122 protein-coding genes, 2 tRNA genes and 4 pseudogenes (2 of these 128 cut by a window edge) are annotated in these 109,862 nt (G+C 61.0%); 59 read left to right on the top strand and 69 right to left on the bottom strand.

What is annotated here, in order from left to right; all coding sequences use genetic code 11:
- The 8 genes from HZR20_RS04465 to HZR20_RS04430 form a co-directional block, all read left to right on the top strand.
- Positions 1-338: the final stretch of a hypothetical protein gene (locus HZR20_RS04465; protein ID WP_181685385.1), read on the top strand. Its footprint begins 388 nt before the window's first position; the window shows 338 of its 726 coding nt (coding positions 389-726); its start codon lies off the left edge, out of view; the stop codon is at positions 336-338.
- A 17-nt stretch (positions 339-355) separates the two neighbouring features.
- Positions 356-1,267: a hypothetical protein gene (locus HZR20_RS04460; RefSeq protein ID WP_181685384.1), complete on the top strand. Its 912-nt coding sequence runs from the start codon at positions 356-358 to the stop codon at positions 1,265-1,267.
- Positions 1,224-2,024 (top strand): hypothetical protein, encoded by an 801-nt coding sequence (locus HZR20_RS04455; protein ID WP_181685383.1) that lies wholly within the window; start codon positions 1,224-1,226, stop codon positions 2,022-2,024. The genes HZR20_RS04460 and HZR20_RS04455 overlap by 44 nt, the downstream gene beginning before the upstream one ends.
- Positions 2,024-2,737, top strand: a complete 714-nt coding sequence (locus tag HZR20_RS04450) for a hypothetical protein (RefSeq protein ID WP_181685382.1) — start codon at positions 2,024-2,026, stop codon at positions 2,735-2,737. Before HZR20_RS04455 ends, HZR20_RS04450 begins: the two co-directional genes overlap by 1 nt.
- A 163-nt stretch (positions 2,738-2,900) precedes the next feature.
- Entirely contained in the window at positions 2,901-3,617 is a 717-nt protein-coding gene (locus tag HZR20_RS04445) for a hypothetical protein (protein ID WP_258560339.1), read from the top strand.
- Positions 3,618-4,037: 420 nt separating this feature from the next.
- Positions 4,038-4,328 carry a hypothetical protein gene (locus HZR20_RS04440; protein WP_181685380.1) on the top strand — a complete coding sequence of 97 codons (291 nt, stop codon included), beginning with the start codon at positions 4,038-4,040 and terminating at the stop codon, positions 4,326-4,328.
- Between the two features lie 89 nt (positions 4,329-4,417).
- Entirely contained in the window at positions 4,418-4,876 is a 459-nt protein-coding gene (locus HZR20_RS04435; RefSeq protein WP_181685379.1) for a TRAM domain-containing protein, read from the top strand.
- Between the two features lie 89 nt (positions 4,877-4,965).
- Complete coding sequence (locus HZR20_RS04430; protein ID WP_181685378.1) at positions 4,966-5,751, top strand: SDR family oxidoreductase; 786 nt, start codon at positions 4,966-4,968, stop codon at positions 5,749-5,751.
- 3 nt (positions 5,752-5,754) lie between these two features.
- Here HZR20_RS04430 and HZR20_RS04425 read toward each other — a convergent pair whose 3' ends face one another.
- Entirely contained in the window at positions 5,755-5,961 is a 207-nt protein-coding gene (locus HZR20_RS04425; protein ID WP_181685377.1) for a hypothetical protein, read from the bottom strand.
- Between the two features lie 109 nt (positions 5,962-6,070).
- Between HZR20_RS04425 and HZR20_RS04420 the strand changes: the two genes are divergently transcribed.
- A complete protein-coding gene (locus HZR20_RS04420; protein WP_181685376.1) occupies positions 6,071-7,057 on the top strand; it encodes a LamG domain-containing protein in 987 nt (328 codons plus the stop codon).
- A gap of 28 nt (positions 7,058-7,085) precedes the next feature.
- Here HZR20_RS04420 and HZR20_RS04415 read toward each other — a convergent pair whose 3' ends face one another.
- A complete protein-coding gene (locus HZR20_RS04415) occupies positions 7,086-7,370 on the bottom strand; it encodes a DUF7091 family protein (protein ID WP_181685375.1) in 285 nt (94 codons plus the stop codon).
- Between the two features lie 161 nt (positions 7,371-7,531).
- Between HZR20_RS04415 and HZR20_RS04410 the strand changes: the two genes are divergently transcribed.
- The 3 genes from HZR20_RS04410 to HZR20_RS04400 all read left to right on the top strand — a co-directional run bounded on the left by HZR20_RS04410 (position 7,532) and on the right by HZR20_RS04400 (position 9,621).
- Entirely contained in the window at positions 7,532-8,467 is a 936-nt protein-coding gene (locus tag HZR20_RS04410) for a replication factor A (RefSeq protein ID WP_181685374.1), read from the top strand.
- Complete coding sequence (locus HZR20_RS04405) at positions 8,467-9,084, top strand: RPA family protein (RefSeq protein WP_181685373.1); 618 nt, start codon at positions 8,467-8,469, stop codon at positions 9,082-9,084. Before HZR20_RS04410 ends, HZR20_RS04405 begins: the two co-directional genes overlap by 1 nt.
- Positions 9,085-9,192: 108 nt before the next feature.
- Complete coding sequence (locus HZR20_RS04400; RefSeq protein WP_181685372.1) at positions 9,193-9,621, top strand: ribbon-helix-helix protein, CopG family; 429 nt, start codon at positions 9,193-9,195, stop codon at positions 9,619-9,621.
- Positions 9,622-9,635: 14 nt separating this feature from the next.
- On the opposite strand, the gene HZR20_RS04395 is transcribed toward HZR20_RS04400, so the two are convergent.
- On the bottom strand, positions 9,636-10,088 hold the full coding sequence (locus HZR20_RS04395; RefSeq protein WP_181685371.1) for a DUF5814 domain-containing protein: 453 nt from the start codon (positions 10,086-10,088) through the stop codon (positions 9,636-9,638).
- 168 nt (positions 10,089-10,256) lie between these two features.
- Between HZR20_RS04395 and HZR20_RS04390 the strand changes: the two genes are divergently transcribed.
- Positions 10,257-10,418 (top strand): hypothetical protein, encoded by a 162-nt coding sequence (locus HZR20_RS04390; RefSeq protein ID WP_181685370.1) that lies wholly within the window; start codon positions 10,257-10,259, stop codon positions 10,416-10,418.
- A gap of 678 nt (positions 10,419-11,096) precedes the next feature.
- Positions 11,097-11,783, top strand: coding sequence for a hypothetical protein (locus HZR20_RS04385; protein ID WP_181685369.1), 687 nt, complete (start codon positions 11,097-11,099; stop codon positions 11,781-11,783).
- 15 nt (positions 11,784-11,798) lie between these two features.
- Here HZR20_RS04385 and HZR20_RS04380 read toward each other — a convergent pair whose 3' ends face one another.
- Positions 11,799-12,092, bottom strand: coding sequence for a hypothetical protein (locus HZR20_RS04380; protein WP_181685368.1), 294 nt, complete (start codon positions 12,090-12,092; stop codon positions 11,799-11,801).
- Between the two features lie 155 nt (positions 12,093-12,247).
- On the opposite strand from HZR20_RS04380, the gene HZR20_RS04375 reads away from it, so the two are divergent.
- From HZR20_RS04375 to HZR20_RS14450, 3 genes are all read left to right on the top strand, one after another.
- Complete coding sequence (locus tag HZR20_RS04375; RefSeq protein WP_181685367.1) at positions 12,248-12,433, top strand: DUF2188 domain-containing protein; 186 nt, start codon at positions 12,248-12,250, stop codon at positions 12,431-12,433.
- A gap of 4 nt (positions 12,434-12,437) precedes the next feature.
- Positions 12,438-12,956 carry a metal-dependent hydrolase gene (locus tag HZR20_RS04370; protein WP_181685366.1) on the top strand — a complete coding sequence of 173 codons (519 nt, stop codon included), beginning with the start codon at positions 12,438-12,440 and terminating at the stop codon, positions 12,954-12,956.
- An 86-nt stretch (positions 12,957-13,042) separates the two neighbouring features.
- Positions 13,043-13,171: a hypothetical protein gene (locus HZR20_RS14450; RefSeq protein WP_258560338.1), complete on the top strand. Its 129-nt coding sequence runs from the start codon at positions 13,043-13,045 to the stop codon at positions 13,169-13,171.
- On the opposite strand, the gene HZR20_RS04365 is transcribed toward HZR20_RS14450, so the two are convergent.
- The 3 genes from HZR20_RS04365 to HZR20_RS04355 all read right to left on the bottom strand — a co-directional run bounded on the left by HZR20_RS04365 (position 13,172) and on the right by HZR20_RS04355 (position 14,250).
- Positions 13,172-13,345 (bottom strand): hypothetical protein, encoded by a 174-nt coding sequence (locus tag HZR20_RS04365; protein ID WP_181685365.1) that lies wholly within the window; start codon positions 13,343-13,345, stop codon positions 13,172-13,174. It abuts the gene before it with no gap.
- A gap of 338 nt (positions 13,346-13,683) precedes the next feature.
- Positions 13,684-13,754: transfer RNA gene (locus HZR20_RS04360), tRNA-His, on the bottom strand.
- 127 nt (positions 13,755-13,881) lie between these two features.
- A complete protein-coding gene (locus HZR20_RS04355) occupies positions 13,882-14,250 on the bottom strand; it encodes a spore germination protein GerW family protein (protein WP_181685364.1) in 369 nt (122 codons plus the stop codon).
- A gap of 132 nt (positions 14,251-14,382) precedes the next feature.
- Here HZR20_RS04355 and leuS point away from each other — a divergent pair, with 132 nt between their 5' ends.
- Positions 14,383-17,052: a leucine--tRNA ligase gene (gene leuS / locus HZR20_RS04350; RefSeq protein WP_181685363.1), complete on the top strand. Its 2,670-nt coding sequence runs from the start codon at positions 14,383-14,385 to the stop codon at positions 17,050-17,052.
- Here leuS and HZR20_RS04345 read toward each other — a convergent pair whose 3' ends face one another.
- Positions 17,053-17,757, bottom strand: a complete 705-nt coding sequence (locus tag HZR20_RS04345) for a class I SAM-dependent methyltransferase (RefSeq protein WP_181685362.1) — start codon at positions 17,755-17,757, stop codon at positions 17,053-17,055.
- Positions 17,758-17,897: 140 nt separating this feature from the next.
- On the opposite strand from HZR20_RS04345, the gene HZR20_RS04340 reads away from it, so the two are divergent.
- Both HZR20_RS04340 and HZR20_RS04335 read left to right on the top strand, forming a co-directional pair.
- Positions 17,898-20,048, top strand: coding sequence for a beta-glucosidase (locus HZR20_RS04340; RefSeq protein ID WP_181685361.1), 2,151 nt, complete (start codon positions 17,898-17,900; stop codon positions 20,046-20,048).
- 78 nt (positions 20,049-20,126) lie between these two features.
- Complete coding sequence (locus tag HZR20_RS04335) at positions 20,127-20,336, top strand: DUF7535 family protein (RefSeq protein WP_181685360.1); 210 nt, start codon at positions 20,127-20,129, stop codon at positions 20,334-20,336.
- Positions 20,337-20,373: 37 nt separating this feature from the next.
- On the opposite strand, the gene HZR20_RS04330 is transcribed toward HZR20_RS04335, so the two are convergent.
- Together HZR20_RS04330 and HZR20_RS04325 are read right to left on the bottom strand one after the other, a co-directional pair.
- On the bottom strand, positions 20,374-21,360 hold the full coding sequence (locus tag HZR20_RS04330; RefSeq protein ID WP_181685359.1) for an ornithine cyclodeaminase family protein: 987 nt from the start codon (positions 21,358-21,360) through the stop codon (positions 20,374-20,376).
- A gap of 92 nt (positions 21,361-21,452) precedes the next feature.
- On the bottom strand, positions 21,453-22,721 hold the full coding sequence (locus HZR20_RS04325) for a tRNA(Ile)(2)-agmatinylcytidine synthase (RefSeq protein ID WP_181685358.1): 1,269 nt from the start codon (positions 22,719-22,721) through the stop codon (positions 21,453-21,455).
- Positions 22,722-22,885: 164 nt separating this feature from the next.
- On the opposite strand from HZR20_RS04325, the gene HZR20_RS04320 reads away from it, so the two are divergent.
- From HZR20_RS04320 to HZR20_RS04305, 4 genes are all read left to right on the top strand, one after another.
- Complete coding sequence (locus HZR20_RS04320) at positions 22,886-23,845, top strand: transcriptional regulator (protein ID WP_181685357.1); 960 nt, start codon at positions 22,886-22,888, stop codon at positions 23,843-23,845.
- A gap of 64 nt (positions 23,846-23,909) precedes the next feature.
- Positions 23,910-25,286 carry a UDP-N-acetyl glucosamine 2-epimerase gene (locus HZR20_RS04315; protein ID WP_181685356.1) on the top strand — a complete coding sequence of 459 codons (1,377 nt, stop codon included), beginning with the start codon at positions 23,910-23,912 and terminating at the stop codon, positions 25,284-25,286.
- 84 nt (positions 25,287-25,370) lie between these two features.
- Entirely contained in the window at positions 25,371-25,706 is a 336-nt protein-coding gene (locus HZR20_RS04310) for a DMT family transporter (protein WP_181685355.1), read from the top strand.
- Between the two features lie 111 nt (positions 25,707-25,817).
- Entirely contained in the window at positions 25,818-26,270 is a 453-nt protein-coding gene (locus tag HZR20_RS04305) for a hypothetical protein (protein ID WP_181685354.1), read from the top strand.
- Between the two features lie 39 nt (positions 26,271-26,309).
- On the opposite strand, the gene HZR20_RS04300 is transcribed toward HZR20_RS04305, so the two are convergent.
- From HZR20_RS04300 to HZR20_RS04250, 11 genes are all read right to left on the bottom strand, one after another.
- Positions 26,310-26,564, bottom strand: coding sequence for a glutathione S-transferase N-terminal domain-containing protein (locus HZR20_RS04300; RefSeq protein WP_181685411.1), 255 nt, complete (start codon positions 26,562-26,564; stop codon positions 26,310-26,312).
- Positions 26,565-26,663: 99 nt separating this feature from the next.
- A complete protein-coding gene (locus HZR20_RS04295) occupies positions 26,664-28,106 on the bottom strand; it encodes an NCS2 family permease (RefSeq protein ID WP_181685353.1) in 1,443 nt (480 codons plus the stop codon).
- A gap of 82 nt (positions 28,107-28,188) precedes the next feature.
- Positions 28,189-28,905: a phosphoribosyltransferase family protein gene (locus tag HZR20_RS04290; RefSeq protein WP_181685352.1), complete on the bottom strand. Its 717-nt coding sequence runs from the start codon at positions 28,903-28,905 to the stop codon at positions 28,189-28,191.
- 86 nt (positions 28,906-28,991) lie between these two features.
- Positions 28,992-29,522 (bottom strand): orotate phosphoribosyltransferase, encoded by a 531-nt coding sequence (pyrE, locus tag HZR20_RS04285; RefSeq protein WP_181685351.1) that lies wholly within the window; start codon positions 29,520-29,522, stop codon positions 28,992-28,994.
- 66 nt (positions 29,523-29,588) lie between these two features.
- Entirely contained in the window at positions 29,589-30,761 is a 1,173-nt protein-coding gene (locus HZR20_RS04280; RefSeq protein ID WP_181685350.1) for a DUF7118 family protein, read from the bottom strand.
- Between the two features lie 4 nt (positions 30,762-30,765).
- Positions 30,766-31,137 carry a phosphoribosyl-AMP cyclohydrolase gene (gene hisI, locus HZR20_RS04275; RefSeq protein ID WP_181685349.1) on the bottom strand — a complete coding sequence of 124 codons (372 nt, stop codon included), beginning with the start codon at positions 31,135-31,137 and terminating at the stop codon, positions 30,766-30,768.
- A gap of 66 nt (positions 31,138-31,203) precedes the next feature.
- Entirely contained in the window at positions 31,204-32,187 is a 984-nt protein-coding gene (locus HZR20_RS04270) for an A24 family peptidase (RefSeq protein WP_181685348.1), read from the bottom strand.
- 120 nt (positions 32,188-32,307) lie between these two features.
- Complete coding sequence (gene fer, locus HZR20_RS04265) at positions 32,308-32,697, bottom strand: ferredoxin Fer (protein ID WP_181685347.1); 390 nt, start codon at positions 32,695-32,697, stop codon at positions 32,308-32,310.
- A gap of 415 nt (positions 32,698-33,112) precedes the next feature.
- Positions 33,113-33,194, bottom strand: a tRNA-Ser gene (locus HZR20_RS04260).
- 28 nt (positions 33,195-33,222) lie between these two features.
- Entirely contained in the window at positions 33,223-33,423 is a 201-nt protein-coding gene (locus HZR20_RS04255) for a hypothetical protein (RefSeq protein ID WP_258560337.1), read from the bottom strand.
- Entirely contained in the window at positions 33,416-33,805 is a 390-nt protein-coding gene (locus tag HZR20_RS04250; RefSeq protein ID WP_181685345.1) for a Rid family detoxifying hydrolase, read from the bottom strand. The genes HZR20_RS04255 and HZR20_RS04250 overlap by 8 nt, the downstream gene beginning before the upstream one ends.
- A 91-nt stretch (positions 33,806-33,896) precedes the next feature.
- Here HZR20_RS04250 and HZR20_RS04245 point away from each other — a divergent pair, with 91 nt between their 5' ends.
- Positions 33,897-34,187 carry a hypothetical protein gene (locus HZR20_RS04245; protein ID WP_181685344.1) on the top strand — a complete coding sequence of 97 codons (291 nt, stop codon included), beginning with the start codon at positions 33,897-33,899 and terminating at the stop codon, positions 34,185-34,187.
- Here HZR20_RS04245 and hisH read toward each other — a convergent pair.
- From hisH to HZR20_RS04225, 4 genes are all read right to left on the bottom strand, one after another.
- Positions 34,184-34,849 carry an imidazole glycerol phosphate synthase subunit HisH gene (hisH, locus tag HZR20_RS04240; protein WP_181685343.1) on the bottom strand — a complete coding sequence of 222 codons (666 nt, stop codon included), beginning with the start codon at positions 34,847-34,849 and terminating at the stop codon, positions 34,184-34,186. The genes HZR20_RS04245 and hisH overlap by 4 nt on opposite strands.
- A 156-nt stretch (positions 34,850-35,005) precedes the next feature.
- Complete coding sequence (locus HZR20_RS04235; RefSeq protein ID WP_181685342.1) at positions 35,006-35,764, bottom strand: VOC family protein; 759 nt, start codon at positions 35,762-35,764, stop codon at positions 35,006-35,008.
- Between the two features lie 62 nt (positions 35,765-35,826).
- A complete protein-coding gene (locus HZR20_RS04230) occupies positions 35,827-36,288 on the bottom strand; it encodes a TIGR04206 family protein (protein WP_181685341.1) in 462 nt (153 codons plus the stop codon).
- A 4-nt stretch (positions 36,289-36,292) separates the two neighbouring features.
- The gene (locus tag HZR20_RS04225; protein WP_181685340.1) at positions 36,293-37,405 is read right to left on the bottom strand and encodes an OBG GTPase family GTP-binding protein; all 1,113 of its coding nucleotides are present in this window, start codon (positions 37,403-37,405) and stop codon (positions 36,293-36,295) included.
- A gap of 110 nt (positions 37,406-37,515) precedes the next feature.
- Here HZR20_RS04225 and HZR20_RS04220 point away from each other — a divergent pair, with 110 nt between their 5' ends.
- Both HZR20_RS04220 and HZR20_RS04215 read left to right on the top strand, forming a co-directional pair.
- Complete coding sequence (locus HZR20_RS04220; protein WP_181685339.1) at positions 37,516-37,716, top strand: VNG_1110C family protein; 201 nt, start codon at positions 37,516-37,518, stop codon at positions 37,714-37,716.
- 127 nt (positions 37,717-37,843) lie between these two features.
- Complete coding sequence (locus HZR20_RS04215) at positions 37,844-38,320, top strand: 50S ribosomal protein L11 (RefSeq protein ID WP_181685338.1); 477 nt, start codon at positions 37,844-37,846, stop codon at positions 38,318-38,320.
- A gap of 130 nt (positions 38,321-38,450) precedes the next feature.
- On the opposite strand, the gene HZR20_RS04210 is transcribed toward HZR20_RS04215, so the two are convergent.
- A complete protein-coding gene (locus HZR20_RS04210; protein WP_181685337.1) occupies positions 38,451-40,121 on the bottom strand; it encodes a sensor histidine kinase in 1,671 nt (556 codons plus the stop codon).
- A gap of 189 nt (positions 40,122-40,310) precedes the next feature.
- On the opposite strand from HZR20_RS04210, the gene HZR20_RS04205 reads away from it, so the two are divergent.
- Genes HZR20_RS04205 through rpl12p form a run of 3 tightly spaced genes read left to right on the top strand, consistent with a single transcriptional unit; the run spans position 40,311 to position 42,371 of the window.
- The gene (locus HZR20_RS04205) at positions 40,311-40,949 is read left to right on the top strand and encodes a 50S ribosomal protein L1 (protein WP_181685336.1); all 639 of its coding nucleotides are present in this window, start codon (positions 40,311-40,313) and stop codon (positions 40,947-40,949) included.
- Position 40,950: 1 nt separating this feature from the next.
- The gene (locus HZR20_RS04200) at positions 40,951-42,000 is read left to right on the top strand and encodes a 50S ribosomal protein L10 (protein ID WP_181685335.1); all 1,050 of its coding nucleotides are present in this window, start codon (positions 40,951-40,953) and stop codon (positions 41,998-42,000) included.
- Positions 42,001-42,017: 17 nt separating this feature from the next.
- The gene (rpl12p, locus tag HZR20_RS04195) at positions 42,018-42,371 is read left to right on the top strand and encodes a 50S ribosomal protein P1 (RefSeq protein WP_181685334.1); all 354 of its coding nucleotides are present in this window, start codon (positions 42,018-42,020) and stop codon (positions 42,369-42,371) included.
- Between the two features lie 875 nt (positions 42,372-43,246).
- On the opposite strand, the gene HZR20_RS04190 is transcribed toward rpl12p, so the two are convergent.
- The 4 genes from HZR20_RS04190 to HZR20_RS04175 form a co-directional block, all read right to left on the bottom strand.
- Positions 43,247-44,212 carry a nucleoside hydrolase gene (locus HZR20_RS04190; protein WP_181685333.1) on the bottom strand — a complete coding sequence of 322 codons (966 nt, stop codon included), beginning with the start codon at positions 44,210-44,212 and terminating at the stop codon, positions 43,247-43,249.
- A 57-nt stretch (positions 44,213-44,269) separates the two neighbouring features.
- Positions 44,270-45,193: a ribokinase gene (locus HZR20_RS04185; RefSeq protein WP_181685332.1), complete on the bottom strand. Its 924-nt coding sequence runs from the start codon at positions 45,191-45,193 to the stop codon at positions 44,270-44,272.
- Between the two features lie 70 nt (positions 45,194-45,263).
- Complete coding sequence (locus HZR20_RS04180) at positions 45,264-45,761, bottom strand: RNA-binding protein (protein WP_181685331.1); 498 nt, start codon at positions 45,759-45,761, stop codon at positions 45,264-45,266.
- A 132-nt stretch (positions 45,762-45,893) separates the two neighbouring features.
- On the bottom strand, positions 45,894-46,556 hold the full coding sequence (locus tag HZR20_RS04175) for a hypothetical protein (RefSeq protein WP_181685330.1): 663 nt from the start codon (positions 46,554-46,556) through the stop codon (positions 45,894-45,896).
- A gap of 116 nt (positions 46,557-46,672) precedes the next feature.
- On the opposite strand from HZR20_RS04175, the gene HZR20_RS04170 reads away from it, so the two are divergent.
- Positions 46,673-47,989, top strand: coding sequence for an RNB domain-containing ribonuclease (locus HZR20_RS04170; RefSeq protein WP_181685329.1), 1,317 nt, complete (start codon positions 46,673-46,675; stop codon positions 47,987-47,989).
- Positions 47,990-48,010: 21 nt separating this feature from the next.
- Here the strand turns inward: HZR20_RS04170 and HZR20_RS04165 are convergent, their stop codons facing one another.
- Positions 48,011-48,898, bottom strand: a complete 888-nt coding sequence (locus HZR20_RS04165) for an NAD-dependent epimerase/dehydratase family protein (protein ID WP_181685328.1) — start codon at positions 48,896-48,898, stop codon at positions 48,011-48,013.
- 304 nt (positions 48,899-49,202) lie between these two features.
- Between HZR20_RS04165 and HZR20_RS04160 the strand changes: the two genes are divergently transcribed.
- The 3 genes from HZR20_RS04160 (at position 49,203) to HZR20_RS04150 (ending at position 51,231) form a co-directional block, all read left to right on the top strand.
- A complete protein-coding gene (locus HZR20_RS04160) occupies positions 49,203-49,439 on the top strand; it encodes a hypothetical protein (RefSeq protein ID WP_181685327.1) in 237 nt (78 codons plus the stop codon).
- A gap of 236 nt (positions 49,440-49,675) precedes the next feature.
- Positions 49,676-50,653, top strand: coding sequence for a phytoene/squalene synthase family protein (locus HZR20_RS04155; protein ID WP_181685326.1), 978 nt, complete (start codon positions 49,676-49,678; stop codon positions 50,651-50,653).
- Positions 50,654-50,871: 218 nt separating this feature from the next.
- Positions 50,872-51,231, top strand: coding sequence for a cell division protein SepF (locus HZR20_RS04150; RefSeq protein WP_181685325.1), 360 nt, complete (start codon positions 50,872-50,874; stop codon positions 51,229-51,231).
- A 1-nt stretch (position 51,232) separates the two neighbouring features.
- On the opposite strand, the gene HZR20_RS04145 is transcribed toward HZR20_RS04150, so the two are convergent.
- Complete coding sequence (locus HZR20_RS04145; protein ID WP_181685324.1) at positions 51,233-51,628, bottom strand: DUF5611 family protein; 396 nt, start codon at positions 51,626-51,628, stop codon at positions 51,233-51,235.
- A gap of 48 nt (positions 51,629-51,676) precedes the next feature.
- A complete protein-coding gene (locus HZR20_RS04140; protein WP_181685323.1) occupies positions 51,677-52,393 on the bottom strand; it encodes a DUF7093 family protein in 717 nt (238 codons plus the stop codon).
- A gap of 152 nt (positions 52,394-52,545) precedes the next feature.
- Here HZR20_RS04140 and HZR20_RS04135 point away from each other — a divergent pair, with 152 nt between their 5' ends.
- Complete coding sequence (locus tag HZR20_RS04135) at positions 52,546-52,842, top strand: DUF6432 family protein (RefSeq protein ID WP_181685322.1); 297 nt, start codon at positions 52,546-52,548, stop codon at positions 52,840-52,842.
- 1 nt (position 52,843) lies between these two features.
- On the opposite strand, the gene HZR20_RS04130 is transcribed toward HZR20_RS04135, so the two are convergent.
- The 11 genes from HZR20_RS04130 to HZR20_RS04080 form a co-directional block, all read right to left on the bottom strand.
- The gene (locus tag HZR20_RS04130; RefSeq protein ID WP_258560336.1) at positions 52,844-53,206 is read right to left on the bottom strand and encodes a DUF5658 family protein; all 363 of its coding nucleotides are present in this window, start codon (positions 53,204-53,206) and stop codon (positions 52,844-52,846) included.
- A 149-nt stretch (positions 53,207-53,355) separates the two neighbouring features.
- Positions 53,356-54,168 carry a HesA/MoeB/ThiF family protein gene (locus HZR20_RS04125; RefSeq protein WP_181685320.1) on the bottom strand — a complete coding sequence of 271 codons (813 nt, stop codon included), beginning with the start codon at positions 54,166-54,168 and terminating at the stop codon, positions 53,356-53,358.
- A gap of 84 nt (positions 54,169-54,252) precedes the next feature.
- Positions 54,253-54,510 (bottom strand): sensor histidine kinase, encoded by a 258-nt coding sequence (locus HZR20_RS04120; protein WP_309484893.1) that lies wholly within the window; start codon positions 54,508-54,510, stop codon positions 54,253-54,255.
- 11 nt (positions 54,511-54,521) lie between these two features.
- The gene (locus tag HZR20_RS04115; protein WP_181685319.1) at positions 54,522-55,649 is read right to left on the bottom strand and encodes a response regulator; all 1,128 of its coding nucleotides are present in this window, start codon (positions 55,647-55,649) and stop codon (positions 54,522-54,524) included.
- Positions 55,650-55,770: 121 nt separating this feature from the next.
- Positions 55,771-57,381 carry a tryptophan--tRNA ligase gene (locus tag HZR20_RS04110; RefSeq protein ID WP_181685318.1) on the bottom strand — a complete coding sequence of 537 codons (1,611 nt, stop codon included), beginning with the start codon at positions 57,379-57,381 and terminating at the stop codon, positions 55,771-55,773.
- A 201-nt stretch (positions 57,382-57,582) separates the two neighbouring features.
- The gene (gene endA, locus HZR20_RS04105) at positions 57,583-58,626 is read right to left on the bottom strand and encodes a tRNA-intron lyase (RefSeq protein ID WP_181685317.1); all 1,044 of its coding nucleotides are present in this window, start codon (positions 58,624-58,626) and stop codon (positions 57,583-57,585) included.
- A 51-nt stretch (positions 58,627-58,677) separates the two neighbouring features.
- Entirely contained in the window at positions 58,678-59,433 is a 756-nt protein-coding gene (locus tag HZR20_RS04100; protein WP_181685316.1) for an endonuclease NucS domain-containing protein, read from the bottom strand.
- A gap of 137 nt (positions 59,434-59,570) precedes the next feature.
- Positions 59,571-60,536 (bottom strand): patatin-like phospholipase family protein, encoded by a 966-nt coding sequence (locus HZR20_RS04095; protein WP_181685315.1) that lies wholly within the window; start codon positions 60,534-60,536, stop codon positions 59,571-59,573.
- Between the two features lie 23 nt (positions 60,537-60,559).
- Positions 60,560-61,420: an SDR family oxidoreductase gene (locus HZR20_RS04090; RefSeq protein ID WP_181685314.1), complete on the bottom strand. Its 861-nt coding sequence runs from the start codon at positions 61,418-61,420 to the stop codon at positions 60,560-60,562.
- A gap of 71 nt (positions 61,421-61,491) precedes the next feature.
- Positions 61,492-62,445 (bottom strand): sulfite exporter TauE/SafE family protein, encoded by a 954-nt coding sequence (locus tag HZR20_RS04085; protein ID WP_181685313.1) that lies wholly within the window; start codon positions 62,443-62,445, stop codon positions 61,492-61,494.
- On the bottom strand, positions 62,446-63,003 hold the full coding sequence (locus HZR20_RS04080; RefSeq protein ID WP_181685312.1) for a carboxymuconolactone decarboxylase family protein: 558 nt from the start codon (positions 63,001-63,003) through the stop codon (positions 62,446-62,448).
- Between the two features lie 625 nt (positions 63,004-63,628).
- Between HZR20_RS04080 and HZR20_RS04075 the strand changes: the two genes are divergently transcribed.
- From HZR20_RS04075 to HZR20_RS04065, 3 genes are read left to right on the top strand one after another with little or no spacing between them, the layout of a single operon-like run.
- Positions 63,629-64,060, top strand: coding sequence for a hypothetical protein (locus HZR20_RS04075; RefSeq protein ID WP_181685311.1), 432 nt, complete (start codon positions 63,629-63,631; stop codon positions 64,058-64,060).
- Positions 64,061-64,084: 24 nt separating this feature from the next.
- Positions 64,085-64,342 carry a hypothetical protein gene (locus tag HZR20_RS04070; RefSeq protein ID WP_181685310.1) on the top strand — a complete coding sequence of 86 codons (258 nt, stop codon included), beginning with the start codon at positions 64,085-64,087 and terminating at the stop codon, positions 64,340-64,342.
- Between the two features lie 52 nt (positions 64,343-64,394).
- Positions 64,395-65,003, top strand: coding sequence for a helix-turn-helix domain-containing protein (locus HZR20_RS04065; protein WP_181685309.1), 609 nt, complete (start codon positions 64,395-64,397; stop codon positions 65,001-65,003).
- A gap of 14 nt (positions 65,004-65,017) precedes the next feature.
- Here the strand turns inward: HZR20_RS04065 and HZR20_RS04060 are convergent, their stop codons facing one another.
- From HZR20_RS04060 to HZR20_RS04045, 4 genes are all read right to left on the bottom strand, one after another.
- On the bottom strand, positions 65,018-65,449 hold the full coding sequence (locus tag HZR20_RS04060; protein ID WP_181685308.1) for a universal stress protein: 432 nt from the start codon (positions 65,447-65,449) through the stop codon (positions 65,018-65,020).
- Positions 65,450-66,329: 880 nt separating this feature from the next.
- Positions 66,330-67,115, bottom strand: coding sequence for a sulfite exporter TauE/SafE family protein (locus HZR20_RS04055; protein WP_181685307.1), 786 nt, complete (start codon positions 67,113-67,115; stop codon positions 66,330-66,332).
- 122 nt (positions 67,116-67,237) lie between these two features.
- Entirely contained in the window at positions 67,238-67,612 is a 375-nt protein-coding gene (locus HZR20_RS04050) for a hypothetical protein (RefSeq protein ID WP_181685306.1), read from the bottom strand.
- 122 nt (positions 67,613-67,734) lie between these two features.
- Positions 67,735-67,872 (bottom strand): hypothetical protein, encoded by a 138-nt coding sequence (locus HZR20_RS04045; protein ID WP_181685414.1) that lies wholly within the window; start codon positions 67,870-67,872, stop codon positions 67,735-67,737.
- Positions 67,873-67,976: 104 nt separating this feature from the next.
- Between HZR20_RS04045 and HZR20_RS04040 the strand changes: the two genes are divergently transcribed.
- Both HZR20_RS04040 and HZR20_RS04035 read left to right on the top strand, forming a co-directional pair.
- Positions 67,977-68,405 (top strand): hypothetical protein, encoded by a 429-nt coding sequence (locus tag HZR20_RS04040; RefSeq protein ID WP_181685305.1) that lies wholly within the window; start codon positions 67,977-67,979, stop codon positions 68,403-68,405.
- A gap of 245 nt (positions 68,406-68,650) precedes the next feature.
- Complete coding sequence (locus tag HZR20_RS04035; RefSeq protein WP_181685304.1) at positions 68,651-69,919, top strand: RNA-guided endonuclease InsQ/TnpB family protein; 1,269 nt, start codon at positions 68,651-68,653, stop codon at positions 69,917-69,919.
- A 123-nt stretch (positions 69,920-70,042) separates the two neighbouring features.
- Here the strand turns inward: HZR20_RS04035 and HZR20_RS04030 are convergent, their stop codons facing one another.
- Entirely contained in the window at positions 70,043-70,417 is a 375-nt protein-coding gene (locus HZR20_RS04030) for a hypothetical protein (protein ID WP_181685409.1), read from the bottom strand.
- A 48-nt stretch (positions 70,418-70,465) separates the two neighbouring features.
- On the opposite strand from HZR20_RS04030, the pseudogene HZR20_RS14855 reads away from it, so the two are divergent.
- From HZR20_RS14855 to HZR20_RS04020, 3 genes and pseudogenes are all read left to right on the top strand, one after another.
- Positions 70,466-70,552 (top strand): annotated as a pseudogene (locus HZR20_RS14855) (DsrE family protein); the annotation flags it as partial.
- Between the two features lie 125 nt (positions 70,553-70,677).
- Positions 70,678-71,055, top strand: a complete 378-nt coding sequence (locus HZR20_RS04025) for a winged helix-turn-helix transcriptional regulator (protein ID WP_181685303.1) — start codon at positions 70,678-70,680, stop codon at positions 71,053-71,055.
- Positions 71,055-72,422 (top strand): dihydrolipoyl dehydrogenase, encoded by a 1,368-nt coding sequence (locus HZR20_RS04020; RefSeq protein ID WP_181685302.1) that lies wholly within the window; start codon positions 71,055-71,057, stop codon positions 72,420-72,422. Before HZR20_RS04025 ends, HZR20_RS04020 begins: the two co-directional genes overlap by 1 nt.
- 19 nt (positions 72,423-72,441) lie before the next feature.
- On the opposite strand, the gene HZR20_RS04015 is transcribed toward HZR20_RS04020, so the two are convergent.
- On the bottom strand, positions 72,442-72,987 hold the full coding sequence (locus HZR20_RS04015; protein ID WP_181685301.1) for a redoxin domain-containing protein: 546 nt from the start codon (positions 72,985-72,987) through the stop codon (positions 72,442-72,444).
- A 123-nt stretch (positions 72,988-73,110) separates the two neighbouring features.
- Here HZR20_RS04015 and HZR20_RS04010 point away from each other — a divergent pair, with 123 nt between their 5' ends.
- The 4 genes and pseudogenes from HZR20_RS04010 (at position 73,111) to HZR20_RS03995 (ending at position 79,162) form a co-directional block, all read left to right on the top strand.
- Entirely contained in the window at positions 73,111-74,130 is a 1,020-nt protein-coding gene (locus tag HZR20_RS04010) for an NAD(P)/FAD-dependent oxidoreductase (protein ID WP_181685300.1), read from the top strand.
- Between the two features lie 584 nt (positions 74,131-74,714).
- The gene (locus HZR20_RS04005) at positions 74,715-75,356 is read left to right on the top strand and encodes an HAD family hydrolase (protein ID WP_181685299.1); all 642 of its coding nucleotides are present in this window, start codon (positions 74,715-74,717) and stop codon (positions 75,354-75,356) included.
- 100 nt (positions 75,357-75,456) lie between these two features.
- A pseudogene (locus tag HZR20_RS04000) lies at positions 75,457-75,768 on the top strand (cyclophilin-like family protein); the annotation flags it as partial.
- 214 nt (positions 75,769-75,982) lie between these two features.
- On the top strand, positions 75,983-79,162 hold the full coding sequence (locus HZR20_RS03995) for a methyl-accepting chemotaxis protein (RefSeq protein ID WP_181685298.1): 3,180 nt from the start codon (positions 75,983-75,985) through the stop codon (positions 79,160-79,162).
- Between the two features lie 1,194 nt (positions 79,163-80,356).
- On the opposite strand, the gene HZR20_RS03990 is transcribed toward HZR20_RS03995, so the two are convergent.
- On the bottom strand, positions 80,357-80,521 hold the full coding sequence (locus HZR20_RS03990; RefSeq protein WP_181685297.1) for a hypothetical protein: 165 nt from the start codon (positions 80,519-80,521) through the stop codon (positions 80,357-80,359).
- Positions 80,522-80,681: 160 nt separating this feature from the next.
- On the opposite strand from HZR20_RS03990, the gene HZR20_RS03985 reads away from it, so the two are divergent.
- Positions 80,682-81,422, top strand: coding sequence for an IS5 family transposase (locus HZR20_RS03985; RefSeq protein WP_309484891.1), 741 nt, complete (start codon positions 80,682-80,684; stop codon positions 81,420-81,422).
- Between the two features lie 30 nt (positions 81,423-81,452).
- Here the strand turns inward: HZR20_RS03985 and HZR20_RS03980 are convergent.
- Positions 81,453-81,560, bottom strand: a pseudogene (locus HZR20_RS03980) (transposase); the annotation flags it as partial.
- Positions 81,561-81,749: 189 nt separating this feature from the next.
- Between HZR20_RS03980 and HZR20_RS03975 the strand changes: the two are divergent.
- Together HZR20_RS03975 and HZR20_RS03970 are read left to right on the top strand one after the other, a co-directional pair.
- The gene (locus HZR20_RS03975; protein WP_181685295.1) at positions 81,750-82,505 is read left to right on the top strand and encodes a hypothetical protein; all 756 of its coding nucleotides are present in this window, start codon (positions 81,750-81,752) and stop codon (positions 82,503-82,505) included.
- 37 nt (positions 82,506-82,542) lie between these two features.
- On the top strand, positions 82,543-82,911 hold the full coding sequence (locus tag HZR20_RS03970) for a hypothetical protein (RefSeq protein WP_181685294.1): 369 nt from the start codon (positions 82,543-82,545) through the stop codon (positions 82,909-82,911).
- A gap of 144 nt (positions 82,912-83,055) precedes the next feature.
- Here the strand turns inward: HZR20_RS03970 and HZR20_RS03965 are convergent, their stop codons facing one another.
- Complete coding sequence (locus HZR20_RS03965; RefSeq protein ID WP_181685408.1) at positions 83,056-85,428, bottom strand: DEAD/DEAH box helicase; 2,373 nt, start codon at positions 85,426-85,428, stop codon at positions 83,056-83,058.
- Positions 85,429-85,670: 242 nt separating this feature from the next.
- On the opposite strand from HZR20_RS03965, the gene HZR20_RS03960 reads away from it, so the two are divergent.
- Positions 85,671-86,537 (top strand): universal stress protein, encoded by an 867-nt coding sequence (locus tag HZR20_RS03960; RefSeq protein ID WP_181685293.1) that lies wholly within the window; start codon positions 85,671-85,673, stop codon positions 86,535-86,537.
- Positions 86,538-86,609: 72 nt separating this feature from the next.
- A complete protein-coding gene (gene hjc / locus HZR20_RS03955) occupies positions 86,610-87,050 on the top strand; it encodes a Holliday junction resolvase Hjc (RefSeq protein WP_220132640.1) in 441 nt (146 codons plus the stop codon).
- A 4-nt stretch (positions 87,051-87,054) separates the two neighbouring features.
- Here hjc and HZR20_RS03950 read toward each other — a convergent pair whose 3' ends face one another.
- The gene (locus HZR20_RS03950; protein WP_181685292.1) at positions 87,055-87,219 is read right to left on the bottom strand and encodes a hypothetical protein; all 165 of its coding nucleotides are present in this window, start codon (positions 87,217-87,219) and stop codon (positions 87,055-87,057) included.
- Positions 87,220-87,443: 224 nt separating this feature from the next.
- Here HZR20_RS03950 and HZR20_RS03945 point away from each other — a divergent pair, with 224 nt between their 5' ends.
- The gene (locus HZR20_RS03945; protein ID WP_181685291.1) at positions 87,444-87,662 is read left to right on the top strand and encodes a DUF7472 family protein; all 219 of its coding nucleotides are present in this window, start codon (positions 87,444-87,446) and stop codon (positions 87,660-87,662) included.
- A gap of 260 nt (positions 87,663-87,922) precedes the next feature.
- On the opposite strand, the gene priL is transcribed toward HZR20_RS03945, so the two are convergent.
- The 6 genes from priL to HZR20_RS03920 all read right to left on the bottom strand — a co-directional run bounded on the left by priL (position 87,923) and on the right by HZR20_RS03920 (position 91,736).
- Positions 87,923-89,005, bottom strand: coding sequence for a DNA primase regulatory subunit PriL (gene priL / locus HZR20_RS03940; protein ID WP_181685290.1), 1,083 nt, complete (start codon positions 89,003-89,005; stop codon positions 87,923-87,925).
- Between the two features lie 169 nt (positions 89,006-89,174).
- Positions 89,175-89,780, bottom strand: a complete 606-nt coding sequence (locus HZR20_RS03935; protein WP_181685289.1) for a DUF7139 domain-containing protein — start codon at positions 89,778-89,780, stop codon at positions 89,175-89,177.
- A gap of 132 nt (positions 89,781-89,912) precedes the next feature.
- Complete coding sequence (locus HZR20_RS03930) at positions 89,913-90,656, bottom strand: DNA polymerase sliding clamp (protein WP_181685288.1); 744 nt, start codon at positions 90,654-90,656, stop codon at positions 89,913-89,915.
- Between the two features lie 162 nt (positions 90,657-90,818).
- Positions 90,819-90,944: a hypothetical protein gene (locus tag HZR20_RS14445; RefSeq protein ID WP_258560333.1), complete on the bottom strand. Its 126-nt coding sequence runs from the start codon at positions 90,942-90,944 to the stop codon at positions 90,819-90,821.
- 49 nt (positions 90,945-90,993) lie between these two features.
- The gene (locus HZR20_RS03925; RefSeq protein WP_309484890.1) at positions 90,994-91,188 is read right to left on the bottom strand and encodes a hypothetical protein; all 195 of its coding nucleotides are present in this window, start codon (positions 91,186-91,188) and stop codon (positions 90,994-90,996) included.
- 263 nt (positions 91,189-91,451) lie between these two features.
- The gene (locus HZR20_RS03920) at positions 91,452-91,736 is read right to left on the bottom strand and encodes a hypothetical protein (protein ID WP_181685287.1); all 285 of its coding nucleotides are present in this window, start codon (positions 91,734-91,736) and stop codon (positions 91,452-91,454) included.
- A gap of 299 nt (positions 91,737-92,035) precedes the next feature.
- On the opposite strand from HZR20_RS03920, the gene HZR20_RS03915 reads away from it, so the two are divergent.
- Positions 92,036-92,809 (top strand): 23S rRNA (uridine(2552)-2'-O)-methyltransferase, encoded by a 774-nt coding sequence (locus HZR20_RS03915; RefSeq protein WP_181685286.1) that lies wholly within the window; start codon positions 92,036-92,038, stop codon positions 92,807-92,809.
- Positions 92,810-92,849: 40 nt separating this feature from the next.
- Here HZR20_RS03915 and HZR20_RS03910 read toward each other — a convergent pair whose 3' ends face one another.
- The 4 genes from HZR20_RS03910 to HZR20_RS03895 form a co-directional block, all read right to left on the bottom strand.
- Entirely contained in the window at positions 92,850-93,554 is a 705-nt protein-coding gene (locus tag HZR20_RS03910; protein ID WP_181685285.1) for a queuosine precursor transporter, read from the bottom strand.
- The gene (locus HZR20_RS03905) at positions 93,544-93,720 is read right to left on the bottom strand and encodes a ribbon-helix-helix domain-containing protein (RefSeq protein ID WP_181685284.1); all 177 of its coding nucleotides are present in this window, start codon (positions 93,718-93,720) and stop codon (positions 93,544-93,546) included. Before HZR20_RS03905 ends, HZR20_RS03910 begins: the two co-directional genes overlap by 11 nt.
- Before the next feature lie 135 nt (positions 93,721-93,855).
- Positions 93,856-94,962, bottom strand: a complete 1,107-nt coding sequence (locus tag HZR20_RS03900) for a hypothetical protein (RefSeq protein ID WP_181685283.1) — start codon at positions 94,960-94,962, stop codon at positions 93,856-93,858.
- Between the two features lies 1 nt (position 94,963).
- Positions 94,964-96,142 carry a hypothetical protein gene (locus HZR20_RS03895; protein ID WP_181685282.1) on the bottom strand — a complete coding sequence of 393 codons (1,179 nt, stop codon included), beginning with the start codon at positions 96,140-96,142 and terminating at the stop codon, positions 94,964-94,966.
- A gap of 107 nt (positions 96,143-96,249) precedes the next feature.
- Between HZR20_RS03895 and HZR20_RS03890 the strand changes: the two genes are divergently transcribed.
- Together HZR20_RS03890 and HZR20_RS03885 are read left to right on the top strand one after the other, a co-directional pair.
- Positions 96,250-97,752 carry a pentapeptide repeat-containing protein gene (locus HZR20_RS03890; RefSeq protein WP_181685281.1) on the top strand — a complete coding sequence of 501 codons (1,503 nt, stop codon included), beginning with the start codon at positions 96,250-96,252 and terminating at the stop codon, positions 97,750-97,752.
- Between the two features lie 152 nt (positions 97,753-97,904).
- On the top strand, positions 97,905-99,332 hold the full coding sequence (locus HZR20_RS03885) for a bifunctional DNA primase/polymerase (protein ID WP_181685280.1): 1,428 nt from the start codon (positions 97,905-97,907) through the stop codon (positions 99,330-99,332).
- 24 nt (positions 99,333-99,356) lie between these two features.
- On the opposite strand, the gene HZR20_RS03880 is transcribed toward HZR20_RS03885, so the two are convergent.
- From HZR20_RS03880 to HZR20_RS03870, 3 genes and pseudogenes are all read right to left on the bottom strand, one after another.
- Positions 99,357-100,622, bottom strand: coding sequence for a PH domain-containing protein (locus HZR20_RS03880; RefSeq protein ID WP_181685279.1), 1,266 nt, complete (start codon positions 100,620-100,622; stop codon positions 99,357-99,359).
- A gap of 316 nt (positions 100,623-100,938) precedes the next feature.
- A pseudogene (locus tag HZR20_RS03875) lies at positions 100,939-101,879 on the bottom strand (tyrosine-type recombinase/integrase).
- A 4-nt stretch (positions 101,880-101,883) separates the two neighbouring features.
- Positions 101,884-102,396: a hypothetical protein gene (locus tag HZR20_RS03870; protein WP_181685277.1), complete on the bottom strand. Its 513-nt coding sequence runs from the start codon at positions 102,394-102,396 to the stop codon at positions 101,884-101,886.
- 341 nt (positions 102,397-102,737) lie between these two features.
- Between HZR20_RS03870 and HZR20_RS03865 the strand changes: the two genes are divergently transcribed.
- Complete coding sequence (locus HZR20_RS03865; protein WP_181685276.1) at positions 102,738-103,949, top strand: inorganic phosphate transporter; 1,212 nt, start codon at positions 102,738-102,740, stop codon at positions 103,947-103,949.
- A 51-nt stretch (positions 103,950-104,000) separates the two neighbouring features.
- Here HZR20_RS03865 and HZR20_RS03860 read toward each other — a convergent pair whose 3' ends face one another.
- Positions 104,001-106,172 (bottom strand): twin-arginine translocase subunit TatC, encoded by a 2,172-nt coding sequence (locus tag HZR20_RS03860; protein WP_181685275.1) that lies wholly within the window; start codon positions 106,170-106,172, stop codon positions 104,001-104,003.
- A 105-nt stretch (positions 106,173-106,277) separates the two neighbouring features.
- On the opposite strand from HZR20_RS03860, the gene HZR20_RS03855 reads away from it, so the two are divergent.
- Positions 106,278-108,557: a twin-arginine translocase subunit TatC gene (locus HZR20_RS03855; protein WP_181685274.1), complete on the top strand. Its 2,280-nt coding sequence runs from the start codon at positions 106,278-106,280 to the stop codon at positions 108,555-108,557.
- A 1-nt stretch (position 108,558) separates the two neighbouring features.
- On the opposite strand, the gene larE is transcribed toward HZR20_RS03855, so the two are convergent.
- Positions 108,559-109,452 (bottom strand): ATP-dependent sacrificial sulfur transferase LarE, encoded by an 894-nt coding sequence (larE, locus tag HZR20_RS03850; protein WP_181685273.1) that lies wholly within the window; start codon positions 109,450-109,452, stop codon positions 108,559-108,561.
- A gap of 148 nt (positions 109,453-109,600) precedes the next feature.
- Here larE and HZR20_RS03845 point away from each other — a divergent pair, with 148 nt between their 5' ends.
- Positions 109,601-109,862, top strand: the start of a protein-coding gene (locus tag HZR20_RS03845) for an MsnO8 family LLM class oxidoreductase (RefSeq protein WP_181685272.1). It continues 767 nt past the right edge of the window; only the first 262 of its 1,029 coding nucleotides appear in the window; it begins with the start codon at positions 109,601-109,603; its stop codon lies off the right edge, out of view.

Genomic DNA, 109,862 nt, shown 5'->3' with positions numbered 1-109,862 from the left:
ACGAACTGGTGCTATACCCGTTTGCAATAACGGAGGACAACCGGATAGCCGAGGTGGGTGATGTGTGTATCGTGTACGACCAAACTGACGGAACGGAAGAAATCGTGGGGGAGATGGCGACTTGGGAGGAGTACGACCGGATCGTGTGCATACTGCCGTCATTAGACTTCGGAGAGGGAGTCACCTTCGAGGAAGGCTTCCACGAAATCGTGCTGGGACACTTGATGGCGGTGGTACGGGACCTGTACTTGCATATGGGCGAGAGCCCACCGGACGAGTTCAACGTCGAAGGGATCGGCAAGTTCGATATCCACGGCGACGGGATTGGCGAGACCTAATTGTACAGCGAGAAAGGATGATCGCCGAGCAGCCCATATTTCCAGGGAGCGCGAGCGATGGGATGGCTGGTGGCCTGATGGCAGGTGGCGATCAGACGGCAGTGACCAACCGGTTTGGTGGCGGGGTAGTGGCAGCGAGTGGCGTTGCTGGTGGTGGCGGTGGTCATGATGAAAAGAGCCAGTCCCAGACGGTCAGCGAGACAGCGCCGGAGTTAGAGCAGACGCCAATGTCGGCGGTAGCGAGCGACCGGTTGGCCGAGAGCGATAGCGATCGGGAGGGATACGCGTCGCCAGGGAGTGAGGAAGACGCCGCCCCGGACGCAGGCACAACCGAGAGCAACGTGGATTCGGCATCGACAGAGAGCCAGCAACCGCCCGATAGGGTGAAAGAGTCGCCGTCGGATCTGGAGAACCCGCAGGCGTCGGACGTCCACTTTGAGGAGGTAGAGCGCGAGGAGTTGGGCGAAGCGGTGGCGAAGATGGACGACAAAGAGCGGGGGAAACTCCTGTATGATGTGATGAACAAATCCCGAACAGTGGACCAAGCCCAGGGCGATGCTGGGAACAAGTACTTGCGTGGAATGGGTGGCGATGCGGTGAAGTCAGTGGCGGCAGCCGGTGTCGGGATCGCAGCAACCGGCGGGGCGGCGCCGGTGGCGGCAGCGGGGGCGGTAGCCGGAGCGGCGGCACTCGGTGCAGGACAAGCAGTGGCGGGGACAGGAATAGAATCGATAACGGACAAAATTAGCGAAGGGAAGGCCATTAAAAATGCGTTCAGGAGTGAACTAACGGATCTCAAGTCAGAGATAAGTGGATGGATGGACGAGCGGTCGGTAAAGACGGGGAGCTGGCGAACTGGCGACGGCGACTCTGGGAGTGAGGCGAATGTTGGGGATACAGACGGAAAAGATGCGATTAGAAACAACTGAGTCATTCATGGAAACTGAAATAACCGGGTCTCACCCTGATCAAGGCATTGGAGTTAATGTGTACGACGAAAATGGCCACTACCATTGGCTTGCGATAATGTGGGATGGATTAGTTGATGCGCATGAAACCGACGATTATCCACTCGAACCTGCAGACCGAACGGACGACGAGCAGCGGATCATGACACAGGTCAAAGAGCGGGCGAAACTCGCAGCCCAGCAGGAGTTTTCCGATGCAGATATCTTGACCGCAGAGTGGAAACCGGCAGAGCTCGACCGGGCGATGTTGGCCCTAGAAAAGCTCCACGTGGACGATTTCGCGGAGAAGTTTCGGGATTGCTACCGGATGCTCACGGATCCGGCCTCAGAACCCGAAGTGCAGGAAGAGGAATCGGCAGAGATACTCCACCAACCATTCCTGGTCAACGATGACGACGAGGTGGCGTACGTGCCAACGCCAGTGCTTCAGTACAGAGGTGACGATGGCGAGGTCAAATTCACTCACAAGGAGTCACGTTACGAGGAATTGTTGGGAGAACCGCACCTGACGAAGTTCACGATAACGTTGCCCCCGATCCGGTTCAAGGATGGCGATTACGAGTTCCCGGATGGATTTCAGATATTCATCATTGAGCATCTGCTGGCCCAACTCAGAGATGTCTATCGCCACGTGGGTGAGGAACCGCCGGAGTACTGCATGCAAACGGACATCTGGGGGAAGCCACTGACGACCGAAGACGAGGAATATTACGAGTAGTGACGACGAGAGTGGTGGGTGGTAGCGTTGGACGGCCGAAGTGCGCGACGGAAGCACGTAGAAGCAATTGCATTGACGCCGAGACACCGACAGGAGGCGGTGGCGTCGGAGCCGTCCAAGACGAAGAGAGCCAGTCCCAGACGGTCAGCGAGACAGCGCCGGAGTTAGACCAGTCGTCACTGGATCAGTACGGGGAGGGCGGTTTGTCTGGTAATCGCGACCGCGGTGGATACGCCGAGCCGTCGACGGGGTCGACCGAGAGCGAGGAGCGTAGCGGAGGAGACGTGGAAGGGCGACTCGACAGGATCGAAAGCGAGGTAGAGGCCGGGAGTCCGTCGTCCGATATCGAGAAGGGCGAGAGCGTGGTGATGGACGAGCAGGCATACACAGAACTGGCTGGCGGCGACGAGCAGCTGGCCCAGCAGTTACAGGCGCGAGACGAACTTCTCCAAGAAAAGCTCGAAGGGAACAGCTCAGAGGGACTTTCGAAGACTGTCAGTCGGAAGACAGTGGGTGCGGCGGCTGGGATGGTCGTGGGAACAGCACTGGGCGGGCCAGCGGGAACGCTGGTCGGAGCGGCGGCTGGGGCGGCAGCTGAACGCAAGAGTGGGCCGGCCATCGAGAAGGGTCAGACTCTCGCCACACAGTTGCCAAGTGCGGTACGATCCGGGTTCACCACGGTCGAATCGAAGGCCTCCGAGTACCGGGACTGAGCAGACACAACAGTGGAAGACATTCAAGAGCGCGTCTTCGCCGATACAGGGGGTTCGGGCGACGGCGAGTCTGGGAGTGTAAGTGCTGACCGTGGATCGGTTGAGGATAGCAGTAAAGGTGCAGATCTGATATCTGAGGGGAATAAGAATGGAAGTAAGCATAATGGGAGCAGATGAAAGCCATGTCGGATTGAAACTATTTGATGAAAATGGGTTCGAACATCGGATTACTGTTCGAAAGGATAACGGAAATATCGACATCCACGAGGTAAACGAGTATCCCCACGAACCCGAAGACCGGACGGACGAAGAACAGCGGATAATGTCCCAGGTAGAGGAACGCGCCCGCTACACAGCCCAGCAGGAGTTTCCGGAGGCGGACATTCTGGACCCGATGTGGGATCCCGAGCATATCGATCGGGGAATCGAAGCGCTGGTGAATTACCCACTGGAGCAATTCCATGCGGAGTTCAGAGACTTCTACGAGGCGCTAGACGATCCGGTCGCGTACCTTGGCGAGTCATATGATAGCGTCGAAGACGATTCCTTCACGATCACGAAGTCGTACACGCTGTCGCCAGATGATCGAATCGAGGTCGTCGATGACGTTTCGATATCGTATCGGCGTACCGACGGCACGGCACAGCGAGTCGGGCCGTTTCGCGAGCCGGGAGAGGGCGTCATCGTCTGCGGGATGCCCTGGTTGGAGTTCGGCGATGATTACAATTTCGCGGAAGAGTTCCACGACCTGATTGTGACGCACTTGCTGGCCCAGATACGCGATATCTATTTGCACATGGGCGAGGAACCGCCGGATGAGTACAAGGTACAGGGGATCGGCAAGCGTGACATCCACGGCGATGGCATTGGCGAGACATAGAGACACAACGACCAGAAGATGATCGTCGAGGGGTGTGGTGGTTCGAGGACTGGCGGGTTGATGGCAGGTGGCGATCAGACGGCAGTGACCAACCGGTTTGGTGGTGGGGAACCGGCGATGGCAGGGGGTGGCAGTGGTGGGGCCCCTCCAAAAGAGGAAGCGAGTGGATCACAGACGGTCGATAATTCGGCGCCAGGGAGAGAGCAGCCGTCGCTAGATCAGTACGGAGCGGGCGGCTTGTCGAGTGAGATCGAACGCAGGGGTACGCCGAGCCGTCGTGCGAGGAGAGTAGCGCTGGGGCTGAGGGAGGTCGCCGCGACAGGCCCGAGAGTGAGGGAGAATCGGCAGTGTCGTACACGCCAGGAGAGTTACGTGATCGCTAGCGAAGCATCGAAGTGATCGCTACTGTTTCGGTTCTACATGTACGTCTCCCCTGCCGTGCGATCGATCCGTGACGAGCCACTCGAAGGCGAGTCCGTCACGCTGCTGGTCCGGGCCGCTGGCGACGTCGACGAGATCCGTGACCGGATCGAGGACGCCGATGGCACGATCGAGGACTCCCTAGAGTTCGAGACGTTGGCCGTCGCTATTCCGCAGACAGATGTCGGAGCAATCTGCGAACTGGATGGGATCGAGTCGATCGAGACCGACCGGACGCTGACGATCGACGCCGACGGTGCGGGTGAGGACGTTTCGGCGTCGGAGAACTAGGGGCCCGTGTCGCCTGGGATCGATCAGCACGCGGCTCCCTGGAGCCAGACGCAAGCGTTTTGCTTGCCCGCCGACTACGCCGATTCAGCATGCCGGATTGTCCACTGGCAGAGGATTGCCCCGAATTCACCGAGCAGATCGAGGGGATGGGGTGTGCTCACTACGGCGATCGCGGGGGCGCCGAGTGGTGCAACCACTACAATCAGCCGATCTCGGACCTGCAGTCACAGCCGGTCAAACCGGGCGAGGAAGTCGTGGTGACCGTCGAAGACATTCACGAGAGTGGTGCTGGCGTTGGCCGCACCGATGATGGATTTATCCTGCTGATCGACGGCGTCCTCCCGGAGGCGAAGGCCCGCGTCCGGGTGACGACCGTCCACTCTAATCACGCCCGTGCGGAGGAAGTCGAGCGCCTGCCGATGGACGACGAAGCGCTGGAAGCGGAAGCAGCGGACATCGAAGAGCCTGCCGACGAGGAGACAGATGAGGACAGTGGCGGCCCGGAGCGGCCGGAACTCGGCAGCCGGGACAACTTCTGGGGCAGTTAACGCACCTTCGAGTCGTTCGCCACGTGGCGTCAGGACACGTCACTGTGATTTCCCGTGGCTCTTTTTGAGACGCCGCTCGATCCAGGGGTATGGACACGGAGCTATCGGGCAACGTTGCGCTCTGTACGGCAGCCACCAGCGGCCTCGGCCTCGCCAGTGCCGAATCGCTTGCCGCCGAAGGCACGAACGTCGTCGTCTGTGGGCGGACCGAATCACGCCTTGAGGCCGCCCGCGAGCGGATCGAAGCGGCGGGACCAGGCGAGGTTCGCGCGCTCGAAGCCGACATTACCGACCCTGATCATGCGACGGCGCTCGTCGAAAAAACGGTCGAGACCTTCGGCGGTCTGGATCACCTGGTCACGAGTGCCGGCGGCCCGCCCAGCGGGTCGTTCCTGGAGACGTCGATCGAGTCCTGGTACGACGCCTACGATCTCCTCGTGATGAGCGTCGTCCGGGTGACCCGGGCGGCCTATCCACACCTCCAGGAAAGCGGGGCGGGAACGATCGTCAACATCACGTCCCGGTCGGTCAGGGAAGCGATCGACGACCTCGTGCTCTCGAACGCCGTCCGGCGCGCCGTCATCGGCCTGATGCAGACCCAGGCCCGGGAGTTCGCGCCTGAGATCCGGGTCAACGCCGTCTTGCCGGGTGCCCACGAGACGGCCCGGATCGAGGAACTGATCGACGATGCCGTCGATCGCGGCGAGTACGACAGTTACGAGGCGGGCTACGATGACTGGGCGAGTGACGTCCCGATGGGGCGGATCGGCGAGCCACGGGAACTGGGCGACGTCGTCGCGTTCCTGTCCAGTCCACGGGCGAGTTTCGTGACGGGCGCGGCCGTTCCCGTCGACGGTGGATCGATCAGGGAGTAATCGTCAGCGGCCGTCCGGGCGGGTCATCGAGAGTGCGATCATCACGCCCACGGCAATCACCGAGACGCCCATCGCCCCGACGTACCCGACTGGCGGAAGCTCGCCCCATGGTGGATTCGGATAAAAGAAATCGACGACTAACACGACAATTGCGCCGAGGGAGACCATCACCGACAGGGCAAAGCCCCAAAACCAGAGGTACCCGCGCATAGGACAAATTCATCGGGCTGGCTAAAGGAACTTCCGGGTCGACAGACACCCGTTCTGTTTAGAGACACTGGCGCGTGATTTTTGCCATCTCAGTGCGAAGCATGTGTGAATGCCTTTCGAACGAGATCGTCGCGGCGCGACGCCGGTCGTCGGGAACCTCCTGCTGGTGGCAATCGTGGTCGTCATCGGCATCGTCGTCGCGACGACAGCGTTCACCGTTCTCGACGTACTGGGGACTCCGACCGCCGAGGCAAGTTTCGAGTACGAGCAATCGCCGGTCGGGATCCAACTGACACCCGTTGCGCTCGGGACTGATGTCACTATCCAGTTAAACGGCAACACCGTCGCAACCGTCGACAGCGATGAGGCTGGCCGATCGGTGTTGCTCCCGACGGCTCCCGGCGACCGAATCACGGTCCTCTCCCGTGACGAAGATCGGACGGTGCTGGTCGACGAGCGGATCGACGAGCGATCCGAGCTCGGGGACTTCATCAGCTACTACACCTTCGAGAGTGGCTCTGGATCGACGCTCGTCGATCGATCCGGCAACGGCAACGACGGCACGCTCGTGGGGAATTCGACCTGGGTCGACGGAGCACTCCGCTTCGACGGGACAAATCATGTCTACGTCGACAACATCTCTGCGCCGGGCGATGTCGAGGAATTCACTATTGCGATGACCTACACCCAGCGCGGGCCGGACAGCGATCAGATCACCCAGCTCGTCGAACACACCTGGGGCAACGAGGAGTGGTTCCTGGAAACGGCCGCTGACGGGAATGGTAACTACCGGATCGACTACGCCGTGGGGTATCCAGACAACGACGGCCAACTGTCGACTGGCTCTGACTACGACTACGGTGACCGTCATATCGTCGTCGGGACCTACGACGGGGAGACGTTCGAACTCTACGTCGATGGGACGAAGGTCGGCTCGGGCACGGACTCCCGGTCCGTCGATATGGGCGAGATGCGTATCGGTCGTGACTTCGAATCGTCGTCACAGTATTTTGAGGGTGATATTTCGGAGTTCCGGCTCTATTATAGTGCGTTCGACGCCGAAGACGTTCGACGGATTACGGACGCGATGGAATGACGTCCAGTAGTTCGTTCAGCTGACTGGTTTACCACGTCTCGATAGTCCCGTCGTCGATATCTTCGACGCACCCTTGGCAGTCGGGATGTTCGGCGTCGAAACAGTGGGGCCGTCCGTCCTCATCGAGCCGGACGGCCCGCCGTTCGGCGTGTCGCCGACAGACAATCCGTGCCTGGCCCTGGTCGTCCAGCGGCAGGTCTTCCCTGGCCGACTGTTTGGCATCGTCGTAGGCCTGCCTGGCTTCTGCCAGTTGGCGGCCCGCCGACCGGAGCGTCGAGCGAACCAAGCTGGCGAGACGATCGTCCTCGGCCATAGGTTCCCGTCTGGACGCTCGCCCCATCAATCTTCGCGCGGCGTCGTCCGTATCATCCTCGTCCGTCCGTTTCACTTCCAGTCCGATCGGCGCGACTTTAAATAGGAGGGCGACCAAGCTTCGCGTGTCTCCCATCGAAAACACGCGGAGACAGCACAGCCATGACGGATTTGCATACCCACGCGGAAGAGATACACGAGCAGTTTGCCGACCAGCTTGACGTCTCGATCGACGAGATCGAGGAGCGACTCGATACGCTGGTCAACGAGTACCAGGTTCCGATCAGCGAAGCTCGTCGGAGCGTCACCAACTCCTACCTCGACGAGGCGGACTTAGAGCGCGAGGACATTCGCAGCGGCGGCGGGGGCAACGAAACTGTCCAGGCCGCCGATGTCGACGCACCCGAAGAGTGGGTGGACATGACAGCGAAGGTTGTCGAGCTATGGGACCCACGCAGCGACGCCGTCGCCCAGGTCGGTCTGCTGGGCGACGAGACCGGGACGATCAAGTTCACCAAGTGGTCGAAGTCAGACCTCCCCGAACTCGACGAGGGCAAGACCTACCACCTGCGAAACGTCGTCACCGACGAGTACCAGGGTCGATTCTCGGTCAAACTCAACCGGACGACCGTTATCGAGGAGGCCGACGAGGAGATCGAAGTCGGCGACGATTCCCTGGAAGTCGAGGGGGCCTTAGTCGATGTTCAGAGCGGGAGCGGCCTGATCAAGCGGTGTCCCGAAGACGACTGTACGCGCGTCCTCCAGAACGGCCGCTGTTCCGAACACGGCGAGGTCGAAGGCGAGTTCGACCTCCGGATCAAGGGCGTGTTGGACGATGGTGACGACGTCACCGAGGTCATTTTCGACCAGGAAGCCACGGAGAACCTGACCGGGATCGCCCTAGAGGAGGCCAAAGACATGGCGATGGATGCGCTGGATACGAGCGTCGTCGCTGACGAGATGCGCGAGAAGATCCTCGGGCGGTACTATCGCGTTCAGGGGCCGACCTTTGGTCGGTACCTGCTGGCCGACGAGGTTGAGGTACTCGAAGATGCCGTCGATCCTGAAGCGGCCCTGATCAAAGCGAGGTCGATATAATGGCTGCAACACCGACTCGAGAGGTCGCCCAGCGCGTGTTCGCCGGCGAGTTCAACGATGCGACCTACACGTTCAAGGAGAGCGACGACGACCGTGCGCCGGTGTACGTCCTCCTCCCGACCGGTGAGCGTGCAAACCGCGTGTTCATCGTGGGCACGCTCACCGAAACCGAAGACGTCGGTGAGGATAGCGAATACTGGCAGGGGCGGGTCGTCGACCCCAACGGCGACACGTTCTTCATGTACGCCGGGCAGTACCAGCCAGACGCCGCCTCGATGTTGCGGGAACTCGAACCGCCCGCCTACGTCGCAGTCGTCGGGAAGCCCCGCACCTACGAAACCGACGACGGCGAAGTAAACGTCTCCGTTCGTCCCGAGTCGATCACGCCTGTTAACGAAGGGACGCGCGATCGCTGGGTCGTCGAGACGGCAGAACGGACGCTCGAACGCGTCCAGGCCTATCGCGAGGCCGACCCGACCCAGGAGGAGTTCGCGCCCGACGAGTACGTTCGGATGGCTCACGAGGAGTACGAACCGGCTATCGAGAACTACCGTCGACTCGTCGTCGATGCTCTCGAAACGTTAGACGAGGAGAGCCAATCCGAAGCCGAGGCTTGATCGCCCGCGGCCGGGTTTCGTTGACTCGCGATTGCCCCGGTCAGTACCGCCCGTCGCTGGTCGTCTGACAAATCATTAAGTAGGTGGGCAAAGGACCGTTCAACAACTATGAGTAACAAGAACAAGACGATCTCCTTTCGGGTCAGCGAGGAGAAATTCGAGACCCTTCGGGAGATCGCCGAGGAGCGTGACCTCTCGCTGTCTGCTGTCTTCCGGGATTACGTCGACAAGCTCGTCGATCACAGCGGGCAAATCGAGGTCGTCCCCGAGCACGAACTCAACGGCGGCGAGGAGAGCGACGACGACTCCTTCCCGCCGAAAGTCGAGGTGCCAAAGGCCTTCATCCGCGAGCACGAGCGCCTCGAACTCGAAGCCGACCACCTCCGGGAACAGTTAGAGGAATACAAGCGCTACGTGACGAAACTTCGGGACGAACTCGACGGCGACGAGGAGGTCATCATGCTCGAAGACTTAGACGGTGGCGAGGACGAAGACAGCGAGTCGGCCTATCGGATCGGCGAGTTCGAAGAGACCTGAATGGCGGCCCGGAGCTAGAGCAACTGCTCGCGTCTGTTTTGTGCCTGCTTGGCGATCTCGCGTTCACCGTCGACATCTGCCAGCGATTCGATCGCTTCAAGCGTTCGGACCGAGTTGTCGAGAAACGAAAGCACGTCGCCGGGGTAGGCATACAGCATGTAGTCGTCTCCCATCACGTCGACGATGGCGTCGGGGCCCAGCCCTGCGGCGCGAAGTTCCAGCAGATAGCTGACGAATTTCTCCTCGGGGTGGCCACAGTGCGGGGCCGACTCACAGTCACAGTCCATGAAGTCCTCGGCGAAATCGAGCACCCGGTCCTGGGTCGCGTCGTCCAGGTTCGCCAAGCTCTCCCCATTGAACAGCACGTCCAGGGTCGCCCCGGCAAACGCACTCTTCGGGAACGAGCGTTCGAGTTGGGAGACCAACTGGCGGTGGTTCTTGATATAGATCTTGTCCGTGATCGCCACGATAGATGAACGAACGGGCCGGTTCGGCAAAAGGATCTCGGACGCCGGTGACTGATCGGGGCGGAACGACATCGCTGGTACTATCTGGCGGGCGTCGTTCGAAGGTGGGCCATACAGATCGACGTATCTATATCACATTGCTTTAGGTTGCCTTCGGGAAGGGGATGTATGGGCAACACTGAGCGTAATCGAGAGCAAACGCCGGCCGGCAAGATGACGGCCGCGACAGTCACGGATCATCTCCAACACGCACTCAACGCCACGGACGACGAGAACGTCGAGTACCATCTCAACACGGCCCTAGAGATGCTCGTCGGCAGTGACGACTGACTGCTCTAGTGCGATCGTGCTGCTCGTTGAGGCCCAGGTCGTCGGCATCCACTGACGGCTGACGGGGTGGAGATGCTTAATGGCGGCTTGCGATTCCGAAATCAAGTCGAAAGTGTACTGCATGGGCCACAATTCGGATCGAGATCACCTGCTTGACCCCTTTGTTTCGGATAGCGATATGACTGTTCTCGTAGTCTGAGACCTGCTACTCGACATTTCTGGGTACTGTACCAAGAATTCAGTCACTTTCACCCCGGTCTACGAAGATTTTTATACCGCCGTAATATATGACTGATCTCGTATAATACGCGGTGGATTTGACCCAACCAATATAAGCGTTTCATTATCAAATTATAGCGTTTCAGTCCACAGCGAGTCGAATATCTGAATGATAGAGGGGTCGAATAGATCGCTGCTGCAAATAGCATATGATTTTGAATAGGTCAACCCAAGACTTAAATACTGCCGCGGCTAGCCGCCTAGATGACAAGAAAGGCGACACTAACACGCATTGAATACGGAACCGAGGGCCCAACCCCGCTGCAACGGGGGCCGGGTCACCCCGGCGGTTCGGACCCCCGATTTGAGAGAAGTCCAGCAACCTTCTCTCTGTGGTGCGTCCGGTTAAAGATTATTCCATCTGGGTGAAATGTTTGAGCGGTAATTTGACAGCACTACATGCGTTACAACACAGCAGAAGAGAAGATCCGCGACAAGCACAGCCATCATCCCAGCGTCGACGATCAGGTGTTCCTGCTACAGTGGTTCGTAGCTCAGGGACTACATGCCAGCGAAGATGAGTGGACTCGAAAACGGCCGATCGAACGGGCGATCGTCGACAAGGTCGACACGAAGGTGCAGACGCTGCTCAATAACCTCGAAGAGCTGGATCTGCTTGAGAAGAAAGATCTCCAAGGCGGACGGAGTTTTATCCGATCCGAGCGGACCGACGAGATGTTCTTCACACCAGAAGATGATGACTTCCGCCAGTTGTTAGCCGAAGAGGTCTCCCGTCTCTTGGAGGACATCCAAGACCGAGATAGAGAAGATCCAGACGACGAGGTACCATTGACGGCCGTCGCTGACGGGGGTGATAATACGGGTAAGGATGATTTCACACTTCGTGAGGTTGCCGCTGAAGCGTTGGAGGTGGAGCCTGCAGAGGTCGAGACTGAGTTGACCACGCCTGCTGATCCAGTCGATCGCATGGAGAACTACGACACCGTGGTCGTCCAAATCGAGAACAGAAACGAAGTACAGCGGGGGCGGAACTACGATCGGCTGGGATGGCGGAATCGTGCGAATCGATGGGCCCTATCGAGTCATGCTAAGCAGTTTGTAGACGCAAACTCGTCAGAGGTGTAATCGATCTCCTCTAAACTAAAGGCGACAATGGATCGGAGATAGATCCTTATCATTTGGATTATAGCCTGGTCGTGTACCTGAAAAGTTCTCATCACTCACGCGAAGATTGCTCATCTTTGCAACGGTAAACAGCCGCCAATACGGAATTTCTCGCGATTGGCTTCGCCCACCGATCTGATATGCACGCAGCGACTCTTTCCCTTTTTGACTTTGACCGTGGCAATGCGGTTCGACCCGACGCAGAAGGCCATCGTAAGTAAACTCCAGCACTTTTTGCTGATCGATCGCCGTGCAAATTTTTCCTGACATATATGAATAATATATCCACTCTGGGATATAGCTTGGGGCGATGGCAGAGCAGGTGGCCACTTCGATGATTCTATCGTTCTAATCGAAATCATATCAGAATACCATTTCACGTCCACCCTAGAATTTTATTAGAACTGCCTTTCTCAGAAATTAGTATGACGGAATATCACGTCGTCCCCAGCGGCAACCAGTGGCGGCTCCAGAAATCGGGCGGGTCGGTCGTCTCGAACCACCGCAAGAAACAACCAGCCGTGTCCGCAGGCCAGCGGGAGACGAGTTCGGGCGATACGCTCGTCATCCACGGCTCGGACGGGGCTGTCCAAGACCGCCGGAACTACTGACGCGATGCACTCGGAAGGGCACGTTGGCCTCGGGATGCTGTTCTACGCGCCCGTCGCGTTCCTGCTGAGTTACTTCGATCTCCTGTCGGTGATGGCCCTCGGGCTGGTCTGTGCCGTGTTCTTCAGCTATGCCCCCGATTTCGACATGCAGATGCCCCTCGTCTCTCATCGTGGTGCCACTCACACCCTACTCGCCGGGGCCGTAGCCAGCAGTGTCGTCGCGGCACTCGCACTCTACCTGGCGGCAAGTGGCATGTATCCGATCGATACGCATATTGTGGTGCTGGGTGGCGCTACCTTCGGAGCCGCGTTCCTCGGCTTTCTGAGCCATCTCGCTGGTGACGTGATAACGCCGATGGGGATCCGCCCGCTCCGGCCGTGGTCGAACAAGAAGTACACGCTAGATTTGGTCTACGCAAAGAACGAATGGGCCAATGAAGGGTTCGCCTCGATCGGAGCCGTGGTGATGGTCGGCGCGATCGCGGGTGGTATCATGCTTCGCAACGGGACGATCAGTTTCTGAGTGTTCGGGAGAGTGTCGGTCGTGGACTGCGACCGCTGGATGAAACAGCAGGAGGATCGCCTACTCGCATACCTCGATCGTAAGGGGTGGGCGACACCGGTGATGGTCGTGGAGGGGCTTACGAACTCGCCGAAGCGATCGTCGCCGAGCAGGGAGTGTCGTCGGGTGAGCCACTCCAGCAGATCGACGACGAGTGGTCGGGGCCGCCGTCGTGATCACGCCGCCCGCTGGAGTTGGGCGATGACGTCGTCGATCCACACTGGCAGCGCCAGGTCCGCAAGCCGGCCGTCTCGCCAGGAGGTGACTATCTCGGGCTCGAAGTACCGTCGGACCCGTACGAGTCTCCTGGGATCGGTCGGGAAGGCGGCCCAACTCGATCGCGGCGTCATAGAGGTGGCCCTTGGCCTCGTGCGTAAACGGGAGCTGCTGGGTCACGTCGCCCCACCTCCGCTGACGGCGCCGCGGCTGTGGGACTTGAACAAAGTGGAGTAGTCCGGGCGCGGGAATGTGAACCACGGTCGTTCCGATCGCTTCGCTCACTCCACTCCCTGATTCAATTCCCTTTTCGGACGTTCGTCTGCTCACGTTCGTTCGCAGACAGAAAGTCCGGGCGCGGGAATGTGAACCGTTGGAAGAAATGCTCGTTCGCGTTGCTCACTGCGCGTTCCTTCCAGGGTTCAATTCCGCGAGGAGACCCATAGCTCGTCACGTCCGTTCCTCGCAAAAGGTCCGGGCGCGGGAATTGAACCCACGTCTTGGCCGCCACAGGGCCAAAGGATACCACTACCCCAGCCCGGACACGCATCCGAATGTAGCCGAGTGGTAGTCAAATACGTTACGACTCGTTGTCTCCCTCCCAAGTCGGTCGATTCTCGGCGTGAGAAACCCCTTCGGTTCAACTCGATAGCAACGCATGTGGGACGACTCAGTTACGCATGTCTCGGAGCAACCACCCGATTACGAGGCCGATGAGGCCGCCGCCAAGCAGACGCTTTCGGTCGTTGACCCGGACGAATCGGGTGTGGTCGTCAGTGATTTCGAGCGCGCCGATCGGCGCCACTGCGACGCCACCACCGCCGCCCCCACCTGATCCGCTTCCCACAGGAATGTCCTCGTTTTCCTCGCCGTCACCGTTCGATCCCTCGCCGAACCCTCCGCCGAAGCCATAGGCGATCCGGGCGACGGGAACGACAGTTCGCCCCTCATGCTCGATTGGCTCGCCGTAGACGCGCTCGATACCGGCACTTTCCCGGAGTGTCTCGATCACTGTCGTCACTGTGTCTGGGAGTTCCATGCTTGGCCGGCGTGACGTACCCAGACGACAAAACCGTTCGGCTGCCTCTCGAAGGGCCGTTCCGGATCGCGACGGGGTGTCTCCCGGGAAGAGTAAGGTATAGCAGTGTCGCCCCCTCAGAGTGGGACAACGATGGCAGCAGAGAGCGAAAAGCGAGAGTGCGGGTTCAACCACACCGAGATCGAACCCGCCTGGCAGGAAGCATGGGACGAGGCGGACGTGTTCGCCATCCCTGACGACGCCGAGGACCCGGCGTACGTCCTGGCGATGTTCCCCTACACGTCGGGGAACCTCCACATGGGACACGTCCGCAATTACACGATCACAGACGCCTTTGCCCGTTTTGAGCGTATGCGTGGCGAAGCGGTCCTCCATCCGATGGGGTGGGACTCCTTTGGCCTCCCCGCCGAAAACGCGGCAGAGGACCGTGATACCAACCCGCGGGACTGGACGCTGTCCTGCATGGACTCGATGCGCGAACAGTTGACCCGGATGGGCTTTGGCTACGACTGGGACCGCGAACTGGCGACCTGCGATCCCGACTACTACCGCTGGAACCAGTGGCTGTTCCAGCGATTTCAGGACGCGGGCCTAGTCGAACGCCAGGCTGCCGAGCTGAACTGGTGTCCCTCCTGCGAAACGGTTCTTGCGGACGAGCAGGTCGAAGGTGAGGACGAACTGTGCTGGCGGTGTGACACACCGATCGAACACCGCGAGATGGACCAGTGGTTCCTCACGATCACCGACTACGCTGAGGAACTCTACGAGGCCTTGGACGATCTGGATGACTGGCCGAACAACGTCCGGGAGATGCAGCGTAACTGGATCGGCAAGCAGGAGGGCGCAAGCGTCGCCTTCGACATCTCTGGCTATGATGAGGTCGACATCTTCACGACGCGACTGGACACCATCTACGGCGCAACCTACTTCTCACTCGCGCCGGGTCACCCTGTCGCCCAGGAAATCGCCGAAGACAACGACGAGGTCGCCGAGTACATCGAGATGGCCGCAGCGGCCGACGAGGACGACCTCGATGTCACCTCCGGCGTGTTCACCGGCGAATATGCCGTCAACCCCGCGACGGGCGAGGAGATTCCCGTCTACGTCGCCGACTATGTGCTGACTGACATCGGGACGGGTGCGCTCTACGCCGTCCCCGGCCACGACGATCGTGACCACGAGTTCGCGAGTGCTCACGACATCCCGATCCAGCAAGTCGTCGAACCTGCGGAGGATGCCGAGGCCGATCCCGAGGACATCGACGTTCAGGAGGCGGCCTATACCGAGGACGGCCTGCTAATCAACAGTGGCGAGTTCGACGGGCTGGAAAGTGAGGCGGCCCGCGACCGCTTCGTCTCCGAGTTCGACGGCGAGCACCGCACCGAGTACAACCTCCGGGACTGGGGCATCTCGCGACAGCGCTACTGGGGAACGCCGATCCCGATGGTCTGGTGTAACGAGTGCGGTGCAGTGCCCGTCCCCGAGGAAGACCTCCCGGTCGAACTCCCGGAATTCGTCCAGACGACGGGCAATCCGCTGGACGCCACAGAGGACTGGAAACACACCACCTGCCCCGAGTGTGGTGGCCCGGCGGAACGCGAAACCGACACGATGGACACCTTCATCGGCTCGTCGTGGTACTTCCTGCGGTACGTCTCGCCGGACTTGGAGGACGCACCCTTCGACAGCGAGCGAGCAAGCGACTGGATGCCCGTCGACCAGTACGTCGGCGGCAGCGAACACGCGACGATGCACCTGATCTACGCCCGGTTCTTCACGAAGGTGCTGGACGACATCGACCTGATCGATGGCGTCCGCGAACCCTTCGAGAACCTGACCACCCAGGGGATGGTGCTGGGCGAGGACGGCCTCAAGATGTCAAAGAGCCGTGGTAACGGCGTCTCTCCCCAGCGGATCATCGACGAGTACGGGGCTGACACCGCTCGCCTGTTCATCATGGAGGCCGCCCAGCCCGAGAAGGAGTTCGCCTGGGATAGCGAGGGCGTCCGCTCGGCGCACGACTTCCTCCAGAGCCTCTACACGCTCGCCACCGAGTATTCACGGGGCGAGGTCTCGACTGGTGAGGGCAGCACCATCGCCGACTACGTCGCGAGGGAGATCGACGCGACGGCTGCGAGCGCCACGAGCGAGTACGAGGACTTCCGGTTCAACCACGCTCTGCAGGCGGTCCGGGAACTCGTCTCGTTGCTCCGGCGTTACCGGGAGGTGACGGCCGTCGATCCGGGGACCTTCGAAAACGGGCTGGTGACGGCCACGAAGTTGCTCGCGCCAGTCGCCCCGCACGTTGCCGAGGAGATCTGGGCGAAACTCGGCAACGACGGGCTGCTCGCTGAGGCAGGGTGGCCGGCCGCTGAAGCACCCGAGGACTACGACTTAGAACGCCGCTTGATTGAGGACACCCGGGAGGACGTCCGGGACATCGTCGAGACGGTCGGCATCGAGGATCCCGCGGAGATCACGCTCGCGGTCGCGCCGGCCTGGAAACACGACGTGGCCGACGTCGCGCGCGACGCCGAGAACGTCGTGCCGGCCGTCATGCAAAACGAGGATCTCCAGCGCCACGGTGAAGATGCCGCCGACTTCGCGAAGGACCTGGCGGCTCGCGGCCACGTCGATCAGTTCCTCTCGCCCGAGCGCGAACTGGCGACCCTCCAGCGAGCCGCCTGGCTGATCGAACGCGAGTTCGAGGCCGACGTGGCTGTGCTGTCGGCCAAAGACGCCCCCGACGATCTCGCGAGCAAAGCCGAACCCGGCCGGCCGGCGATCGACATCGTCGAATAATCACGGAAGGCTGGCCGTCACGCAGAGAAACACTGGCTCGTTGGATTCCGTTTCGTACCGATCCGGCTGTTTCGCTTCGAAGGCCGCGGTCGGTTGGGGTTCTCGGATCTTCGCCACTCGAAACCCGGCTTCCAGCAGTGGATTCAAGATCGCGCTGAACGGACGTCGGTAGTAGGGAACGTCCACGGCCCACTCGTGGGTCTGTTGTTCGACCTCGAAGTACGTCGATGACTCGTCTGCCTGGACGGTGTCCAGCGGATGCATCACGGAGAAGACGAGAAACCCACCGGGCTCGAGGACCCGTGCAAACTCCGAGAGCGCGGTCTCCCAGGATTCGACGTAGCCGAGAGCGAGAGAACTGACGACCCCGTCGAACGCGTCGTCCTCTGCAAACGTGAGCGCGTCGCCGAGGTCTTCACGATGAAACGTGGCTCGCGATCCCAGCTTCGTACGCGCTTCTTCAAGCATGGCCTCACTCACGTCGACGCCGACCACGTCGGCTCCCTGCTCTATGAGCCACTCCGTGTACCGACCAGTGCCACACCCGGCGTCAAGGATGCGCTTGCCCTCCACTTCGGGGATGAGCGACGTCATGGCCGGGAATTCGATGTGCTCGTTGTACGCATTGGATTCGATTTCGGCATCGTAGGATGCCGCCAACTCGTCGTACGCATCTCGTACCGGTGACTCCTCGCCAGGTTCCATTGTCCGGCATCCGGCCCCCGAATCCATATTGGTTCCGGCCAGCGTCGCCGACCGCTGGGGCTGCCTCTTCACGGTTACAAGTGAGCGGACGGTCCAGTCAAACCGATACTTTTGTGATGAATAATTTCGTAATTCGTGGTATGGGGGACACAACCGAGAACCTATTCGACGAACTCACGCGCAGCGAGAAGCGCCAGCTCACCCACGGCGTGACTGATCCCGACCAGCGAGCGACGGGGTACATTCCGCCCATCGAACGTCTGGATATCCCGGCACTCAAGGTGGTCGATGGCCCGCTCGGGGTCCGGATTCCGGGCGAATCCTCAACAGCGTTCCCGGCCCCGCTGGCGCTGGCGGCGACGTTCGACACTGACCTCGCCAGCGAGTACGGCGAAGCCCTCGGCCGCGAGACGCGCGGGAAGGACCAGGACGTCCTGCTCGCGCCGGGGATGAACCTGTTGCGCGTGCCCCAGAACGGCCGGAACTTCGAGTACTTCAGCGAGGATCCGGTCCATGCCGGGACGTTCGCGGCGAGCGTGGTCGCCGGTATCGAGTCGATGGACGTGATCGCGACGCCGAAACACTACCTCGCGAACAATCAGGAGACGCAACGCGCGGCCATCGATGTCCAGGTCGGCGAGCGCGCCCTCCGGGAACTCTATCTCCCGGCGTTCCACGATGCGATCGAAGCCGGCGCGGGCTCGGTCATGACCGCCTACAACACGGTCAACGGGACGCGGATGAGCGACCACCGGTATCTCCTCCGGGAGGTCCTCAAAGGCGAGTGGGACTTTGCTGGCTTTACCGTCTCGGACTGGTTTGGCACCGAGGACGCCGCTGCAGCCGCCAATGGCGGGCTGGACGTCGAGATGCCCGGGATCTCCCGCGAGGAGATGGTCGCCTCGATGGACGCCGAGGGCGAGGGGCCCGAGGACAGCGACGGCGGGACGGAAGCCCCGACGGACGTCGGCGACGACGAGGGCTTTGAACTCCCCGAGGAACTCCAAGGCGGGATGGCCGACGCCGCGACCTGCGAGCGCTACGCCGAAACGCTTGAAGCCCTGGTCGAATCCGGCGAAGTACCTGCGGAGCGACTCGACGACATGGCCGAGCGCGTCCTCGGCGAGATGGAACGGCACAACATGTTCGACGCCGACCGCAAAGCAGGCGCTGTCGACACCGAGGCCCATCGCGATATCGCCGAACGTGTCGCCGCCCGGGGGACGGTTCTCCTTCAGAACGACGGCGTCCTGCCGCTTGCCGATGACGACGACGTGGCGCTGATCGGCCCGAACGTCGAGGAAACGATCCTCGGCGGCGGCGGGTCCTCGGAGACCTCGCCGATCGTCGAGACTGATCCAGTCGAGGGGATCTCCGCCAGGGCGGCGGGGACTGTGACCGTCGAGCACGGCCTGCCCCGCGTCGAAGGCATTTCGCTGGTCGACATGCTCACCGGGAATTTCGAGGACGATGAACCCGAAGGCGAGGTGAACATCGAGGCTGGGACGGACGCGGCAGCGAACGCCGACGTCGCGGTGGTCTTCGCTCGGGACGTCGCGACGGAGGCCATGGATCGGGAGTCCCTTGCGCTGCCCGACCGCCAGAACGACCTGATCGAGGCCGTCGCCGAAGTCACCGACCGGACAGTTGTCGTGCTCAACACGAGCGGGCCGGTCGAGACGCCCTGGCGTGCGGACGTGGCGGCGATCGTCCAGAACTGGTACCCCGGTCAGGCCCACGGTGACGCCATCGCGGCAGTGCTATACGGCGACCGGGATCCTGCCGGACGGCTCCCGGTCACTTTTGCGCCCGAAGGGTCCTATCCGACCGCCGACGAACGGCGGTTCCCCGGCGTCGACGGGAAAGCCCACTACGACGAGGGCGTCTTCGTCGGGTACCGACACTTCGACGCCGCCGACGACGAACCGACCTTCCCGTTCGGGCACGGACACTCCTACGCGGACTTCGAGTACGTCGACGCGACGCTCGACGGCGACACACTCGATGTGACCGTCGAGAACGTCGCCGATCGGACAGGCACCGAGGTCGTCCAGGCCTACGTCCGCCCGCCGGCAGTGGACGGCATCGATCGCCCGAAACGTGAACTCGCCGGATTCGCGGCTGTCGATCTGGCCCCCGGCGACCGTGAGACAGTGACGATCGACCTCGACGACCGCGCGTTCGCACGATACGACGACGAGGCCGGGTGGACGGTTGATCCCGGCGAATACGTGATCGGGGTCGCCCGATCTTCGCGTGACGTCCGTCTCGAAGTAGCAACTGATAGATAGGGCGGGGCGGTTCCACCACCGTCGACTCCGTCTGCCGACTGCGCGTCTTTTATGGCGCTTCTCCGTGTACCCGGTACCATGAGCACGGCAAATGGAGACGAGGACTCGACCGCTGTGGAGAAACTCCGCACGGTCACGCCACTCACGACGGAGAGTCCCGATATCCAGATGAACTTCTTCGGCTATATGGTCGCTGCCCCGATTCTCCTGGTTTTGCTCCCTCTGTTGCCGTTCGTCATCGCGGGGTGGCTCGTATCGAAAGGGCTGGGTGCTCTCCGGGGGAGTTGAGACCACAGCCGATCTGTCCGAGGTGAGGGTCAACTCGTCAGGACGTGGTATCCACCAGCCGATAGTCTTCACCGAGCCCCGCGGCCTGTGCGCTCTCGTAGGCCACGTGACTCGTTGCGACATCCTGGATCGCGAGGCCAGTCGAGTCGAACACTGTTCGCTCAGTTTCGGGCGTGCGACCGGTCGCTTCGCCGGCGACGACGGCCCCGAGTTCGGCTGCGATGTCGTCGTCTGTCAGGATCCCCTCACTGTAGGGAACGTTGATTTCCCCGGAATGGACGCATTGCTCGTAATCGTCGATGACGATCCGGGACGCCTGGAGAATCTCGTCGGCGATCTCGTGTTTTCCGGCCGCATCGGCGCCCATGGCGTTGACGTGGGTCTGCTCGCCGACCGCGGTGACGATCGGTTCCCTGACGGGCGTGATCGTCGAGACCACGTCGCAGGCTGCCGCCGCTTCGACCGAGCCCTCGCTGACGTCGAATCGGTCGCCAAACCGCTCGATGAACGCCGCGACGGCCGAATCGTCGATATCGCTGACGACCACCCGCTGGATATCCCGGACCGTCGCGATCGCCGCCAGCTGGGTGTCGGCTTGTCGGCCCGCACCGACGATCCCGAGTGAGGTGGCGTCCTCCCGAGCGAGGTGCTTCGTCGCGACGGCGGCGGCCGCGCCCGTTCGCAGTCGCGTGATCGTCGTCCCATCAAGGACCGCAAGCGGGAAGCCGGTCTCGGGATCGGCGTAGACGATCGTCCCCATGACTGTCGGCAGGTCGTGATCGGCAGGGTTGTCGGGGTGGACGTTGACCCACTTAACCGCTGCCCCGTCCCATTCGCCCGTATCGAGGTAGGCAGGCATCGACCGGAAGTCACCGCCGTATTGGGGGAGGTCGATATACGACTTGGCCGGCATTTCCGTGGTACCGCTGGCCTCTGCGGTGAAGGCTGATTCGACAGCCGCGACCACGTCCTCGATCTCAATCACATCGCCGATTGTCTCGGGGCCAAGCAGTGCTGTCTCCATGTGAGTGTATGACTAGCCTGTATACTTAAGGCTCAGTCCGGTCCGCTCCTCGATCGCCCACCCATTGCCCGATCAGTCCAACAGACGACTTGTCACCGCTCGGGATGAGTCGGCCCGTCGAACCCGCCACGGATCAGTGGCTTGGCGATGTGCCGGCGGGCGACCGGTGGGACTTCGTACCAGCCACCGTCGAGGTCGCGATCGAGGCGACGCTCGGCTTTCCGGTCCCTGCTTGTTCCACAGTCCCGACAGCGATAGCCCTGATCGCGGCCGGCGCTCTCCATCGAGCGCCCGCAGTCGGGACAGGTCGGCGTCACGCGTTCGGTCGTCACGAGGTCCCGGACGGCGAACTTCTCCAGTTTGAGCGTCTCGTCGGCGACCTCGCCACAGGCCGTGATCCGATCGCCAACGCGGAGGTTCCGGACTCGATCCCGGAAGCGCTTGGTCGGTTCGAAGGCGGCACAGCGGAGCCGCCCACGCCCGTCCTCGCCCGCGATTTCGAGAAAGACGTGTCCGCCTTCCCGCGTTTCCGGTGCCGTCTCGACCCTCCCAGCCACGCGATAGGACCGGCCGTCCCGGACCGACCCAACCGTACCCTCCCGCAGATGGGCGTCGGTTCCCTGGTTGGTGATGAACAGCGAGCGGCGCTCGACGGGTTCGCTCTCGATCGACTCGGCGACCTCGCGAACGACGTCGGGCTCGTCGCCACGGATGCCGTGCAGGATCGGCCCGGGGGTGTGGGGAACACAGACGAGGTCGCCCTCGACGCGGTCGACGGTGTCCCAGGCGTCCGGATAGGCCTGATCGGCGGCCGCAAAGACCGACTCGGCGTCGACCTGACGCGGCGTCCCCCGGCGATCCGATCCGCGGTAGGAGATACACTCGTACGTCCAATCATCGCGGGCTTGCCAGGCACCGACGGCGGCGATCGCGCCGATGAGGCCGCGTCCGTTGCCACTCTCGCGACTCTCGTACCCCCGATCGTCGATCAGTGCCCGGGCGTCCTCGATCGTATGGTGTCTCTGGACAGCGTCACTGCTGAATTCGACGACGTCATCAGGGACTCTCTCGGGATCGACCGCCGCCACGACGACCCCGGGGTTCGTCCGCGGATCGTCTGTTTCGGCCATGTCGAGATCCACACGGACGGCCGACAGTGCTCTCGCAGGCGGGGCCGACGTGTGGATCGCCAGCGCGGCGTTCCCGCGGGTCTTGTGCTCGACAGCCGGATTGAGCCGGACGAGTAGCCGGCGCGTGACCGACCACTCGTCAGCCAATCGATCGGCAACTCGCGCCGCGAGATAGGTCGTGCACATACCCGTCTCGCGAGAGTCCGTATCGTCGATCCCGATGACCGTCACATCCGGTCTTATCCGGGCAGGCGACTAACGGGTTTCGACAGGGGCTGCACAATACATATCTGAACCAACAGTTCGTCGGGACTGGCCGAATCGACAGAAGGCGGCATATCGGACGGCACAACGCATTTATAGAACGATCTCCATACCTTTAGGTAGCGATACCTATGTCACGATCGGCACTGGTCAGTAACGTCACGGCCATGCTCGAGGATGCGGGCTTCCTCGTCAGCGACCGGTGTGCGATCCGACCGAAGAGTTTCGACATCGCGGCCCGCCGTGGGAAGGACACCGTTCTGGTGAAGATCCTGGGGAACATCGACGCCTTCGACGCCCAGACGGGTGCTGAGATGCGACGCCTCGGGGAGTACCTGGAGGCGACGCCGATGGTGATCGGGCTCCGGACGCGCGATGAGGAACTCAAGCCCGGCGTGGTGTACTTCCGACACGGCGTGCCAGTGTTGAGTCCGGATACAGCGATGGACCTGTTCGTCGAGGAAGTCCCGCCGCTGATTTATGCCGCCCCCGGCGGCCTCTACGTCAATATCGACAGTGACGTGCTGGCAGACGCGCGCCGAGACGAAGAGATGAGCCTCGGGAAACTCGCCAACGAACTCGGTGTCTCCCGACGGACTGTCTCGAAGTACGAAGACGGCATGGACGCCTCGGTCGAAGTGGCAGCCGATCTCGAAGATCTCTTCGACGAGCCACTGACTTCGCCGGTAACCGTACTTGAGGGGGCCGAGGACGTCCGCGATACGGAACCGATGCCCGACGAACCCGAGGTCGAAACCGATGACGAACTCGTCATGACGGTCCTGACCCGAGTCGGGTTCGACGTTCACCCGACCACGCGAGCGCCGTTCAAGACTGTCAGCGAGAACGATAATCGGCGCGACCGGGTGCTGACGGGCCATTCGGAACTCACCGAAACGGCCGAAAAACGCGCCCGGATCATGTCCTCGGTCGGTCGCGTGACCGAGACTCGGGCGGTGTACGTCGTCGGTCGGGCAACCCGAGACTCGGTCGACGGGACGGCTCTCCTCGAGGAGGCCGAGCTAGAAGACATCGAGGACGCCGACGAACTCCGGGATTTGATCCGTGAGCGCGGCGAAGAACCGGCTTGACCGTCGCGCCGACGTATCGGCAGAAACCGGAACGCACTACTCGCTGGTTCTCCGAGAACGTGCTATGACAACAGAGATGACGGTCTACGACGACCGTCTCGCCCGGCAGATGGACGCAGGCGAGTTCGTCCTCGCCGTCGTGACAGCCACCAAACCCGATTTCTACAAACAGGCACCCGTCGTCACGGCTGCACGCGAGCACGGCCTCCCCTGTTTTGTCCTCCATACCGGCCAGCACTACGACGACGTCCTGGGCCACGGCCTCGCCGAGTACGGGATCGAGGACCGGGTCGCGGTCGACCTCGGGATCCGGGGCGGCCTCTCTGAGAAGACCGCCCAGGTCCACCGACGAATCGACACGCTGACCGATCGTCTGGCCGAGGAATGGCCCGAGACGACGGTCCTGCCGATCGTCCACGGTGACACCCACGCCGCGGGGATCGTCCCCCAGGCGTGGTTCTTTGCCACCAATCAGGCCGTCGCGCACAACGAAGCCGGCCTCCGGGGGATGTCCCCTGACTACGGGGATCACGACGACCCTGCCGCGTTCGTCGAACGCCAGTGGAACGGCGAGTGGTCGATCAACCGCGCCGAACCGTTCCCCGAACAGTACGACACCTTCGTCGGCTCGGCGGCGTCGATCTATCAGTTTGCTCCGGTCGAACTCAACCGCGAGCATCTCGAAAACGAAGGGTATCCGGCTGAAGTCGGCGGCGAGGAACGCATCCCGGTCGTCGGCAACAGTGTCGTCGACGCCATCGAGATGAAACGCGACGCCGATCTGGAGGAGAGCATTTTCGACATCTATCCCGTCCTGGAGGAACGCGATGAGTGGATCCGCGTGGACATCCACCGCCGGGCGAACCTCCTGCCCGACCGATTCGAGGCGATCGTCGAGGGAGTTATCGGCCTGGTCGAGGCCGGGTACAACGTCAACTTTATCGAACTGACCGCGACCGAGCAGGCCTTAGAAGAGTATGGCTACCGGGAGAAACTGCTCGAACTCGACGAGGAACGCGAGAACTTCCTCTTTACCGGCCTCTGGAAGAAACACGCCCACGTCTATGAGTTTCTCACCTCCGGGCAGTGTTTCGCCGAGTTCACCGATTCGGGCAGCATGCAGGAAGAACTCAACTATATCGACGAGGCAGCCTGTCTGACCGCACGGTTCAACACCGACCGGCCGGAGACGGTCTTTGACGCCCAGACCAACCTGCTGGTCCCGCCGATCGACGGCGAGTACGTCACCGAGATGATCGAGTACGTCGCCGAGACTGACGCCGTCCGCGAGGAGATCGCAACCGGGCCGAACCTCTACGGTGGCGACGTCGGCGAGACGATCGTGGATTTCTTGGACGACAAACGCGACGAAGTCCCCTTCGACTGGGCCCACGATCGTGTTGGTTTCGAGACGAGCGGACAGGACTTCGAGTATCTCTAAGCCGAATCGTAGGGAGCGACGAACGACTTGGAAACGCCAGCTGATTGGGAAACTGACTTGTTCTCCGCCTGTGGTCCAGCGACTATGCGACCGTATTTCGCACTCGCCGTCGCGATCGTCTCGGAGATACTCGGAACGACTGCCCTGAAGCTCTCGGACGGGTTCACACATGCTCTGCCGGCCGCCGTGGTCGTCGCCGGGTACGCCGCTTCCTTTTACTTTCTCTCGGTCGCACTCCAGACGCTCCCGATCGGGCAGGTATACGCAATCTGGGCGGCCGTCGGCATCGTCGGGACCGCAACCGTGGGCGTCGCGTACTTCGGGGAATCTCTTGACGCGACCGCCGTTGCCGGGCTGGTGCTGGTCATTGCGGGGGTCGTCCTGCTGACGCGTTCCAGTGCGTACGCGGCCGCGCACTGACTTTCGAATCCTCCTCTTGGGCACCACAGTACTGATAGTAAACCACCAAATAGCCTTGCATCAGCAGTGATATTAGAAAAACATATAATACTGACTACAATATATCGAATAATGACAAAAATCACTCAATTGAGAAGAGAATTTATCGCAGTTCCGATGATGATTTTGGCTAGTGGCTGTATCGAGTTCGAAGCGGAGAATTGGGTTGAAGTGTCGAAGATTGAGCTTGTGAATGATACTAGCTCGAAAGCCACGTTTTCTGTTGTTGTGAGGGAAACCACTGCATCTGGCTCTGAAAACATTCTGTACAATCAATCACACGACGTTGGTGCAAGAGACGGTACTGTTAAATCAGGAACCGAGATCGATATCGATTTCGCTGATAGTAGCGCATATGTAATCGCTGTTTCCCTGGCCCGTGGTAATGAAACTAGTATCTCGCACAACGAATTCTCTGACTTTTTTCATTCAGACAACCGACCAGCCTGTGCCGGGATCCGCTTTGAACTTGATAGATCGGGTGAGCTACTGATTCTCCCCCTTCCCTCAGCAGAGTGTACTTAAGTAGTTAGTACCGGAAAAACGTGGGCGAAACGGGAACAGTCAGGTGCCGTTACCGTACGTCTCTTCGAGGTACTCGACGATGTCGTCGCTCTCTGGCATGCCTTCGATGCCGTTGTCGGTGTCGACCAGGACGGGCACGCCCGTCTGGCCGCTGACTGCCTTGACTTCCTCGCGTGCGCTCTTGCTCGCGGGGACCATGTGTGACTCGTACTCGAGGCCGAGTTCGTCGAGTTTCGTCGTGACTTTCGCACAGTACGGACAGCCGTCCAGTTCGTACAGTTCGAGATCTGCCATCGAACGCAGTTGGGGCTGGATGAAAAAGAGGCCGGCGGTTGTCTCAATCACCAACTCGCTCGCGGTGTCACAACAGGGGGTAGCGATACGAGGTGTCGCTCAGAACGCGACGTACTCGCCGTCGACCAGGAAGAAGAACCCGTAGTAGACGACCAAGAGCAATGCCAGCAACCACTGGCCAAGCTTGACGTCTTCGCGCTCATCGGTCGCGGTCTTGATCAACGGGTAGCTGATGATCCCGGCTGCGAGCCCGTTGGCGATCGAGGTGGTCAACGGCATCACGGTGATCGTAAGGCCACTCGAGATCGCCCAGGCTGGGTCATTCCAGTCGATGTCAGCCACGCCTTGGAGCATAATGATCCCGACGACGACCAGTGCGATATACGTCGCGTATTGTGGGATCAGCGAGATCAGTGGGACGACCAAAAGCGAGACGAGGAACAGGATGCCAACGACGAGCGCGGTGAACCCAGTACGACCTCCCTCTTCGATCCCCGTCGAGGATTCGATGTAGGTCGTCACTGTCGAGGTTCCCATCATCGAGCCCACGGTGGTGCCAATTGCGTCCGCCATGAGTGGCTTGTCCATCTCGGGCAGGTTGCCGTCTTCGTCGAGGAATCCGGCGATGCCGGAGACGCCGATCAGTGTGCCGGCAGTGTCGAAAAAGTCGACGACGAAGAACGTGAACACGACGAGCAGGAAGACAGCCGGGTCCTCGGTGATCTGTCCAAGTCCCGAAACGAAGCCCTCGACCAGCGGGAGGAAGTTGTACTGCGTGTCGAGCAGATAGTCGACGACTCCCTGACTCTGCAACTCGGCGTATCCCGGTGGCGCGAACGTTTCCTCTCCGCCCGAGGCGAACAGTGTCAGGAGCCAGCCGACCACTGCCGTCGACACGATGCCGATGATGATCGAGCCACTCGTCCCCCTGGCGTACAGGAACAGGGTCAGTGCAAGCCCCGCCACCGCAAGGACGGCCACCGGGTCGTCAATGAAGTTCCCAAGCGTCGCTAACGTCGCCTGATCGGCCACGACGATGCCCATCTCTTGGAGGCCGAGGAAGAGCAAGAAGATACCGATCCCGGCTCCGACTGCGCGTTTGACTGGTTCGGGGAAGAGTTTGATCACGTACTTGCGTGCCCCGATAGCAGTGAGTGCGATGAAGACGATCCCCTCGACGAACACCGCAGCCAGGGCGACCTGCCAGGGGACGCCGAGCCCGAGCACGACGGTGAATGCGAAAAAAGCGTTGAGTCCCATGCCGGGTGCCAGTCCGAACGGCCGCTTCGCGTAGAAGGCCATGACCCCGATCGCGACGACCGACGCGAGGATCGTCACGACCGACAGTGCCTGGAGCACCTCTGGTTCGCCCCAGCCAGCCGGCGGATCGGTCAGAATCGCCGGCCCGATGATCGTCGGGTTGACCACGACGATGTAGGCCATCGCCAGGAACGTCGTCGTTCCGGCGAGGACCTCGGTACTGAAATCCGTGTCATGCGCGTCGAACTCGAAGTAATCCGCAAGCGTATCGGTTAGCGCCATGTACCCACCATGATCGACCAACTTGCACAGAGGGACTTAATCGTTTATTTATCTCTCTCGGGAGTATGCGAGATCGTGGATATCACTCGGGGAGTGAGGTGAATGTGACGACGGGGGCGTCGACCCGGTTTCGGACCGACTCGACTCCGTCGTCGCCGACGGCGATGAGTGTGAACACGACCGTGATGGTGACGCCGGCTTTTTTGGCGAGTTCGAGCAACAGTTGCTGGGTGTTGCCTGAGCGGACGAAGTCGTCGACGACGATCACGTCGTCGCCGGGCTCAAGAGCATCAGCGGGCAGCGAGTAGGTGATCTCGATTCCCGGCGTGACACGCTGGCGGGCCTCGACGAACTCGGGAACGGCCGTCTCACGGGACTTCTTGGCGTAGACGGCGGGGACGTCGAACTGTCGGGCCATCGCGCTGGCGAACGTAATTCCGTCGGTGGCCGCGGTTAGGACAGCGTCGGGCGCGGTGAGGTCCTGGGATTCGACGGCGACGCCGGCCACCAGATCCAACAGTGATTGATCGAAGACAACCGCGGTATTGTCGACGTATCCGTCGTCGTCCCGGTCGATCCGCGCTTCGATTTCCCCGGCGAGAGCGGCCGGTCCTACGTCGCCGACGATGCGGCGGGCGCGCTCGACGCCCGGGAGGACGTGGCCGTTGACGTAGCGGTTGAGATCGCCTGCTGACAGGCCAGTCTCCTCTGCGAGCTCGTCGTAGGTACGGGTTGCTTTTAGCCGCCGGAGGATCGAGACAGCCTGCAACTGGAGGGCTGCTTTCTCGTCTCGTTTCACACACATCCGCTGTCACGTCATGGACGTGAATATTTCGGATGCGGCTAACGTCGATATATACAATTTCGTGGGAACAGCTGCCGCGCTCACTCGCCGGCTCGATCGGCCAGTAGTTCATCGGCAGTCACCAGCGACTCCAGTTCGACGTCGATCTCGGCGAGATTCTCGGCTGCGCCCTCCTGTCGATCGACGACGACCAGCACACGATCGACGACGGCCCCCGCCTCGCCCAACGCCTCGACGGCGTCGACGGCACTCTGGCCGGTCGTGGCGATGTCTTCGAGGACGACAACTTCCTCACTCGCTTTCAGGTCGCCTTCGATCAGGTTCCCCGTTCCGTACTCCTTTCGCTGTTTGCGGACGATGACGTAGGGGATGTCGGTTTCGGCACTCGTCACGGCGACCAGCGGGACCGCGCCGAGGGCCACGCCGGCGAGTTTCGTTCCGTCCAGCCGGTCGGCAAAGGCCTCGGCGATCAACCGGAGGCAATCAGGGTTGGTCTCGAAGACGTACTTATCGACGTAGTAGTCGCTGGTGCCGCCATGCGAGAGTTCGAACTCTCCGTACTGCACGGCGTTTGCCGCCCTGAGCGCGTCGATGAGATCCTGATTTGGCATGTTCACGAATCCACGACCGGCGGGGTAATAGCCATCGGAATCGGGCCGAACCTCGCCCCGTCGTTCCTACCGTTCCGGGTATTCCTCGAGGGCCTCGGAGAGGGTCGTTCTGGCGGGTTCTAACGTGCGCAATTCTGCTTCGACAGCGCCGCTTTCGAGCCGCTTGCGCTCACTGTCGTCGAGTTGGTCTCTGGCGCGGACGCTTTCGCGAAGGCGCTCGTAGTCGATACTCTGGGGCAGCTCCCGGACTGCCCGGAGCTTGGTCACGGTCCCGTCGGGCGCAATCTGGTCGACAACAGGGATCACTTCCCGACAGCGCCACCACAGCGTGTCCGGGTTCGGCGGCGGCCAACTCACCGTCAGCGGCTCGGCGTCGAGCCGGCGCAGGTACGTCTGATGGGTGGCGACGTTGCGTTTGAGCTCGCGGGCATCGGGCACGTAATGCTGCAGTTTCGAGGTGGAGTACTCGGCGTATTCCAGCAGCGTCGAAACCGTCTCCGTTCCGGCCTCGCTGTCGGCGACGTACGTGGCGAGATCCTCCGGTGGCTGTCTGTACTCGACCAGCGGATAGGTCGCCGTCGTCTCGACGAACGCCAGTACGTCACGGGCTGATCGCTCGCGTTTGAATGTCTCGAAGGCCTCGGTAACTGACCGATTGTACTGCTCGATCGGCTCCCGGAGTTTCTCGACTGGGGCATCTAGGTCGGCGTCGCCCAGTGCCAGCAACGATTCCAGGTCGTCGATTTGCTGGGATACTTCGCGCTCGCGGGCGGCGACATCGTGGCGCGCCTCGCGAAACCGTTCGAGCGTCCGCTGGCGTTCGTCTAAGCGTTCGACGAGATCGGCGATGGGCTCGAGTGCGTCTCGCGCTGCCTCGAAATCCGACTGTTTGACCCACTTCTGGTGCATCTGGTCGTCGACCGCGTCGAAGGCGTCGTAGTGATCGATGTCTTCGGGCAATCGATCCATGAACCGGCCGACTTTCTCCTGAAACTCGATGAACGCCGCCATGTCGACATCCGTCTCGCCGTCGCTGGTCGCTTGCTCCTCGTAGCGATCCAAGAGTGTCGTGATCTCGTCGTAGTACTCACTGAGTCGTTCGAGGCGGTCTGGCCCGGCGTCCTCGACTCGCTTGCGGGCTTCCTCGAAGGCCGTCGCAGCCCGTTCGAGGTCGGCGACCAGCGCCTCGGCGTCGGCCTGAACGTCGTCCCCCGTCGAGACGCCTGCGTGCTCGCTCATGGATTCACTCGTAGACGGCCTCCGGGTCGAAAACTTGCTCGCCGACGACTTCCCCGTCGATCGTCCGGTGGAAACAGGAGTTATAGCCGGTGTGACAGGCCCCACCCTCCTGATCGATCAGATACAGCAGGGAGTCGCCGTCACAGTCGACGCGGATCTCCTCGACGTGCTGGACGTGGCCGCTTGACTCGCCCTTCTGCCAGAGTTCGTTTCGACTTCGCGAGTAGTAGTGAGCCAGCCCCGTTTCGCGCGTCCGTTCGAGGGCCTCACGGGTCACGTATGCGAGCATGAGGACGTCGCCCGTCTCGGCAGCCTGGGCGACCGCCGGGAGATACTCCTGGTTGTCGAAGGCAAGATCGACGTCGGCGTCGGTCATGTGTTGTCAGTCGGAGGTGTCCCCGCATAGGCCTTTTGTCGCGACTTTGGCGTGTCGATCGCCTGCTCACACCGCGCCCAGGCCGACCAGCGAGAGCCCCCAGACGAGGATATCCCCAGCCGTCAGGCTGACGAGTAGGCCGCCGAACATCGGGACCAGAAACGGGATGCCCGGCGTGATCCAGACGGTCTCGGCCGAGGCGAGCACGTCCAGGCCCTCGCGCAGTTCCTCGGGCGACGTGCCGTAGGCCGTGCTGTCGATGTCCCCAAGAAACGCCTCGGCTCCCCAGGGATCGTCGACCGCCCCGCCGTCTGGGAGTGGCTGGCGATCTTCGTCCACCGGAATCGAACCGTCCCCGGGCGCGTTCGTGTCCTCGGGGATCGACTCGGGATCGCGATACGTCTCCGGATCGGCCCGGATGTCTGAGAGTGAACGCCCGCGCCAGCGCAGGTACATCCGCAGGGCGTCGAGATCGAGACCACGACGGGTGAACCCCGCAGGCGTCTCAAGCAGTCGTCCGTACTCCTCGATCGCTCGCTCGGCCGGGATCGGCCGCCCGATGAACATCGCTTTCCCAAACTGTCTGCCGAGGGCGTTCCGGCCGGCGAGGGCAAGCGGGTATGCCAGGCCGACGAGCACGGCGTTCGAGAGGATCGTCAGCGCGAAGACGCCAAGGGTCGGCTTGAGCGCCGGCAGGACGAACCCATCGAACAGGTAGGTCGGATACGTCGGAAAGAGGATCGCCAGCACGATCAACGCCTTGGCGTCGGCACCGCCGAACCCACCGAACCACCAGAACCCGTACGCGAACGGAACGAGGAGGCCGACGCTGATCGCCACCCGAAGCACGAACAGACCAGGATCCGTGAATCCGATCGTCCGTCCTGTCCAGACCAGCCACCCGTCCCATGCCAGGAGGACGACCCCGAGTGTGGCAAGCGGAAGCCAGGTTCGATTTGGCACTCGCCGCGTTCGCACGTCTCGCCAGGCAGCCCAGCCGAGGACGGGCACGACGATGAGCCTGAGCAGGTCCGGCAGCGTCGCGTTCACACTCGCTTCTCTCGGGGCCGGGAGTTAGCCCTTGTGGACGACCCTGGCGATCGGCGCGCCCCGGCTCTGGTTTTACTTGTTACTGGCCGACGATCTCAACCACGAAAGAGTGAGGCCGCGTTAGATGACGCGGTTCTGCAGGTAATCGAGGTGCTTTGCGTTGTAGACGATCTTGACTTCGTCGGCAGCCGGCGTGCCGACGCAGGTCAGGCGGACGCCTTTGTCTTCGACCTCTTCGTCGCTCAGGATCTGCTGCATGTCCATGTCGATGTCGCCTTCCTTGACGATGGAGGCACAGTTGGCACAGGCGCCGGCTCGACAGGAGAACGGCCAGTCGTAGCCCTGGGCCTCGGCGGCCTCGAGGATGTACTCGCCTTCGGCGACGTCGACCGTCCCGTAATCCTGGTCATCGAGACCGGCCGCGTCGGCCTTTTCGAAGAGGTCGTCGTCGTCCATGTCCCATCCTTGGTCGTCCAGTACTTCGTAGTTGAGGTACTCTACAGTGGGCATCACTGCCACTGTTCACACCCCTGACTGTTAGACTTTGCTGTTCCGGGAGTCCATTCACCGTCAACGCCGGCGAAAATCCCCGGAAAACAGCCGATTGTGCCACTTTCGAGCAACTGACACACTCTCTCGATCCCCGCTCCTTTTTATACCTATCTACACGACAGAGCATCAATCACGTTCCGCGACTTGGCGTCAGAGTCGGCGCTCTCACGATCCACTGGCTTGGTTGTTCCCGGGTTCGACGTTACTGGTTCGCTCGCATACCGTCCTGCTCGCTTCGCTCGCGGGGCTGCGACTTCCAGGGCTTCAAATCCAGTCAATTCCGTATTCGTCGCTCGCGGTTTGCTCGCGACTCTCACGGCTCACTCTGTTCGCCGTTCGAGAATGTGGCGGCCTTCCGTTGGTCGGCCGCCCACGCCAGGACTGGGATTTGAACCCAGAATCCCGAAGGGGAACACGCTTTCCAGGCGTGCGCCTTACCGTTCGGCCATCCTGGCTCGCAATTGGTTTACAGTGAGGGTGTGGTTAAGCGTTTACGTTCTCTTCCAGCCGCGGACCGACGACCGCACTCAACACGGCGGCCCCGATCATGACCGCTAGCGCCGTCCCGAACTTCACCAGCGGATCGACGGCGATCGAACTCGCGAGTTCGTACCCCTGGAGCAACACCAGATACGAGAGGCCACCGACCACTCCCCAGATCGCCGCACCCCGCCAGTCAGTCACCATCGCCGGTCGTCGCTATGGCTTCGATTTCGACGTCGACGCCTTTGGGCAACGCCGCGACCTCGACGGCGCTCCGGGCCGGCGGTTCGACATCGAAGAATCCCTCATAGGCGGCGTTCATCGCGTCGAATTGCTCGACGTCAGTCATGTACACGGTGACTTTGAGGACGTCGGCCAGGCTCGCGCCGGCTTCGACGAGGACGGCTTGGACGTTTTCGAGTGCCTGCTGGGTCTGGACATCGATGGCGGCGGCATCGAGGAGATCGCCGTCGGGCGTCAAGGGGATCTGGCCGGCGGTGAACACCAGCTCGTCGGTTGCGGTTCCCTGGCTGTAGGCACCGACGGCGGCCGGTGCATCGTCGGTTTCGATCGTTCGTTTCATGTGCGTCAGCGCGGCGGCCAGGGGGATAAATCCTCCCGCAGTCCGGTCAGAAGGCCCTGTGTTTAATTGCGTGCCTGGCGAGTACGTAGGTATGAACGACCGCTTTCGCTACGGACTGGGTGTACTCATGCTCGGACTCGGGAACCTGTCTTTGGGCGTCTCACAGCAACTCTTCGGTGAGCAACCGACAGTGACGATCGTCTTGGAGGTCGGTGTCGGTGCCATATTGACACTGTTTGGCGGCCTCGTCGTCAACAATCCCGAACGGATCGATCCCGAACAGCTTTCGCCACGCATGCTGACGCTCGTCGGGTGGCTCGGTATCGCTCTCGGGATCGGCATGTTGGCCTGGGCGGCGACCCTCGTCGTGACGTCGCTCTAGTCGGCTGTCGACGCTTCGTCAGCCACGTACGAGACGAAGTTCCGCAGAATCGTCAGTCCCGTCTCGCCCGACTTTTCCGGGTGGAACTGCGTGCCGATCACGTTGCCTGCCTCGTTTGCGACGACGCTGGCGAAGCGTTCGCCGTACTCGGTATTGGCGACGACGGCCCTCTCGTCGTTCGGATCGGCGTAGTAGGAGTGGACGAAGTATGCGTATTTGCCGTCGACCCCGTCGAATACGGGGTGGTCGCGCTCGATACGGAGTTCGTTCCAGCCCATGTGGGGGACTTTCCGATCGCTCGAAAACCGGACGTTCGTCCCGGGGATCAGGTCCAGTCCTTCGGCGTCGCCCTCTCCGGCGTGGTCGGCTTCCTCGCTGGTAGTCAACAGCATCTGCATCCCGAGACAGATCCCGAGCAGTGGCGTCCCGGCTTCGGCAGCCTCGATGAGGACGTCCCGGAACGGGCCGGCGTTCTCCATGCCCTCGCTGAACGCGCCCACGCCCGGCAGCACGATTCCGTCGGCGGCCTTGATCGCCGCGGGGTCGTCCGAAATCGTCACTACGGCGTCGGCCCGCTCCAAGCCGCGGGTGACGCTCCGGAGGTTACCCAGTCCGTAATCGACGACTACGATCTCTGGGGCTGTTCGCCCGCTCTCGCTCATACGAGCCGTTCGTCACGCCCAGTCTTGTCCCTTTCCGTTCCATCCATCTTTTCCGCTCGGGTCGTTCGCTTCGATCACTCGACCTCGCGTCTCGCTGCTCGCGGGTCGTTCCTCCCCGCTCGCACTCTTCGAGACGCTCACTCCGTTCGCGTCTCGCTATCGCTCGACAATCTCTATTTCGTGCCCGTCAGCGTCCTTCGTGAACGCGTAGTTGTAGTCACAGGACTCCGGATCGCGGTAGTCCTCTGCCTCGCGGGTCATGAGCGTCTCCCAGGCGTCTTTGAGGGTGCCTTCCTCGATGCGGGCCGCCAGGTGACCCCAGGCGTCACCCATCTCGTAGGAGCGACCGTCGTAGTTGTAGGTCAACTCGACTGACATCGCCGCTTCCGGGGCGTCCGCTGGCTTCAGGAAGTACAGCGCAAAGGAGTCGTGCTCGCTCCGGTGGGTGAGGTCGTACTCGAGGGCGCGCGTGTACCAGCCGATCGCGTCGTTTGCGTCCTCGACGCGGAGCATCGTGTGATCGATACTCCAGCGGGCACCGTGGTCGCGCTCGACGATCTCGATCTCGTGGCCGTCGGGGTCTTTCACGAAGGCGTAGCCGGGATTATCCTCGGGTCGGCGGTAGTCTTCGACGCCCTCGTCCATGAGTTCGTAGTAGGCCTCCTCGACGTCCTCGACGCGAACAGCGATGTGGCCCCAGGCGTCGCCCATCGTGTAGGAGCGACCGTCGTGGTTGTAGGTCAGTTCCAGCGTTGCCCCGTCCTCGTGAACGCCCGAGGGGGCAAGGTGGACGTTCGTGAACGTCTCGGCCTCCCAGCGACCGATCTCCTCGTAGCCGAGGTGGGACTTGTACCACGCAAGCGATTCCTCCAAGTCCTCGACGCGCATCATGACGTGATCGAGCGTGCCATCCATGTGCGATTGGACGGGCGGGTCGCCGAAAAACGTGCCGGCGCCGAACGGCACGTGACGGTGTGTCAGTCCCGGTGGCGCTCGAAGCGGGCGATCGATCGCAAGTCCGGCCAGTAGAACCACCACGCGAGCGTCCAGGCGGCGAGGGTCCCCAGTGGAGCGACGAGCGCGTACTCACCACGGCGCAGGAACCCCCAGGCAACCGTCAATTGGGTCACGCCGACCAGCACGAGTAACCCGCCCGTGACCCGCGGATCTCCACGGTCGAACGTCTCGCCGAGCGCGCTCACCAGTGTCAGCCCGTAGATCCCGACACCGAGCGGCCAGGCGAACAGGAAGGGTGGCGGACCGCTTCCGGTGGCTGCGAGATAGTCCGGCAGGAGTGTGATGTGGGGGCCGAACGGATCGTGCAGTCCCCACGGCATAACCAGCGTGACGTACCCACCGGTGAGCAGCCCCGTCCAGGGGACGACCGACAGCGAGAGGACGGCGAGGAGGCGATTCCGTGGGACGTCGCTCGTCGGCATCGACTCACCGATCGACGACGATCCGGAGGACGTCCTCGTCGGCAAGTTCGTGATCCCGGCCGACCTGCTGGTCGTCGTGGGCCGCACTCTCACCGGAGACCCGCGCGAAGCGGAAGCGATCGTCGAAGCGCCCGCCGATCTTCTCACAGGCATCCCCGACGGTGTCACCCTCGGTGAGGATCAGCGGCTCCTCGTAGTCGACGCCCCGGCCTGGCTTGTCCATGTAGATCCGGATGAGTCCGAGTCCGTCCCAGATGCGCTCGGTCAGGCTTTCGAGGCCCTTCTCCTTCTCGGCGCTGATGAAAATCGCGTCATCGGGATCGACGCCGACCTCGCGGAGATCCGCCGTGACGGTGTCGACGTAGCTGGGATCGATCAGGTCGACCTTGTTGACGGCGACGAGCGAGGGCAGATACTCGCGGTTGTCCATGATCCCGTCGATCAGCCGGTCGATGTCGATCTGCTCGCCGATGGTCACGTCGGCGTTGACGAACTCGTGTTCCCGGAGGACGCTCTTTACCGTCTGTTCGTCGAGATCGATGTCGACAGACGCATTCACGCTGATGCCGTCCTTGTGTTTCTTGCGGACGCTGACTCTGGGGGGCTCGACATCCAGCCGAACCTTGTTCTTGTAGAGTTCCTCGCTGAGGCGCTCGTATTGACCGATCTCGAAGGCCGAGAGGACGAACAGCACGAGATCGGCCGTCCGGACGACCGACAGCACTGCTTTACCGTCGCCCCGGCCGCCCGCGGCCCCTTCGATCAATCCGGGAACGTCGAGTAGTTGGATGTTCGCGCCGTTGTACTGGAGCATCCCCGGATTGACGTCCAACGTCGTAAAGTCATACGACCCGACTTCGCTGTCGGCGTTGGTGAGGGCGTTGATCAGCGTGGACTTACCGACGCTGGGAAAGCCAACCAGGGCCACCGTGGCGTCGCCGGTCTTCTCGACAGCGTACCCTGACCCACCGCCCGAGCCGGACTGGCGCTTTTCGAACTCCTCTTTTTTCTCGGCGAGCTTGGCCTTCAGGCGGCCGATGTGCTCCTCGGTCGACTTGTTGTAGGGGGTGGATGCGATCTCCTCCTCGAGTTCCCGGATCTCCTCCTCAAGGCCCATCGTCGAATCTTCGGCCGTCGCCCTTCAAAAGGGCTTCCGTCCGGGGCGGGAGATCGCTCCGGATCCGGACTTCGTCACACTCATAGGCCGCCACGGCGAGAACTGTACCGATGTCAACCGCCGCCCGCCTCCGGGATAGTACCCAGATTCAGCTCCCGGCCGACACCCTCGAAACCGTCGGGCCAACCCTGACTGAGCGGTTTACAGTGACGGTCCGTCACGAGGACGCCAGCGTCCGGATTATCGGTAGCCCGGTCGAGATCAAGCGGGCCAGTGATTTCCTCACCCGGAACGGGATCGTCGTCGAGTGAGTCATCTCGGCCGCGTGCAAGCGGCCATCGGCGGCGGTTTCGCATCGATCGTCCACGCCCCCGTCAACTAGTGACGGTGCCAGTATCGAAAAGCAATTCTTAACTCTGCGCCGACGGATTCACTGGTATGGCTGAAACGATCGAGGTTCTCGTCGCTGGCGGCCAGGTCGATCCCGGGCCGCCGCTCGGCCCCGAACTCGGCCCGACGCCGGTCGACGTCCAGGCTGTCGTACAGGACATCAACGATCAGACAGCGGCCTTCGACGGTACTGAGGTCCCCGTCACCGTCGAGTACGAGGAAGACGGTTCGTTCTCGATCGACGTGGGCGTCCCGCCGACGGCCGCGCTGGTCAAAGACGAAGCCGGCTTCGAGACCGGCAGCGGTGAACCCGCCGATGAGTTCGTCGCCGACCTCTCCATCGAGCAGGTCAAAACCATCGCCGAGCAGAAACACCCCGACCTGTTGGCCTACGAGCTGACGGAAGCCGCAAAGGAGATCGTCGGGACCTGTGTCTCCCTGGGCGTCACCATCGAGGGCGACGACCCTCGCGAGGTCGCCGCACAGATCGACGACGGGGCCTACGACGACGCATTGGCCGAGTAGACTCAGGCCTGCGACGCCCAGCCGATCCCTGTTGATGGCTGGCGTGTGCGTGTGCTGGAAAGCCGGGGCTCTTTTCATTTCTCGCTTGCTGTACCCGTTCAGGACACTCACGAAGCGCAGCGTTCGTCGTTCACTCGTCCGTCGGTGGAGTCCCGGGGGCTGGAAGGTGGATCGTGACAGTGGTTCCCCGGTCGATGCCCGTCGAGACCGACACGACCCCGCCGATCTGGTCGATCAGCCAGTTGGCTAACCACACGCCTAGGCCGCTGCCGTGTTCGACTGACGTTTCTTCGAGTTGATCAGTCAGCAGCGCTTCTTCGACCATCGGCATCCCGGGGCCGTTATCCGCGACGACGATCCGCGTCTCGCGCTCGGTATCGACGTAGTCAGTCGGGTCCTGTTCTGGCTCGACGGAGACGGTTACTGTTCGCTCAGCTTCTGGTAAGTCGTTGTGGACGATCGCATTCCGGACGATCTCCTCGACCACGATTGGGAGTGTCGTGGAATCGAGCGCCCAGGCGTGCTCGGGGAGGTTGGTTTCGATCGTACTCTCGGAATATTCTGCGGCGAGCATCGCGGTCCGCTGTTCGACGACCGCCGTGACGTCGACGGGCTCGATCGCCTGCTTTGGTGTCGCTAGCAGATCATCGTACAGTGTCCGGGCATGTTCGCTTGTGTTGATAAGTCGAGTTGCCGTCTCGTGGATCTGTTCGATATCTGCCTGGACTGACGCTGGCGTGTCGTCGTCAGCCAATACCCGCTCGGCGCGGGCTGTGATCACGTTCATGTCGTTGCGCAGGTTGTGTCTGAGGACGCGATTGAGCACGCGTAACTGGGAGTCTCGTTGTTCGAGTGTCCTGGCCAGCGAGTTGAACCGCTCGCTTAGCTGTCGCCACTCATCGATATCGCCGAGGTCGAGGTCAGTTCGATACGTGCCGGATTCGAGGGCCGCCGACGCATCGAGAAGGTCCCGAATGCGAGTCAACGTCGTCTGTGAGACCCAGAGTCCGACGAACCCGACGGCGAGCAGTGCGACGACGACGCCGCCGAATTGTAAGGTCGTCGCCAATGTGAGTCTGTCGGCGATCGTCGACCGGGGTCGTTCGACACCGACCGTCCAGCCGGTCCGCTCGACAGTCGCGTTCGCCGTGAGCGCATCACCCTCGAATGACGGTGCCGCCAGTAGCGTTGTCTCGTTGGCTGTGATCTGAATCCGGTCGGCGTCGTGGCCCACGGTGGGCACGTCGCCCAACAGCGATCCGTTGCCAATCTCGAATGTCCCGCTGAAGACTCCGGCGATAGCGTCCCCCTGGTTCTGGATGGGGGCTGCGATCCTGACGACGTACTGGTCGGTCAGCGACCGCGTCGGTTGACTGATATAGACGTGTCCGGCAAGTGCCTGGTCGACGAACGGTTCGCCAGCGTAGTTGTGCCCGACCAGCGTTCGGAAGTCCTCGGGCGTCAGACCCGAGCCGGAGATAGAGGCGAGGTCACCGTCTTTCGAATAGATTCCGGCTCGATCGAATGCGGTTCGGTTGAGGAACGTAGTGAGCGCATTGAACCGGCCAGCAGGATCACCGTCCCCGGCGGCGATGTTCGCTTCCCACAGCTCGACAGCTTCGACCGTTGTCGTGAGGCGTGCGTCGATCCGATTGGCCACGACCGACGCGGTTCGCTGGACATCCTCGCGCTCCTGATCGACGACGCCCTCCTTGTGCATCGTGAAGCCGGCGAAGATCGTCCCCGAGAGAACGACTGCAACGAGGAGTAACACGCCGAGAAGCGTCGTCCGGATGCGCATCGGGCTACAGATACGTGAGCACGGGGAAAAGCTCCGTGGTCGACGGCAATCGGCGGTAGATCGACGGTACCTGCCGTCTTGACGGTTCGACGGGTTTAAGTGTCGCTTCGGCGTTGCTTCGGTCGAGACAGGCAAGCCGCCTGTTTCACTGACCCGTAGAAGCCAGATGGCGCACTACGGAGGTGAACAATGGCAGATCAGGACATAGAAGATGCAGTCTCTCGCGCACTCGAAGACTCACCGGATCGGAAATTTACCGAGACGGTGGATCTCGCAGTCAACCTGCGCGACATAGACCTTGACGATCCGTCGAATCGTATCGATGAGAGTATTGTTCTTCCGGCTGGTACTGGCCAGGAGACGACTATCGTTGTCTTTGCCGACGGCGAGACCGCGATCCGTGCCGAGGAGGTCGCCGACGACGTCCTCGACGGCGACGATCTCGAAGACCTCGGCGACGACGACGACCAGGCCAAGGACCTTGCCGACGACACCGACTTCTTCATCGCCGAAGCGTCGATGATGCAGGACATCGGTCGGTATCTCGGGACCGTGCTCGGTCCGCGCGGGAAGATGCCCGAGCCACTCCAGCCCGACGACGACGTCGTCGAAATCGTCGAGCGGATGAAAAACACGGTCCAGCTGCGCAGCGGCGACCGGCGGACGTTCCACACGCGCGTCGGCGCCGAGGACATGTCCGCCGAGGACATCGCAGACAACATCGACGTCATTCTGCGCCGGCTCCACGCCGACTTGGAGAAAGGACCGCTGAACCTCGACTCGGTGTACATCAAGACCACCATGGGCCCCGCCGTGGAGGTGGCTTGAGATGAGCGCCGAGCGCAAGACCGAGACGATTCCCGAGTGGAAGCGCGAAGAAATCGACGACCTCGTCGCGACGCTCGAATCCTACGACAGCGTCGGCATCGTCGACCTGACGGGAATTCCCAGCCAGCAACTCCAGGATATGCGCCGGAACCTCTATGGCACCGCGGAGTTGCGCGTCAGCCGGAACACGCTGGTCGAGCGCGCCTTAGAGGAGGTCGACGAGGGCCTCGAAGACCTCGTTCAGTACATCTCTGGCCACGTCGGGCTGATCGGGACCAACGACAATCCCTTCGGGCTCTACCAGCAACTGGAGGCCTCGAAGACGTCGGCCCCAATCAATGCCGGCGAGATTGCTCCCAACGACATCGTCATCACCGAGGGTGACACGGGGATCGACCCCGGGCCGTTCGTTGGCGAGTTGCAGAGCGTCGGCGCCAACGCCCGCATTCAAGAAGGCTCGATCAAGGTCCTCGAGGATTCGACGGTGCTCGAAGCCGGCGGCGAAGTGTCGGCCGAGCTCGCAAACGTCCTCGCCGAACTCGGCATCGAGCCCAAGGAAGTCGGGCTGGACCTGCGTGCCGTCCACGCCGAGGGCGTCCTCTTCGAGCCCGAAGACCTCGAACTGGACATCGATCAGTACCGCAGCGACGTCCAGGCCGCGGCCGGTCGTGCCCGGAACCTCTCGATCAATGCCGTCTTCCCGACGGCCGAGACGGGCCCGGCACTGCTCCAGACGGCCCGCGGCGAGGCAAAGAGCCTCGGCCTGCAGGCCTCTATCGAGAGCCCGGACCTGGCCGACGACCTCGTGAGCAAGGCCGACGCACAGGTTCGCGCACTCGCGAGCCAGATCGACGACGAGGAGGCCCTCCCGGAGGACCTTCAGGACGTCGCGGTCGCTGCTGAAGCCACTGAGGAACAGGCAGACGAAGACAGCGATGCCGAGGATAGCGACGACGCCGACGAGGCTGACGAAGCCGACGCCGAGGAAGACGACGGAGACGACGAGGACGGCGATGACGGCGGCGACGCACTCGGCGAGATGTTCGGATAACTACGGAGGATACACCAATGGAATACGTTTACGCAGCACTCATCCTGAACGAAACTGGCGAAGAGATCAACGAAGACAACCTGACGGACGTGCTCGACGCTGCCGGCGTCGACGTCGAGGAATCCCGCGTGAAGGCCCTCGTGGCCGCACTCGAGGATGTCGACATCGACGAGGCCGTCGAGGAAGCCGCTGCCGTGCCCGCCGCGACGGGCGGCGCTGCCGGCGGCGAAGTCGAAGCCGCCGACGAGGGTGGCGACGACGAGGCTGAGGAAGCCGACGACGACGAAGAAGCCGCTGGGGAAGAAGAAGAAGCCGGCGACGACGATGACGAGGAGGCCGACGGCGAAGGTCTCGGCGAACTGTTCGGCTGACGCCGACGGTCCGCTCTTTTCGACGTGCGTGACGTGTTCGATAGCGGCTGCACTACGTATTTGAACACCGACCTGATTGGATGCCCGGTTTTACTGTAGTGTGATCACCTACTGCCTCCCTGACTGACGAATATCCGCTCTACGATCGTCGCGTGCAGGTACTGATTGGCCTCTGGGCCCAGCCGAAATTGGCATCTTCGGGATCGTCGTTTTCGATGGCATCGTCCGCTGGAGCGCTCTTGGAATTGCCGTCAGTGGCGCGATTGTACTGCCGTATGCCCTCCGAGTCACCCTCGAGAACACTAAGCACCGAGTGGTCGAGGACGACGAAGACAGCGTTTCGACGTAGAGTATTGCCGCCAGCGAGAGTTCCTATTGCCGATTCAATACCGCAGACCAAGGTAGCGGAATCCCAGTCTCAGCAAGGTCAGAAATACTCCGCTCGCGTACGCACCGACTCCCTCTCCCGAACCGACATCCCCGGAAATGAGGCTCACGTCTCTGGGTCCCCGTAGTTTGGGGCGATACAACGCAGCGAGTCCCATTGACAGGAAGAACAATCCAGTGAGAATTCCGAGCGGTGTCATTGTTTGAAGACGTGCCACCGTTCCCCTTTCGGGGATTACCGTTCTCACCATGGACTGAGTTTCGTGGCGGAACCGGATGCGTATCTGGAACCGCTTGAAGGGATCCCACTCAGGAACTGTCGCGTCGGTCCGTTCCGTCTTGACGTTCGCCTCGATCACGACGACAAGATCCTGTAGGTACTTCGGATTCGGAAACGCGGTGGCGACGCGTACCGTAGCGACGACTGTATCATGGATACCGAGTCTTGTCGCCGATACTGCTCCGATCGTGAGCGCGCCCTCGTCCTCTCACTCGATCGATCGATCAGCATCGCCCGAGACGAGCGTCTCGACCAGTAGTTGCCGGAAACCGTCCGTATCCACAGCCTCGATTACGTCGGTCCGTGGGTCGCGGTCGGTGATGCCGTTGGTGTCGGTAACCGTGACCCCTCGGGTCAGCCCCTCGCGTTCGTCAACGTCGACCGCGTAGGTACCACGCTCCGCGATCAGTTCCGGGGCGACGGCCACAGCGGTCGCGAGCGCGTCCGGCTGGGCCGTCCCCTCCCAGCGGGAATCTTCCTCGACCCCTTCAGAATCCGGCTGGAAAATCGTCTCGTAGAATGCAGCGAATCGGGAATCAGCGGCGGCATCGACGATCTGATCCTCGGCGGCCGTATCGAGCGTGCCGTCCCGCAGGGTGAGTCCCCAGTCGACCAGCGTGACGTCGAGTTCGTCGAGAACGATCTTTGCGGCGTCGGGATCGACCCAGAAATTGAACTCGGCGGCTGGCGTCACATTGCCAGGTGTGTGGACGTTCCCGCCCATCACGACGACGTCTGCGAGGAGATCACCCAACTGTGGCTCGCGTTCCAAGGCGAGCGCGACGTTCGTCAGTGGAGCCAGACAGACGAGGGTGATCTCACCAGGGTATTCGCGAGCCGCCTCGACGATGTACTCGGGGGCGAACCCCTCGGCTGAAGGGACGTCAGTCTCGGGGACGAGAGCAGGACCGAGGCCACCCTCGCCGTGGATCTCTGTGGCGTGGTCGTGCTCTTTGACCAGCGGTGTTCGTGCCCCCTCGTAGACGGGGATCTTCTCAGCGATGTCGGCGAGTTGCAGGGTGTACTTTGCGTTTTCGACTTGGCGATCGAAGGCGACGTTGCCGGCCCCGATCGTTAGCGCTTCGACGTCGACCCGATCCGATAAGACCGCAAGCAAGATACCCAGCGTGTCGTCGGTCGCGGTGTCGGTGTCGATGATGACGCGATCTGCCATGTCGCAGGTTCCGACCCTCGACTTAGGTATCTTGCGTTACGCGGTCTGCTGAGGGTTTCAAGAGTCCTGACGGATGTTCTGGATCGCTGCTCGCGTCGGCAGCGACGGTGTGGCTCCGGCCTCGGTCGTCGCGAGTGCCCCGGCGGCAGTCCCGGTATCGAGTGCGTCTTGGAGAGCGAGGCCATCACCGATTGCCGTGGCGAACGCACCGACGAACGCGTCTCCCGCCCCGGTGGTATCGACGGGATCGACAGCGTAGGCGTCTAGTTCGATTGTCTCCGATGGCGTGCTCGCGAACACGCCCGCCCTGCCGAGCGTGACGACGACAACCTGCTCGTCGTGTGCGCGCAGATCCGCGGCCGTCGCCTCCAGTCCGGCCGTCGAGAGTCCGCTGTTGGCGTCCCCATCGCTGTAGAACAGGGCCTCCGTTTCGTTTACGACGAGATAGTCGACGAGTTCGAGTAGGTCGTCACGGACGTCGTCGGCCGGTGCCGGGTTCAGCACTGTGGTCACGCCCCGCGACTGTGCTTGCTCGAAGAACGCCCGGATCGTCGGCTGTGGCACCTCGAATTGGGAGAGGGCGACGGCCCCGTCGCTCATCTCGACGTCCGCGATGTGTTCCGGGGCGAGTGTGGCGTTGGCCCCAGGAACGACGACGATGGCGTTTTCGGAGTCCGAATCGACGGTGATGAGTGCGACCCCGGTCGAGCTATCTGGGACACGCCTGACGTGTGCAGTCGAGAGTCCGTGTTCCCCGTCGAGGTCGGCCAGCAGCTCCTCGCCGAACCGATCGCCACCGACGGCTCCGATCAGTTCGACGGATGCACCCGATCGTGCGGCTGCGACCGCCTGATTGGCCCCTTTTCCACCGAGCCCGAACGACACTGACTCGCCAGCGATCGTCTCGCCTGGCCGCGGTCGCCGCTGGACACGCGCCGTAATATCCTGATTGATGCTTCCGGCGACATAGATGTGACTCATGGTATGATATCTCTGTCTCGCGAAATAATCCTTCCCCTCGAAGCGCCGTGTGTCGTACCGGAGCGTTCACTTAGCCCGAAAACTCGTAGAGGTCGTCCCCAACGTGATGGACCGTGTCGACGACTTTGCCCTCCTTGCCGACCATCTCCGCGCCGTCGACGCGGGCCCGACCGACGGCCAGTGCCTTGCCGTGAACCTCCTCCGCGATGACGACCAGATCCCCTGCCTCGATCGACTCGTCAGCTTCGGTGATGCCGGGGCGCATCACGTCGGCACCGTTGGAGACGAACTCGATCGCGCCGGCGTCGACCGTGACGACGTTCGTCGCCGGCGGGTGGTCGTTGGCACCCCGGACCGTGAGGAACGGCGCGTCAGGGTCGTCGCCCTCGTCGGGAACGTAGAAGACAGCGGGCTCCCCGTCGACGAGGACGACTTCCCAGTCGCTGTCCTCGAAGGTGACTTTCTCGTAGGTATCGGCGGCGATTTCGACGCCGAGGTGATCGGCGAGAGCGGTTTCGATCTCGTCGACGGCGTCCGACCGGAGGTGGTGACGGGACTTGACGTTCATACCCGACCACTGGCGACGGCTGGGGTTAAATCGACCGTTCCCCGCCCAAGGCGGTCGTCCCGCAAGCGTCCGCCCCTAGTCAATCACTTGACGGAGAAGGGTCGAACCACAGTACAGGACCGAGTCCACGAGTCAGTCGTCGTCCCAGGTTTCGTTCGTCACGTAGATGTTGTACCTGTCGGGATCGTGATCCGCGTCGCTGAGATCGATGGGACCGAGAATGAAAGAGCCGGTCTCCCCGGGTTCGAGATCGCCCATGAACATCGATTCCGTCTCGCGTCGTTCGTCGGGAAAGATGACTTCGAGTAGGACGTACGAACAGCGGGTGGCTGGACCGTCGTTCCGGACAGTCCCCTCAACGTAGTACGTCTCGTTCGGCCCCGGCCCAACCGTGTGGTTGACGATCTCGATCCCCTCTGCCGTGCCCGGACAGAGTTCGAACTCCGTTTCGGTGAATCCGCCAGTCTGGTTGCTGTCGTTCCAGTCACTGTCATTCCAGTCACTGTCGTTCCATTCGCTATCGTTCCAGTCGCTGTCATTCCAGTCGCTGTCATTCCAGTCACTGTTGTTCCAGTCACTGTCGTTCCATTCGCTATCGTTCCATTCACTGTCGTTCCACTCGGCCGTCGGCAGGTCGGAGGCGTTCTCAACCGTGTAGTTGTCCGGCTCGAAAGCGGTGTTTCCAGTCGGTGCCGACTCGGCACTTCCATCGTCGTCTTCATTCACGTCCGAACACCCCGCGAGGCCTGCTCCGAGAGCGCCGCCCAGAAGCGCGAGGAGGTTTCGACGCCTCATGTGTGGCTATTAGGCCGATAGGCGGAAATAGTTGCCGGGAACACCAGTCCGACCGACAGCAGCCTGAGCCAGTCGCCGTCGAAACGCCTACCTACCGGCTGACCGTACCGGATGGCATGACCGCCCAAGAGGACGCCCAGGCCGAGGCCGGGACGCCGGAGGGGCAGGGCCCCGTCGAGATCGACGAGGAGATGGCCCGCCATTTGGAGAACAAACGCGAGGAACTCTTCGAGAAGTTCGAGATTCCCGACGGGTTCCCCCCGGAGGTCATCGAGGAAGCCAAGGAGCGGACCGAGAACGTGGGTTCGGAGATCGAAGACGAGATCGACGAGCGCCGGGACCTCCGGGACCTCACGACGTGGACGACTGACCCGATCGACGCCCAGGACTTCGACGACGCCATCTCGATCGAACATCGCGACGACGAGATCGTCCTGTGGATCCACATCGCTGACGTCACCCACTACGTGAATCCGGACACGGCGATGTGGCGGTCGGCCGTCGAGCGGGCGAACACCGTCTACCTCCCGGGCTACACCGTCCACATGCTGCCGCCGATTCTCGCCGAAACAGTCTGCTCGCTGGTCCCCAACGAGGATCGCCTGGCCCACACCGTCGAGATGCACTTAGATCCCGAGAATTTGGGCTACGAGAACATCGAGATCTACAAATCGGTCATCCGCAGCGACGCGCGGCTGACCTACACCGAGGCCGAACGCCTGCTGGACGAACCCGAAACGGCCGAGGACGTTCTCGAAGACCAGTCGGTCGATCTTGCCGAGAAGACGCAGGCGGTCTGGGACCTGGCCGACCGGATGCACGAGCAGCGCAAAGAAGACGGCAGCCTGGTTTTGAACCCCCGTCGGGATCGCGCCCACACGATCATCGAGGAGTGCATGCTCAAGGCAAACAAGGCTGTCACGCACGTCCTGATGTGGGACCGGGGTGTCGAGGCGATGTACCGCGTCCACCCCCAGCCCAGCCCCGACGAGTGGAGCGAAGCACTCCAGGAGATACAGGACCTCGATGGCGTGTCGATCCCCGGCGGGGCCTGGGACGACCCCCGCATGGCGGTCAACGCCACGCTCGAGGATGCCCCCCAGCGCCAACTGGACAAGATCCAGTGGGCCGTGATGAAGGTCATGCCTCGCGCGAAGTACATGAACGACCCCTTCGGCGGGCATCACGCGCTGAACTTCGAGATCTACGGCCACTTCACCTCGCCCATCCGCCGCCTCTCGGATCTCATCAACCACTGGATCGTCCACACCAACGATGTGCCCGAAGACCTCGTGGCATTGTGTGATCGCGCCAGCGACAAACAACAGGACGCCGAACAGTGTGAACGCGAGTACAAGGGCTTCCTCGAAGAGGTCGGTCTCGACCCCGCGGCGGTCAACAACCGCGGCATCGAAGTCGTCGAAGAGGACTGATCGCGCCGACTCGGGACCGGGTCAGACGAAGTCCGGCCCGCGAATCGATTCGTCTTCGGCCGTTTTCCAGGAGTGTTCCGGTTCCCAACCCAGGAGTGACGCAGCCTTTGCTGTCGAGAACGCCGATTGGTCGCCCGTCAGGTCACACTCCTCCGGCAGCGATCCGAATCCCGCCTCGATCGCTCGCGCCGTTTCGACGCCGAGGAAGTTGTCGGGGCCGAACGCGTTGACCACTTCGTGGCCCTCGAACGCAGTGTCCAGTGCCGCCTCGACGAGCGAGACGACGTCCCGCACGTCGATGTACGACCAGAAATTCCCGAAGCGTCCGGCACTCTCGAAGTCGAACTGTTCCCGGAGCGGCGTCACCTCGTATCGGCCGGGATACTGGACCCAGGAGGCACGCAGCGAGGCCACGGAGACGTCGAAGGCATTCGCCACGCGAGTGGCCGCTGCCTCGCCTGCGAGCTTCGAGGTCTCGTAGCCGTTCCACGGCTTGACCGGGTGTGTTTCGGTCACGGGTAGTGACGCCGGCAACTCCGGTTCGGGCCAGTGGGTCCCGTAGACAGTTTCACTCGATGCCCAGACGACGTCCGCTCCGGCGCGGCCGGCCGCTTCCAGCGTGTGATACGAGCTCGTGGCGTTGTTCTCGTAGACGTCCCCGCCAGCGTGATCCTCTTCGTGTGGGATGTTCCCACAATGAACGACCGCCGTCGGATCCGCGTCGAGGATGGTCTCCCAGACTGGTCCCTGCTCGGTCAGATCGACCGCCTGGAAGTCCACGCCATCGACGTCGGTCGTCTCCGGGAGTGTCAGATCGACGGCGACGACGTCGTACTCTCCCCGCAGTGTCTCGACGACCCAACTGCCCACACCGCCGAGCGCACCCGTAACAACGATTGTCTCAGTCATACTCCAGGTTGTGCCGCCGATCATAAAGACCGGTCGACGGAGAATCACCGGCCGGAGAGCGTCACGTGAGTAACTCGACTGTCTTCCTTCCCCAATCCGTGGACAGCAGTCGACTATTTGACGGCGCTACAGAGAGGACAGGAGAGATAATACCTCGATAAGTTATGAGATAGATTCTAATATATCTTTATCACATTAGCGTGGCCTCCATGGAACCCTCAGAAGCATTTCGAGTGTGTTTGTTTGAAGTCTTACAGAATCTTTTAGAGGAGACCGTGTGTACTCGTATACGAGGTGGACACAGATGGCTGTGAGTGACTCTCCCCGGAGTTGGATCGTCACCCAGGGACCAATCGGTCCGGCCTCCCGGTACGATTTATATCTCGCCACCGTTCCGCTGGTGTTCTTCATGGCTGCGCTGTTGAGCGTCGTCGTATCGGTACCGACCCACGTGGCGATGGTTTTTGCTTCCGTCCTCACTGGGGCGGTGCTGTTCGATGGGCTGTTTCTCAATCCGCCCCAGGTCGACGATTCGTCGTGAGTCGCGGCGAAACCGGGCGTCGATACTGTTCGGTGCCAATGGCTTTCTTGACGGAGACGCAACTGTCCAGTTCCGTCAGGCAGTGCCAGACTGGACGGCGTCCCCAAACTGGTTGGGTATGCTGTTTATACTGATACTCGGCCAAATAACGTACGACGACATAAGTATCAAATTGGGACTGTCGGTACCCTTACAAACGACGGATGCTAATACCGTCACTGTCACGATAGATCTCGATGTCACCGGAACCTATCACAACCAGTAAAGCGATTCATCGCCGCACCGGAACGACGTTTTACGTCGCGACGAGGCTGTTGCCAAATCAGACCCGAGAAGCGACGTACGTACTGTATGCGTTCTTCCGGATCGCAGACGAGGTCGTCGACCAGGAGGATCCCCCGCCTGTCGACGAGCAGCGGCGCAAACTGAACGCAATTCGAGCCGCGGCGAAAGGTGAGATAGTGGATACCTCGGAGCTCTCGGCAGACGAGCAGGAGGTCCTCGACGCGTTTCGGACGCTGGCCGAGCGCAACGGATTTGACCCCGACGAGATAGACGTGTTCGTCGATGCAATGGAGCAAGATATCGAGAAAGCCCGATACGAGACCTACGAGGAACTGACCGAGTACATGCGTGGGTCGGCTGCCGCCGTTGGCAATATGATGATGACGGTCATGGATGTGACCGAACGCGACCGTGCCGACCCTCACGCCCGGTCGCTGGCCGAAGCCTTCCAGTTGACGAACTTCGTCCGTGACGTCCGGGAGGACATCTGTGAGTACGACCGGGTGTACCTTCCCCGGGAGACTTTAGAGCGCTTCGACGTCACCGAGGAACAGCTCCGTCGTGGCGAGATGGACGAGGACGTCGCTGGGGCGATCCGGACCGCCCTCACCCGGACAGAGTCGCTGTACCGCCACGGCGTCGCGGGGATCAGGTATTTGCCGTCGGACGCACAGTTCGCCGTCCTGCTTTCGGCGGTCCTCTATGCTGAACACCATCGGCGGATCAGGGCTATCGAGTACGACGTCTTGAACGAGGACGCCTCACTGTCGAAAACTCGGCGGCTGTGGCTCGTCGCCAAGACCTATTACCACTGGCGACGCACCGGCGATCCGGAGACGGCGTTCTACGCCGCCAGTGCGGTCGGCGACACTGACGAGGACGCTGATCGAAGCCAGGCGTTCCGGACCGTCCCGGAGCAAGTCGCATAAGCAGACGATGCCGGCGTTGACAAATCACTTCGTGATTCGTTCCCACACCAGCACTCGGTGAGTTCTGGGATCACGAGAATCTTCGATTCTCGAACGTCTCCTCGAGGGTAGGGGCTTGGCGCCTGCTATCAGCTAACGTGGATGCAGCTGGACGGCTTGCGTGTCCTGCCGGTGTGTCTGACGTAAAGCCTAAACCCGTTCCGGCCGCTCACACGCCTATGGGACTGATGAGCAAGATTCTCGGCGGCACTGGCACCTCTCGGCGGACAGACGATTACGCAGAACTCGACGCCGCAGACGTCGACACGACAGCAGAAACCGCCCAGCGAGAGGTACGGATCGCCCGGATCGGCGAGAAACAGGACGTTATCGAGATTAAGGATGCGGTCTACGACGGTGATATCGTAATCGCTGATATCACGCGCCATACGACCAAAGATCGGACGATGGAACATATCAGCGACGAACTCAAACAGGTCGCCAACGAGGTTGGCGGCGACATCGTCCAGAAAGACGACGACCAATTGATCATCTCCCCATCGGGGGTCGCGATCAGTCGCGAACGCCTCGGCCGGTAGATTACGAGATGTCGTCGGGTGCGTCAGCGTCGTCTTCGACGTCTCGCTTCATCGAATCCCGGCGTGCTTTCGCGTCACGACCGGTTGACTCCTCGAGGAAGTCATTTTTGATCGCGACAGCCTCTTCGGCGGCTTCGACATCGCCCGCAGCGATGACTTCCTCGGCGGGTCGTTCTTCGATGTCGAGTGCGAGCTTGTCTTTCTTGCTGTCGAAGGGGACAGTCCCGACCGTTACTCGCTCGAAGACGGGATTATCCGGATCCTCGACGATGAGCAACTCCGTGTCGTTGTACGGTTCAGTGCCGGCGATGGGGCCGAAAAACTCTTCGACTTTCGCCCGCATATCCGGGACGCGCTCTTCGAGATATTCGCCCCGTCGCATCTTGTACTCGCGCATGGAGGTCCGTTCGTGAAGCGGGGGTTTACCCTTTTCGCGTCGGTACGATCACTCAGCCTCGTGGACGAGCGTGCCCCGGTGGCACTTTGGACAATAATCGCCCGCTCGGAGTGACGAGGATTCGACCGGGGTGCTAAACTCACACTCGCTACACTGGAACTGCCCGTCCGGGACGGTAACTGTTGTCTCACTGGACTGTTCCCCGTCCAGATCAGGGGCCGTCTCCGACCAGACGGCCGAGTCTGTTGACTCCGTGTGGTCGTCGACCGGGGACGACTCGGCTGGGACGGACAGCTCTTCTTCTGGTGGTTCCAGGTCTACCGGCGGTTCGGTTTCTGGTCCATCCGTGTCTTCCTCGGGCCACTCTCCCGGTTCCCGACCTGCTTGCTCGGTTTCGTCGTCTTCGAGGATGACACCGTCGTCTTCGGCCGCCGACGTCGGCGGTTCGACGGCTGTCTCTTCGCCCCCGGAATCGCCGGTTTCGAGGGGTTCACCCGCTTCTGCGTCGACGATTTCGGACCCGCCCTCGGTCGCGTCTTCGGTGTCTACCTCTGCTTCGGGGTCAGTCTCTCCCAACGCGACGTCGTCAGGCGTTTCGACGGTCGTTACTTCCTTGTTCTCGGAGACGACGCGCGTTTCACCACAGCGCTCGCACGTCTCGACTTCCCGGATCGTACTGACGACTTCGCTCCCTTGCTCTTCGCGCTCGCGCTCGACGGCTGCCTCACCGAACGCGTGTCCGAACAGCGAACACTTGATACCCATTGCCATGAAGTCGCCGCCTATCGGTTAAAAGCGTACTGCTTGGCAGAGTTGTCGATACTCCTTCGAACGAGGACGCTGTCGATCGGTCTCTGTGCTCCCTGTTCGGCCTCGGCGGGAACAAGCGTAAGTCCTATCGCCTCGAACAGAGAGCTATGCAAGTCAAGCCGGAGTACCGCAAGCGTGACGAGACGGAGGTCGCGGTACTCGATGCGCTTGCCGAACGCGCTGAGGACGGCATGACTGTCTTCGAGATTCGGTCGCGTGCCGCGGTCGATATCGACCGCCTGGAAACGGCCCTGGCCGACCTCAAAGCCGACGACCTGATCGAAGCCACCGAGGAAGACGACGGCCGGACGATCATCGTCCCCGACGAGGGCGTGATCGGGCCGGAGACGGACGATCAGTCCGCATCGCTCCTGGACCGCGTTCGCGACCAATTCGGATTTTGACTTAGATCGTCGCCGCGACCACCGAGAGATTCTGGCAGACGACGGCTGTTCCCACTGCGATCACGCCCAGAAACCAGATGCGCCAGCCTGGAACCTGCTCGATCAGGTCCCGACAGACGAGCAACACGACGCCGACGTACAGCACGACCGCCCCTTTCAGGGCGATCACTGCCAGCGGTTCGGTCGCCAGCAGTACTCTGATCCAGGGGTTGGCCTCGGCGGCGACCGAGCCGAGAGTGGCCGCTGCGAGGAGCGTCGAAACCACGTCCGCAAAGCCCCAGATAATCACAATCGAGAACACCAACTCGACGTAGCCGGGGCGTTCGAGCCTGATCGGAATACGGTGTCTCACTGACGATACCATCGGTTCACTCAAAACTCGTGGCAACGAACCCAAAAGCGTATCTGTCTGAATATCGGTCGTGATACTTATCGCGGAGTGCCGGTCGAAATCGACTCAGTGGCCGATACCGAGACAGGTTCGTGAGACTCAGTTCTGATAGTACTCGCCACTCACTCCGGGATCGCACAGTCGCCTTCGTAGGTGATCGCCTGAATCGAGTCGACGGCCGGCTGGTCACCACAGATCGGACACTCCGGGCGGGCTTTCAGCGGGACGGACTCGACGTCCATCGTCTTCGCGTCGTAATGGAGCACCCGGCCATTGAGGGACTCGCCGATCTCCAGCAGGTGCTTGATGGTCTCGGTCGCCTGGATCGTCCCGATCGTCCCCGGTACGACGCCGAGGACGCCGGCAGTCGCACAGTCGGGGATCGCATCTTCCGGTGGTGCCGACGGGAACAGACATCGATAGCAGGGCCCGGTCCCGTCGAAGGTCGTGACCTGCCCTTCGAAGCGATAGACTGCCCCGTGGACGAACGGCGTGCCCGTAAGCGTGCAGGCGTCGTTGACCAGAAAGCGTGCCGGAAAGTTGTCCGTGGCGTCGACGACCACGTCGTAGCCCTCAATCAGCTCCGTGGCATTCTCGGCCGAAAGTGCCGTCTCATCGGTCTCGACCGTGACGTTGGGGTTGAGATCGGCGACGAATTCCGCGCCACTGTCGACTTTCGGCCGTCCGACGTCGTCGATCCCGTGGATGATCTGTCGCTGGAGGTTCGATCGCTCGACGACGTCGCCATCGACCAGCCCCAGTCGGCCGATACCGGCGGCCGCAAGGTACTGGATGACTGGCGAGCCCAGTCCGCCGACGCCGACGACCAGCACAGCGCTATCGAGCAGTCGGTCCTGACCGTCCGGGCCGACCGATTCGAGGACGATCTGTCGGGAGTAGCGGTCGAGTTGCTCCGGATCGAGCGACGGCGCCATACCCACGCCTGGGGGGCCTGAATCTTAAGCAAGTCGTTCCACGCGAGCGACGGCCCGAGGGCACTGGGCGAGGACAGCCGGATTTCACCCGTCGGCTTGCGTCCGTACGTCGACTCGAGTACCGCCGTCGCTCCCCTCGCCAATAGTGATCGACCAGCCGTGTGCCTCGGCGATCGTCCGGGCAATCGCGAGTCCGTAGCCGTCTCGGTCCAGCTCGGTCGTGAATCCGACATCGAACACCCGATCGTGGTCTATCTCTGGCAGTCCCGGCCCATCGTCGGTCACGGCAAAGTCCCGGTCGGTCTTCCGGACAGTCACTGTCGGTTCCTGGCCGCCGTGCACCACGGCGTTTCTCAGTAGTTCCTCGAGAAGTTGATCGAATCGACTTGTTTCGGCCTCGATCGTGTGATCGCCGTCGACGACCAGCGACCCCGCCCCATTGATTCCACTCTAGCTTCGTCGCGCGCCATCCCCGACGGCAACGGTCGTCGTCGCTCCGACCGGCTCACCGGCTTCTGCGAGTGCAGCTGTCTGCTCGATGAGCGTTCCCAGAGAGTCGTGGGCCTGTGCCACCGTCGAGAGATGCTCGCTCTCACGGTCTTCACCGACCAGTTCCAGGCGGCCGGCCGCCAGCTGGAGCGGATTTCGCATCTCGTGAGAGACAGCGGTCCGGAGTGCCTCGACCAACTGGCGATAGCGGCGCGCTCCTGTTGGGTCTGTTTTTGCTCAGTCACGTCCCAGCTCGCCCCGATCAGGCCCGTCACCTCGCCGTCCTCGTCGCGCCAGGGGATTTTCGTGTTCCGGACCCACACGTCCCGCTCCGGATCGTAGCGTTCCTGGTCGATGATCGGCTCGCCTGTCTCGATGAGTTCGCGTTCTTCGCGGGTGGTTTCCTCGGCCCACTCGGCGTCGAAGTACTCGGCGTCCGTCTTGCCGATTTGCTCGGGATTACCCAGGCCGTAGTCGCTGATCCAGGTGTGGCGGGCCTGTTCGTCCTTGGCGTAGACGTGGATCGGGACGTGTTCGAGAATGGCCTCCAGCATCCGATCCTTGCGGCGTACCGATCGTTCGCTGTCCTGCAATCGCTGTTCGACGCGTCGCTGCTCGACCGCGTTCTCGATCCGGTTGGCCAGGATCGCCACCCGTTCGGTGCCCGTCCCCTTCTGGACGTAATCAGTGACGCCGGCGGCGATTGCCTCACTGGCGATCTCCTCGCTGCCCTTACCTGTAAACAGGACGAACGGGAGATTTGGATAGGCCGACCGAACCCGGTCTAGCAACTGCAGGCCGTCGATCCTGGGCATCTGGTAGTCACTGACGACACAATCGAACGATTCGGTCGACAACTGACCGAGAACGGCCTCCAGGTCCGACTCGATCACCACGTCGAAGCGAGCGCTGTGATTTCTCAGTAACTCGGCGACGACCTCGGCGAAGTGGGGATCGTCGTCGACGTGAAGCATCCGAACCGAACCATCCATATTCAATAATTATCTACACGGCGCTAAATCGCTATCCTCGTTTCGTCGCGGTACTCGGGCGTCCGGGCACCCGACAGTCAGTGCGTGGTTCGAACTCGATGGCCACCGCCGCTACGGGCCGTCACCGCTTGCGATCCGAATCAAACGAAATGTCGAGTTCGTCCAGCCGATCAGCCCATTCGTCGCGTTTCTCCTGGTGGTCCTCGAGGAACTGTGCCATCAGTTCGGCGGCCTGTTCCTTACAGCCGCCACAGAGCCGCTCGCCGCCGGCACACTCCTCGTAGACCTCGGTCGCGAGTTCGTCGTCGTCGCCCGCAAGCAGGTAGGCGTACAGCTCGTAGACCGGGCACTCGTCCGGTTTGCCGCCCTTTTCGCGCTGTTCGTCGGCCGTCTCCCGGCCCCCGGTCGTCGCCGCTTTGACCTTGTCGTAGCCCTCCTCGGACTCGTCGAGCAGGCTGATGTGACTCGCCGGAACGGAAGAGGACATCTTCCCGCCAGTGAGGCCTGTCATGAAGCGGTGATAGATCGACGATGGGGCCAGGAAGCCGTAGCCGCCGTGTTCGAGTTCGACCTCGCGGGCGAGTTCCTCGGCGTCGGCGTGGTCCAGTTCGAAGGCGTCGATGTGTTCGTCGTAGACGCGCTTCTCGCCGTCGATGGCCTCGATCAGCCCTTCGAAGGCCGTCTCGGTGGCGTTTCGATCGAGGAACCGAACCCGGGGTCGGAGGGGTTCCTTGCCAGCCTCCCGGAGCATCGTGATAACCCGATCGATGGTCATCGCGTCGGGGTCGTTCGCGTCGCGATCCCGCTCGTTGTCGAGGTACGTGGCGGCGTCGCCACACCGGACGGTCTGGTCAGGATGCTGTTCGGAAAGGGTCTCGTAGGCCTCGGCAAGCAGTTCGCGCTCGTCGTCGTCAGTCTCGAAGGAGGCATAGGCCTCGGTGACGCCGAAGTACCGCATCCGGGCGGCCACGTCCCGCGCGAGTCGCATGTGGGGGTCCTGGTCGGGGCCGACAGGGATGACCGTCGGCTTTGGCTCTTCGAGTTGGGGGTAGAGGATGTCACCGATCTGCGTGACGACGCTTTGCATGTGGCTGACGTCGGTCTCGCCGTCGAAGCCGTAGATCCCCTCGAATTCGGCGAAGCGTGCCTCCGCGCCGAGTTCAAAGGCCAGATCCTGCAGTTCTCGGTTCTCTGATTGCCGGTAGAGCGTCCCTTCCTCGGGATCAAAGCCCAGCGCGAGCAGCGAGAGGATGTAATCCCGGGCGTGTTCGTCGATCTCGTCCCAGGTGAGCCCGCGGGCGGCGTGAGCCTCCAGATCGGCGATCAGGCCGTAGGCGTCTCCGCCCTGCTGTTGATGCCAGATGATCTCGTCGAAGACGAGTTTGTGACCGATGTGGGGGTCCCCAGTGGGCATGAACCCGGAGAGCACCGCGAAGGGCTCACCGTTGCGCATCGCGCGGGCGACCGGCCGGTAATCCCGGTGGCCGAAGATGACGCCCCGGCGCATCAGATAGTGCGGATCGGGCACTTCGGCGAGTAGTTCGTCGAACGCCTCGATGCCGAACTCCTCGAAGAGATTCCGGTAATCAGCGACCGTCGAGGAGCCCCACGGGTCAAGCGTCGTGTCGTCTGGGCCGGCGGCTGGGCCGCCGTCAGTGCGGAGATGCGGGGCCGTCACTCCTTCCTGCTGGCTGTCAGTCGATTCGTCGTCGGGGTGTGTGTCTCGCGTCATTGCTGTCGTATCTTAGGTGATTACTGCGTGAAGCCGGGCCGAGAAAGCGGAGGGAGCATCGCCCGCCGGGCGACGAGTTAGGCCCGCCAGCCGGCGACGGCGACACTGTCCACTTCCCAGGGATGCCAGCGGCGAACGTCGGGGGAAGTGGACGCCATGTGCGTACGTCTCCACCAGGAGGCTTTAATGGTTTTCCATCCCTCACGGCGTCAGTCGGCCGACTTCGAGCCACTCGATCCGGGTCTCTTCGCCGTGACTGGCCGCGACCAGCGCGAACACCATCCGCTTGCGGACGCCGTGAGCGAGGCGCACGTCCAGCGCAATATCCCGTGGTGTGAAGGCGTGCTCGGCGGGCAACACTCGAAGGAGTAACTCGGAGTGGCCGAGTGAGTCAACGTTATCGACGTCGGCGTAGGTCCGGAAATCCGCGCCGAACTTGTAGCCCGTCTTGGGCACGACGCCGCGTTCGCGGAGAGTGCGGTAGACTGCCAGTCGGCGGTCAAATCGTTCCCCTTCGACGTCACGGCCACACTCGACGATCGCGTCCTCGCCCCCGGCGACATCGAGGACGTCACGCCCGGCCAGGGATGCGGCCTCGACCAGCGAAAGCTGTAGCGGCTTGCCTGTGTCGTCGTCGAGCGGTTGTCCGTAGAACCCCTCGTGGTAGAGCCTCGACGGGGGTTCCCAGACCAGAACCCGATCACCGAGCAGGTCGGCAGCGACACCCGTTGGGGGGTCGATGTCGGAGCTGCCTTCAATCGCCGGGTGATCGGTTTCGAGATACGTGATCGCCGATTCCTCGTCGACGACCGCCAGGACACCCTCGCCGAGCGACGCCGCCGAAACGGCCGTCCGCTCGCTGATGGCTCGCATACGATAGGCCACCTCGTCGTCCCAGGGACCGTTCCCGCGAGGATAGACGACGAAATCCACACCGGCAGGATCCTCGACCCAGCCCTCCCGTGCCGGCGAGAGGTAGAACCCACGGTCCCGCAGATCCTTGTAAACGAGAAAATCGATCTCGGAGACAGCAGCCGAAGAGAGTAGCGCCCGGAAATCAAGGGCATCTCCGTTCATCGCGTCCTGTATGGACACGACGTCACCCCGATACAGAAGATGGGCTGCCTCGACGGGAGCCAGTTCGAGTCCCTCCGCGACCGGCCGGCCGTACCCTCGCGAGTCGTAAAACTGCTCGCGGGCCGCGCCGTTGCCACGGACGACGCCGTCTTCGAGGACCAGTTCCATGTACTGAGGTTCTAACGCGGGGCCAAAGGGGCTACGGTCCTCCGTCGGTGATCAGGAGTTCGTCGGTGCCGCTTGCTCGGGAGTGTGCCAGGCTTCACAGGTTGCATCCAGACAGCGCTTCCCGCCGGCGGTCTCGAACAACGGGAGTCCACAGTCACACTCCCCGACCACGACGCCGGCCGGGAACGCAAAGCCGGTGTCACAGTCGGGGTAGTGTTCACATCCCGCCAACAGCCCGCCCCGGCGAAGGATCCGGAGGTCGCCCTCGCAGTTCGGACAGTCCCACTCGCGGTCGAAGACCTCGGTGACGGCCTCGTCCATCGATTCACAGTCCCGATCGACACAGACCTCGAACGCCCGGCCCCGTTCGACGCCCATTCGCGGGTGGCCACAATCGCAGTCTGTGTCGAGAACTTCGGCGTCCCCCGGGATCCCAAACCGGGCGTCACACCCGGTACAGACCACCGCGTCGGCGACCCGGACGAGCGCATCGCCACAGTCCGGGCACTCGCCCACTGGCGTTCCGGCAGCGCTTGCGGGGTAGCGACCGCTCGCCGTTTCGTCGTGAATAGTGACTTCGAGACGCTGGTCCCCGTCGCTGGCAACGAGGTGTGTACCGTCGATCGTCACTGTCTCGGCGCGGGTGAGCCAGGCAATCGGCTGATAGCCGTCGGCGTCGTGGACCAACACGGTGTTGTCGGGCTTGACGACGACTAGGACTTGACCGCGCTGCTCGTGCTCGCGGACACGCGAGCCGTCGAAGGTAGTCGTACACTCCCCGGCAACGACGTGGATGCCATCGTGCATACGCCCGCTGGCCGCGTTCTCTGTTTTAAACGATCGGGGGAGCTATTGAAATATCCTGCTGGAAAATACATTCCACAATCACTTCGGCAGACAAAGATGTCACAATCGTCCGGCCCGGATCATTGAGATATCGAGCATCACCGTTCGGCGAGAACGTCAGCACCCTGCTCGCGACCGAGGTCGATCAACTCGGCGATGAAGTCGGGATCGCGGTCGAGTTTCGTCGAACAGTGATAGTCTCTTCCCATCTCGATCCGGTAGATATCGGTCTTCGAGAACTCCTCGGCCGGGAGTTTGCCGTCCTCGACCCAGTCGTTGATCTGCTCGATGAACCCCAGTTCCTGGTTCAGCGAGATGTTGCCCGAGAGCTCGTTGCGCCGGTCGGCAATCGCCTCTAAACTCGTGGGTTCGCCCGTAAATTCCTGGGGGTTGATCTGGATAATCCAGAGTTCGTCCGGTTTGCGCTCCGGTGGCTGGTGCATCATGTCGCCCACAGGTGGGTTCTGGGAAAAGAGGCCGTCCCAGTGGTAGTGGCCGTGGATCTCGACGGCCTCGAAGGCGTTGGGGACGGCAGCCGACGCGAGGATGGCCTCGACCGTGACGTCCTCGTCGACGAACGTCTCGAAGACGCCGGCGTTGACGTTGACCGTGCCCACGACCAACTCGGGCGTATTCAGCCGGCAGTAGTCGGGAATCGCCTCGAAGTCGATGTGGGCTTCCAGAACCTCTCTGATGCGTTCCTTCCCGATTTCCTTGCCGGGGACCTGATAGGGGCTGACCTGCGGGAGCGGGAAGCCGCTGGCGGCGAGTTTGTTGACGCTCGTCAGCCAGGAGTTGAGCATGCGATCGCTGTACTCGCTGGCCGCGAGGTCGTCCCAGACGGCGTCCACGAGATCGGCCGCCCGCTCCGGACCGTCGGTCACGAGGCCGTACCAGGCCGCTAAGGCGTTGAACGCCCCGCCGGAGGCTCCGCTGATTCCAACGAGTTCGAACTCATCCTCCCAGTCGCATTCGAGCAGCAACTCCTCTAAGACGCCCGCGGTAAAGGCCGTGTGGCTGCCGCCGCCCTGGCAGGCGATGGCCACGTTTGTCGTCTCACACATCTGTAGTCTGTCCTACAGTCCGCTCATTCATAGGTGTGGGTGTAGCCGCCGTCGAACAACAGATCGCCGCCGTTGAGGTGGCTGGCGTGGCTCGAAAAGCCAAAGACGAACAGGTTCGCCACGTCGGCAGGCGTCATCATCTCCTTCGTGCGGGCTTGGCCAAGCATCACGTCCTCGACGACCTCCTGCTCGCTAATCCCGCGCTCTGCGGCGGTGTCCTGGATCTGGTTGACCATCAATGGTGTCAGGACGTAGCCGACCGAGACCGAAAAGCCCCGGAGCGTGCCCCCGCCCTCGGCGGCGATCGCCCGCGTCAGGCCAGTCAACCCGTGTTTGGCGGTAATGTAGGCCGGCTTGGCCTGGGTGGCGTAGTGGCCGTGGACTGAGGACATGTTTGCGATGGCACCGACGCTGTCATCCGTGTCTTGGATGTGTGGCATGGCGCGCTTTGCGGTGTAGAACGGCGCGCGCAACATGATGTCCGTCAGGAGGTCGTACTTGTCCATCGGGAACTCCGCGATCGTATCGATGTGTTGCATCCCCGCGATGTTGGCGACGTAGCGCAGGTCACCGGCCTCGGCGGCGGCCTCGACGACCGCATCGACGTCATCGTCGTCAGTCAGATCAGTTTCGACGGGGTGGTACGGACCCGGGAGATCGAAGTCGGCAATCAGGTCGCCGGTCTCGGCGAGGCCGGCTTCGTCTACGTCGGCCCCGACGACTGTCAGGCCGTTTGCCGCGAGTGCGACCGCTGTCGCCTGGCCGATGCCCGAGGCTGCGCCAGTCACCAAAGCGACGCTGTCGGCGTCGAATCGCGGGTCCTCGAGGACGAGCAGGTCCTCGGGGGTCAATTCAGGTGCGTTCAGATCGAAATCATCACTCATACGGACTGTCTTCGCTGCCCGCACGGATAATGCTAGCTCACGTCGAAGTAAGGGCAGAGCTGGTCACCGGATCACGCCACCAGCTCGACGCCCAGCACGAGCGCGCCGACGAGCCCGAAGACGATCCCGAGGCCGATCTCCATCAGATCGCTCGGGACGTGCTTGGCTACGCGGGTTCCGATCGTTCCCCCGACCAGCACGCCGGGGATCGACCAGGCGACGACGTACCACACCGGCGAAGCCGACAGCGCATGTACCAGCGCGCCCGCACCGGCGGCGATGCCCAGCGTGAACACGCTCGTCGCGACGGCGACCCGCGGGGGCAGCCGACACCGGACGATCAACTGTGTGGTGACGATCTCAGGCAGGCCGGCGCTGATGAGGCCGGTGATGAAACCGCCGACCGTCGAGAGACTGAGCCCCGGCGGCCGCCAGCAGGTGTCGTAGGTGAACGTCTCGCCGTCGGCGGCCTCGATCGTCGTCGTGCCACGGCCGGAGTTCTTCGCTTCGAGGAACTCGTTTTCGCACTCGCCGGGTTCGCACTCGTCAGGCGGGTCGTAGTAGACGAGGAACGCCCCGAGGCCGATCAGTCCCGCGCCGAAGACGAGTTTGAGCAGCGTCGGATCGACCTGATGGGCGAGCAGTGCGCCGACGACGACGGCCGGGACCGCGCCCGCGAGCAACCACTTCGCCGTCCGGAAGTCCACGACGCCCTGTTTGACGTACGACCGGAGGCCATTTCCCATCCCGAAGACCTCCGTCAGGAGGCCGGCTCCGATCGCCTGGGCGGGTGCGAGCCCCACAGCCAGCATGAAGAAGGGGCTGAAAAAGAGTGCGCCCGAAACGCCCGCAGCCAGCGCGACCATCGAGAAGACGATCGAGGCCGGGAACACCCACCAGTGGGCGAGAAACTGGTCGGTCGGAAACGCCGCGATCGACGGGAGTTGGCCAGAAATAGCGACCATTGCCGTAGACGCGACTGTGCCCAGCGCGACGAATCGGTTCGGCTCCACTGGCACCTCCATCTATTCGAAGAACTCGGCGATCCGGTCGTCGCTCGGCGTCCAGCCGACGAACTCGCCACCCTCGAAGGGCAGATCGACCGACGCGACGTAGTTACACAGGCCGACGTAGAAGTCCACGATGAGGCCAACGGCGACGATTTCGCCGGGATCGTAGACGGCCGCCAGCGCGTCGTGGATCTGGTCGGTCACGTCACCGCTCGCCACCGCGCGGGCGTACTGCAGGAGGACGTACTCCTCGTCGTCGAAGCCGGAGAAGTCGTCACCGCCGATGGCCCGCATCTCACTGGCTTCGACGCCCCGAGTCCGGGCGATATCGACGTGTTGATGCCACTCGTAGCGCGCCCGATGGGTTCGGGCGACGGTGAGGATGACGAGCTCTTTCAGCCGTGGGGTCAGCTGATCGTACAGCGTGTTCAGGTACTCCAGTGTGGCTTCGAGCACTTCGGGGTTGTGCGCCCACACGCGGAAGATGTGCCGGTCGCCGAGATAGTCCTCGGTGAAGAGGTGCTGGTAGGCCTCCGGAATCTCCTCGCGGTCGAGCATGTCGAGTCGGGTCACGGGTGGTCTGAGGCACCACCAATAGAAAAGTATCGCTCACACTGACGTAACCTGCTGGGATAGTCGAGAGGGACGTTCAATACAGGGAGTCCATTGATCAGAAAGTACTTGCGCCCACAATCTCACCCCTCAGATGCGATGGATAGAACTGAATTGGTCCAAACTCTCACGCTCTGGTTCGTGGTTTTGATTTTCATTCAGACAGCTTCCGGAACCTCCGACAGTCAAGTATTAGATGCAATTGGGATCGTCGCAATTTTGCTAATGTACCTCCTTCCAGTGTGGATTATCGTCAACGTTGTCTCGGACTTCATCGGAGACCAGTGACGTTTGGTAAGCATCCTGTACCGAGTGGCTGGTTCAACATCCTCAGTATGAATAAAAGGAACCCGTCGTGCTGAATACATCCTCTGTATCTTGCGCGCCAAAAGCTAACAGTATCAGAATATTTCCAACTTTTCAGCCCAAACAATCCTTCGTGTAAACTCCCGATAGTACGACCACACGCCCCGGCGGATGCCGATTACCCGACCGTGATCCCGTTTCCGCCACCTCAGAAACCGGTTTTGTAGTGGAACGTTTCCTCTCAGCACGTGAATCGGGTGACCGAGCACACCCTACACCCATGGTCGAACTCACACTCCTCGGCGGACTGGTCGGCGGGCTGCTCGCGACGGTCGTCATGACCGTCTTCATGATGGCGCTCGGAGACGACTCGCCACCGCCCACGGCGCTGTTCTGGGCCAAATACGTCGGCGACGACGAACCCGACGCCTACGTCCCCCAGGGGATGGTCCTCCACATGCTCTACGGAACTGGCGGCGGTGTCGTGCTCGCGGCCGTCCTTCCGACCCTCGGGTTCGGCGATGTCACACTGGTGACCGCGCTCGGTGCGGGACTGGCCTACGGGTTCGTCCTGTTCATTGGGGCCGCCGGCTTCTGGATGAACGTCGTCCTTGCGCTGGACCCGGAACCGACGGATGTCGGCCTGTTCCTGTTCTTCCACCTGGTCTACGGGGCCGTCCTCGGGGCCGTTCTCGGTGCCGGACTGGTCTGATCGAGCGAGAATACACTACATAGCATGGACGATCCCAATTGCCCGGTGCTCGCCGCCGCCGTCGCGTTCCGCGACGATACTGGGCGCGTCGTGACCGCAACTGCGCTCACTGACCGACTCGATCGCGAGGAGGCGGCGATCGCCGACCGACTGGAGCGACTGGTCGATTGTGAGTTACTCGCACCGATGGAGGGTGGATTTCGACCGACGGTGACCGGGCGTGAGTTCCTCGACCTCGACGTCGAGTGTGGCCCGCTGATCGTCGATGTCGATTACGAGTAGCGGCTGCCCGAAACCCCTTTGGGGAACCCACGCGACACGCATTCACATACTGATGAGTGAGGGAGACGAACGCGAATTCCGTGCCGAGACGCCGTCCGATGGCGATCTTTCCGATCGGCCCTACGCGATCTACCAGTGTACCGACTGCCAGAACGTCGTCCTCTCGATGCAGGACTGCGAGGGCGGCATGACCTGCCACGGCGAGGCCATGGAGCGCGTTGACGAGGCGAAGATGGACGTCGAACCCCCAGCGCTCCGGGAGGTGTTGCTCGATGCGTTTGGATTGCCAAAGGCCGGACTGGACATCTGCCTGTGTGTCATCGGGGAGGGGCCGCTCTCGCCGGGAGAGGTGGCCGCCGAACTCGAGTACGACGAGAGCACGATCCGGAGCTATCTCACCGAACTCGTCGACCTGGGCCTCCTGGAGAAATCCCAGCTCAACCGCGAGGGCGGCGGGACCGTCTCGGTGTTTCACTCCGTCGATTTAGAGGAGATGCGCCGGGAATCGTTGATCGGCTTCTACGTCTGGGCGGGCGAAGCCGCCGCGCTCTTAGAGGAGGCCAACCTCACGAAGGCCGAGTACCTCGACGCCGACCACGACGAACGATTGGACGCCGTCTTCTGGGAACAGGTCGCTGGCGATCGAACAACGGAGTCCTGACGGCCGTCTCGCCGTCACCGGACGACGGTCACTGTTACCGGCGCTTCGCTGACGACTGTCGTCGCCACGGTCCCGAGTAACCGCGAGACCAGGCCGATATCGTCGCCGCCGTGGCCGCCCATAACCACGTGATCCACGTCGGTCTCCTCGACAAACGAGACGATGGCCTCGGCTGGGTCGCCGGTCTCAATCACCGTCTCGATACGCTGTCCATCCGCTCCAACCGCCTCGCTGGCCTCCCCAATCAACTCCTCGGCCCTGGCCTCAGCGTCGGCGACGCGCTCGTCCGTGTGCTCTCGAACCCCGCCCTCGCTCATCTCATTCCCGATCGGCGTGAGGACGTTGAGCACCGTGATCTCACAGTCGTAGTTTTCCAGTGCGTGTCGGAGTGACTTGCTCGCGAGCGGCGAGCCATCGAGCGGGACGAGGACGTGGGTGGGTGCCATACCCACTCTCCGGGAGCCAGCAAAAAGAAAGCCGGCACTATGCACGCCGCCAGCGTGGTCGGTGCTGCAGTCGCCGGGATATTGTCGATGCCTTCTGGGGGATCTACCCCATACCACGGGAAGCAGTCCACTCGCTGACGGACACACACCCGAATCGTGCACTGGCTCAATCAGACTGACCGAGGAAGGTTATCAGCCCAGCGCACCCAGGTGGGTCGCTGCCTCACACTGAGCACCTGATTTGCGAATTTGAGTGGTATACGTAACTGCTGCATATTCAAGGCGTACCGAAGACAGCCAGAAAGCCCCGGCCGTCTCCGCTCCCAGGCCTCGCTGCGCGCTTCCCTCGCTTCGCTCGGTCCAGTGCTTGCCTCGGCCGGGTTCGCGGAGACGGCCGCCCCTTTCATCTCCGCCCGCGTAACCTGGGTGACCAGCCGAAACGGGTGGGATCGAAAGGGGCCGCTCGGTCGCGGTGAAACGGAGTCGCCTGAGTGACCCCTCTCGAGTGAGCGGTACGTGGCCGACCAGAGGGAGGCCACGGAAAGAGCGAGCGGCACAGCCGCGAGCAGCGAACGACGAGATGTCGCTCAGCGATCGGGACCCGCGTTGCCGACCGAAGAGAGGCAACGATTCGAGTGAGCGGGAGGAACGGAGTGACGACACGCGACCGAGCCGGGGCTTTCAGGCTGTTTTCTTTGTCAAACACCCATTCGAACCGTTTGCTGATCACTCACATCCATAAAACAAGATGATTGATTGGGGTTGCTTCACAGTGCTCTCTCGAGCGGTTCCCTGGAGAGCAATACGGACACTAATCGCCTTTCGCACCGTGGGTCAACACCGAATAGCTATCACCATCTCGCTGTCTTCAAGAACTCCTTCACGCGATCCCGAATCCGCCGAGGACCAGTCGAACGCCGATCACGATCAGCAATCCCAGGACGACCACCCGCCGGCCGCGTTCGTCGACGACAGCCCGCAATCGCTTGCCGAGAGCCACGCCGGCGATGGCCGGAACCACGGCGACAGCCGAAGCGAGCGCGAGCCCAAAGCTGGGGTACAGGCCGAGCGCGCCCGCGGCCCCGATACGGACGCCGTTGAGTCCCAGAAAGACCAGTGCGACGACGCCGACGAACACGCCATGAGAGAGGTCACAGCTGCGCAGATACGCGACCAACTGGACGCCGACGTTCGTCCCGCCGAAGAGGAGTCCCGAGACGGCTCCTACGGCGACCATCCCCCGCGTCGATTCGACGAAACAGCCCTCTTTGGCGCGGTCGAGGCCCGGAATCTCGATCACGTGCTGGGAAACCGCAACGAAGCCAAGCGAGAGGACGCCCAGGCCGACTTTGAGTGGCCCCTGTGGCACGCGTTCCAGAACGACCAGCCCGGCGACCGTGCCCACGAGCGCTGCCAGGATCAACGGCGTGAACCGCCGACCGCACGTCTGCAGGTCCGCGATCGAGAGGTCACGAAGCAGCGAGAGATTCACGCCCAGGATCGGCGCGATCATGAATACGACCGCGGTTGTCGGATCGACGACAGTCGCCAGGGCCATCGTTCCCACGAGGGCAAACCCGAACCCGGCGAGGCCGTTGACCGCCCCGGCGACGATGATGACGACGGTCAAGGCGACGATCAACTCGGGCGTGAACGCCGATAACATACCTCATAGTTTTGACGCGGGATCATAAACGATACTCACCCGGACGAAAGGGACTCGCCTGCTACGCACCCGTCACGCGACGCAGGTGGGCCTGGCTCGCGAGCGCCGTGATCGACACCAGTTCAGGTGTCTGTCGCCCACTCGACCGCCTCGGTTCGGTCCTCGAACGTTTCGGTCTCCAGCCCGCCAGTGTCGATCTTGCCGCGTAACGAGATGGCCTTGATACCGTCGGCGACGACGGCCCATCGCTGGAGGCCCGCTTCGGTGGCCCGCTCGGCCGTCCGTTCCCAGACGGCAAAGACGTCCTCGGTAAATGGATCGTCGAGTTTGACCACCGTCACCAGGCTCTCGACGTCGCCCCGGTCGAGAAATCTCTCGTATGTCTCGTAGGCTTCCTCGCCGAACGCTTCCAGTTCCATGCCCGGCAGGAACTCGAAGATTATCGCGCCATCCTCGACCGTTGCTGTCCAGCCGTCGCCGCGGTGCTCCTGTGTCATGTGTCAAACAGGGCCATCTAGCAATATCAATCTCTCTTACGGCCAGGTAAGACGGCTACCATCCCGTAACTACCCCCTGGCGAAGAGTGGACAGTGCTCGTCTCCGATTCGACTCCGCTGAGTCACTCCACGCAGCAACTCATCGTCGAGACATCCCGGCGGAACGCCTGACAGGCCCGCTTGAAGGCCTCGCAAAAGGTGGGGAACGGGTGAATCGTGTCGATAACGTTCAGGAGGTCGTAGGAGCGGTTGGTCGTCATCGACTTCGCTTGAACCGGCCGCCCCATAGGCTCCGGCGTTACCCCGAGGAAACCCCGTTGACAGTTCGCGTACCTCTTTAGGGAGTCTGGGCGTCCACTCGGGCATGGTGTCGAACACGCGGCTGTACGGCGCGGCGATCGCGTTCGCGTCCGGGACGTACTCGGTGTGGAGCGCGACTGGGGGAAGCGAGATGGTGACCAGCGGGTGGCTCATGCTCGGCCTGGGCGTCGTCGTCATCGTTCACGGGGCCGTCCTGCTCACGCCGTCTGCCGACCGCCTGGGTCAAGCGAGTGGCCCGCTGATGATCGGCTATTCGGTCGTCATGCTCGCTAACCAGGCGCTGCTGGCGACCGACATGCTGGACGACGGCAACGGAATGGGCATGGGGATGGACACCGGCATGGGCGGGAGTGCGATGACCGCCGGGATGGGCTGGGACGCCGGAATGGTCACCCTCGCGGCGCTCATGCTCGCGAGTGGGCTCATCATGACGAAAAACTCCGCCACGATGGCGGATTCAGGTAGGATGTGACTACGCCATTTCCAGTCGTCTTCACCTAATTCGAGGCGGAGGCCCCACCCTCAAGGAGTGTCGGTATTCCGATACGTCGGAAGCACAAGTGAGTAGGGTGGAGAGGACAGCGAGGGATCGGAGATCCCTCGGGCCGTGCGAACGGCGAAGCCGTGAGCAGAAGCCGACTCAGTACTGACCAGCCACCAGACTATTGCCTGCTAACTCCCAATTATTAAGTAAATACACGTATATATGTGAAAAAAGTGGAGTACCGTCGTACCGCCGTTATCAAGCTCGACACGCCCGAAGGCGCGGGTGAACACCTTCGAGAGACTGTCGAGCAATTCAAATACTGCGCCAACACCGCGAGCGAATGGTGCTGGCACGGGCGTCACCAGATTCCGGAGGAATCTGGTTGCCAACCAGAAACGCGCGGCGTTTCTGGTGACGACGACGGCTACCACGTCACCTCGAAAGCCAAGGCCGAATGTGGCCTGTACGACCAACTACGCGAGGAAACCGAGTTGACCGCGAATCTCGTTCAGAAGGGGATTCGTCAAGCCGTCGAAGCCGTCAAAAGCGGCGTCGAACGCCTCAAGAACGACAAAGAGACGTCTCGTCCGACGTTCACGGCTGACACCGCTATCTACGACAAGCGAAGCGCCACGTTCCACCGCGACTATGTTTCGTTATCAACTGTGGACGGGCGTATCGAGTGTGACTACATTCTCCCCGATGACTCGGAGAACCCGCCGACGAAGTACATCACAGACGAGGACTACGAGTTTCGGCGGGCGACGCTGCACCGGCGTGATGGCGACTGGTTTCTCCATGCGTCGATGCTCAAAGAGGACGACGACACTGACACCACGACCGGGCACAGAACAGTCCTCGGTGTGGACATCGGTGTGAATCAACTCGTGGTCGCTTCGACCGGACGGTTCTGGTCTGCAGACGAGTTCAACCACTGGAAGCGAGAGTACGAAAAACGGCGTGGCGACCTCCAGCAGTGCGGAACACGGGCGGCACACGCCGCGATAGCAGGTATTGAGCGTAAAGCGGACGGACGCTTCGAGATATTCCTGCATCGTGTCGCCAACGAGATCGTGACTGAAGCCGTTGAACACGACTGTTCGCATATCGTGTTCGAGGACCTGACCGATATTCGTGAGAACGTCCCAGAAGCGTCGTGGCATCATCTGTGGGCGTTCCGTCGCCTCTACGAGTACGTCGAATACAAAGCCGAAGAACACGGCGTCGAAGCCGTCCAGGTGGACCCACGGAACACCTCAAAGCGATGTTCGACCTGCGGATTTACCCACGACGACAACCGCCACGGCGAGGACTTCGAGTGTCAGAAGTGCGGATACCAGAACCATGCCGACTACAACGCTTCCAAGAACATCGGTTTGCAGTATCTCCGGCGTCGGCAAAACGCAGACGACGGAGGCGCACCCGTAGACGTGCGCTTGAATCGCGGGACGCTGAACGTAAGCGGGGAGTACAACCCTCCTGCCTCATCCGAGGCATAGAACGGGAGTCCACGCGAAAGCCCTAGTGCAGGCTCACAGCCTGCACGTCGTCAGACCTCGTCTGACGGAACCCTCAACGAGCGAGTGGGTCCTTTGACCCCGAGCGAAGTAGGGTAGGGTAGTTTACTCGCCGTAGATGTCATCGCGAATGTCCGCAACGAACTCGGAAAGGTTGCGAGCGGCGGCCGTATCGAGGATGAGGATCGTGCCCGAGTCCATGTCGCGCGGCAGGTGCAAGATCACTCGCTCGTCGAAGACGTGAGCGCTCGCCCGATGTTCGCCCTCGTACTCGCTGGCCGCCGGGCTCTCCCGGCGTCTTCGGTCCGCACGGATGTCCGCCAGGACCTCCGCCTCCAGCGCCGAGTCGTGGAGGGCGTCGACGTCCTCGCGGCGATAGACGTCGCGATGGCGCGTCTCGTCGTAGACCACGATGGCCTGCAACGCCTCGTCCGCGTGGGCCTTCACGTGCTCGACGACGTCATCGAACGGTTCAGACATGCGGTGATATTCGGTAGCACCTGTCTTTTGTGTTGGGGCCGTCATTTCGCTGGCGTCGTCACCCTCGACGACCACGACGGCCACCCGAGCATCCGGTCGCTGGTCGCCGACGACTACGAGATCATCACGTTCTGAAAGGGATCGTCTTCCGACGACAAACAGACGACGGAAACTCATATTTAACTGTTTCGCCGATCCGGGTCACCGTTCCCCGTCCGGGCGAGCTTAAGGGGGGTTGCGCTCACTGTATCCGGTAGACCATGAGTTCCGACATGCAGACGACCGTTCGCGATCCCGGGGCGACGACGCGGCCGCGGTTCGTCGACCCGAGCGAATCGTTCGACGCGATCCAGGCCGTCACCGGCCGGAAGTGGCACCTCCGGATCGTCTACCACCTCATAGAGGAGGGGCCGATGGGCTTCAGCGCGCTCAAAGGTGCCCTCGCGGGCGTTTCCTCGAAGATGCTCTCCGAGAGCCTCTCGTCGCTGGAGGACCACGGCTTGGTCGCCCGCGAGATCGTCAGCGATCAACCCGTCCGCGTCGAGTACTCGCTGACCCAGCGGGGTGCGGCCCTGGAGCCGGCGGTCGCGGAACTCCTGCAGTGGGATGCCGAGTTCGGGCCGTCGGGGGCCGAGTGATGGACGAGTACGACGTACTGGTGATCGGCGGCGGCACCGGGAATAACGTCGCCGCGGCCGCTGCCGAGGCCGGTTTGGAGACCGCTCTGATCGAGAAGGGACCGCTGGGTGGCACCTGCCTGAATCGAGGCTGTAATCCCTCGAAGATGCTCATCCAGGCCGCGAGTGCTGCCCAGCAGGTCCGCGAAGCCGACCGGTTCTTCCTCGATGCGTCCCTTGACGAGATCGACTTCGAGTCCATCGTCGCCGATATGGACGAAACGCTGTCGGGACTCGCGGCGGGCATGGAAGAGGCCTATCGCGAGAAGGAGCACCTTACCCTCTACAACGACGAGGCTGTCTTCGTCGACGAGCGGACCGTCGCCGTCGGCGGCGAGTGCGTCCGTGGCGAGAAAGTCCTCGTCGCCGCCGGGGGTCGCCCCGTCGTGCCGCCGATCGACGGCCTGGACGAGGTCGATTTCCTCAGCAGCCGCGAGGCCCTGTACCTCGACGAGCAACCGGAGAGCCTGGTGGTTGTCGGCGGCGGATACATCGCCGTCGAGCTGGGCTACTTCTTCGAGACGCTCGGAACGCCAGTTCGGATCATCGAAACGGGCGAGACGCTGCTCGGCCGGGAGGATTCCGAGGTGGCCGAGACGTTCACCGAGATCGCTCGGGAGCGCCACGGCGTCCACACGGGCTACCGGGCGACCGGCGTCGAGTCGGTCAACGGGACCGTTCGGGTGCAGGCCGAAGGCGAGGACGGCGAGACGATTACCGTCGAAGGCGAAAAACTCCTCCTCGCAGCGGGTCGCCGCCCGAACACGGACACGCTTGACGTCGCCGCGGCCGGGATCGAGACCGACGAAAGTGAATTCATTCTGACAGACGAGCGGCTCCAGACCAGTGCCGAGGGCGTCTGGGCGCAGGGCGACATCGCCGGCAACGCGATGTTCAAGCACTCGGGCGACTACGAGACCCGAATTGCGATCGACAATATCGTCCACGACGAGCGTCGGGCGATCGATCTCTCGGCGATTCCCCACGCGATCTTCACCGAGCCACAGATCGCGGGCGTCGGCGCAACCGAGGACGAACTCCGGGCCGACGATCGGGAGTACGTCGTTGGCCGGCAATCACTCCCGGAGACGCCGATGGGCCGGGCGAAGAAATTGGACGGGGGATTCGTGAAGGTGCTCGCGGCCCCCGACGGGGAAATTCTGGGGTGTCACATGCTTGGCGAGGGGGCCTCGACGATGATTCACGAGGTGCTGGTGGCGATGCGTGCAGGGTCTGGGACGGTGACGGACGTGACCGACACGATCCACGCCCACCCGACGCTGAACAAGGCCGTCGAGTACGCGTTTCAGGACGCGCTGGACGCGTAGCGTCGTTGCCTCTCCGCCCCTAACACTCCACGAGCGAACAGTCGAAGACGAACGACTCCTGGACATCCTCGACGGTGTCAATCAGTTCCGTTGGCGTCGGGCGGTCGTCGATCGAGTCTCCGGCGTGTTCGAAGACCATGTCGACATCGTCGCCGCGCGTGTCCAGCACGACACTCTGGGGGAGTCGCCCGAGCAGGTCCGAGAGCTGCCCGACCGGTCCGTACCGCGTCGGCTGGTCGTACTGCTCGGCGACCGTCTTCTCGGCGTCTGCCAGCAGCGGGAACGGGAACTCCGAGACGACCTTTTCGCGCCATCTGGCCGCCTTGTCTCGGGGTTCGGGCAGGATCGGCAGGACAGCGGTCTTCATCTCGTTGAACTGGCGGGCGTGCTCGCTGATCTCGCCGACCTGGGCCTTGCACTTCGGGCAGTGATAGTCCCGCAGGAAGAGCAGGACGGCGAAGTCCGAGGCGCCGATCACGGCCGACAGCGATAACGGATCGGGTCCGACGCCGACGTTCGGTAACTCGAAGTCGAAGGCCTCGTCGGGGACGATCTGCTGACTCATGCTGACTCCTTCTAGATCCGGCCCAATCAACGCCCGGTAGACAGCGCGTAAGCCGGTGAGGATGCCGTAACCCGGTTGTCGCAGTACCTAGCTATTTGATGGCACGCGCTGTCATCGATAGCCATGAGCGAGACTGACGACCCGAGCGAGTACGACGTGATCGTGGTCGGCGGCGGCCCCGCCGGACAGTCGGCCGCACTGTACACCACCAGACTCGGCCACCGGACCGCCATCGTCGATGTCGGCGGCGGCCGGGCGGCGATGATCCAAGAGGTCCACAACCTCATCGGCATCCCGGAAAGCGACAGTGGGATGGATCTCCTCGGCACGGGCCGCGAGCAACTGGAAGCCTACGGCTGTGATTTCTATCGCGATCGAGTGACGTCCTGTTCGCGAAACGGTGACGGAATCACCCTCGTAGGCAACTCTCACGAGTTCGCCGCGGACGCGGTCGTCCTCGCGACGGGGTTTAACGACGTCCGGCCCGATCCCCCGCTGCCCCGGACCGGTCGCGGGCTTCACTACTGTCTGCACTGTGACGCCCACATGTTCGTCGACGAGCCGGTCTACGTCATGGGCCATGGAGAGAGCGCGGCCCACGTCGCGGGGATCATGCTCAACTTTACCGACGAGGTGGACCTGCTGACCCGCGGAGTCGACACGGAGTGGAGCGACGAGACCGCGGAAACCCTCGCGAACCATCCGATTGACGTGATCGAGGCGGACGTGAGTGGCGTCCAGAACGGTGAGGACGGGTGGCTGAAAGCGCTGGAGTTCGATACTGGCGAGACGCGCGAGTACAAGGGTGGCTTCGCGATGTACGGCGCGGAGTACAACAACGGTCTCGCCCGGGAGTTAGGCTGTGAGATCAATGAAGACGGAACCGTCGAGGTCGGCGATCACGGCCGGACGAGCGTCGAGAGGATATACGCCGTCGGCGATCTGACGCCGGGGCACAACCAGTTGCCGATCGCGCTGGGTGCAGGCGCGAAGGCCGGCATCGACATCCACTTCGCGCTTCGCGATTTCCCCCGCGATCCGGACGTGCCCGAGTCACAGGGTCCAGTCCGGGACGAGGAGGTCCCGGGGATTCCCGACCAGCTGCTCGAACAGGCGGTCGACTTCCACACGTACGGCGAGTAGCCACCCGGTCGAGCATCCGTTGTCCACCTTGCAACGTTTCTGGCATCTGTTTCGACACGCTACGCGTGACACCCTCGCGAAATCCGCCTAGTCCACATCTTATTTTATCGCGCTTGGCCATGACTAGGACCTGCCCACGCTGTTCGTGTTCACGCATCGGCGATCCGTCGAAGGTGGGATACTCCCGGCGACGACGTGGACGCCATCGCGCATACGCTCGCTGGCTGCTCTCTCCGGTATCCCCGAATGGCATGGTCGGTCTCTGTGACCCGGTCCGGTGGGAATCGATGTCGACATCCTGCGTCTAGCATAACCGGTGTCGCGACTGGAGACGTGCTAGCCCTCGATTCGATAACGGCGTGTCACGCTGCCGGCCCAGCCCAGTCCCCGTCGCTCCCTAGCGTTACGCGAGACCGACGTGATGCGTCACTGTAACTCACGCTTGGCGATCCAGTCGGCGTTTGCCCCGAGGGCGTCGAGGCGTGGGCACAGGCGGCCGACTCTGGCGACCGGGGCCGCACAGCGGGTAATCTTTCCAGAGGCTAAATCGCCATGGCTTTGTCCACGCTAACGAACCATCGGGTATGACTGCAGTCCTCTGTGACATGGACGGCGTGATCGTCAGCTCCGAGGCCCACTGGAAGCGCCACGAGAGCGAAGACATCTACCCCGAAGTCGTGCCAGACGAGACGGTGCCGCCCGAAGAGACGACGGGGATGTACTATCGGGAGATATACGACTACCTCGATGACAACTACGGCGCGGCGATCTCTCGCGAGGCGTTCCTCGAACTGTTCGAGGCCGCCGGCCGGCAGATATACGGCGAGGAAGCCGAAGTCGTCGAGGGGGTCCCGGAACTGCTCCGGGACGCTCGCGCGGACGGCCACAGCGTCTCGCTGGTGACGTCCTCACCACACCACTGGATCGACGTCGTTCTCGAGCGCTTCGAGTTGGAAGACGATTTCGACGCGATCGTCAGCGCGGCAGACGTCGAACGTGGGAAGCCCGCAGCTGACGTCTACGAGCGGGCCGCGCGGCTGGCCGGCGAGGATCCAGCCGACTGCGTCGCGATCGAGGACTCGACGAACGGCGCGACGGCCGCGAAAGCCGCCGGCGCGTTCACCATCGGATTCACGGGCGTGCACAGCGACATCGACCGATCGATCCCGGATGTCGTCGCCGAGAACGTCGCGGAGTTGCGGGAACTGCTTCTCGAACGGCTGTAACCATACTGTCAAAGAGGGGGCGGTCGAACTGACGACCATGACTGCCCTACAAGTCACCGTCGACGGCCGGATACTCGACGCCGAATAGCTCGACGACAACTCTGCCCTCCGAGATGCTCTTGCCGACGCATTGCCCGTCGAGGGACAGGCGACCCGGTGGGGTGACGAACTGTACTTCGACGCGAGTCTGGACGGCGAGCCCGAAACGACGAGCGAGGAAGTACCCGTCGGCACGCTTGCTTACTGGGCGACCGGGGAGGCGCTGGCGCTGCTCTGGGGGCCGACCCCGGCGAGCACCGACGAGACGCCGCGGGCGGCCAGCCCTGTAGCGGCCCTGGCCCGGATCACAGACGTGAGTCCGCTGGCCGACCTCGACGTCGGCGGGACGGTGCGGATCAAGCCGGCCGAGTGAATGAGTTCGGTCGTCCCAGTAACGCGAGCGCCACTGAATTTGACAGATATCTTGTGGTATTTCAGGGAAATATTGGCCGGCGTCTATGACGCTCTACAGCTGTTTGGCGGCCCGTAAGCTGAATGTGTGCGATGGGGTGTATATTCGACCTACCAATTATCGCAATCAAAAATTCGGCGTAAGAGGTTAAATACCCCATCAGGCGAATGACAGTATGAACCTTCGACTCAAGCTCATCGCGCTCTTCTTAGCGATTTCGCTGATTCCGTTGTCCGGCGTCGGATTTCTCGCGGTTGACGGGATGGACCGGCTCAATCAGGACGCTCAGGACCGCAGTGGTGCGTCCCTCGAAAACGAGATCACCGACCAATTGAACAATAGTGTGACGGCCAGACAGGAGGGGATCCAGAATCTGTTCAACCAGCGCCAGGTCGACGTCCGATCGCTGTCGAGTGCCTCGGCTATGGAGAACTACCTGGCTGCAAGCGAAGGGGAACTGGAACTAATTCAGGATTCTAGCCAGTCACAACTGGGCTACATGGCGCTGCAGATGCACAGCGGCATCGACAGTGCGGTCCAGAAGATACTCGACGCGGAGTACGATGGCCGAGCATTCGACGAGTTAGCTCCTGCACAACAGCGCGAGGTCGAACGGAAAGTCGAGGCGCTGATCGGCGGGACAACGGGCGATGGAATCCAGATGAACGGCACCATGGCCGACGCGTTCGAGCCGGGATACATCGGTGATACCGGGTACGCCTACATCACTGACCTTGAGTCGAATATCATCGTCCACCACAGCCTCGAGGACGGCCACAACCTGAAGGAAGATAGTGGGGGAACCTTGACCGTCTTTGAGGAGGTCAAATCCAACATTCAGTCCAGCGACACGATCCGGGCGGGCGAAGACTGGGGCGTGGCCGAGTATCTCTGGGAGGATACGACCCAGGCTGGCAACCCCGAGCTCCCGAAGTTCATCGCTTACACCTACTACGAGCCCTTTGACTGGATCCTGGCACCGAACGTCTACTATCACGAACTCCAGGAGACGGCTCTCGAAGACGCCAAACGCGAGATGGAACGGTCCTTCGAGCGGTACCTCCTGACGCGGACGATCACCGTCGGCGAGAACGAACGCCTGGCCTATGACCAGCTCACGTTCGCGGGACCGAACGGATCCGAGATCATTCACGCTGACCGCTCGGGCGAGGAAGTCACCTCGGGAGCCAACGAAAGCCAGTCCTACGCCGAGGCGGACTGGTTCACGATGGCCAAAAGCGGCGGCCAAGACCAGGTCCACTTCAGCGAAATCCAGACGAGTGAGGGACACGAACAGCAGTACGTCGCCACCCCAGTGTACCGTGATGGGAGTTTCGAGGGAGTGATCGCCGCCAAGTTCAACTACTCCATCGTCACCGAGACCACGGACCGGGTGACGGTCGGTGAGAACGGCTTCCTGTACGTTCTCAACGGTGACGGAGAGATCGTCAGCCATCCGGACCGCGAGCAGGTCACCGAGCGAGCGGCCGTCGCGGACGGTGCCTACGGCAGTGAGTTGGCGGACATCGCCGGGAGCCAGATGCTTTCGGGCGAGTCAGGGATGACCACGTACACCAGACAGACCGACGGGTCGGACAACGAAACGCGATACGTCGCCTACGCACCCCTCGATCTCGGGATGAAGCAGTTCACGCTCGTCGCGACCGTTCCGGAGTCAGACGTCACCGGTCCCGTCGCGGCACTGGGAGTGGCCCTCGACGAGACGGCCGCCTCGGCCAGGAACCTCATCCTGCTGGTGTTCGCCATCGCAGCCCTCGGGGTTGCGGTGGCCGGGTACGGCGCGGCCAGATACATCTCGAAACCGATCGAGCAGGTCCGTGACCGGGCGACTGCACTGTCCCAGGGTCGGTTCGAAAACGGCGAGGACATCTCGGCCGGCGACGACGAGATCGGCGAGATGGTCGAGGCCTTCGAAGAGATGCGACTGAATCTGAACCGGCAGGTCGAACAGATCGAGGCTGTCAGCGAGTCACTCGGTGAGGGGCGCCTCGACGACGAGGTCCAGACGGACTTTCCCGGGAAGTTCGGTGCGATCATGGAGGACCTGCAAGCGGGGATGGACCAGCTGGGGACCAGCTTTGGGGAGATCAGCCGGGCGAGCGGGAACCTCCGGGACGGCGACCTCGATCAGGACCTCGATACCGACCTCCCTGGCGAGTACGGCCGGGTGATGGCCGAACTCGACGCCGGACTCGCCGAGCTATCGGCGAGTTTCGAGCAATTGCGCGCCGTGAGTCGGGATCTCAGCGAGGGGAAACTCGACCAGGAGCTCGATACCGATCGACCGGGCGCGTACGGCGACGTGCTGGCGAACATCGCAGAGGGACTGGACGCGGTCGAGGAGAGCATCGCTCGCGTCCAGTCGATCGCCCAGGAGGTGAGCGTCGCCAGCGACGAGGTGGCCACGAGTGCGACCGAGATCGAGCAGACCAGCGAAGATGTCGCCCGGTCTGTCCAGGAGATCGCAAACGGGGCCGACGAACAGTCCGAGAACCTAGAGGAAGTCGCCAGCGAGATGAACGACATGTCCGCGACCGTCGAGGAGATCGCCTCCTCGTCGGTCGACGTGGCCGAGACGGCGGGGGAGGCGGCCGATCGTGCCCGGGAAGGAAGCGAGCAGGCCGGGGCGGCCTCGACGGAGATTAGGGAGATCGAAGCGGAGGCAACCGAGGCGGTCGATGGCGTCGGAACCCTCCGCTCGGAGATGGACGAGATCAACGAGATCGTCGGGATGATCAGCGAGATCGCCGAGCAGACGAACATGCTGGCGCTGAACGCCTCGATCGAGGCCGCCCGCGCCGGCGAAGCGGGCGAGGGCTTTGCCGTCGTCGCCGACGAGATCAAGGGCCTCGCTGGCGAGGCAGCCCAGGCGACCGAGGAAGTCGAGTCCCTCATCACGGAGATCCAGTCCCGGACGGACGAGACCGTCACCGACATCGAGCGCATGGCCGAGAAGGTCCAGAGCGGGTCGGAGACGATCGAGGACGCCATCGACTTCTTCGAGGAGATCGAGGAGGCGGCCGAACAAGCAGCAGTCGGCGTCCAGGAGATCAGCGACGCCACCGACGACCAGGCCGCCTCGACCGAAGAGGTCGTGGCTATGGTCGACGAAGTCTCCAGCGTCAGCGAGGAAACGGCCGCGGAGGCCAGCAACGTCTCGGCTGCGACCGAGGAACAGACCAGTTCGCTCAGTCAGGTTTCGGAGAATGTCCGGTCAGTCGCCGGGCTCGCCGACGACCTCGAAGCACTGGTCGAGCAGTTCGAAGTGAGCAACGCGGAGGTGACCGCCGACACCGCGGACCAGGCCGCGGAGCCGAGCCCCGGCGACAACTGATCGAAAGCGGCTGTTTTTCCGGATAATTCTCTGTCTTTCCCGACGATTGCTGTTGCTATCAGTCCAGAGGCGTCGTAACGACGAAAGCGACCATGGAAATGACGAATCCGAGTACGATCCCAGTGAGCGCCGCTCCCCAACCGAGCGCGCGATGGATCCAGACGAGGTTCATACCAACCAGCAAACACACCAAAACGAGAATCGCTTGAATCCGTTTATCCGAACTCCTATCCATGAGTAAATATTGACACGAAGTGCGGTTATAATTTTCGAACGCGAGTACATACGAGCGCTATCGAACCACGTGAACACGAAAACTGCGCCCGATCAACGGGCCCTGATCACTTCCAAAGACCCCGGTGAATTCGATCGGCCACGATGGCTGTCAGCAGTTTTGCTAGAAGGGCGGAGTCCACCGTAAGCTACGGGTCCGCCGATGGATAAAGGGTCCAACTGTCTCCAGTGGAGAGATCAACCTTAAACACTGAGTTAGTGATTTCGAGGTCGAGCCAACCCGGTGTCATCGCCCACGTATATTCGTAGTCGGATCTGACATCAATATCGGGGTGTGGCTCGGTCCGGTCTGGAGGTTGGTGGAGAGGTCGAACCCGTCGTGGTAGTTTTCATGACGGTAGGTTTGAATGCGAATTCACGAAGTATCTCCCTCGTCTCGTCGACGTAGACGAACTCACGGCGTCAACAGTGCACCCGCCCTCCTCGCAGTTCCGCTCTGGGCTGGGCTTTTGGGCCCACCACGAAATGAGGCACGCCAACCCTGCGGAGAAGCGCCAAGCGGGGGAAATGCTGACCGACGAGAAGTCAGGGAACGATCAGCAGTTCTGGAGTCGCGACGACCGAGAGTCATCTCTCCGAGAGAAGATTCGGTCGTGATCATCTCGATGAGAGGAGTGCATACGAGGTAGTATATTCACGAAAATACCTGATATAACAGGATGATGACTAGCATCCCTTCGAGTGTGGTCTCGAACGTGAACACGCCGACTCCACGGCCCAGATATAATCCGACAAACAACACGAGAGCGAGGGTATCACGCGGCGGTACTGCGTTCGATTCGGAACGGCCCGGATCGGCTTCCATGGTACGGGCAAGACGTTTCCTTCATCCGTTATAATATGTGTGGATCACGAAAGCCCGTTCATGGGACGGAGCAAAGGCCAGAAACCCACAGCCGATCACACGATGTCGACCGACCTGGTCGCTATCACGGGACAGAGCGGGAGTTCGGGGAACGCGACCTCGACGCGGAAGGCCAGTTCCTCGGCGTCGCCGCCGAAGACGCCCACGGGCAAGGTCAGGTCCAATCCAGAATTCGAAAGTAACGATGCTTGATGGGTCACGGGACCCGCTCGATTATAGTAGAATTTGAAGAGCATCGCCCAGATGACTGCACGACTGCGTGCGGTGATCGTACAAACGCTTTCAAATTCTACTGCTCTGTTGAATCCGATGATGGCAGCAGGATAGCGTCGCTCTGAAGGTGGAAGCGAAGCGGGGAGAGTGAATGTGCCTGAAGTCCTCTTCTGCTTCGTTAAACAAGCCGCATCGCTGGCTCAAAAGCGCTGTGCTGCCAGCCCCACGCCGGTGGTGAGCGACCCGGTTGGCCACGGATTTGCCGATTGGAAGCATCTGACGCTGCATTTTCTCCGGATTCACATGGATGCAACCTACCGCGAAATCGTCGATTGGGCGAGCGAGATGGATCGAGTTCGGGCCATCTTGCAGTTGGCCCGCACCGCGTTCCCGGCACCTTCGACGCTGTGGCGGTCCTTCGAGCGGGTGCCCACCCGTGTCTGGCGCCAACTGCTCGACCGCTCGGCGGCCGCCTGCGATCCCGGCGAGCATGGCGCTGTGGATGCTACGTTCTTCGACCGGCAAGCGGCATCCAGCCATTACCTCGATCGGTCGGATCGCCACATACGGACGCTCAAAACGACGGCCCTCATTGACACGGACTCGTGTGCCGTCCTCGACGTCCACTGTTCGGCACACTGGTCTCACGACACTCAGGTGGGCCGTCAGGTGGCGCTACGCAACACCGACGAGATTGAGAGTCTCGCTGGTGACAAGGGCTACGACGATCAATCACTGCGGGACACCCTCCGTTCAGAGGGTGTCCGACCGCTGATCAAACACCGGGTGTTCGCGCATTACGACCACGCCCACAACGCACGGTTGGACAGCGGGCTCTACGGGCAACGCTGGATGGCCGAGACGGCGTTTTCGGCCATCAAGGAGTGATCGCTACGCCTTCTGTGGATTCAACAAGGCAGTCAGGTCAGAACGGCAGCGGGGGCACTCGACACCATCACGCCAGCGAACCTGTTGCAGCAGGTCCGCTGCAGCCGATTCCGACACGAATCGACTTATTGGGAACATATCGGGCACCGCTGGCGCGGTGCCCTTGCCCTCTTCGACTTTTAGTCGCAGCTCTCCCTATCAACAATCTCCTTCTCAAGAGCGTTCCAATCAAAAAACCTACTTCCTGAGATCGAATATGGCGATTAGAATTAAATATAGTTTTAAATAGTAAATTTTTTATGCTATCCAAACATTCATACAATCTGTATGTCACAAAAGACACGACGCGAGATGTTAAAACTGGGTGCAGTGGCAACAGGAACAGGGCTGTTTTCCAGTGTTGGGGCTGCACGAAAGCGGCGCAGCCACTCTCCAAAACAAGAACGGAAATATCGAGTACTCGAACTGAATACGATTGTTGATAAAAAAGGTAAGGCTGTTGTAGCAGTCACGATCGACAACGATGGGACGAAAGACCGCTATGTTGGGCAAGCAGACACTGACCAAGGAAATGTCCAAGTGACACAGATATCCGGCCCACAGTACCAATCATTGACGTCTAATACAGGAGTAAGGTCACAGGATACTGTCGAAAAACAGGTATCAGCCATGGGCGATAATCAAGACGTAATCAAACGATTTGATATCTACAAGAACACGAATGGGGAGTGCGGTGCATATGACTACACGCATAGACGGGACCGAATTGCCTTCGAACTACATGACGAATTGGACGAGCTGAGTGCTAGCGCAGTGATTGGTGCGCTGAGCACAGCTATCGGCAGCTCTTCGCTGGGTGGCCCAGCTACCGCCGCCCTTACTGCTGCTGTCACTCTTGTTATCGGTGGTGCCGCGCTATTGACCGATTATACGGAATACACCATCGGTGCGATCGAATTTGATAAAAGTGCACTTGGCCATACACAGACGATGAGCGGTGCCAAAGGTGGTACTGGCTACGGAGTCACAATGCCTAATTTGATTCCAGTCGGTTATAGCCTGGGCCACCCTGGGCGCTTGTAAAGATATTTTGGTATATATAGACATATTCAAACATACCATGACTGCGTATCGACACCGAATCGAGGACTGGCAATTCTTTGTGCTCTATCTCGGACTCATCATTGTTGCGGCTGGAGTCGGGTACATCGTTCTCGATGCGGTCGATCAAACAGTGCTGGAGGTTCCGCTTGTTTCCCTCGCACTGGGTGGGGCCGCTGGAGGAGCTATCATTGGAATGTCCTACGTCGAAACACTCGAATGCTTCTACCGGCCATATGGGGTCGGAATTATGATATTTTTGGCAGTGTCGATCGTCTTGATTTCGTCCAAGACGTTCTTTGGAGGGGTCGCTGTCGGTATGGCTGTCGGTCTGATCGTCACGCTCGTGATCGGTGAAGTGAATAGGGTCATTCGATCGTCGACCTAAATCCAGTTCCTCGATAGCTCCTATCCTCATAGAACCGAGTACGACAGCGACGAGCACTACCAGTTTCCGAGTACGAACCGACCGATGGAAACGTCCATCAGGCTAGACGAGTTGCCGACTGACAGCCGAAGCACGTAGGTTCCGTTAGTATCCAACCTCGACCGTCCGCGTCTCGACGACGGGCTTGATCGGGAGTTCCGGGAACGCGACCTCCACGGCAAATTCGAGTGCTTCGGTGTCGCCGCCGAAGACGCCGACGGGAAGCGTCTCCTCACCGAGGTAGGCCTCGCTTGTCGTCATCTCGACGCCATTGACCGTGACGCGGACGCCAGCCCGTGCGCCGCCAGCCGAGTTGTGGACGGTCACTTCGCACATCTCGTTCTCGCCGTGGGGGATCGAATCAGGGAAGCCAGCCCACTCGACGTCGATGGCTGGCAGTTCGGCCGCGCTGTCGCGGACACGCTCGGCGACACCGTCACTCAGGCCCGCCTCGACGAGGCCGTCGACGCCCGCCGAAACGACGTCTGCGGGCGTCGCCAGTCCCTCTGTGGCGAGTTTGCTCGCCCGCCCGGACCCGACGCCATCGATCGCCGTCAGGCCGACTGCATCGGCTCCGATCCCGTGTTCGACGCGGGCTTCGACACGCCGTGCGAGGTTGGCCCCGCGTGACCCGTCGAACTCGTCGAGGAAGGCACGCAACGCCGCAAGCAAGCGATTGGCGTTCTGTCGGATGACCCAGGCGTCGCTCTGGAGTTCTGCCGGCGTCGTCCCCTGCATGCTCGCCTCCAGGATGGCCAGGACCTTCCGCTGGCCGGCATCGAGATCCACGTCGAGGATGGTGGTTGGCTCGCTGGCCTCGCCCAGGACCGCCTGCACGGCGTCGCGCTCGTCGGTCCGGGCGCTGACGCTGTCGAACTCGCCAGCCCCAGCGACGGCCGTCAGGGCGTCCCGCTCGGAGAGGTCCTGCTCGCTCGCCGCCGCGGCGAGGTCGGCGAAGTGCCGGGCCGTATCGAGCCGAAGGTAGAAGCGCGAGGCGAGCCGACCCAGCGGCGTCGCCGACACACGGAGGTCGTCGTCCATTTCGACGAATCCACGATCGACCAGCCCGCGGAGGGCACTGGAGGCTTGCTCCCGGAGCGATCCGGCCGCCTCGTAGCGATCCGGAGCAGCCTGTGCCCGGACGTAATAGAAGGTGGTTTCCAGCCAGTCGAGGACATCATCCAGATCCCGAATTGTCCCCATTGCGATCTCGGCGTTGAGGTGGGCATCCAAACTCTCGGCGAGACGGGATTCGATCTCCTTGCCATCCCGGAGCAAGCGCCGGTACTTGTCAGCGTCACTCCGGTCGGCGATGACCCAGGCGTAGCCCTGGTCGTCGTAGCCCGGACGACCGGCCCGTCCCAGCATCTGCAAGACGTCGAGTGGACTCATGTCCACTTCTCCTTCCAGGGGGTCGTGGAGTTTCGTATCGCGGATCACCACACAGCGAGCGGGCAGGTTGACACCCCAGGCCAGCGTCGACGTCGAGAAGAGGATCGCCAGTTTCCCCTCGCGGAACCACTGCTCGACGCGGTTCTTGTCCTCTCGGGAGAGACCGGCGTGATGGAAGCCGACGCCGTCCAGTACCGACTGCCGAAGCGTGTTGTTGTTGAGATCTGAGGCGTCGTTGTGAAAGTCGTAGTCGCCACGCGCCCCGACGGGAATATCCCGTTCGGTGAGTTCGTCGCGGGTTTTCTTGGCAGCCTGGACGGTATCCTGTCGCGAGGAGACGAACACGAGTGCCTGCCCATCCTCCCGAAGGTGTGGTTCGGCGAGATCGAGCGCCCGATAGAGTCGCCGGTACTTATCGGCGAAGGCGTTGTCACCGTGGCTGTAGGTCTTGACGTCAGCATTCAGCGGGACGGGACGGTACTCGTCGCCGAAGGCGAAGGTGGCGTCGGCCGGGGCCTCGAGCCACTCGGCGACGTCTTCGATGTTGGTCATCGTCGCCGAGAGAGCGACGATTCGGGGGGCACAGAGCCGCCGAAGACGGGAGATCGTGACTTCCAGAACACTCCCGCGCCGGTCGGCATCCAGCAGGTGGACTTCGTCGATTACCACGCAGTCGACGTCGGTGACGAACCCGTACCGCCTGGAGTCGTGCTTGCGGGTCGCCGAGTCGGCCTTCTCGGGGGTCATGACGAGGACGTCTGCGCGCTCGGCCCGGCGCGGGTTGAGATCGCGCTCGCCGGTGACGACGTAGACGGAGTAGCCCAACTCCTCGAAGCGCTCCCACTCGCTCTCCTTCTCGTTGGTGAGGGCACGTAGCGGCGCGAGAAACAGGGCCGTGCCGCCAGATTCGATCGTCTTCGAGATCGCGACCTCGGCGACGGCGGTCTTGCCGCTTGCGGTCGGCGCGCTGACGACGACGTTGTCCTCAGTTTCGAGCAGTGCCGGCAGCGTCTCTGCCTGCATCGCGTTGAACCGGTCGAACGGAAAGGCGTCGGCGAAATCGGGCAGGACATCGGCCACGGGCACCCCGGCGTCGCTCTCGGCTTGTTTTGCCACGCGTAGTTCAACTACGGGGGCGGGCCGGGCATAGGCGTTTCTGTCGCAGGTCAAGCGTGCACGCAACACGCTGGCGCGGATTGAGAAGACAACTATGACGCAAGCAGCGACCATGACAGCCACGACCAACAGCCAGACATCGAACCGATCTGAAATTCCAGACGCTCAGTGGTCGACGTTTATGTGCGCAACGCGCTAACGTGATACATGAGATGTACGAGGAGATCCTCCTCCCCGTCGACGACACAACCGGGAACGCCGAAGCTCTCCACCACGCCGGGGAGATCGCTCACTATCTCGACAGCGAGATCCGGTTGCTGCACGTCGCCGATACCGAGCAACACAGCGTCACGCTCACCGAAGAAGGCGTCGTCGACGGACTCGTCCGACAGGGCGAACGGATCGTCAACGACGCGGGCGAGACGTTGGAGACGCTGAACGTCACGTATTCGACCGACGTCGTCCAGGGCAGTCCCGCCGAGACGATCGTCGAGTACGCCGCCGAATACGACTACGACCTGATCGTGATGCCGACCCACGGCCGCCAGGGACTGTCGCGGTACCTGCTTGGCAGCGTCACCGAGAAAGTGGTTCGACTCTCGAACGTGCCCGTCCTCACGGCTCGAATGCAAGAGGACGACACGTTCGCGTTCCCCTACGAGCGGATCCTGCTTCCGACCGACGGCAGTGAGGGCGCAACGCGGGCCGCCCGCCACGGTATCGACCTCGCGGCGACCGTCGAGGCGACCGTCCACGCCGTCTCGGCGGTCGAGACGGCCGCACTCGGGCCGGACGTTCGCTCGGGCGTGACACAGGGTGCCTTCGACCAGGGCGCTCAGGACGCGGTCGCGGACGTTGCTACAATGGCCGATAAGCGTGGCGTAGCCGTCGAGACTCACGTCCAGAGTGGCACGGCCGACGAGGAAATCCTCACGGCGATCGACCTCCACGACTGTGATGCGGTCGTGATGGGTACGACCGGCCGGCGGGGTGTCGACCGGATCCTCCTGGGGAGCGTCGCCGAGAAGACAGTCCGAACGGCATCGGTGCCGGTCGTGACTGTCCGGGACGAGGCGTGACCCTGACAGCCACGCTGGCATTGCGGGACGGCAGCCGACGCGTTCAAGACCGCGGCCGGCCAGATCCCGACAATGGCAAACTCGAACGCGAAAGGTGACCGCCGGGAGCGCGAACTCGTCAACGAACTCGACGAGGCCGGCTTCGCGGTGATGCGAGCGCCCGCCAGCGGCTCTGCGACCGAGCGGGAACTCCCGGATGTGCTCGCGGGCGACGGGGAGGACTTCTACGCCGTCGAGGCCAAATCCAGTGCCGGCGATCCGATCTATCTCGACGGCCAGGAAGTCGAAAATCTCGTCTACTTCGCGCGAAACTTCGGCGCGAAACCCCGCATCGGTGTTCGCTTTGACCGTGAAGACTGGTATTTCTTCCACCCGGCTGATCTCTATACCACCGACGCGGGTAGCTATCGGGTCAAGAAGGAAACAGCACTCGCCGAGGGGACTGACTTCGCGGAATTGACTGGCGAAAGTGAACGGACGAACCTGACAGAATTCGACGGCGACGAGGCCTGACCGATCACTCGAAGGCGATCCGGTACTCGTCGGCCGTGTCGCCGCTCATTGCTGGTTCGCCCCGCTCGTCTCTATCGCTGGATTGTGACCCTCCGACGGCCTCTATCCGACGCCGTTCCAGTCGCGAGAGTGGAAACGCGTAGCGCTTTGGCCGGGTCTCCCGGGCCACGTCACCGACGTAGACGGCCTCGACCGCGGATCGGGTGCGAGTGGAATCCGATCGTCCTCGTGGGCATGGTGGATGTCGGTCCTTTAAGATTTGCTGCGGCTCGGCTCCGGTATGCGTCCATACGAATCATGGGTCTCTAGGGGCCCCACATCACACGGGGACCGGTGGCTGTCAACGGCGCTTCGAAGCGCTTTTCGGGCGTCCCGCGGAACGCTCAGCACAGCATGGACCGAAAAACGCAATTACAGATCGGAGTCTCTATCGCCGTCGTGTTGGCGTTCCTCGGTGTCCTGGCGGTCCTGAGTACGTCTTTCTCGACGAACGGTAGGATGACTGAAAACGGCGGATATGCGCTGGTCGCCGCACTGCTCGGGTTCGTATTCGTCCTTTCGGGTGCTGGGCTATGGATCTCCAGCCGCTTTGGAGATATCGACGCGAGTTGAGGATTGAAGACTGTTCCGCTCGTGACCGGGCACTCGTCGAGCAACGAGGTCTCACTCCGTTCGACCGCGTGGCTCGCGAGTCACTTCGTTCCTCGCTCGCTTGTTCTGAGGGTTCACTCTGCTCACCCTCACGGCTCGCGTCTCGCTCCCTACAGTCACTCCCGCTCGCTCATTCCGAGGGCTCGCTTTGCTCGCCCTCGCGGCTCGCGAGTCGTTTCACTCCCCGCTCGCTCGAATCGATGTCTCCTTGTTCCCGGTGGTCACTCGTCGCCATCGCGCTCCCGCCAATCGATCACTTCTTCCTCGTCGGCATCCTCTAATTTCGCCTCGTAGTAGGACAGAGGATGGGAAATCTCTTCACAGAGGTCGTCCATGTTGACGCAGTCGCCGTAGGATTGCATGGTCGCACAGGCGGGCGGTGAGTAGTCGGTCGGCGATGTCTCGCCGCGAATGTGATCGGTCTGGTAGCGCGTCATCTCTTCGCCAAAGCCCGGGTTTATCTCGTAGAGCTCGACGATATCGTCAGTCGTCATCCCGATCGATGTCAGAAACGAGGTGATCGCAAACCGCGAGTGGTGGGCGAGGTGTTCACCCTTCTGGACCTGATCGAGCAAGGCAGTCATACAGGGCGGGAACAGTTCGGGCACGACAGTGTCGATGTCCCGGGTCAGATCGAGTTCGTCGAGGCGCTCGCTGACGGCCTCGACGTCCTCGGTGAGGCTGTCAGCGATCGGATCGGGCACGTTCAAGGGCAGTCCGTCCAGCACCCGCTCTTCGACGGCTGCCCGGAGTAATTCGAGCAACTCCTCGCGGTCGATCGGGACGCGTCCGTCGGCAAGCGATCGGTTGACCAGTCGCCAGTCGTCGCCGTATTGGCCGGCCGCAAGTTCCAGATAGGTCCCGACTGCTATGGAAAACCGCTCGGCATCGTCCAGGCTGGTCGTCTCACGCGGCTCGATCGCCCCGCGGAGATCAAACTCAGAAAGCAACGTGGCAAGCGTCAGTTGCTGTCCGTCCGTCGAACGGAACTGTGTGGCTGTCAAATCCTCCTGAAAGCGCTCGTGGGCCGCTGCGGCCTCGGCACGGGCGTATCGGTGGGTCAGGGCTGGCTGGTCGACCAGCGAGACCAGCACGCGGGCCACCGGATAGGAGAGCAGTTCCACGCGTGGTCGGCGGTGGGTCTCGCCGACCGTCCCCTCGAACAGCCCCGAGAGGATCCGCTCGCGACCGCGATCGACCGCTGACCTTCTCTCACGGGCGACAGCCGCGAGATCGACGTCGGCCGCTTCGACAGCCTTTCTGGCCGAGCCCAGAAACGGATATCGCGCGTGGCGTGGCTCCATCGACGGCAGGATTGCCACCGCGGGCGAATAAACCCTCGGGAGTAACCCCGACAACGGATCGGTCGAACTAGCGACGAGCAACGGAATTTATACGGATGATTGTCGTGATGTCCCGGTATCCGCCGACCCGAGGTCGGCACCATCCGGAAATAATCGACACTATCCCGTATCAGTCGTCATATTTCGACTCTATCTCCCGGATCACTTGGGATTCTTCCCCGCCGTCGCTGATCGCGCGAGCGTATCGCTGGTAGTCGTCGCGACTCACCTCGACGGTCCTGGTTTCGCCCTGGCGGGTAACCCGCAGTCGAACCGTTCCGTGGGGATTGTTCCGGACGTGCGCGCCGGCCATCGACGTGAAAACGAACCAGAGCGCGAGACACCCACCGACGAAATAGACGACGGCTGTCGGAAACGCCAAATTCTGGGAACTCGCTGTCCAGTGTGTGGGGTAGGCGTGGGCAAACAGCCCGACGCCGCCCACGGCGATCGCCGCCCCGACGACGACCCCGACGCGCTGGCGGCGCGAGGTCGGGAGTACAGCAACGACACCAAGGAACGCGGCTGGCACGCCCAGGCCGGCGACGATCCCGGCGACGCGGTAGGTACCAGTCTCACCGAGGTCGAACACAGCCGACAGCGGCGTCGTCACCAGCCCGATCGCAGCGACGATTGCGATGGCTCCGGCGGCAAAGACGGCAGTCCCCCCCAAGATCTGTCTGGGGTCGCGATCTCCCCATCGGGAATCGCTATAGGCGTCGCCGAGGCTCGGCATACCTGAACTTTGGGACTTCTTACACAAAACGATGCGTCAGACGGGCGTTCGACGTCGCACGGGAGAATTCGAAGATCCTGCGAGCGCGGGCCGGACGAACAGTCGTGCTGAATGAACAGGGAGGCCCAGCGATCAGTCGCTCTGGACGCGCGGGGCGAGCATGTAGGTGACCGTGCCCTGGCCCTCGGCGATGTCGAAGTGCATCTTCACGGGGAACTCCTCGCCCAGTTCCATGCGTACCTCGGCGTCACTCGGAATCGCCTTGTTCATGTCCTTGAGATAGTCCAGCGAGAACAGCGATCGGGCCGGACCGGCGGTCAGATCGATCAGATCCTCGCGCCCGAGTTCGAAGTGAACGTCGTCGGTATCGCCCTCCGCATCGACGTAGAACATATCTTCGGCCTCGTCGACCCCCAGCGCGATGTGATCGGACACCATGTCCGAAGCCTTGACGGCCCGGTTAACGTCTCGCCCTTCGAGGATGATCTCGGCGGCCAGATCGAGGTCGGGCAGGTCGGGTTCCTGACGGATCGAGTCCGGATCGATCAGCGCCAGCGTGTACTCCAAGCCGTCGATGGCGATCTCGAGTTTGCGGGTCTCCTCGTCGAGTTCGAGGTGGATCAACTGGTCCGCCTCGGCCATCCCGGCGATGTCCTCGAGTCGCGAGAGGTTCACACCGATGACACCCCCATCAGTCTCGTAGGACTCGAAGGCTGCCGCCGACAGCGAGAGATCGACCATCCCCACGTTGGCCGGATCGACGGCCCTGATCTCTAGTCCGTCTTCCTCCAGCCGGAGCTTACATTCCTCGACTAGCACGCTGACGGAATCCAGCGCCGTCCGCAACGTATCCGCGCTCACGATGGCGTTGAACATCTTGAAATCGGATACGATCGCATCATTTAAAAAGACTTCATGTTGCGCTGGGCACGATTGTCAGTCTGGCGCGTTCGAAGGAGTATTCTCGACGTCACTGACGAAACGAAGGCCGTGGCCAGATGCGCGGTGTACCGTTCCGCATCGATCCGGCCATACCGATCAAAGGGTATCCGATTCTGTCGTCATCTGGTCGCCCGCGACCGCCACGACTCCCTTGTTCTCTGGACTCCGGGCGGTCACGTCTCCTTCGTTTGCCGAGAAACCAACTTGCTCGGAGCGTGTCATAGAACGCTTTGGACGGTCTGTCTGTCCAATTGTCGAGTTCGTAATCCGATTAGTTACGCCATTCGTTGATGAATGTCGGGACGATGACGCCAACGCCGATGAGCACGGCGAAGTGAACCCATTGCTTATCAGTCACAGCTGTTGTGCCGTACACCAATACGAGAGCGAGTATGACGAAGACTGCTGTAATCTTGGTTTCTGTGCTGACCAGGGTATTTGACCTTGTGGAGGGCTGTTCTGACACGTTCAATCGTTCAGCTGCATAATCCATATACTTTTCTACAATTTCAGAGCCAGCAACTACCGCTGACCGAATCCAGACCAAGACCCAAACCCGTTACTGAGCACCTGCGAACGATTCTATGACACGCTCCGCTCGTCCAACTCCGAGCGGGGAATTGCATCATGATCGTTTGGGTCGAGCCACGCCTCGTAGTCCGGCCGCCCCAGTTGCTCCCGGAACGCGTCCTCGGGTGCGCGACGGTCTCGTCGAGGTCGTCTGGTTCGTCAGGCACCGCGCAACACCTCTGTCTTGCGATTTCGGAGCGTCTCGCTGTCGACGAGCGTGATTGGGTCGGTGAACACGTCTTCGAGACGGCCAGCGTGGCCGCGGGCCGATTCAGGCGTCTCGACGAAGATCTGGAGCTCGTAGCGGTCGCCGTCGAATCGCTCCGTCCCGAGTTCCTTCGCCAGTTCGTTGGCGCGGTGCTGGTCGGCGCGATCGTCGGCGAGCACCCAGAGGTACCTGTCACTCTGGCGGTCGGCCCGGCCGCGAGCGACGGTACCGAACACGACGACGCCTTCGACAGCGCCAATATCGTGGCGGATGCGGTTGGTGCCGCTCGAACAGGGGGTAGAACTCCGGTTGCGGGATGTGGAGCACGGGGTCGTCGGGCTTCGTGACCCGGGCTCGATTGATTCCGTCCAGTCGGCGGTTACCCTCGGTCTCGACGCGCTGTGGGGATCGTTTCAATAGACACGCACGCCACATTCGATGTGCCTTTCCGCTTGCACGGCGTCTCTCCCGGTATGATCGCACTTTCGTTTGCAGCACCGAGACAGACCAGCGCACAACCCCAGGTGACAGTGCCATGAGCGGCAAAGACGAGTACTACAACCGCGCCAAACAGGAGGGCTATCGCGCCCGCTCGGCCTACAAACTCCAGCAACTCGACGAGACCGCCGATTTGCTCGGCGAGGACCGCACGGTCGTCGACCTCGGAGCGGCCCCCGGCGGGTGGCTCCAGGTGGCCGCCGAACGCGTCGGCGAGGGCGGCCGCGTCGTCGGCGTCGATCGCCAGCGCATCGACCCGTTGGATGACCCTGCTGCCCTCGTCGAGACGATCCGTGGCGACATCACCGACGACTCGACCATCGAAGCGATCACCGAATCAGTCGGGTCGGTCAACCTCGTGCTCTCGGACATGGCCCCGAACGTCACCGGCGAGTACGATCTGGATCACGCCCGGTCAGTCCACCTCGCTCGCCAGGCCTTGGACGTGGCACTAGACGTCCTCGATGCCGGTGGCGATCTCGCGGTGAAGGTTTTCGACGGCCGCGATCTGGACGACCTGACAGACGATATCGAGGCGGAGTTCGAGTATGTCCGTGAGGTGCGTCCGGATGCCTCGCGGGATTCCTCCTCGGAACTCTATCTCGTCGGCAAGAGCCGCCTGACGGCACCCGTTCGTGAGGGCGACACCGTCGAGGTCGACATCGTTGACGAAGGGCAGGAAGGCGACGGGATCGCCAAAGTCGAGGACTTCACGCTGTTCGTCTCGGGGGTCAGCGAAGGCGAGACGCTGACGGTCCGGGTCGACGACGTCAAACCGCGCTACGCCTTTGCCCATCCAGTCGATACGTAACCAGAACGCGACCGCTCAGTCACGTGAGCGCGTCGATCGATCAGTCGCCCATCACAGGCGAGGGCGAGCGGTCGCGACGCCGGACGAATCCGACGACGGCATAGACGAAGGGCGTGTCAAATAGCGCGACGCCGAGTTTGATCAGGTACTGGCCGACGATCAACCCGAGTGCATCGCCCAACGCCACGCCCTTGAAGACGATGAACGCGATGGTGATGAAGATCACCGTGTCGACCGCCTGGCTGGTCAGCGTCGAGCCGAGATTACGTACCCACAACAGCTGCCCGTCGGTGCGGTCCCGAAGCCAGTGGAAGGTAAAGACATCCAGATTCTGGCTGACGAGATAGGCGAGCATGCTCCCGACGACGATGCCCGTGCTGGACCCGAGCACGTCCGAGAATGCCGACTGGTCGACCGGCGAATTGGCGAAGATGGGTGCTTCGATGGCCAGCCAGACGAGACCGAGCAAGACGAGGTTCATTGCGAAGGCGACGTTGACCAGCCGGGTCGCGTCCTGCCGGCCGTACAGTTCGGCATAACAATCGGAGGCGAAGAACGTCACCGCATAGGCAAACGCCGCTGCGGGAACGAGTATCATCGACTCGACGAATGGCAACGAGACCGGCAACTCGATCCCAATGACTTTGCTCGCGGTAACCTGGGAGGTGACTAATGCGGTGACGAACACCGCGATCAGACCGAGTTGCGGCAGCGGGATCGATACCGTCTCCTGGTTAGTGTTCATTCTCGACCCTCCCGTGTCGCTGATCGATTTCGTCGAGGAGATCCAGCGTCTTCCGGACTGACGCCCGGATCGCCTCGCTACGGTTCACGAACTTTCCGTCTTCGCCGACGTGATCATCGAGGTCGGTGAGTAACTCCGCGGGCACCTCGACGCTTATCTTGGGCATAACTACGACCACCTAAGCATCGGTTGTACAAACAGCCGGTTAGACCACGAACGATTCATTTTGGTATTCTCCTACGAATACCTGGAGAGCACTAATTAAGCCTTCTAAGAAGGACCAGCAACCAGCTTAGGAAACTTAACTTTCCGCAGATGGGTTCTGAGGTTCTCCCATGGACTCATGGACTCCCTTCTTTAGGAGAGTTCTCGCTACTTTCTTCTTGTAGTTAGTAACCAGCCCCTCAATGTTTTCTTCAGTTAATACACTAATTGGAAGAGAGTACACGTCTACGTCGTCACTGTAATTTTCTGGATCCGATGCATCGGTGATTATACCGACATGACTCCACCACTCGATAAGGTTCTTCGCACGCGGTCCGGCACTGTTACGATTCACATCACCCTTTGTTTGTAGCAAGAATTGGATGAGCTCGTCTTTATCGAAATAGAAATTCTTCCGATCATCATGGAAGTGTTTATTGTGCAAGAAGGCGGGCAAATGACGTATCAGTTGGTGGTGATGGGAATCGTAGAAGATATTGATACCCAGTTGCTTAGTATTGGCAACTTCCTGTCCTTCAGACAATAAGTTTCCGAGAGTGCCGTTCGGAGTATGACCGGACCAGCTGACCCCGTCAACATCCTCAATTACGGTGATTTTTTGATCGTTTCCGCTCTCAAGTTCCCAAACTGAAACAGGGCTCTCCCCGTTGAGTTGCCCCATTTCGCCTGCCACAGCCTCTGGGCTGACCCCTGTAGTCGCTATAGCGCCCTCGATGTTGTCTTCATCAATTTCCACTGAGAGTTCATCTTGGACGCTATCTAATTCCTCGTCGACATACTCGCATAGGTCCTGAATTCGGTGGTACGTATCAGTCGTATTCTCTTCCTTGACAAGAGCAAGCAGAATAATCGTGCCGTGGGTGTTGCTATGAGCAACAAAGAGGTCTGCAGGCCCCGATTCGTGATGTGTGAAAGATAGTGATTCAATCAGCTCCCAATCACATTCGGAATACAATTTTCCACCGTGTTCAAACGCAGAGGTCAAGGTAGCACGTAGGTTGAAACGACGGTCATACAGTGAGATCTCATCTTCAAATTCGTCTATTTTCTGAGATATGCGGTCACTATCTTCGTCTAAGTCTTCAATGTCATCAGTGGCCAATTCCTCCTCTGGGTTAGATACTTCCTCCTCAAATTCGGATTTCGCCTCTTTCCAGCCGTGGGCAGCACCTTGAACATTCATCTTACTGACCAACCTCCGTTACGGAGTGGGTCTCAGCGCTGCTGATTGCGTTTTTCTGAACCGCCTCAAGAACCCCGAAGAAAGTCTTGAGCTCTTCTTCGCCGGCACGTGGGAAAATCCGGAGTGCACCTCCATCGCCCCTGATATCGAAGTAGATTCTCTTACCGACATGGTAGATTGTCGTATTATAATATAATGGATCAGTTTCAATATATGTGTCAATCGGGATGAAGCTCTTGCTACCGAGAGCATCGAGTGATGCCTGGATCCCATCCTTCGTGAATCGGTCTTCGTCTCCGGGAGTGATCAAAGCAGGACTGGATTGTGAGATCTCAGTATCAGTCCCAGCAAGTTCGATTCGATCTGTTTCCGTATCATCATACGCTCTCTTTACGTCGAGCGTCTGCTCGATTATCGGATTTACTTTTTCCAACATATCGTTCAAATCTCCCCTTATGAGTTTTAATACACCACTCCTGCCAATTTTGAAAACCAATTGGTCTGTTGGAGTTGTTGAGTCAGGAAATCTCAGCTTGATGGAATCTACTAAAACCCCAAATTCGCGCCGGAATTCAGTCACAATGGAAGCAGCATCGTCGCCCCAGTAACTTATTGTCCTCTTGTTATCCGTGTCCCTCTGAGATTTGATTTCAGAGCGTTCAGACCGCTTTAAATGAACTTGGTCAGCATACGGGACATCAGCTGGAGGGGTGTCATCATCAGCAGTCGTGAGATCATTTACGAGATCTTCAATTCTATAGGCTGGAGCATGAAGTCGGTTAGTCTGATACGTTACTCTTAGATCTGAGATGATGACCTTATCAACGTATTTTCGCTTGGGCTCATTGGTGTAAAGTATGAAATATCCAGAATCGTCATCTCTGGCAAAATATGCCCCGGCATGGCCCCCCTCCCCGTATGGGTCGTGGCTAATCCGTTTTACACTCCCATACTCTTCATCAATATGCCATTCCCGACGACCTAGCTTTTCCACAAATTCATCGCTACTAAGCTGGGTTACGCCGGGAACTAGGTGCAAGTCAGCAGAATCTATATTCCGGAAGTAGTACGACGTGAGGTATTCGTTGAATTCCTCGATATCATCAAACGATGATCGTATCGCTTCATCAGGATAGGTTTCATCCTCAGGTTGCTCCTTCGGAACCTCGAAGACGGCCATGAGACTAATCAATCATGCGACCATATTAAAGTTGGTAGCGAGTGCTAGAAAATAATCTCCCAAGGTAGGGGTTTAGGAGGATGGGGTTGTTTTCGGGTAGATAAGAGATGTCAATTCCCAATGGCCCTCCGTGTGCATTCTCCCCCGCAACACGGGATACAAGCCATGGGTACAATAGACAATGTGGCCTATCTCCTTGGGAGGAATCTGAAGAGAATTACTGTATTCTGCATGCCGAGGTTTCCGATAAGCCCCACGACAAAATAAATGAAGCAATAGCTGAGCATGATCAACCAATCCCAAATGTTCAGCTTTTCGATATCGAGGATGGTTCAGATCTTGATTTCGAGGGGGCAAAGCTCCCTGGAGCAAATTTTAGTGGTTCAACCTTAGAAGATGTCTGTTTCAGTGGTGCCCTATTACGGGACGCGGACTTTAGTGAAACTGACCTGACTCGGGCGGACTTTTCCGGTGACGCAAATTTGAGAGAAGCCTGCTTTGATGGCGCGTCATGTAATCAAACAAAATTTTCTCAAAGCAGGATTCCTCAGACCACGTTCCATGATGCAACCCTTACGAGCACTAGAATGAATTACGCCCGAGGGAGTGGGGCAGAGTTCCATGACGCAACGATTGTTGACACAGTATTCTTCCAGAGTAATTTGGACAATTGTGGCTTTATAAATGCGACTCTGAGAGATTGTACATTTCGAGCGGCCGATTTGGATGGGACAAAATTCTCTGACTCAGATATAACTGCCACCGATTTCTTAGAGGCACAGTTGACTGATACCCGTTTCTCAGGTGCTACCCTAGACGAGAACACTGACCTTGGCACTAAATTGATGTCAGAATATCAGGCTGATAGGCTCGCTGAGCCTGATTGGGTGATCAGAGGGGTCGGAGTCATTACCACAGATGACACTATGTTCGGAGTTGAATCCAGCAGGCCTCTAAACTCGGAAAATGCCCGTTCTCACGATGATGAGCCACCAGATTCACCAATTGAAAGTCAAATGAGCGGGGTCTTCTGGTGGATATATATCAGATTGTTAGCTCCGATAAGGTTCGTTTACAGACTCAAAGCTCGTTTAAATCAGTGGGCGCGCGGGAGTTCCGAACAAATTGAACATCTGCAATCAGCTCAGGGAACCTACTCCGAGATCAAAACTGCTTATCGTGCCAGCCCCGGGTCAGAATCTGCCCGTTATCATAATATTCGTGAAAAAGAGTGCCGTAGGAAGCAGCTCAAGCTTCTATTCCCCTGGGTTCGTTATGCGGCAATAAAGCGCCTCATGAAATATGGAGAGAGCCCCCGACAGGTAATTAAATTTGGATTGGTGGTCTGGGCGATTTCTACCGCCCTATTCTTGCATTTCGGGATTGCTACAGAATCGGGTTCTGTAATTTATTTAGACCTATCGGGCGAGGTCAATTGGGGTCGCGCAATTAGGGTTAGTCTCTTTTCAATGAGGCGTCTCTTCACCTTCTCAAACGGAAATATGGCTTTAGCCCCGGAGGCGGAAACCGTAGGGGTAGTTACTTCGGCGACAGGAGCGATTATTGAAGCCGCACTAGTATTCACATTAGGCCGACGAGCAGTTTCCTAGCACCTTCGGAAAGAGAAAAGAGGGATTACGCGATCTAAAAATCAATAGATCATAAAATTACGTTCCGGACATTATTGACGGGCTCTCTCTTTATTTGTGTCTATCGTCCCTATCTAAGCGTGAGCCTCGGGTCCTAAAGACAATGGAAAGCTATGAGCCGCAAAAACACCAAGCGTAGCGAGAGAAGTAAAGCTAGCGCTGAGCGATTGAGTGGATTCAAAACCCTTTGTAAGAGATTAAGCGAGTCTTCGATCAGTCTGTCGAACCGGATAGTCAGGCTCACTCGTGCGGGTAAGAGCCCTGCTGAGATGTGGGGCCGATGGTTAAGGTTTGACGGGGGCCAAGCTGGTCTGGTTCGAGCAGGATTCAATTATGGTGTTATTGCCGGAGACGGGCTACTTGTCTTTGATATTGATAGCTATAGACATTCATCTAATCCGATACTCGTAGAGGAGCTCCGTGATCGAGGGGTATTTGATACGTTCCGTGTCCAAACTCCGCATAATGGAACTCATCTATACTACAAAGTTCCAGAAAGATCTGTAGAAGCCGCTGAGAGGGCGTTTGGGAGTGAAAATCCTCAAGGATCCTTTGGAGAAACCCGTCTCTCTAAGCAGTACGTTGTTGGTCCAGGATGCCAGCTCTGGCAGTGTAATAAGGACTGGCACGAGTGTCAGAATCGAGAGGAGGGATATTACGAAATCGAGAACGATGCACCCCTTAGAGAACTATCTGTACCTGAGCTTATTGGAATACTCAAGTCGGACCCCCAACTCAACCCGTCAACTAGCTCTAGCCAATCGTCTCAGTCAAACCAAACCTCGATTACATCCACCCGTTCAAGCGGGGAGGTAGACCTTCCAAAGAACGTCCAAAGAGCAACCGAGGCCGATATTACGACTCTGCGACAGAAGATTGGTGTTGCGAATGACCGGAAGGGGGAGGCACTTCTTCGGTGGGGGCAAGGGAAACTCTCTGTTGAGCCCAACACGACCCTTCAGGAGTATGGGGAAGATCGGTCAAAGATTGAGACGGCATTAGCTCAGAAGATTTGGTTCTATACTGGCTCAAAGGAAGAGACCGTTGCGATGATGGAATACATTGCCCCTCCAAAGTGGAGGGGGCGGGGTCAGGCATACAAGGAGAGCGTCTTATCAAGTGCAAAGAGATATCTCCCAGAGGATCCCGGTGTTGGAAGGCCACAATCCCTCACTCATAGTCAAAGCGGCGTCATCTATGAGAAGGCGTCTGATATATTGGAAGTGATTGCTTTCCGAATCGGAGAGGGGGCACCATTTACTGCGTCAAGAGTCTCTGAAGCGCTGACCCGCAAATACCAAGAGCAGGATCACTTTGAGGTAGAGGACAGTGTTGGAGAACAACAAGTTCGCAAGGTCTTGCGTATTCTCCGTCAGGCTGGATATCTTACTAAGAAAAATCGTGGTGGGAACGAGGGGATCAATTGGGAACTTCGAACCGATCTATCCAGCGACCTTGTGATGATTGATGAGATGCTCGAGGAGAAGTTCAACACATTAGCAGACGTTGCTGAGCAGAGGCAAAACTACGTGTATCGCTAGTTAATTACCGATACCTCGGATCGATCATGGCCCCATCAGTGCCCCACCAATAATCTGTAATAGAACGAATGTTACCACCACGAGCCATCGGCTCATCTTGATATTGAATGAATCTTCTAACCACCTCCTTGTCGGGGGGAAGACTATGACCCCAGAGAGGAACAAAGGAATGTATGCAGGAACGCTGTAATCAACAAAAAATACACCTAAGAAGGTTACAGCACCGACAATGTAAGAAAGTATCAAGCCGACGGTAATGTCCTTTTTTGACTTATCTGAGGACTCTAATGGATCTATTTCCGAAGTATGATTGTTAGAATCCTCTCTCTCCACATTTTCCTGAGTTCCCACCGGGCCTCCACCAGCCTGATTCAATTCCTTGGATAAATATTCTTTAGCGTCAGGCAGATGTTCAGCCTCATGCCCTCCATCAAAGAATGTGATAACTCGCCCGTCGTGAGTTTCAATTTTGAGGAATTGCTTCATTATTTTCAATTCCGATTCTACGCGTTTGATTTTGGAATGAGGGATATCTAGGGATTCGTCGTTCGAATCTGGATCACCCGCTATAAATAAAACGCGTTTGTCAGTTATTAGCAAGTACCTCCGCTTCGCGCTAAAGATTCCAGTGTTGTATGGAGTGTCTACATCCCCATTTGGACCCTCAATTCGTACACCTTTCCGCCAGTGGTAGAAGAGATATTGCAGTTGTTCTTCTGGGTGGAGATAAGACAAAATGGGGCGGGAAGTTTCGGTGTCAGAGAGATGCTTTTCTTTTACATTACCTGAAGCTTCTAGAGCTATATCGCTAATAGAGCGATCCTCTTTTTGAGTGCTCGTTGGTGGTGAGCCGCTAGAAGACGGATTGGGGTCCTCTACGTGGGTGTTATCGCCAGATTCGTCAAAGAACCTTGATGTAACAGATTCGGCTAAATCCTCAGATTTAATTCCATCAACAATGTCTTCCCGAGTTAGGAGATCAACGTCTACAGACTCGGCAGCTCTACGAATTTTGCCATTAATCTGGCCGGTACTCGCCAAAACCGGGCGGTCAACATTCTTCTTCTCCGCAAAGGAGCGAAACTTCTGTAGCTCCTGTTCATGGTTTGGCGCCTCTTCCAATACCCAAATGAGGTCAGTTCCTGAGTCAGTAGCAGAGAGGACAAACCACTTTTCTCCGGTCGATTTTACTTCTGCTTGCTCACCTTTACGGCGCTTTAGCTGAGCTACCAACTCAGCTAATTCCTGCTCAGGTATTTTATCAACAGCATCCGATAATCCAGCAGTCATGTAATGTGAGCCAGCTATTTCCCAAGCGTCACTTTTTGCTTTTTGGTTGTGCAAGAATTGTCTAACGCGTACCCCTATGAATTAGACACTAGACCCATGTGAAATAGCTGGACAGTGAGTTCTGAACAATAGAGGTAGTCAATTGCGAATGAGGGAGTACTGTGTATTACCGCCACCCAATACTGTCTACAGTATTGTTGTACGGTAGCCATCTCTAAACCACACCGCAGTGCCGTGGTTTTGAATCTTCCATTTATTACAATAGACGAAGAGAAGCGATCCCAAATCGCACACCTATTTAAATATATTAAGTGTGCTACACAAAGTCTTGGTAGGCTTCCTTGACGTCTTCATCGACAAATTGGAGGTAACGTTCAGTCGTACTCAGGTTTTGATGGCCGAGATGCTGCTGTACCCGCCGTAGATCGATTCCAGATTTGATCGAGTGTATAGACCATGTCGGAGAGCATGGGCTGTAATCCGATAGCGCGGCTTCTCATCGGCATTACGGTACAGTACTTCTTGGATGTCTGCGTTTTTAGCAGCCTGGACAACTATCCTACCAATAGCATCGCTATCGATGTGTTCCCGCCGCTTGCTCGGGACTAAATATGGGCTATCGGGAGCCGGTGGGTAGGAGTCCCGGTAGCCACCGGAGAGCCACTGTTCTAAAAGGAAATCAAGAGAAGGCTGATAATAGACCGTGCGGGAGGAGTGAGTCTTTTGCGAGTATACGTCGATGGTGCGCTCGTCTTGATCTAGGTCGCTGAGTTCAATGGTCGCAAGTTCACTCCTCCGAAGGCCTGTTTGCCATAGAAGCCGGATGATGAGCCGATTCCGCAGTGTAGGGGTAGGGGTATGCTCTACGAGAGCCTCCTTCTCTGGTTCGGTAACGTAGGCCTTGACTGCTGACTCCTGCTTTTTCGTCCCAGAAGTGAGGGACTTGAGGTTCCCCTGATCGATATTAGCTGCAGGGTTTTCCTCAAGCGTCTTGTTGCGGAGAAGAAACTTATAGAGGAGTCGAACAGCAGCATAATAGCTGTCGATGGTATTCGGCGCATAGCCCTCATTAGATAGCCATGTGAGGTAGTCCTCAATGTCCAAGGGTGTTACCTCAGTAACCGAGAGATCTTTCGCTGAGAGCCATGTCTCATACTTCTGTAGGGCGTTGTACCGCGCTTCATAGGTGCCCTCAGACTTCATCCCACGTACTCGGTTGAGGAACCTCTGGATGTGTTGATTAGTGGTGTCTGACATTCTATTAGGAATCTCTGTAGTACTGATCGTCAGACTGGTGAACAGCGTAGGTGGTTGACTGCAAGTGGTTGAGAGCGGCTTCGATTCGATATGAAGAAGCCTCTACTCGATCCTGAAGCCAATCAACAGTCCCTGGAGGAGAGCCATCTGGCTCAAGGACACTGTCACTCTTGATGGTTGACTCATGGGGCAGCTGCTGGAAGATGTCATTTGCCAGAGCCTCTACTTCCGGGTTGGTAGTGCTGCCAACGGACTCGCGGATGTCGTCTAATTGGGTTCGCATCTCATCGAGCCGCCGGAGGAGGGTTTGTTGAGTACCCGTAAGATCCCGGAGATCCTCCTCTAAATCTGGGGGTAGTTCAGCACCATCTGATCCATCGTCATTGATGTACTGCTCAACGGCGAGACGAATAAACTGGGAGAGGTATTGCGTATGAGGATCAGAATCCAGTGCTTGTCTCCAGCGCTCTTTGCGCTCCTTACTAACATCGAAGGTGATTCGCTTCTTCTCAGGCATCCTCCCCACCACTATTGACAAAAATCATATATTCAAATTCGGTATTCGAAATGCCATACATGAGTGTCATCGGTTGTGGTTTTGGCACCTCATTGTAACCTACATTACTAGCCGCAGGGTTAAGTTTCTGTTGTTTACCTGATGGAATAAACCTTGGGCATACCCAGGGATTATCTCTGGAGTACTTTAGCATCGCGATCCGAACTGGGCGATTCTTTCACCCTCCTCATTTTGTCTCGTCCATTGGTGGCAACGCCCCGTCCGCGGCCGTTCCTTGACCGAGCGATTGATATTGTGGACGCCGGTATGCAGCCACCAGACACGTCTCGTTGGGGGACAGTATGGTTGAGGTGCTACTGGTTGTCGGTGTCCTGATCGCGTGTTTCGTCGCGTACAACGTCGGCGGTGCCACGACGGGGCCGGCGTTCGGACCGGCAGTAGGCGCTGGAGCGATCGGCAAGGTCACGGCGGCAGCGCTGATGTCCGTGTTTTTCTTCCTGGGGGCGTTCACCATCGGCCGTCGCGTCGTCGACACGCTGGGTCGGGACCTCCTGACCGATCCCAGTGTCTTCTCGCTGCCGGTCAGCATCGTCGTGTTATTTTTCATCGGCGGGGCGCTCCTGCTCGGTAACGTTTCGGGGGTCCCCGCTTCGACGTCGATGACGGCCGTCGGGGCCATTGCCGGTCTTGGGATCGCAACCGGATCCCTGAACTGGGAGGTCGTTGGCGGGATCGTCTCCTGGTGGCTGGCCTCCCCGGTTCTGGGCTTCTGGATCTCGGCGGTGATCGGTCGGTACTTCTACCCTCGACTCCGGCGATTGATCGCGATCGATCAGTCCGAGGGGCCACTCGTGGCACTCGACCGTGACGGATTCGTTCCCCACCCTGTCCCTGGGCCGGAAACGAGCCGTCGAGAACTGATCGGGACGACCGTCCTGATCGCGATCGGCTGTCTGATGGCGTTCAGTTCAGGGACGAGCAATATTGCCAACGCCATCGCGCCACTCGTTGGCTCGGGTGAACTGGACATGAATGTCGCCATCGTCGTCGGATCGATCGCCGTCGCAATCGGGACGTTCACGATCGCTCGGCGCACCATGGAGACACTCGGGAACGACATTACCGACCTGCCACTGACCGCAGCGATCGTCGTCGCTGTCGTGGCATCCTCGATCGTCATCGGACTGTCGGCGGCCAAGATCCCTGCGAGTTTCGTCGTGATCGCGACCACTTGCATCGTCGGTCTGGGCTGGGGGCGTGCAACCCGCGCCGTCGCCTTAGAGAAGGCGGTTACCGGCCAGGAGTCGCCCCGAATGTCAGTCGGTGCCCTGGCCGCCGATAAGGACGAGGCGACCGTCGGTGATCCGGACATCGAAGCGCCGGAGCAAACGGAGCCGGAACCGATCGAGGCAGGCGAAACTGCGGAGATTCCACACGCATCGGATCTGTTCGACCCGGCGACGACCGGTCGCGTCCTCTTCATGCAGAACGTCGTTCCCGTGATGGCGACGGTCGCCTCCGCGGTGACCTTCGAACTCGTCTTTGCCCTCTAGTTCGCGTTCCTGGGGTGTCGAGTGGGCCAAAGACGGGGCGAGCCGGTGGTCTCAGCCGACGACGCGACGCTGTCGGCCGCCGCCACGGCGACCGCCGAGCGTGACGGCCCACAGGATCGCCAGCCCGAACAGGTACGCGAGCGCGGCCGGCAGGGCGAGCAGGAGCATCGAGAACATGCCGCTCGGTGTCAACAGTGCGGCTCCCACGAAGATGGCAATGATGACCCCACGCCAGTACTCGCGCATCGCCCGATAGGAGACGATCCCGCCGCGATCGAACAGCAACATTGACACTGGAATCTCTGCGAGCAGGCCGATCCCAACGGTCGTGAACACGACCAGCCAGCCGAAACTGTTGATCCGATAGGCGACGACCATGTGTGCATTCAGGGCGTCGGCAGCCAGCCAGGAGATGACCGACGGCGCGACGAAACTGTAGCCGATATAGCTACCAAGCGAGAGGCCGACGACGATCGACCCGCCCCAGACCAGCAGGACGCGACGGTCGCCAGTGGCATACCCTCGCTCCTTCAGTGCCGGCCAGATGTAATAGAGGATGAGCGGGGCAACGACGACCAGCGCCAGCAGCGTCGAGAACTTGATCTCGAAGATGAGGTGCTCGACGGGGTGGAGATTGACGATGTCGACGTCGGCGGCCATCGCTTCCGGGAGCCGCGAGACGAAGTCCGCGCGGATGTCGTTGATCCCGCCGGTGTAGAGGTACATGAACGCCGCCGCCAGGACGGTACCGAACACCGCGACCACCCGGAAGGCCTTGGAGGTGAGCGAATCGACGATAAAGGCGATGTCGTAGTAGTACCCGCCGATGTCTTCCTCGGTGGTCTCCTCCTCGGTGAAGGCATCGACAACGTTGGTCGTCGTCTCCGAGACGACGCTGCCATCCTCGGCTTCCTCGGCTTCCTCACTGTCTCGGTCGGCCCGTTCAGCTGCCTCGTCGAAGCGCTCGATGATGAGTTGTCCCTTCTCGGGGTCGTCTTCGTCCATCGCCCGCTGGGCGTGAGCGAGTGCCTCTTCTTCGGCAAGCGATTCGAAGGCCTCCGGCGGTGCCGCCTCGACGCCGGCCGCATCGAGATTGTCCAGATCGATCGCGCTTGGATCACCCAGCGTCTGGGCCGCAAGCCCGGCCTGTTCGTCGAGCCGTGTTGAGACGGTCCGGTAGGCGACCCAACCGACGACCAGCAGCGCAACGATGCTTGCGACCAGCGCCGACGCGATGGCATTCGAGACGCCGAATGCCTCACCGAGCGTCGGGACTCCGCCGATGTCGTAGGGTATGGCGTCCAGGCCACGGTTGACGGCAGCGATTCCCCCACGGGCGAAAAACGCCCAGGTAGCACCGAAGGCAACGACGGCACTGCCGGCCAGGACGTTCCAGCGATCGCGTAACGCGGCCATCACGTCGATCTTCTCACTGGAGCGTTTGGTCACGACGACCAGTCGCGTCAGCCGGAGGCTGACCGCATACAGGCCGACCAGCGGCGTCGCCCACATGAGCTGTGTCAGGGGGTCGGGTGGCGTGAACACAGCACCGCCGGCGTACAGGCCGAGGACGGCGTACTTCCACTTATCGCGGAACGTCTCGTAGGGAACGATTTCGCTATAGGCAAGCGTACTCATCACCAGCGGGAGCTCGGCCGCGAGGCCAAAGGATAGTGCCAGCAGGGCGACGAACTGGGCCCACTTGACGATGTGATAGGTCGGCGTGAACCCGGCGTTGATCGCGTTCGTCGCCAGGAACGAGAACATGATCGGGAAGAAGACGGTGTACGCATAGAAGATGCCACCGACGAACAGGACGACCAGGGCCGTTGCCAGCAAGACGAGTTTCCAGCGAGCGATCGGTGCCTGTGGCCAATAGCCGCGGCGGCGAAGCGCGTCACGAGAGAAATAGAGCACTAGCGGGACTGCGAGCAGTCCACCGACGATGAGGCCGATTTTCACCTGTAGAAGGATAACGTCGAAGGGCGTGACGGCGACGACACGCGTCGCCTCGCGAATCTCCGGTGGCATCTGGGCGAAGAGGTCGGTTTTCAGTCGTTCCCAGGCGAACGTTCGCAGGAACCAGATCGAGCCGACGAGACCGAGGACGAACGCGATAAAGACTTTCTGTAAGTCTTTTTGGGCCGATCGCAGCACTGCGCCCAGCGTCTCCCGGCCGCTGGCGAGGGTGCGACGGGTGTCGTCGTCGATCGCGCCGGACATAGCCGTTCGGTTGTGGTAACGAACTCGCTGTTATCAATTTGTCCATCGCCTTTCCAGGGAGCGAAAAGAAGGCTTACAATAGCCGGGGGCTAACCCGGCGAAACGATGACCGACGGCGACGTCCCCGATGGCGACGAATCCGACGCCACCGCGGACGAACCCGCCCCCGAGCGATCGAACGGACCCGATGACGAGACCGATCACTCGGCGGCCACCACTGACGAAAACGGGGACGAACGTCGTGCGGAGACCGACTCAGCCGAGACGTTCGACGACGATGGCAGTTCTGAGTCCTCGACCGTTGACCCACGCGACGACGGAGACGGCCCAGGCGATGGGAGCGATACGTCGGGCGATGGCTCCGAGGATGCCGACCAGGAAACGGGCGATCAGGACCGTGCAGACGGCAGCGAGGCCGGAGACGAGGATTCTGCGGATTGGAACGAGGCCGCCGCCCAAGCTGCGGCGGATGCGGGTCCCGAAGACGGTGACGAGTCCACTGACGAAAGCGGTGAGGTGTCGAGTGGCAGAGACGAAGCGGACGCTGACGAGGGGACCACCGACGAGGCGGATACCGGAGACAGTGACGTATCCGACGACGAAGACGGTGAAGACGACGTAACCGAGCCAAGCGAGGAGTTGGCTAAAGAACTCATCGACGAGGACAGCGTCACCGACATGGAGACGATGGAGCCGGATCCCGTCGATGGAACAATCACCAGCGAAGACGAGTTCAGGACCGTCGAATGGGATCCCGAGGACGAAGACGAGAACCTCGACCCAGCGGCCCACGGCGACGCTGGTTTGCCGAGCGAGGCTGGTGCTGGCGCCGATTCCGACGATCCCGCCGACACGGACGATACTGATGGACGGCCCCACGGTCCTCGAGAGGGCCAGCGTGGTGGCCAAGAGGCGGGGCAACCGCCATCTCGAAGACGAGATCCGGCGGAGCTTGCGGGCGATGACGACGGCCCGACGGCGGCCGGCGTCGCGGACGGGGACGCATATCGGGGTGACACACCCGCCGACGAGATCGACCCCGATCATGCCCCCGACGACCAGGAGATGCCCCTGGCAGTACACGTCGAGGAGATGGTCAAGCGGTTGGGCGTCATTATCGTGTTGATGGCCGGTGTTAGCGCCGTCGTGTTTCCGTTTGGCGAGCAGATCATCAACACGATTTGGTACGCGTTCCTGCCGGGGAGCTTCGAATTGTGCCCGACCACGAGTGCCGTTCCCTGGCAGCCGGCCACTATCGTCACGGGCGTGATGGGCGATGTCGGTGCCGGCCCGGGCGTGGCGATGGCCGACGCTGCGACGATCAAGCCCGCCTGCCCGCGGGTATACGCGCCGCTAGCGGTGATATTCGCCCGGTTGAAGGTATCGACACTGGCTGGATTCGTCATTGCCCTGCCCGCGTTCGTCTACGAGACGTATCTGTTCATGCGCCCGGGCCTGTTCCCGCGGGAACGCCGCTACTACCTCGCGGCGGTTCCGACGAGTCTCGTCTTGGCGGCGGTCGGCGTCGCCTTCGCGTACCTGCTCGTCCTCCCGGCAATCTTCACGTACTTCCTGTACTACTCCGAGGGGGCGGTCGACATCGCCTTCGGGCTGACCCAGACGTTCGACCTGATGGTCCTGATGATGGGCTTTTTCGCTGCGATTTTCCAGATTCCCCTGTTCATGATGTTGGCGATCATGATGGGCGTCACCTCCCGGCAGTGGCTGGCCGACCGGCGGCTACTATTCTGGGCGGCCTTCGCCGGGATCGCGTTCATCTTCAACCCCGACCCGACCGGGATGGCCCCGTTCATCGTCGCCGCGACCATGATCGTCCTGTTCGAGGGGACGCTCCTGTTGCTCTCCTGGACGGGCAGCGAGGGACTGCTGCCGTCCCCCAGGGCCGTGGCGGCTCGCCGGCCCTACGCCTGGGTCCTGGCCGGCCTGACGGGGTATCTCGCCAGCAGCGCCACGCTTCCGGACGGCTACTACGAGGCGCTCCCGGCCCTGGTCCGTGGCTTCATCGAGAGCAACGACCTCCTTGGCGTGACGCCGCTGGTCGTCGGCGGCGCGATCATCGCGGGCTACGAACTCGCGATGTTCCTGCTCCGCCGGTACCTGCCGATCGGCAAGTGGCGACGGCGGCTGTTCACCGGCCGGGTGTCGCTGTTCAGGCTTCGATCGCCGGTGTGGCTGCTCTCGCTGGTGATCGGCTATCTCACCAGTCCGAATCCGTTCCTGCTGGACCGGGCGGCCGACGTGGCACTCGAACCGACGACCGCAGCGGCGCTGACGGTCGGCCTGATCGTCGTCTTCGAGGTGCTGTTGGCCGTCTGGCGATACCTACGGCCGGACGAGGCGGAACGACTCCCGATCGAGCAATAAGTTACTGATCGCCGGCAGTCGGGTACTCAGCCGAAAACACGTCCGTCTCCTGCTTGGCGGCTGTCGTCTCGTCCGTTTCCGCCGGACTCACACTCCCTGTCTGATAGCCCTCCAGATCCAGCGTGACGTGCTCGAAACCCAGATCGCCGATGTGCTCACGGGCCGCGGCGACGAAGTCGGGATCGAGCGCGGCTTCGAGTTCGTCTTCACCGACCTCGATGCGGGCGATCCCGTCGTGATCGCGCACCCGAAATTGCTCGAAGCCCCACGTTCGGAGGACGCGTTCGGCTTTTTCGATCCGGGTCAGTTTCTCCTCGGTGACTTCTAGTCCGGTGGGGATCCGCGATGACAGGCAGGCCATCGACGGTTTGTCGGCGACCGAGAGGTCGTAGTGGCGGGCGATCTCCCGGACTTCCTCTTTCGTGATGTCGTGTTCGAGCAGTGGCGAGTAGGCGTCTTGCTCTTCGACGGCTTCGAGACCGGGACGGTGGCCGTCGCCGGGATCGGCGGCGTTGGTCCCATCACAGACGGTCTCGATCTCGAGTTCGGCCGCGTGATCGAACATTGACTCCAGGCGCATCGACCGGCAGTGATAGCAGCGGTCGCCGTCGTTTTCGACGAAGGCCTCGCTATCGAGTTCCGAGAACGTGACGATATCGTGGCGAATGCCGATCTCCTCGGCGACGCGTGTGGCGTCCTCGAGTTCGGCCTCGGGGAGGGTCTCGCTCTTGGCGGTGCAGGCGACGGCATCGTCGCCGAGAGCCTCGGCGGCGATCGCGGCGACGACGCTGGAGTCGACGCCGCCGGAAAACGCGATCAGGACACCGTCGCGATCGGCCAGATCGGCCCGGACCGCGGCGAGTTTCTCCTCGATCGACCGCTCGGTCGTGGTCATCGCTCGTCGTTATCCGTTCGACGCGCAAAAGTGCGTTGTCCCGGGCCATCCCCCCTTGCCCCCGTTCGGTGGCCGGAGTGGCCACGATTGGTACCCGGAACCTGCCGGTGCCAGAACGATTACCCCGCGGCGTCCCCGATATCTTCCCATGGATCTCTCTCTGGTAGACCTTTCGCCGGTCCCCGAGGGCGGCACCGCGACCGACGCCTACGCGAACACCGCCGCCGCCGCACGGCAGGCCGAAGCACTCGGCTATTCGCGGTTCTGGGTCGCTGAACACCATGCCATGGGCGACACCCTCGCGGGCACGACCCCGGAAGTCCTCCTCGGCCACCTCGCCGCCGAAACCGAGTCGATTCGTCTCGGATCGGGTGCCGTCCTGCTCAACCACTACAGCCCCTACAAGGTCG

It is taken from the genome of Halorhabdus salina, from assembly GCF_013839425.1.
GTDB classification, from domain to species: domain Archaea; phylum Halobacteriota; class Halobacteria; order Halobacteriales; family Haloarculaceae; genus Halorhabdus; species Halorhabdus salina.
This window is presented reverse-complemented; position numbering and strand designations above follow the sequence as displayed.

Excerpts from the sequence above, each read along its gene's own strand:
- HZR20_RS04005 (WP_181685299.1), top strand. The coding sequence starts at position 74,715 with ATGACTGCAGTCCTCTGTGACATGGACGGCGTGATCGTCAGCTCCGAG.
- HZR20_RS03900 (WP_181685283.1), bottom strand. The coding sequence starts at position 94,962 with ATGAATGTTCAAGGTGCTGCCCACGGCTGGAAAGAGGCGAAATCCGAA.
- HZR20_RS03930 (WP_181685288.1), bottom strand. The coding sequence starts at position 90,656 with ATGTTCAACGCCATCGTGAGCGCGGATACGTTGCGGACGGCGCTGGAT.
- HZR20_RS03975 (WP_181685295.1), top strand. The coding sequence starts at position 81,750 with ATGTCACAAAAGACACGACGCGAGATGTTAAAACTGGGTGCAGTGGCA.
- endA (WP_181685317.1), bottom strand. The coding sequence starts at position 58,626 with ATGGAACTGGTCCTCGAAGACGGCGTCGTCCGTGGCAACGGCGCGGCC.
- HZR20_RS04185 (WP_181685332.1), bottom strand. The coding sequence starts at position 45,193 with ATGAGTCACATCTATGTCGCCGGAAGCATCAATCAGGATATTACGGCG.
- HZR20_RS03935 (WP_181685289.1), bottom strand. The coding sequence starts at position 89,780 with ATGCCGAGCCTCGGCGACGCCTATAGCGATTCCCGATGGGGAGATCGC.
- HZR20_RS04160 (WP_181685327.1), top strand. The coding sequence starts at position 49,203 with ATGGCTGTGAGTGACTCTCCCCGGAGTTGGATCGTCACCCAGGGACCA.
- HZR20_RS04250 (WP_181685345.1), bottom strand. The coding sequence starts at position 33,805 with ATGAAACGAACGATCGAAACCGACGATGCACCGGCCGCCGTCGGTGCC.
- HZR20_RS03885 (WP_181685280.1), top strand. The coding sequence starts at position 97,905 with ATGAGCCGCAAAAACACCAAGCGTAGCGAGAGAAGTAAAGCTAGCGCT.
- HZR20_RS04405 (WP_181685373.1), top strand. The coding sequence starts at position 8,467 with ATGGCTGCAACACCGACTCGAGAGGTCGCCCAGCGCGTGTTCGCCGGC.
- HZR20_RS14445 (WP_258560333.1), bottom strand. The coding sequence starts at position 90,944 with ATGACACGCTCCGAGCAAGTTGGTTTCTCGGCAAACGAAGGAGACGTG.
- rpl12p (WP_181685334.1), top strand. The coding sequence starts at position 42,018 with ATGGAATACGTTTACGCAGCACTCATCCTGAACGAAACTGGCGAAGAG.
- HZR20_RS04215 (WP_181685338.1), top strand. The coding sequence starts at position 37,844 with ATGGCTGAAACGATCGAGGTTCTCGTCGCTGGCGGCCAGGTCGATCCC.
- HZR20_RS04200 (WP_181685335.1), top strand. The coding sequence starts at position 40,951 with ATGAGCGCCGAGCGCAAGACCGAGACGATTCCCGAGTGGAAGCGCGAA.
- HZR20_RS03890 (WP_181685281.1), top strand. The coding sequence starts at position 96,250 with ATGTCAATTCCCAATGGCCCTCCGTGTGCATTCTCCCCCGCAACACGG.
- HZR20_RS04420 (WP_181685376.1), top strand. The coding sequence starts at position 6,071 with ATGCCTTTCGAACGAGATCGTCGCGGCGCGACGCCGGTCGTCGGGAAC.
- hisI (WP_181685349.1), bottom strand. The coding sequence starts at position 31,137 with ATGACCGACGCCGACGTCGATCTTGCCTTCGACAACCAGGAGTATCTC.
- HZR20_RS04380 (WP_181685368.1), bottom strand. The coding sequence starts at position 12,092 with ATGTCAGGAAAAATTTGCACGGCGATCGATCAGCAAAAAGTGCTGGAG.
- HZR20_RS04050 (WP_181685306.1), bottom strand. The coding sequence starts at position 67,612 with ATGACACAGGAGCACCGCGGCGACGGCTGGACAGCAACGGTCGAGGAT.
- HZR20_RS04055 (WP_181685307.1), bottom strand. The coding sequence starts at position 67,115 with ATGTTATCGGCGTTCACGCCCGAGTTGATCGTCGCCTTGACCGTCGTC.
- HZR20_RS04045 (WP_181685414.1), bottom strand. The coding sequence starts at position 67,872 with ATGACGACCAACCGCTCCTACGACCTCCTGAACGTTATCGACACGATT.
- HZR20_RS04375 (WP_181685367.1), top strand. The coding sequence starts at position 12,248 with ATGACGGAATATCACGTCGTCCCCAGCGGCAACCAGTGGCGGCTCCAG.
- HZR20_RS04225 (WP_181685340.1), bottom strand. The coding sequence starts at position 37,405 with ATGGGCCTTGAGGAGGAGATCCGGGAACTCGAGGAGGAGATCGCATCC.
- HZR20_RS04355 (WP_181685364.1), bottom strand. The coding sequence starts at position 14,250 with ATGGAACTCCCAGACACAGTGACGACAGTGATCGAGACACTCCGGGAA.
- HZR20_RS03860 (WP_181685275.1), bottom strand. The coding sequence starts at position 106,172 with ATGTCCGGCGCGATCGACGACGACACCCGTCGCACCCTCGCCAGCGGC.
- HZR20_RS04370 (WP_181685366.1), top strand. The coding sequence starts at position 12,438 with ATGCACTCGGAAGGGCACGTTGGCCTCGGGATGCTGTTCTACGCGCCC.
- HZR20_RS04010 (WP_181685300.1), top strand. The coding sequence starts at position 73,111 with ATGAGCGAGACTGACGACCCGAGCGAGTACGACGTGATCGTGGTCGGC.
- HZR20_RS03970 (WP_181685294.1), top strand. The coding sequence starts at position 82,543 with ATGACTGCGTATCGACACCGAATCGAGGACTGGCAATTCTTTGTGCTC.
- HZR20_RS04460 (WP_181685384.1), top strand. The coding sequence starts at position 356 with ATGATCGCCGAGCAGCCCATATTTCCAGGGAGCGCGAGCGATGGGATG.
- HZR20_RS04025 (WP_181685303.1), top strand. The coding sequence starts at position 70,678 with ATGAGTTCCGACATGCAGACGACCGTTCGCGATCCCGGGGCGACGACG.
- HZR20_RS03870 (WP_181685277.1), bottom strand. The coding sequence starts at position 102,396 with ATGCCTGAGAAGAAGCGAATCACCTTCGATGTTAGTAAGGAGCGCAAA.
- larE (WP_181685273.1), bottom strand. The coding sequence starts at position 109,452 with ATGACCACGACCGAGCGGTCGATCGAGGAGAAACTCGCCGCGGTCCGG.
- HZR20_RS03910 (WP_181685285.1), bottom strand. The coding sequence starts at position 93,554 with ATGAACACTAACCAGGAGACGGTATCGATCCCGCTGCCGCAACTCGGT.
- HZR20_RS04455 (WP_181685383.1), top strand. The coding sequence starts at position 1,224 with ATGTTGGGGATACAGACGGAAAAGATGCGATTAGAAACAACTGAGTCA.
- HZR20_RS04410 (WP_181685374.1), top strand. The coding sequence starts at position 7,532 with ATGACGGATTTGCATACCCACGCGGAAGAGATACACGAGCAGTTTGCC.
- hjc (WP_220132640.1), top strand. The coding sequence starts at position 86,610 with ATGGCAAACTCGAACGCGAAAGGTGACCGCCGGGAGCGCGAACTCGTC.
- HZR20_RS04400 (WP_181685372.1), top strand. The coding sequence starts at position 9,193 with ATGAGTAACAAGAACAAGACGATCTCCTTTCGGGTCAGCGAGGAGAAA.
- HZR20_RS04295 (WP_181685353.1), bottom strand. The coding sequence starts at position 28,106 with ATGGCGCTAACCGATACGCTTGCGGATTACTTCGAGTTCGACGCGCAT.
- HZR20_RS04155 (WP_181685326.1), top strand. The coding sequence starts at position 49,676 with ATGTCACCGGAACCTATCACAACCAGTAAAGCGATTCATCGCCGCACC.
- HZR20_RS04235 (WP_181685342.1), bottom strand. The coding sequence starts at position 35,764 with ATGGATGGCACGCTCGATCACGTCATGATGCGCGTCGAGGACTTGGAG.
- HZR20_RS04435 (WP_181685379.1), top strand. The coding sequence starts at position 4,418 with ATGCCGGATTGTCCACTGGCAGAGGATTGCCCCGAATTCACCGAGCAG.
- HZR20_RS04180 (WP_181685331.1), bottom strand. The coding sequence starts at position 45,761 with ATGAACGTCAAGTCCCGTCACCACCTCCGGTCGGACGCCGTCGACGAG.
- HZR20_RS04090 (WP_181685314.1), bottom strand. The coding sequence starts at position 61,420 with ATGAGTGATGATTTCGATCTGAACGCACCTGAATTGACCCCCGAGGAC.
- HZR20_RS04150 (WP_181685325.1), top strand. The coding sequence starts at position 50,872 with ATGGGACTGATGAGCAAGATTCTCGGCGGCACTGGCACCTCTCGGCGG.
- HZR20_RS04060 (WP_181685308.1), bottom strand. The coding sequence starts at position 65,449 with ATGGCACCCACCCACGTCCTCGTCCCGCTCGATGGCTCGCCGCTCGCG.
- HZR20_RS04340 (WP_181685361.1), top strand. The coding sequence starts at position 17,898 with ATGGGGGACACAACCGAGAACCTATTCGACGAACTCACGCGCAGCGAG.
- HZR20_RS03895 (WP_181685282.1), bottom strand. The coding sequence starts at position 96,142 with ATGGCCGTCTTCGAGGTTCCGAAGGAGCAACCTGAGGATGAAACCTAT.
- pyrE (WP_181685351.1), bottom strand. The coding sequence starts at position 29,522 with ATGCCAAATCAGGATCTCATCGACGCGCTCAGGGCGGCAAACGCCGTG.
- HZR20_RS04115 (WP_181685319.1), bottom strand. The coding sequence starts at position 55,649 with ATGGATGGTTCGGTTCGGATGCTTCACGTCGACGACGATCCCCACTTC.
- HZR20_RS04030 (WP_181685409.1), bottom strand. The coding sequence starts at position 70,417 with ATGTCTGAACCGTTCGATGACGTCGTCGAGCACGTGAAGGCCCACGCG.
- HZR20_RS04220 (WP_181685339.1), top strand. The coding sequence starts at position 37,516 with ATGTCAACCGCCGCCCGCCTCCGGGATAGTACCCAGATTCAGCTCCCG.
- HZR20_RS03960 (WP_181685293.1), top strand. The coding sequence starts at position 85,671 with ATGTACGAGGAGATCCTCCTCCCCGTCGACGACACAACCGGGAACGCC.
- HZR20_RS03995 (WP_181685298.1), top strand. The coding sequence starts at position 75,983 with ATGAACCTTCGACTCAAGCTCATCGCGCTCTTCTTAGCGATTTCGCTG.
- HZR20_RS04085 (WP_181685313.1), bottom strand. The coding sequence starts at position 62,445 with ATGGAGGTGCCAGTGGAGCCGAACCGATTCGTCGCGCTGGGCACAGTC.
- HZR20_RS03905 (WP_181685284.1), bottom strand. The coding sequence starts at position 93,720 with ATGCCCAAGATAAGCGTCGAGGTGCCCGCGGAGTTACTCACCGACCTC.
- HZR20_RS04425 (WP_181685377.1), bottom strand. The coding sequence starts at position 5,961 with ATGCGCGGGTACCTCTGGTTTTGGGGCTTTGCCCTGTCGGTGATGGTC.
- HZR20_RS04110 (WP_181685318.1), bottom strand. The coding sequence starts at position 57,381 with ATGACGCGAGACACACACCCCGACGACGAATCGACTGACAGCCAGCAG.
- HZR20_RS04365 (WP_181685365.1), bottom strand. The coding sequence starts at position 13,345 with ATGACGCCGCGATCGAGTTGGGCCGCCTTCCCGACCGATCCCAGGAGA.
- HZR20_RS04145 (WP_181685324.1), bottom strand. The coding sequence starts at position 51,628 with ATGCGCGAGTACAAGATGCGACGGGGCGAATATCTCGAAGAGCGCGTC.
- HZR20_RS04305 (WP_181685354.1), top strand. The coding sequence starts at position 25,818 with ATGACAAAAATCACTCAATTGAGAAGAGAATTTATCGCAGTTCCGATG.
- leuS (WP_181685363.1), top strand. The coding sequence starts at position 14,383 with ATGGCAGCAGAGAGCGAAAAGCGAGAGTGCGGGTTCAACCACACCGAG.
- HZR20_RS04135 (WP_181685322.1), top strand. The coding sequence starts at position 52,546 with ATGCAAGTCAAGCCGGAGTACCGCAAGCGTGACGAGACGGAGGTCGCG.
- HZR20_RS04280 (WP_181685350.1), bottom strand. The coding sequence starts at position 30,761 with ATGAGCGAGCACGCAGGCGTCTCGACGGGGGACGACGTTCAGGCCGAC.
- HZR20_RS04130 (WP_258560336.1), bottom strand. The coding sequence starts at position 53,206 with ATGGTATCGTCAGTGAGACACCGTATTCCGATCAGGCTCGAACGCCCC.
- fer (WP_181685347.1), bottom strand. The coding sequence starts at position 32,697 with ATGCCCACTGTAGAGTACCTCAACTACGAAGTACTGGACGACCAAGGA.
- HZR20_RS04300 (WP_181685411.1), bottom strand. The coding sequence starts at position 26,564 with ATGGCAGATCTCGAACTGTACGAACTGGACGGCTGTCCGTACTGTGCG.
- HZR20_RS04205 (WP_181685336.1), top strand. The coding sequence starts at position 40,311 with ATGGCAGATCAGGACATAGAAGATGCAGTCTCTCGCGCACTCGAAGAC.
- HZR20_RS04065 (WP_181685309.1), top strand. The coding sequence starts at position 64,395 with ATGAGTGAGGGAGACGAACGCGAATTCCGTGCCGAGACGCCGTCCGAT.
- HZR20_RS04320 (WP_181685357.1), top strand. The coding sequence starts at position 22,886 with ATGTCACGATCGGCACTGGTCAGTAACGTCACGGCCATGCTCGAGGAT.
- HZR20_RS03915 (WP_181685286.1), top strand. The coding sequence starts at position 92,036 with ATGAGCGGCAAAGACGAGTACTACAACCGCGCCAAACAGGAGGGCTAT.
- HZR20_RS04330 (WP_181685359.1), bottom strand. The coding sequence starts at position 21,360 with ATGGAGACAGCACTGCTTGGCCCCGAGACAATCGGCGATGTGATTGAG.
- HZR20_RS04165 (WP_181685328.1), bottom strand. The coding sequence starts at position 48,898 with ATGACTGAGACAATCGTTGTTACGGGTGCGCTCGGCGGTGTGGGCAGT.
- HZR20_RS04230 (WP_181685341.1), bottom strand. The coding sequence starts at position 36,288 with ATGCCGACGAGCGACGTCCCACGGAATCGCCTCCTCGCCGTCCTCTCG.
- HZR20_RS04310 (WP_181685355.1), top strand. The coding sequence starts at position 25,371 with ATGCGACCGTATTTCGCACTCGCCGTCGCGATCGTCTCGGAGATACTC.
- HZR20_RS04415 (WP_181685375.1), bottom strand. The coding sequence starts at position 7,370 with ATGGCCGAGGACGATCGTCTCGCCAGCTTGGTTCGCTCGACGCTCCGG.
- HZR20_RS04095 (WP_181685315.1), bottom strand. The coding sequence starts at position 60,536 with ATGTGTGAGACGACAAACGTGGCCATCGCCTGCCAGGGCGGCGGCAGC.
- HZR20_RS04335 (WP_181685360.1), top strand. The coding sequence starts at position 20,127 with ATGAGCACGGCAAATGGAGACGAGGACTCGACCGCTGTGGAGAAACTC.
- HZR20_RS04175 (WP_181685330.1), bottom strand. The coding sequence starts at position 46,556 with ATGAGGCGTCGAAACCTCCTCGCGCTTCTGGGCGGCGCTCTCGGAGCA.
- HZR20_RS03880 (WP_181685279.1), bottom strand. The coding sequence starts at position 100,622 with ATGACTGCTGGATTATCGGATGCTGTTGATAAAATACCTGAGCAGGAA.
- HZR20_RS04140 (WP_181685323.1), bottom strand. The coding sequence starts at position 52,393 with ATGGGTATCAAGTGTTCGCTGTTCGGACACGCGTTCGGTGAGGCAGCC.
- HZR20_RS04170 (WP_181685329.1), top strand. The coding sequence starts at position 46,673 with ATGACCGCCCAAGAGGACGCCCAGGCCGAGGCCGGGACGCCGGAGGGG.
- HZR20_RS03945 (WP_181685291.1), top strand. The coding sequence starts at position 87,444 with ATGGACCGAAAAACGCAATTACAGATCGGAGTCTCTATCGCCGTCGTG.
- HZR20_RS04440 (WP_181685380.1), top strand. The coding sequence starts at position 4,038 with ATGTACGTCTCCCCTGCCGTGCGATCGATCCGTGACGAGCCACTCGAA.
- HZR20_RS04445 (WP_258560339.1), top strand. The coding sequence starts at position 2,901 with ATGGGAGCAGATGAAAGCCATGTCGGATTGAAACTATTTGATGAAAAT.
- HZR20_RS04345 (WP_181685362.1), bottom strand. The coding sequence starts at position 17,757 with ATGGAACCTGGCGAGGAGTCACCGGTACGAGATGCGTACGACGAGTTG.
- HZR20_RS04075 (WP_181685311.1), top strand. The coding sequence starts at position 63,629 with ATGGTCGAACTCACACTCCTCGGCGGACTGGTCGGCGGGCTGCTCGCG.
- HZR20_RS04210 (WP_181685337.1), bottom strand. The coding sequence starts at position 40,121 with ATGCGCATCCGGACGACGCTTCTCGGCGTGTTACTCCTCGTTGCAGTC.
- HZR20_RS04315 (WP_181685356.1), top strand. The coding sequence starts at position 23,910 with ATGACAACAGAGATGACGGTCTACGACGACCGTCTCGCCCGGCAGATG.
- HZR20_RS04125 (WP_181685320.1), bottom strand. The coding sequence starts at position 54,168 with ATGGCGCCGTCGCTCGATCCGGAGCAACTCGACCGCTACTCCCGACAG.
- HZR20_RS04245 (WP_181685344.1), top strand. The coding sequence starts at position 33,897 with ATGAACGACCGCTTTCGCTACGGACTGGGTGTACTCATGCTCGGACTC.
- hisH (WP_181685343.1), bottom strand. The coding sequence starts at position 34,849 with ATGAGCGAGAGCGGGCGAACAGCCCCAGAGATCGTAGTCGTCGATTAC.
- HZR20_RS04100 (WP_181685316.1), bottom strand. The coding sequence starts at position 59,433 with ATGCACGATGGCATCCACGTCGTTGCCGGGGAGTGTACGACTACCTTC.
- HZR20_RS04190 (WP_181685333.1), bottom strand. The coding sequence starts at position 44,212 with ATGGCAGATCGCGTCATCATCGACACCGACACCGCGACCGACGACACG.
- HZR20_RS04385 (WP_181685369.1), top strand. The coding sequence starts at position 11,097 with ATGCGTTACAACACAGCAGAAGAGAAGATCCGCGACAAGCACAGCCAT.
- HZR20_RS04390 (WP_181685370.1), top strand. The coding sequence starts at position 10,257 with ATGGGCAACACTGAGCGTAATCGAGAGCAAACGCCGGCCGGCAAGATG.
- HZR20_RS04430 (WP_181685378.1), top strand. The coding sequence starts at position 4,966 with ATGGACACGGAGCTATCGGGCAACGTTGCGCTCTGTACGGCAGCCACC.
- HZR20_RS04020 (WP_181685302.1), top strand. The coding sequence starts at position 71,055 with ATGGACGAGTACGACGTACTGGTGATCGGCGGCGGCACCGGGAATAAC.
- HZR20_RS03855 (WP_181685274.1), top strand. The coding sequence starts at position 106,278 with ATGACCGACGGCGACGTCCCCGATGGCGACGAATCCGACGCCACCGCG.
- HZR20_RS04070 (WP_181685310.1), top strand. The coding sequence starts at position 64,085 with ATGGACGATCCCAATTGCCCGGTGCTCGCCGCCGCCGTCGCGTTCCGC.
- HZR20_RS04015 (WP_181685301.1), bottom strand. The coding sequence starts at position 72,987 with ATGAGTCAGCAGATCGTCCCCGACGAGGCCTTCGACTTCGAGTTACCG.
- HZR20_RS04040 (WP_181685305.1), top strand. The coding sequence starts at position 67,977 with ATGGTGTCGAACACGCGGCTGTACGGCGCGGCGATCGCGTTCGCGTCC.
- priL (WP_181685290.1), bottom strand. The coding sequence starts at position 89,005 with ATGGAGCCACGCCACGCGCGATATCCGTTTCTGGGCTCGGCCAGAAAG.
- HZR20_RS03865 (WP_181685276.1), top strand. The coding sequence starts at position 102,738 with ATGGTTGAGGTGCTACTGGTTGTCGGTGTCCTGATCGCGTGTTTCGTC.